91 protein-coding genes and 1 riboswitch (1 of these 92 only partly in view) are annotated in these 93,188 nt (G+C 43.4%); of the genes, 63 read left to right on the top strand and 28 right to left on the bottom strand.

Translation table 11 applies throughout. The annotated features are described in order from the left end of the window. Positions 1-330 precede the first annotated feature (330 nt). Positions 331-1,044, top strand: a complete 714-nt coding sequence (locus tag EJA10_RS07460) for a DUF459 domain-containing protein (protein WP_125479364.1) — start codon at positions 331-333, stop codon at positions 1,042-1,044. Positions 1,045-1,194: 150 nt separating this feature from the next. Then, on the top strand, positions 1,195-1,761 hold the full coding sequence (locus EJA10_RS07455) for a M15 family metallopeptidase (RefSeq protein ID WP_425462075.1): 567 nt from the start codon (positions 1,195-1,197) through the stop codon (positions 1,759-1,761). A gap of 39 nt (positions 1,762-1,800) precedes the next feature. Here the strand turns inward: EJA10_RS07455 and EJA10_RS07450 are convergent, their stop codons facing one another. The 4 genes from EJA10_RS07450 to EJA10_RS23895 form a co-directional block, all read right to left on the bottom strand. Continuing rightward, positions 1,801-3,030 carry an NAD(P)/FAD-dependent oxidoreductase gene (locus EJA10_RS07450; RefSeq protein WP_125479363.1) on the bottom strand — a complete coding sequence of 410 codons (1,230 nt, stop codon included), beginning with the start codon at positions 3,028-3,030 and terminating at the stop codon, positions 1,801-1,803. A gap of 251 nt (positions 3,031-3,281) precedes the next feature. Continuing rightward, entirely contained in the window at positions 3,282-3,701 is a 420-nt protein-coding gene (locus tag EJA10_RS07445; protein ID WP_125479362.1) for a pyridoxamine 5'-phosphate oxidase family protein, read from the bottom strand. 95 nt (positions 3,702-3,796) lie between these two features. Then, positions 3,797-4,081 (bottom strand): hypothetical protein, encoded by a 285-nt coding sequence (locus tag EJA10_RS07440; RefSeq protein WP_425462074.1) that lies wholly within the window; start codon positions 4,079-4,081, stop codon positions 3,797-3,799. After that, entirely contained in the window at positions 4,068-4,196 is a 129-nt protein-coding gene (locus tag EJA10_RS23895; protein ID WP_281274479.1) for a hypothetical protein, read from the bottom strand. Before EJA10_RS23895 ends, EJA10_RS07440 begins: the two co-directional genes overlap by 14 nt. Positions 4,197-4,506: 310 nt before the next feature. Between EJA10_RS23895 and EJA10_RS07435 the strand changes: the two genes are divergently transcribed. The 11 genes from EJA10_RS07435 (at position 4,507) to EJA10_RS07385 (ending at position 13,410) form a co-directional block, all read left to right on the top strand. Further along, positions 4,507-5,238, top strand: coding sequence for a protein-glutamine gamma-glutamyltransferase (locus EJA10_RS07435; protein WP_125479361.1), 732 nt, complete (start codon positions 4,507-4,509; stop codon positions 5,236-5,238). Positions 5,239-5,439: 201 nt separating this feature from the next. After that, positions 5,440-6,912 carry a UDP-N-acetylmuramoyl-L-alanyl-D-glutamate--2,6-diaminopimelate ligase gene (locus EJA10_RS07430; RefSeq protein WP_125479360.1) on the top strand — a complete coding sequence of 491 codons (1,473 nt, stop codon included), beginning with the start codon at positions 5,440-5,442 and terminating at the stop codon, positions 6,910-6,912. 184 nt (positions 6,913-7,096) lie between these two features. Then, the gene (locus EJA10_RS07425) at positions 7,097-7,396 is read left to right on the top strand and encodes a metal-sulfur cluster assembly factor (RefSeq protein WP_170169088.1); all 300 of its coding nucleotides are present in this window, start codon (positions 7,097-7,099) and stop codon (positions 7,394-7,396) included. A gap of 268 nt (positions 7,397-7,664) precedes the next feature. After that, positions 7,665-8,030, top strand: coding sequence for a hypothetical protein (locus tag EJA10_RS07420; RefSeq protein ID WP_125479358.1), 366 nt, complete (start codon positions 7,665-7,667; stop codon positions 8,028-8,030). Positions 8,031-8,198: 168 nt separating this feature from the next. Then, a complete protein-coding gene (locus EJA10_RS07415) occupies positions 8,199-8,303 on the top strand; it encodes a YjcZ family sporulation protein (protein ID WP_125479357.1) in 105 nt (34 codons plus the stop codon). 36 nt (positions 8,304-8,339) lie between these two features. Further along, positions 8,340-8,465 carry a YjcZ family sporulation protein gene (locus EJA10_RS07410; protein ID WP_125479356.1) on the top strand — a complete coding sequence of 42 codons (126 nt, stop codon included), beginning with the start codon at positions 8,340-8,342 and terminating at the stop codon, positions 8,463-8,465. A 187-nt stretch (positions 8,466-8,652) separates the two neighbouring features. Then, a complete protein-coding gene (locus EJA10_RS07405; RefSeq protein WP_246017712.1) occupies positions 8,653-9,180 on the top strand; it encodes an RNA polymerase sigma factor in 528 nt (175 codons plus the stop codon). Next, complete coding sequence (locus EJA10_RS07400) at positions 9,164-9,781, top strand: hypothetical protein (RefSeq protein ID WP_125479354.1); 618 nt, start codon at positions 9,164-9,166, stop codon at positions 9,779-9,781. Before EJA10_RS07405 ends, EJA10_RS07400 begins: the two co-directional genes overlap by 17 nt. A 364-nt stretch (positions 9,782-10,145) precedes the next feature. Next, entirely contained in the window at positions 10,146-11,444 is a 1,299-nt protein-coding gene (locus EJA10_RS07395) for an ABC transporter substrate-binding protein (RefSeq protein ID WP_125479353.1), read from the top strand. Positions 11,445-11,548: 104 nt separating this feature from the next. Then, entirely contained in the window at positions 11,549-12,544 is a 996-nt protein-coding gene (locus EJA10_RS07390; RefSeq protein ID WP_125479352.1) for a carbohydrate ABC transporter permease, read from the top strand. Then, the gene (locus EJA10_RS07385; protein WP_125479351.1) at positions 12,541-13,410 is read left to right on the top strand and encodes a carbohydrate ABC transporter permease; all 870 of its coding nucleotides are present in this window, start codon (positions 12,541-12,543) and stop codon (positions 13,408-13,410) included. Before EJA10_RS07390 ends, EJA10_RS07385 begins: the two co-directional genes overlap by 4 nt. A gap of 46 nt (positions 13,411-13,456) precedes the next feature. Here EJA10_RS07385 and EJA10_RS07380 read toward each other — a convergent pair whose 3' ends face one another. Next, on the bottom strand, positions 13,457-13,699 hold the full coding sequence (locus tag EJA10_RS07380) for a hypothetical protein (RefSeq protein ID WP_125479350.1): 243 nt from the start codon (positions 13,697-13,699) through the stop codon (positions 13,457-13,459). A gap of 258 nt (positions 13,700-13,957) precedes the next feature. Further along, a complete protein-coding gene (locus EJA10_RS07375) occupies positions 13,958-14,407 on the bottom strand; it encodes a YkvA family protein (RefSeq protein ID WP_125479349.1) in 450 nt (149 codons plus the stop codon). Positions 14,408-14,696: 289 nt separating this feature from the next. Here EJA10_RS07375 and treP point away from each other — a divergent pair, with 289 nt between their 5' ends. From treP to EJA10_RS07350, 5 genes are all read left to right on the top strand, one after another. Continuing rightward, complete coding sequence (treP, locus tag EJA10_RS07370; RefSeq protein ID WP_125479348.1) at positions 14,697-16,112, top strand: PTS system trehalose-specific EIIBC component; 1,416 nt, start codon at positions 14,697-14,699, stop codon at positions 16,110-16,112. 43 nt (positions 16,113-16,155) lie between these two features. Continuing rightward, a complete protein-coding gene (treC, locus tag EJA10_RS07365; protein WP_125479347.1) occupies positions 16,156-17,841 on the top strand; it encodes an alpha,alpha-phosphotrehalase in 1,686 nt (561 codons plus the stop codon). 375 nt (positions 17,842-18,216) lie between these two features. Continuing rightward, positions 18,217-18,627 (top strand): YugN family protein, encoded by a 411-nt coding sequence (locus EJA10_RS07360; protein WP_125479346.1) that lies wholly within the window; start codon positions 18,217-18,219, stop codon positions 18,625-18,627. Positions 18,628-18,981: 354 nt separating this feature from the next. After that, positions 18,982-20,163: an alanyl-tRNA editing protein gene (locus EJA10_RS07355; protein ID WP_125479345.1), complete on the top strand. Its 1,182-nt coding sequence runs from the start codon at positions 18,982-18,984 to the stop codon at positions 20,161-20,163. 226 nt (positions 20,164-20,389) lie between these two features. Then, on the top strand, positions 20,390-20,602 hold the full coding sequence (locus tag EJA10_RS07350; protein ID WP_125479344.1) for a hypothetical protein: 213 nt from the start codon (positions 20,390-20,392) through the stop codon (positions 20,600-20,602). A 43-nt stretch (positions 20,603-20,645) separates the two neighbouring features. Here EJA10_RS07350 and EJA10_RS07345 read toward each other — a convergent pair whose 3' ends face one another. Then, the gene (locus tag EJA10_RS07345; protein ID WP_125479343.1) at positions 20,646-21,521 is read right to left on the bottom strand and encodes a metal-dependent hydrolase; all 876 of its coding nucleotides are present in this window, start codon (positions 21,519-21,521) and stop codon (positions 20,646-20,648) included. 148 nt (positions 21,522-21,669) lie between these two features. On the opposite strand from EJA10_RS07345, the gene EJA10_RS07340 reads away from it, so the two are divergent. From EJA10_RS07340 to EJA10_RS07295, 10 genes are all read left to right on the top strand, one after another. Beyond that, positions 21,670-23,241, top strand: a complete 1,572-nt coding sequence (locus tag EJA10_RS07340; RefSeq protein WP_125479342.1) for a peptide chain release factor 3 — start codon at positions 21,670-21,672, stop codon at positions 23,239-23,241. Positions 23,242-23,356: 115 nt separating this feature from the next. Then, on the top strand, positions 23,357-24,319 hold the full coding sequence (locus EJA10_RS07335) for an EAL domain-containing protein (protein ID WP_125479341.1): 963 nt from the start codon (positions 23,357-23,359) through the stop codon (positions 24,317-24,319). 353 nt (positions 24,320-24,672) lie between these two features. Further along, positions 24,673-26,070, top strand: a complete 1,398-nt coding sequence (locus EJA10_RS07330; protein ID WP_125479340.1) for a Na+/H+ antiporter NhaC family protein — start codon at positions 24,673-24,675, stop codon at positions 26,068-26,070. Between the two features lie 311 nt (positions 26,071-26,381). Then, positions 26,382-29,654 (top strand): efflux RND transporter permease subunit, encoded by a 3,273-nt coding sequence (locus EJA10_RS07325; RefSeq protein WP_125479339.1) that lies wholly within the window; start codon positions 26,382-26,384, stop codon positions 29,652-29,654. 206 nt (positions 29,655-29,860) lie between these two features. Next, positions 29,861-30,958 carry an SDR family oxidoreductase gene (locus EJA10_RS07320; RefSeq protein WP_125479338.1) on the top strand — a complete coding sequence of 366 codons (1,098 nt, stop codon included), beginning with the start codon at positions 29,861-29,863 and terminating at the stop codon, positions 30,956-30,958. A 26-nt stretch (positions 30,959-30,984) separates the two neighbouring features. Further along, the gene (locus EJA10_RS07315; protein ID WP_125479337.1) at positions 30,985-32,532 is read left to right on the top strand and encodes an aldehyde dehydrogenase family protein; all 1,548 of its coding nucleotides are present in this window, start codon (positions 30,985-30,987) and stop codon (positions 32,530-32,532) included. 250 nt (positions 32,533-32,782) lie between these two features. After that, a complete protein-coding gene (locus tag EJA10_RS07310) occupies positions 32,783-33,232 on the top strand; it encodes a hypothetical protein (protein ID WP_246017717.1) in 450 nt (149 codons plus the stop codon). Positions 33,233-33,496: 264 nt separating this feature from the next. Then, positions 33,497-34,654, top strand: a complete 1,158-nt coding sequence (locus EJA10_RS07305; protein ID WP_125479335.1) for a DUF5667 domain-containing protein — start codon at positions 33,497-33,499, stop codon at positions 34,652-34,654. A 110-nt stretch (positions 34,655-34,764) separates the two neighbouring features. Continuing rightward, positions 34,765-35,520, top strand: coding sequence for an RNA polymerase sigma factor SigI (gene sigI / locus EJA10_RS07300; RefSeq protein WP_246017711.1), 756 nt, complete (start codon positions 34,765-34,767; stop codon positions 35,518-35,520). Then, positions 35,517-36,680: an anti-sigma factor domain-containing protein gene (locus EJA10_RS07295; protein WP_125479333.1), complete on the top strand. Its 1,164-nt coding sequence runs from the start codon at positions 35,517-35,519 to the stop codon at positions 36,678-36,680. Before sigI ends, EJA10_RS07295 begins: the two co-directional genes overlap by 4 nt. Positions 36,681-36,771: 91 nt before the next feature. On the opposite strand, the gene EJA10_RS07290 is transcribed toward EJA10_RS07295, so the two are convergent. Further along, the gene (locus tag EJA10_RS07290; RefSeq protein ID WP_125479332.1) at positions 36,772-36,972 is read right to left on the bottom strand and encodes an alpha/beta-type small acid-soluble spore protein; all 201 of its coding nucleotides are present in this window, start codon (positions 36,970-36,972) and stop codon (positions 36,772-36,774) included. Between the two features lie 223 nt (positions 36,973-37,195). Between EJA10_RS07290 and EJA10_RS07285 the strand changes: the two genes are divergently transcribed. Continuing rightward, positions 37,196-38,551 carry a TrkH family potassium uptake protein gene (locus tag EJA10_RS07285; RefSeq protein ID WP_125479331.1) on the top strand — a complete coding sequence of 452 codons (1,356 nt, stop codon included), beginning with the start codon at positions 37,196-37,198 and terminating at the stop codon, positions 38,549-38,551. A 39-nt stretch (positions 38,552-38,590) separates the two neighbouring features. On the opposite strand, the gene EJA10_RS07280 is transcribed toward EJA10_RS07285, so the two are convergent. Beyond that, positions 38,591-38,938 carry a DUF3905 domain-containing protein gene (locus EJA10_RS07280; RefSeq protein ID WP_125479330.1) on the bottom strand — a complete coding sequence of 116 codons (348 nt, stop codon included), beginning with the start codon at positions 38,936-38,938 and terminating at the stop codon, positions 38,591-38,593. Positions 38,939-39,075: 137 nt separating this feature from the next. On the opposite strand from EJA10_RS07280, the gene EJA10_RS23295 reads away from it, so the two are divergent. Further along, positions 39,076-39,237 carry a hypothetical protein gene (locus tag EJA10_RS23295; RefSeq protein WP_170169087.1) on the top strand — a complete coding sequence of 54 codons (162 nt, stop codon included), beginning with the start codon at positions 39,076-39,078 and terminating at the stop codon, positions 39,235-39,237. Next, positions 39,237-39,380, top strand: a complete 144-nt coding sequence (locus EJA10_RS23290) for a hypothetical protein (protein WP_170169086.1) — start codon at positions 39,237-39,239, stop codon at positions 39,378-39,380. Before EJA10_RS23295 ends, EJA10_RS23290 begins: the two co-directional genes overlap by 1 nt. Before the next feature lie 115 nt (positions 39,381-39,495). Here EJA10_RS23290 and EJA10_RS07275 read toward each other — a convergent pair whose 3' ends face one another. Both EJA10_RS07275 and EJA10_RS07270 read right to left on the bottom strand, forming a co-directional pair. Next, complete coding sequence (locus tag EJA10_RS07275) at positions 39,496-41,238, bottom strand: B12-binding domain-containing radical SAM protein (protein WP_125479329.1); 1,743 nt, start codon at positions 41,236-41,238, stop codon at positions 39,496-39,498. A 174-nt stretch (positions 41,239-41,412) separates the two neighbouring features. Beyond that, complete coding sequence (locus EJA10_RS07270) at positions 41,413-42,456, bottom strand: acyltransferase family protein (protein WP_125479328.1); 1,044 nt, start codon at positions 42,454-42,456, stop codon at positions 41,413-41,415. Positions 42,457-42,781: 325 nt separating this feature from the next. On the opposite strand from EJA10_RS07270, the gene EJA10_RS07265 reads away from it, so the two are divergent. The 4 genes from EJA10_RS07265 to EJA10_RS07250 all read left to right on the top strand — a co-directional run bounded on the left by EJA10_RS07265 (position 42,782) and on the right by EJA10_RS07250 (position 48,948). Further along, complete coding sequence (locus EJA10_RS07265; protein WP_125479327.1) at positions 42,782-43,795, top strand: 2-oxoacid:acceptor oxidoreductase family protein; 1,014 nt, start codon at positions 42,782-42,784, stop codon at positions 43,793-43,795. Continuing rightward, a complete protein-coding gene (locus EJA10_RS07260; RefSeq protein WP_125479326.1) occupies positions 43,795-46,089 on the top strand; it encodes a thiamine pyrophosphate-dependent enzyme in 2,295 nt (764 codons plus the stop codon). The genes EJA10_RS07265 and EJA10_RS07260 overlap by 1 nt, the downstream gene beginning before the upstream one ends. Positions 46,090-46,587: 498 nt before the next feature. After that, positions 46,588-48,165 carry a PAS domain-containing sensor histidine kinase gene (locus tag EJA10_RS07255; RefSeq protein WP_170169085.1) on the top strand — a complete coding sequence of 526 codons (1,578 nt, stop codon included), beginning with the start codon at positions 46,588-46,590 and terminating at the stop codon, positions 48,163-48,165. 198 nt (positions 48,166-48,363) lie between these two features. Next, on the top strand, positions 48,364-48,948 hold the full coding sequence (locus EJA10_RS07250; protein WP_125479324.1) for a DUF2087 domain-containing protein: 585 nt from the start codon (positions 48,364-48,366) through the stop codon (positions 48,946-48,948). 62 nt (positions 48,949-49,010) lie between these two features. On the opposite strand, the gene EJA10_RS07245 is transcribed toward EJA10_RS07250, so the two are convergent. Further along, positions 49,011-49,793, bottom strand: coding sequence for a carbon-nitrogen family hydrolase (locus EJA10_RS07245; RefSeq protein ID WP_125479323.1), 783 nt, complete (start codon positions 49,791-49,793; stop codon positions 49,011-49,013). A gap of 130 nt (positions 49,794-49,923) precedes the next feature. On the opposite strand from EJA10_RS07245, the gene EJA10_RS07240 reads away from it, so the two are divergent. From EJA10_RS07240 to EJA10_RS07215, 6 genes are all read left to right on the top strand, one after another. After that, positions 49,924-51,117: a pyridoxal phosphate-dependent aminotransferase gene (locus EJA10_RS07240; protein ID WP_125479322.1), complete on the top strand. Its 1,194-nt coding sequence runs from the start codon at positions 49,924-49,926 to the stop codon at positions 51,115-51,117. A 62-nt stretch (positions 51,118-51,179) separates the two neighbouring features. Further along, positions 51,180-51,288, top strand: a riboswitch (SAM riboswitch). Between the two features lie 90 nt (positions 51,289-51,378). After that, the gene (gene mtnW, locus EJA10_RS07235; RefSeq protein ID WP_125479321.1) at positions 51,379-52,602 is read left to right on the top strand and encodes a 2,3-diketo-5-methylthiopentyl-1-phosphate enolase; all 1,224 of its coding nucleotides are present in this window, start codon (positions 51,379-51,381) and stop codon (positions 52,600-52,602) included. Further along, entirely contained in the window at positions 52,599-53,261 is a 663-nt protein-coding gene (locus tag EJA10_RS07230; protein WP_125479320.1) for a 2-hydroxy-3-keto-5-methylthiopentenyl-1-phosphate phosphatase, read from the top strand. The genes mtnW and EJA10_RS07230 overlap by 4 nt, the downstream gene beginning before the upstream one ends. Beyond that, on the top strand, positions 53,258-53,893 hold the full coding sequence (locus tag EJA10_RS07225; RefSeq protein ID WP_125479319.1) for a methylthioribulose 1-phosphate dehydratase: 636 nt from the start codon (positions 53,258-53,260) through the stop codon (positions 53,891-53,893). The genes EJA10_RS07230 and EJA10_RS07225 overlap by 4 nt, the downstream gene beginning before the upstream one ends. A gap of 57 nt (positions 53,894-53,950) precedes the next feature. Next, complete coding sequence (locus tag EJA10_RS07220) at positions 53,951-54,490, top strand: 1,2-dihydroxy-3-keto-5-methylthiopentene dioxygenase (RefSeq protein WP_125479318.1); 540 nt, start codon at positions 53,951-53,953, stop codon at positions 54,488-54,490. 162 nt (positions 54,491-54,652) lie between these two features. After that, positions 54,653-54,898: an aspartyl-phosphate phosphatase Spo0E family protein gene (locus EJA10_RS07215; protein ID WP_246017710.1), complete on the top strand. Its 246-nt coding sequence runs from the start codon at positions 54,653-54,655 to the stop codon at positions 54,896-54,898. 44 nt (positions 54,899-54,942) lie between these two features. On the opposite strand, the gene EJA10_RS07210 is transcribed toward EJA10_RS07215, so the two are convergent. Further along, positions 54,943-55,677 (bottom strand): ZIP family metal transporter, encoded by a 735-nt coding sequence (locus tag EJA10_RS07210; protein WP_125479317.1) that lies wholly within the window; start codon positions 55,675-55,677, stop codon positions 54,943-54,945. A gap of 517 nt (positions 55,678-56,194) precedes the next feature. Here EJA10_RS07210 and EJA10_RS07205 point away from each other — a divergent pair. From EJA10_RS07205 to EJA10_RS07190, 4 genes are read left to right on the top strand one after another with little or no spacing between them, the layout of a single operon-like run. Then, positions 56,195-57,022: an electron transfer flavoprotein subunit beta/FixA family protein gene (locus EJA10_RS07205; RefSeq protein WP_125479390.1), complete on the top strand. Its 828-nt coding sequence runs from the start codon at positions 56,195-56,197 to the stop codon at positions 57,020-57,022. 27 nt (positions 57,023-57,049) lie between these two features. Next, positions 57,050-58,075 (top strand): electron transfer flavoprotein subunit alpha/FixB family protein, encoded by a 1,026-nt coding sequence (locus tag EJA10_RS07200; protein WP_125479316.1) that lies wholly within the window; start codon positions 57,050-57,052, stop codon positions 58,073-58,075. Then, on the top strand, positions 58,068-59,363 hold the full coding sequence (locus EJA10_RS07195) for an FAD-dependent oxidoreductase (RefSeq protein WP_125479315.1): 1,296 nt from the start codon (positions 58,068-58,070) through the stop codon (positions 59,361-59,363). Before EJA10_RS07200 ends, EJA10_RS07195 begins: the two co-directional genes overlap by 8 nt. Beyond that, positions 59,363-59,647 (top strand): ferredoxin family protein, encoded by a 285-nt coding sequence (locus tag EJA10_RS07190; protein WP_023615122.1) that lies wholly within the window; start codon positions 59,363-59,365, stop codon positions 59,645-59,647. The genes EJA10_RS07195 and EJA10_RS07190 overlap by 1 nt, the downstream gene beginning before the upstream one ends. Before the next feature lie 300 nt (positions 59,648-59,947). Here EJA10_RS07190 and EJA10_RS07185 read toward each other — a convergent pair whose 3' ends face one another. Next, positions 59,948-60,283, bottom strand: a complete 336-nt coding sequence (locus tag EJA10_RS07185) for a hypothetical protein (protein ID WP_125479314.1) — start codon at positions 60,281-60,283, stop codon at positions 59,948-59,950. Between the two features lie 216 nt (positions 60,284-60,499). Between EJA10_RS07185 and EJA10_RS07180 the strand changes: the two genes are divergently transcribed. Further along, positions 60,500-61,027 (top strand): hemerythrin domain-containing protein, encoded by a 528-nt coding sequence (locus EJA10_RS07180; RefSeq protein WP_125479313.1) that lies wholly within the window; start codon positions 60,500-60,502, stop codon positions 61,025-61,027. Positions 61,028-61,071: 44 nt separating this feature from the next. On the opposite strand, the gene EJA10_RS07175 is transcribed toward EJA10_RS07180, so the two are convergent. Next, the gene (locus EJA10_RS07175) at positions 61,072-61,266 is read right to left on the bottom strand and encodes a hypothetical protein (RefSeq protein WP_125479312.1); all 195 of its coding nucleotides are present in this window, start codon (positions 61,264-61,266) and stop codon (positions 61,072-61,074) included. Positions 61,267-61,346: 80 nt separating this feature from the next. Next, the gene (locus EJA10_RS07170; RefSeq protein WP_125479311.1) at positions 61,347-62,579 is read right to left on the bottom strand and encodes an MFS transporter; all 1,233 of its coding nucleotides are present in this window, start codon (positions 62,577-62,579) and stop codon (positions 61,347-61,349) included. A 150-nt stretch (positions 62,580-62,729) separates the two neighbouring features. On the opposite strand from EJA10_RS07170, the gene EJA10_RS07165 reads away from it, so the two are divergent. Then, a complete protein-coding gene (locus EJA10_RS07165) occupies positions 62,730-63,722 on the top strand; it encodes a phosphotransferase enzyme family protein (RefSeq protein WP_125479310.1) in 993 nt (330 codons plus the stop codon). Here the strand turns inward: EJA10_RS07165 and EJA10_RS23285 are convergent. The 3 genes from EJA10_RS23285 to EJA10_RS07150 all read right to left on the bottom strand — a co-directional run bounded on the left by EJA10_RS23285 (position 63,719) and on the right by EJA10_RS07150 (position 65,492). Beyond that, positions 63,719-63,904: a hypothetical protein gene (locus EJA10_RS23285; protein ID WP_125479309.1), complete on the bottom strand. Its 186-nt coding sequence runs from the start codon at positions 63,902-63,904 to the stop codon at positions 63,719-63,721. The two genes, EJA10_RS07165 and EJA10_RS23285, sit on opposite strands and share 4 nt — an antisense overlap. A gap of 287 nt (positions 63,905-64,191) precedes the next feature. Beyond that, positions 64,192-64,920: a TPM domain-containing protein gene (locus EJA10_RS07155; protein ID WP_125479308.1), complete on the bottom strand. Its 729-nt coding sequence runs from the start codon at positions 64,918-64,920 to the stop codon at positions 64,192-64,194. 2 nt (positions 64,921-64,922) lie between these two features. Continuing rightward, complete coding sequence (locus tag EJA10_RS07150; protein ID WP_125479307.1) at positions 64,923-65,492, bottom strand: LemA family protein; 570 nt, start codon at positions 65,490-65,492, stop codon at positions 64,923-64,925. A gap of 215 nt (positions 65,493-65,707) precedes the next feature. Here EJA10_RS07150 and EJA10_RS07145 point away from each other — a divergent pair, with 215 nt between their 5' ends. Continuing rightward, entirely contained in the window at positions 65,708-66,142 is a 435-nt protein-coding gene (locus EJA10_RS07145; protein ID WP_125479306.1) for a MarR family winged helix-turn-helix transcriptional regulator, read from the top strand. Between the two features lie 146 nt (positions 66,143-66,288). Further along, the gene (locus tag EJA10_RS07140) at positions 66,289-67,983 is read left to right on the top strand and encodes a M3 family oligoendopeptidase (protein ID WP_125479305.1); all 1,695 of its coding nucleotides are present in this window, start codon (positions 66,289-66,291) and stop codon (positions 67,981-67,983) included. A gap of 297 nt (positions 67,984-68,280) precedes the next feature. Here EJA10_RS07140 and EJA10_RS07135 read toward each other — a convergent pair whose 3' ends face one another. After that, the gene (locus EJA10_RS07135) at positions 68,281-71,307 is read right to left on the bottom strand and encodes an efflux RND transporter permease subunit (protein WP_125479304.1); all 3,027 of its coding nucleotides are present in this window, start codon (positions 71,305-71,307) and stop codon (positions 68,281-68,283) included. 121 nt (positions 71,308-71,428) lie between these two features. Continuing rightward, positions 71,429-73,588 carry an ATP-dependent Clp protease ATP-binding subunit gene (locus EJA10_RS07130; RefSeq protein WP_125479303.1) on the bottom strand — a complete coding sequence of 720 codons (2,160 nt, stop codon included), beginning with the start codon at positions 73,586-73,588 and terminating at the stop codon, positions 71,429-71,431. Between the two features lie 237 nt (positions 73,589-73,825). Here EJA10_RS07130 and EJA10_RS07125 point away from each other — a divergent pair, with 237 nt between their 5' ends. After that, positions 73,826-74,869, top strand: a complete 1,044-nt coding sequence (locus tag EJA10_RS07125) for a YkvI family membrane protein (protein WP_125479302.1) — start codon at positions 73,826-73,828, stop codon at positions 74,867-74,869. Between the two features lie 31 nt (positions 74,870-74,900). On the opposite strand, the gene EJA10_RS07120 is transcribed toward EJA10_RS07125, so the two are convergent. Then, positions 74,901-75,554, bottom strand: a complete 654-nt coding sequence (locus tag EJA10_RS07120; RefSeq protein ID WP_125479301.1) for a hypothetical protein — start codon at positions 75,552-75,554, stop codon at positions 74,901-74,903. A 172-nt stretch (positions 75,555-75,726) separates the two neighbouring features. Then, positions 75,727-76,338, bottom strand: a complete 612-nt coding sequence (locus tag EJA10_RS07115; protein WP_125479300.1) for a CPBP family intramembrane glutamic endopeptidase — start codon at positions 76,336-76,338, stop codon at positions 75,727-75,729. A gap of 128 nt (positions 76,339-76,466) precedes the next feature. Between EJA10_RS07115 and EJA10_RS23760 the strand changes: the two genes are divergently transcribed. Then, the gene (locus EJA10_RS23760) at positions 76,467-76,583 is read left to right on the top strand and encodes a DUF6254 family protein (protein WP_246017709.1); all 117 of its coding nucleotides are present in this window, start codon (positions 76,467-76,469) and stop codon (positions 76,581-76,583) included. Positions 76,584-76,828: 245 nt separating this feature from the next. Here the strand turns inward: EJA10_RS23760 and EJA10_RS07110 are convergent, their stop codons facing one another. Then, complete coding sequence (locus EJA10_RS07110; RefSeq protein WP_023615106.1) at positions 76,829-77,017, bottom strand: YkvS family protein; 189 nt, start codon at positions 77,015-77,017, stop codon at positions 76,829-76,831. Positions 77,018-77,347: 330 nt separating this feature from the next. Here EJA10_RS07110 and EJA10_RS07105 point away from each other — a divergent pair, with 330 nt between their 5' ends. The 6 genes from EJA10_RS07105 (at position 77,348) to ptsP (ending at position 83,423) form a co-directional block, all read left to right on the top strand. Next, positions 77,348-77,542, top strand: coding sequence for a hypothetical protein (locus EJA10_RS07105; RefSeq protein ID WP_125479299.1), 195 nt, complete (start codon positions 77,348-77,350; stop codon positions 77,540-77,542). A gap of 172 nt (positions 77,543-77,714) precedes the next feature. After that, entirely contained in the window at positions 77,715-78,659 is a 945-nt protein-coding gene (locus EJA10_RS07100) for an AAA family ATPase (RefSeq protein ID WP_125479298.1), read from the top strand. Between the two features lie 4 nt (positions 78,660-78,663). Next, positions 78,664-79,863, top strand: a complete 1,200-nt coding sequence (locus EJA10_RS07095; RefSeq protein WP_125479297.1) for a DUF58 domain-containing protein — start codon at positions 78,664-78,666, stop codon at positions 79,861-79,863. Further along, the gene (locus tag EJA10_RS07090; RefSeq protein ID WP_125479296.1) at positions 79,860-81,107 is read left to right on the top strand and encodes a hypothetical protein; all 1,248 of its coding nucleotides are present in this window, start codon (positions 79,860-79,862) and stop codon (positions 81,105-81,107) included. The genes EJA10_RS07095 and EJA10_RS07090 overlap by 4 nt, the downstream gene beginning before the upstream one ends. A gap of 334 nt (positions 81,108-81,441) precedes the next feature. Beyond that, positions 81,442-81,708 (top strand): phosphocarrier protein HPr, encoded by a 267-nt coding sequence (locus tag EJA10_RS07085; protein WP_125479295.1) that lies wholly within the window; start codon positions 81,442-81,444, stop codon positions 81,706-81,708. Further along, a complete protein-coding gene (gene ptsP / locus EJA10_RS07080) occupies positions 81,708-83,423 on the top strand; it encodes a phosphoenolpyruvate--protein phosphotransferase (RefSeq protein ID WP_125479294.1) in 1,716 nt (571 codons plus the stop codon). The genes EJA10_RS07085 and ptsP overlap by 1 nt, the downstream gene beginning before the upstream one ends. A 695-nt stretch (positions 83,424-84,118) precedes the next feature. Here ptsP and EJA10_RS07075 read toward each other — a convergent pair. After that, positions 84,119-84,784 (bottom strand): GNAT family N-acetyltransferase, encoded by a 666-nt coding sequence (locus EJA10_RS07075; RefSeq protein WP_125479293.1) that lies wholly within the window; start codon positions 84,782-84,784, stop codon positions 84,119-84,121. A gap of 141 nt (positions 84,785-84,925) precedes the next feature. On the opposite strand from EJA10_RS07075, the gene EJA10_RS07070 reads away from it, so the two are divergent. From EJA10_RS07070 to EJA10_RS23280, 3 genes are all read left to right on the top strand, one after another. Beyond that, positions 84,926-85,711: an SDR family oxidoreductase gene (locus EJA10_RS07070; RefSeq protein ID WP_125479292.1), complete on the top strand. Its 786-nt coding sequence runs from the start codon at positions 84,926-84,928 to the stop codon at positions 85,709-85,711. Between the two features lie 144 nt (positions 85,712-85,855). After that, the gene (locus EJA10_RS07065; protein WP_125479291.1) at positions 85,856-86,737 is read left to right on the top strand and encodes an NAD(P)-dependent oxidoreductase; all 882 of its coding nucleotides are present in this window, start codon (positions 85,856-85,858) and stop codon (positions 86,735-86,737) included. 61 nt (positions 86,738-86,798) lie between these two features. Next, entirely contained in the window at positions 86,799-86,975 is a 177-nt protein-coding gene (locus tag EJA10_RS23280; protein WP_167831916.1) for a hypothetical protein, read from the top strand. 37 nt (positions 86,976-87,012) lie between these two features. On the opposite strand, the gene EJA10_RS07060 is transcribed toward EJA10_RS23280, so the two are convergent. Beyond that, positions 87,013-88,158 (bottom strand): aminotransferase A, encoded by a 1,146-nt coding sequence (locus EJA10_RS07060; RefSeq protein ID WP_125479389.1) that lies wholly within the window; start codon positions 88,156-88,158, stop codon positions 87,013-87,015. 143 nt (positions 88,159-88,301) lie between these two features. Here EJA10_RS07060 and EJA10_RS07055 point away from each other — a divergent pair, with 143 nt between their 5' ends. Both EJA10_RS07055 and EJA10_RS07050 read left to right on the top strand, forming a co-directional pair. Continuing rightward, positions 88,302-88,772 (top strand): DinB family protein, encoded by a 471-nt coding sequence (locus EJA10_RS07055; protein ID WP_125479290.1) that lies wholly within the window; start codon positions 88,302-88,304, stop codon positions 88,770-88,772. A 112-nt stretch (positions 88,773-88,884) separates the two neighbouring features. Next, positions 88,885-89,787 (top strand): chemotaxis protein, encoded by a 903-nt coding sequence (locus tag EJA10_RS07050; RefSeq protein ID WP_125479289.1) that lies wholly within the window; start codon positions 88,885-88,887, stop codon positions 89,785-89,787. Positions 89,788-89,974: 187 nt separating this feature from the next. On the opposite strand, the gene EJA10_RS07045 is transcribed toward EJA10_RS07050, so the two are convergent. Beyond that, entirely contained in the window at positions 89,975-90,445 is a 471-nt protein-coding gene (locus EJA10_RS07045) for a YkyB family protein (RefSeq protein ID WP_125479288.1), read from the bottom strand. An 89-nt stretch (positions 90,446-90,534) separates the two neighbouring features. Beyond that, positions 90,535-91,032 carry a L,D-transpeptidase family protein gene (locus EJA10_RS07040; RefSeq protein ID WP_125479287.1) on the bottom strand — a complete coding sequence of 166 codons (498 nt, stop codon included), beginning with the start codon at positions 91,030-91,032 and terminating at the stop codon, positions 90,535-90,537. 213 nt (positions 91,033-91,245) lie between these two features. Between EJA10_RS07040 and EJA10_RS07035 the strand changes: the two genes are divergently transcribed. Next, positions 91,246-93,188, top strand: the 5' portion of a protein-coding gene (locus tag EJA10_RS07035) for a sensor domain-containing protein (protein WP_211340540.1). The gene runs 160 nt beyond the window's last position; only the first 1,943 of its 2,103 coding nucleotides appear in the window; its start codon is at positions 91,246-91,248; its stop codon lies beyond the right edge, outside the window.

Below are 93,188 nucleotides of genomic sequence, written 5' to 3'. Positions count from 1 at the left end.
TTATCGTCACATAAACAGGAAAAATGTGCGGATAGAAGGTTGGTCACGAGAATTATCGTCACATAAACAGGAATAATGTGCGGATAAAACGTGGGTCACGAGAATTATCATCACATTAACAGGAATAATGTGCGGATAAAACAGTCGTCACTGAAATGATCATCACATTAACAGGAATAATGTGCGGATAAAACCGGGTTCACGAAGATGATCGTCACATTAACAGGAATAATATTATAGTCCTAGCAGGAGGCGAAAGTATTTTCTGTATGTTTACCACTTTGCAGCTGAAGGGTAAAAAAACGTAAACGATGATGAAAGGAAAACATCATGAAGAAAAAGACAGCATTTGTTCTATTCACCATAATCTTTATTGCAATCCTTGCCGCCTTCAGCATTTATGACAAACAGCCTGTGAAGGAACAGGGGGACACTCTTGTGGTGGCATTTGGTGACTCGCTCACATACGGATATGGTGATGAAAAAGGATCCGGCTATATTGAAACACTGGACAAGAAATTGAATGAACAAACGAAGGAAGAGGTCCATTTTACCAACGAAGCGATATACGGACTGGAATCTTCAGGCGTTCTGTCCCAGCTATCGGATATTAGGGTCACCAGGAAGCTTGAAGAGGCTGATTATTTCATCCTCTTTATCGGTACGAATGATTTGATCAACAGCAATGGCGGAAATTTAGAGGAACTGCAGCTGGACAAGGTGGAAAAGGGGCAGGAAGTATACATCCAGAACCTGAAGGCGATCATTGATATCATTCGAAAAAATAATGATCAGGCTCCAATCCTCGTCCTGGGACTTTATAACCCTTATCCGTCTCTTGGGGAAATTGAAGCGGTGATCGATGACTGGAATGAAGGCATTCAAGAAGCGATTCAAGCAGAGGAGGAAATGGTTTATATTCCAACCAATGATTTGTTCCGGGGTGTGGAGAAGCAGCAGTATTTCAGTGATTCGCTCCATTTGAACGATCAAGGCTACAATCTGATTGCCGATCGTATTCTTGAAAAATTTACATTTAATTAAGACAAAGCCAGCCCGACAATTGATCTGTCCGGGCTGTTCCTATTTAATAATCACCTCTGGTGTTATATGGAAAAGAGTATAATTGAAACTAAATACATGATGATTTCGTAATATAATAGAAAAAAAGATTTGCTGAAAGGAATTTAGACTTTGAAAATAAAGCTTTTAGGTAATGCCACTCTAACTTTCTTGCTTGTCATGATTGCCCTGCTTTTATATTTTCAGTTCCTTACCAGACCGGAGATTAACGAAAATGTTCCATTGCCTCAAGATTTGCATCCGGTTGTCCAGGAAAAAAGAGACTTGTTGATCGAGCAGGCAGCGGGCAAAGGAATAAAGATCATCATCACAGATGGGTTCAGAGGTTTTGAGGAGCAGGATCGTTTATATGAAAAAGGAAGATCAACAGAAGGGCAGATTGTTACCCACGCAAGAGGCGGGGAGTCCTATCACAATTTTGGATTGGCTATTGATTTCGCGCTTCTGGACAGACAGGGAAAAGCCCTTTGGGATATGTCCTATGATGGGAATGGTAATGCGAAATCAGATTGGATTGAGGTTGTTGCGATTGCGAAGGATTTGGGCTTTGAGTGGGGAGGGGACTGGAGCCATTTTAAAGACTATCCTCACCTGGAAATGCGTTTCGGTCTGACAATCAATGACTTGAAGCGCGGGAAACGCCCTCCTGGGGATTCTTTGACCGCATCACAAAAGTAAAGCATCGGAACCGCAAATTTGGCTCCGATGCTTTTGTTCTTATTTTTGGTTGGAAATGGCCATTTCAGATTGTGGCTTACCTGCTTTGAAGAACTGTTTGATAATCAGGGACGGTCCGCCGAGAACGAATAGGTAGCGCGCTTCTATGACCTGTTTCATAAAGGCAGCGAATAACCCGCTGATTTTCAATCCAAACACTTTCCCGACAGCAGCTCTGTTGCCAATTGAAGCCACTGTTCCTTTATGGTGATATTCGAAAGCTTTTAGAGTCTCTCCTCGCAAACTGGCAACGATATTCGGTCCGCAAGTTTCAGCCTGCTGGATGGCAACCTGTGCAGTCGGAGGCAATTGTTGTTGCCCTTCTTTCATGAACAATGCTGCGTCGCCGATACAGAAGACGTTATTCATCCCTTTTACCCTCAGGAATTCGTCAACTTCTATACGTCCTCTTGAAACCGGCACATCAAGCTTTTCCAATAGAGCATTGCCGCGTACGCCGCCAGACCAGATCAACGTCCTTGATGGCAGTGTTTCACCATTATCCAATATGATGGAAGCAGGTGTGCATTCATGAATTTTAGTAGAAGTCATCAACTCTACACCATTCTTTTTCAGGTATTGGGAAGTAAAGGCAATCGCTTCTTTATCAAAACCGGGCAGAACCGTTTCCGACGCCTCGATATTGATTATTCTTGTGTCTTCAATCGGGACGTCATATTTCTTGCAAAGCTTTGGCAGTGTCTCGACAAGCTCGCCAACCATTTCTATACCGGTGAACCCGGCTCCGGCTACAGCAAAAGTCAGGCGGGAAGGGTCCTTGTCTTCCTTGTAGGCTGCAAACTGCCTGAGCATATGGTTGTAAATGGACTTTGTGCTCCTGAAACTCCTGATCTTAAAAGCATTTTCTTCTACTCCCGGTATGCCGAAGGTTGCAACATCAAAACCAAGGCAGATCAAGAGGTAGTCATATTCGACATCTTCACCTGATTCTAAGCGAACTGTTTGGTTTTTAAAGTCCACATCCTGAATCGTTCCTTTCTTGAACTGGACTTTATTCGTCTGAAGAAGATCAGGAATATGTAAAGTGATTTTCTCATCACAAGCTGTCCCTGCACCTGTTTTATGAAGCTGTGTGGAAATATAGTGATAATCGTGTTTGTTGATCAGTGTGACATCAGCTTCACCATTGCGCAACGTGTTTTCAAGCTGTCTGCTGGTAATCAGCCCGCCGTACCCTGCCCCAAGGATGACCACTTTTGGTGTATTCATTAGAATTCCTTCTTTCCGGTAAAATGATTTATATTGTGAAAATATTCACATGACAAGTTTAAAAAAAAAGACTTTTAAGGTGGGTATAGAAGTGCTTATTTATTGTGAATTAATTCACATTCTTGTCTCATTAATAGATTACGATATAACTATGATGATAGCAACAAAAAATCCAGGTGAAATATGGCAAAAAAATGACAAGTTCAGTGATTTAATCCAAAAAAGGAGATGGGGCTGCCATCTCCTTCTGCTTATAACTCCAGTGTTTCCGGTTCGCCATGGTCATTCATCAAACGGATTGTTTCTGGTTTTATTTCGAGAATAATGTAATCAGGATCCTCTGGAGTCGAAATCCATTTTTTCATCTTTTCATTCCAGAAGCGATCTTTGAGAGTCTGGTCTTCCTTAATTGTCGCTTTCCCCTGGATTTCAACATACGCATCTCCCACACCCTCGCCCTCATAACCAAGCAGGATATGGACATGAGGATTTTTTTCAATCTCCTCTGCTTTATATGTCTCTTTGCTGGTTGGCGTGTAAAGGGTCAATTCGTCGTTGAAAAAGGTCATATAGCGAGAGTGCGGCTTGTTTCCCTCAACTGTCGCAAGCGTGCCGACCTTCGATTCTCCTAGTATCTGTGAGACTCTGTCTTTTAATTCCTGGTTGCTCATTCAGCATCCTCCTTTAGGGTGATACTGTTAATATTCTCGTTAAAAGGCAAGCTAAACCTAAAAAAAAAGCCCTGGTGCTTTACCAGGGGGAAAACTTAAAGATCATTATCATAATCAACGTTGAACTTTTTCTCGCTTGACGACGAATCCTTTGTATTGTGTTTATCCTTTTCCTCGCGCATCTCCTGCTTGAGGTCCTCCATCGGAATAGCATCTACTGTCAATTGACTCTTAAATTTGTCATGCAGGCTTTTGGTTTCCGTTTCATATTGCTCCGGGTTGTCCATATTTTGAGTGTTATCCACCGGTACCCGCTTCTTGGACTCCTTCTCCATCTTGATCACCTCTCTTTGAAAAGTATTGATTTTATTTATCAGCACCAGACTCCTCTTGAGGTTTTACAGGATCTCTCTGTGGCTCTATATCCTTATTCTCAGCCTGTTTTTTCTCCTGTTCAACAGAACCGTCATTTTTCTTTTGATTGTTTTCTGGCATGATTAAAACCTCCTTCAGCTGTGATAATTTTAAAAATACCCTTTAGGAAAGAAACAAAACAATTGGATGAGTCAATTTAGAGATTTCAAAACCTAAGTCCACCGCAAACAAGCTTTAGTAGAGTAAATGGATGCCGAATGAAGGAAACCAGGCGGATTGCTTCATTTTCATAATGCAGGAGGTAAAGTGTCTGCAGAAGTAGCAGTTTTGCTTCATTCAATAATCCATCCTGTCCAATGTCTTTTAGGCACTCGACCTTCATATAGTTAATTATGTATGCACAATTAACAGAATGCGGAGGGGGAGCGTGATGATCATCATCCGGTTTCCAGATGGAACCAGCAGTGAAAAACTGCTTAGTTTGTCTGGGAAGCAAAAGGAAATTTACGACTATCTTGATAAAAGCCTGACGATGTTTGAGTATGATACTGTCTTTCAGCTCCTGTTCGAGATCAGGCTGCGTGAGAATATTATTGAAGCCTCGCTGAAGCTTAAGGACGCTGGAGTTGCTTTTACATCCTTCACATATTCACAATTCAATCCGGTTTATTGGACGAAGCATCCGATGGGCTATTTGCTGAACCCCAATGTAAGGCCTTCTGATGCTATCAATGATATTTTTGAAAATGGTCAGCTATACGGCTTTGAATGTTCCACAGCGATGGTGATCATTTTCTACAAAGCTGTATTGGATTCGATTCGTGTCTCGAATTTCAATTACTTATTCCGAGGGCTGCTCGTCTGGAATTGGAATTATGATCCTGATTTGGCCATTATTACTATGGAAGGGAATGAATTTATTCCGGGGGATGTGGTTTATTTTATGAATCCGGATTTTGACAAGCCGATTTGGCGGGGGGAAAATGCAGTATTTCTAGGTAAGGGACTGTATTATGGACATGGCATTGGCATCGGGACAGCAGAGGAAATGATCAATGCCTTGAATACACTCAGAAAAGAAGGAGCCACCAGATCAGCTTTTATGCTCAAGCAGCACAGCCGGCTTAATTTTAAGTATTTGTCCCAGTTTTCAAACAGATAATTCCAGAAAAGAGTTAAAGACTGGCTATAAGCCGGTCTTTTTTTCTATATCGTTTTCCTCATTTTAAAAAAATAAAAAAACTAGTAGACTTTACGAGGCATAGTTTTAAAAAACGGGGGAATATAAAAAGAGACATACTATATGCATTTCTAAATTCCGATTGAGGAATTTTGGGTCATGTTTAAAAAGGGAGTTTTGGAAATGAGATTATCCAAGGTGCTTAAAGCCCTCGGCGGCTGTATAAAAAAATATCAGAACGAAGCAGACTTTGAATTTGGCGGAATCGAGATGGATTCGCGCAAAGTTAAGCCTGGCGATTTATTTGTGGCGATTTCTGGTTTTCAAATGGACGGGCATCAGTTCATTGATGAAGCCATTGATAAAGGTGCTGCAGCTGTGATTGGGGAAAATGACCTTGATCTGAAGGTGCCTTATATACAAGTTTTCGACAGCAGGCTAGCCTTGGGAAGAGCGGCCAGCACATTTTATAACCATCCATCGAGAAAGCACACAGTTATTGGCATTACCGGTACGAATGGAAAAACAACGGTATCTTATATTTTGAAGCACATCCTCGAGACAGCGGGAAAGAGCTGTTCGCTGCTTGGGACTGTGTCTTATATTATAAATGATGAAGTGTACAAGCCTTCCAATACAACGCCGGATGCTTTGCAAATCCAGGAGCTGATGGCCAGGAGCAATGATGAATTTGTTGTTCTCGAAGTTTCCTCCCATGCACTTAAGCAATACCGAATTGAAGGTTTGGAGCTTGATTACGGATTATTTACTAACTTGTCTCACGATCATTTGGATTATCACCCGACAATCGAGGATTATTTCGAGGCAAAAACGCTTATGTACAATTACATGAAGCCAGAGGGAGCTGCAGTCATCAGCAGGCTAAGTGAATGGGGTGACGAGCTGGCCAGTTTGCTTCACGCCAAGGATATGCCTGTCTATTCAATAGGGTACGATGATTGTCATGATTTGAAAATAGAGGATATCAAACTGAATGGCCAGACCAGGTTTGATATCAAGCTCGGTGGCGTACTCTATTCCCTGACCTTCCCGTCACCTGGTCAGCATAATGTGTATAACGCAGCAATGGCATTTTTAACAGCAGTGAAAATCGGCATCAAGCCCGATGTCATTATAGAAGCTCTAAAAACGTTTCCGGGAGTGCCTGGTCGCTTTGAAATGATTCCTCATCCTGAAGGAGCGACTTTCATCGTCGACTATGCGCATACAGAAGACGCGATTGAGTATTGTCTGCATGCCGCAAAAGAACATGAGGCTGTCAAAATCAATCATATTTTCGGTTTCCGGGGTGAAAGGGATAAGACCAAAAGAGAGCATATGATCAAGACATCAGCAGCGATGAGTGACGAATTCATCCTGACTTTCGATGACTTGAATGGAGTATCTGAAGAAGAAATGATAAAGGAACTCCAGGAGCTCAATGACCGGTTTGGCATGAATAAAGGCAGGGTCATTGCAGATAGGACCAAGGCGATCAGGACAGCCTGGGAAACTGCGAAAAAAGGTGAATGGGTCCTGATTACCGGGAAAGGACCGGAAGAGTATCAATCCATGTATGAACTTCCGACTACTTCTGATAAAGGAACATTGCAGTACTTACAGAAAATGCAGAACAAACAACAGGTAATAGGTTGAATCCAACAGGCTGATGAAACGTCAGCCTGTTATTTTTTTGCGGAAAAATAAAACTGACACAAATTTTTCTTTATAAAATGACAAAACTATGAAATGTGAAGTGTGTCACTCCAATTTTTTCCCATATTCTTTTAAGATGAAAGTAAGAAAGCAGACTTCATCATTGCGGGAGGAGGTACTCAATATGAATAAAAATGAGATCTATAAAATGCTCGAAGAAGTAGAGGAGCCAATGCTTGGTGTTGATATTGTGAACCTTGGTCTCGTTTATGAGGTCTGTGTCAAAGATGACCGAGATGTTGAAATTGTAATGACCACGCGCAACCAGGATTGCATGCTTGCTGATTATATTGCGCTTTCTGCCCGGGAACACCTGGCAGGAAGGATGAAGGAATTGGAGCATATTGATATAAAAATGGTATCTGCACCAAAGTGGACAGAGGACCGCATGTCCAGATACGCCAAATATTTGCTTGATCTGTAAAGACTGCATGACTCTCCATGCAGCCTTTTCAATTTTTGATGAAAATATAAAATGATTATGTTGTGGGTACCTGGAAGTGGTGTTTAATCCAGCTGCAGCTTCCGGGTCTCGAGACACTGGTCCAGCTGCTGTTCCTAACTTTTCGAGATGTTATTTTGTTCTTTTCACAAAAAATCGATTGGAATTTCTTCCATACCCCAATATATTGTTACTTTCTGTCGAATTCTCTTTTAGAATGAGAGTTGGGGGAAAAATGGAGGCATAAAGAATGATCTATAGAAAAATAGCTGGAATCAATATGTGGAAATTGAACAGAACTCTTAAGAAACTGGCTTTCGCCCGTATGGAGCTTGAAAAGCAGATGCGGAAGGAATTGATTGTCGTACTGCTTGAGCCAAAAAAAGAAAAGGTGCTCGCTACTCCAGAGGAGAAGAAAGAAATCGAACAAATGGTTTTCGAACTCAACGGTTTCCAAACCTTGAAACTTTGCCTGCTTGAAGATTGCAAGCCTGTATATATGGAGAAAGTGACGAACACGGGTGTGGCAAGATGGCTGGAGATTCCTGTCGCGCCTTTAATTACATACGAATTCTTGAATGAATCCAGTTCCAAAGAAGAGGAAGTACTTGTATAAACCAGAAAAAAGAGAGCCTGCAGAGGTTCTCTTTTTTATATGGCATCATGCGCATTAGCTGCAAAATTAGCCATGGTGAATATGGGCTAGTATTTTTTTTGGTGTTTAATTGCACAAATGTCACGTCCTGAATAGGATATAGGGACATAAAAAAAGGAGGTTGTTACGATGTCTGATGGATGCGGATTCGGGCACGGCGGAGGTTTCGCGTTACTGGTGGTTTTGTTCATTTTGTTAATCATAATCGGAGCTTCTTGGGGTTTCGGTTACTAAATTAAAAATAATCGACTTTTAGAAGGAGGTTATATAATGTACGGCGGATGCTGTGGTTACGGTGGTTACGGTGTAGGAGGAGCTGGCTATGGCAGCGGTTTTGTCTTAATCGTTGTGTTGTTCATCCTCTTGATTATCGTAGGATGTTCTTGCTGTCGCTAGAGGAAGCAGAAGTGCCTGAATGGATTTCCATTCAGGCTTTTTTTGCCTTTCCCAAATAAGTTAGGCAATAAGCACCATGGAAAGTTGCAATATTCCTGTTATTTTAAATTAAAATAAAAAAATTCTGAAAATAGTGATTCCTTTTTGGTTCTCATTCGTCTAACTGTTTGAAAGAGGGGGGAGAATTTTGCGCGATCATTACAGCATTCATTTCCAGAAAGTATACGAGGAATACAGTGACAAGGTTTATGGCTATCTCCTGTTATTGACCGGAAAGAAAGAAGTCGCAGAGGATTTAACCCAGGAAACTTTTTTGAAGGTGTACAAGCATATTCATCAGTTCAATGGAGAATCACAAATGTTTACCTGGCTGGTGAAAATCGCCCGCAATGTGGCGATTGATCATTTAAGAAGGGGAAAAAGGCTTCGCTTTTTCTCGCTGGACAAGTATGTCATCCAAAGCTGTCAGCCGTCTCCCGTAGAAATTATTGTCAAAGGGGAGAAGACATCGCTTCTGTATAAAGCAATCAAAACACTGAAGCTAAGCTATCAGGAGGTTTTGATTTTAAGGAAGATCAAGGAGTTCTCGATTAGGGAAACAGCCTTGATCCTTGGCTGGAGCGAAAGCAAAGTGAAAATCACCACATCACGGGCAATGGCTGCCTTAAAAAAAGAGTTGAAGAGAAGAGGCGAATTAATTGAAGAAATCATTTGAACTTGAAGATAGCTTCAGGAGTCTCAATCATATCCCAAGATCAGAAATTCAGAAACGTAAAACTTATAACACGATCCTTCAAGCCAGCAAGAATCCTAAACGGTATCGTTACATATTCAGCCACTGGACAGGCGTTTTTTTGACCTTCGCGATGATTCTGGCCTGCACTGCCTTTCTTCTGGTACAAGTGCTCAATCCTGCTTACGGTGAGCAGACAGCGGCCAAACCCGCAGAACTTCTTACAGCAAGTGACATCGTAGTCACCTATATGACCAAGTCCGTGTCTGGCGATATCTTCAGTCTCCAGTCCAACCTGACAAGAAAGGGAGTTTCAATCATTGATGATCCAGTCTGGATGAAAACGATGAATGATGCCGTGAATAGCAGGAAAGCCGAGACAAACGCTCCGGTGATGGGGGACAGCTATGACCTTCTGTTGTTTTACGACAACAGGAAGCCTGATAAATGCAAGTTATGGGTTCATAATGGCGAGGTTTACCTCAAACGGATAAAAGAAACCAAGGTGTACAAAATTGATTCAGGAAAGTCAGTTTTTGTAACAAATTTGATCGATAAAATCGAAAAACAGGCTGCATTTTAGAGTGCGGCTTGATAAGAAGGAAAGTATGGAAACAAGCCGGGGGCAAGATAAGCCCCCGGCTTGTTGTTTTTGTCAAAAAAACGTTTTTAATTACAAACATTATTTTATAAGTCCCTCCACAGGTAATCTCAACATTTGGGTCCTATATCTATAGAGCCCGTACTTAAGCATTTTTAGCGTTTCAGTTTTATAGAACTTTCCCTAATTACTTCATCAGTATTAATGCATTGTTTTTCCCATTTAAACCTGGTTTTTATATTGAAATAAAAAATTAATAAAATTTTTATGTTTAGCTCTTTTCGAGCTTGGGTATTAGTTAGTTTGTATTTATCATTCTCAACTTGAATATACAGGAGGAAGAGTCATGAAGAGGGGTCTAGCATTCATTCTTGCAGTATTTTTATTGATTGGCATGCTGGCTGGATGTTCTGGAGAACAGAAGGCTGATGCAGGGAAAAAAACGCAGGACGGGAAGGTCGTAGTTGATTTTTGGACGTTCTGGGGATCGGAGACACGTCGCCCGATTATTGAAAAAATCATTGAGGACTACAACAATTCTCAGGACAAGGTATTCGTTAAGCACACATTCCTTCCCTGGGGAGATATCTGGACGAAGAACCTTGCTTCTGTAGCGGCTGGCAATCCGGCGGATGTAATCATCAATGATATCAACACTGTGTCACAGCGTGCTGAGAACAAGCAGGTGGAAGAACTAAGCAAATATATCGACGATTCGTTCAAGCAGCAGTTTTACCCTCACCTTTGGGATACAGTCGAGTATGAAGGCAAAGCATATGCAGTTCCTTTCAATACTGATACACGTCTTCTTTTCTATAATAAAAAAGCTTTCAAGGAAGCAGGACTGGATCCTGAAAAGCCGCCGGCAACCTGGGCTGAGCTCGAAGAATATGCAAAGAAGCTTGATGTTAAAAATGGCAAGCAGTATGATCGTGTTGGTTTCTATCCATTATGGGGAAGTGTCGGAGCATCCAGCTGGATGACAAATGCTGATAGTGGAAAAGGGTTCATTGATAATGGCGAGTTAGCAATCAATACTCCGAAAAAGGTGGAGGCTTTGGAATGGATTCTGGGCTGGAAAGAACGCCTTGGTGAAAATACGGTACAAGCATTCCAGGCTGAATTTGGCAGCGAGCAGGCCAACCCGTTCATTGCGGAAAAAGTAGCCATGTGGGTCGATGTAGGAACATTCTATACACAGCTAAGAGATTATGGACAGGATCTTGAATTTGGTGTCGCACCACTTCCTGAGTATGAGGAAGGAGCAGGGAACTGGGCGGAAGGCGGAGGTTTTGTTGCGGAGATCCCTAAAGGTGCAAAGAATCCTGAGGAAGCAATGGATTTCATCAAATACTTGACTGGTCCTGAAGCTCAGAAATACTGGGCAGTCAAGAACTATGACAATGTGGCCAATATTGAAGCCGCTGAGGCGACGATAGAGGAACTTAAAGGTCCGGACAAAATGGTCTATGAAGCGACAGTGAAGAATCTTGAGCAGACTAAGATGTTCCCGGTGCCTGTTGAGTATCCTGATTATCATAGCAGAATCAATCCGCAAATCGATAATGCCCTATTAGGCAAAACCACACCTGAAAAGGCATTGGAAAAAGCGGAAAACGATGTAGAGAAAATGAAAAAGAAATAATAGAGAAAGAGAAGGCGCGAGCGGCCCTTCTCTTTTTAATAGATCATTTAGTTTTCGGAATAGTCTTCAAATTCAACCGGTAATGCATAGGGGGGTTAGGAAGTATGAAGTCTTCAGAAAGTACATTGGCACACAGGGAAGCGGGGACCAACATCATCCCGGAACGGAAAAGCACCAATGCCGCTGTCAAGAAGAAGGGGCTCAGCAGGAAAGCCAAAGATAATCTTGCTGGATATTTGTTCATTTCACCATGGATCATCGGTTTCCTTGGCCTTACACTTGGACCGCTATTATTCAGCCTGGCTGCAAGTTTTACAGATTACAATATTACATCGAAAATGAACTTCATCGGCTTAGAGAATTACAAGCGCATGTTTACAATGGACGATTTATTCCGCACTTCTCTTTATAATACAATTTATTATGTTATTTTTTCCGTACCGCTAACAACAGCGGGAGCCATCCTGCTGGCCGTTTTATTAAATCAAAAAGTTAAAGGGATGAAGTTTTTCAGGACAATCTACTATCTGCCTGCTATATTATCGGGCGTGGCAGTCTATTTCCTTTGGATGCAGCTATTGAGCCCATCTACAGGCCTCGTCAATACAATGCTTGGCTGGTTTGGAATTGAAGGTCCTGCCTGGCTGTTCGACCCAGAATGGACTAAACCAGCGCTTCTTCTGATGAAGATGTGGAGTGTAGGCGGGGGAATGCTCCTGTACTTGGCCAGCCTGCAAGGGGTATCGTCTCAGATGTATGAAGCCGCAGATATTGAGGGAGCAACTGCGTGGCAGAAGTTTTACCATATCACATTGCCGATGATTTCACCGATTATCTTCTTCGATGTGATCACCAGTACGATCGGTTCTTTCCAAATTTTCCAGGAAGCCTATGTGATGACCGAGAATGGCAGCGGAGGGCCAGGAAACTCTCTATTATTCTACAATTTGCATATGTGGAACAACGCGTTTGAAGTATTTGACATGGGATACGCTTCAGCAATGGCGTGGCTGCTCTTCATTATTGTCATGATTCTGACCGTGCTAAATATGAAGCTCGGAAAGCGCTGGGTACATTATGAAGGAGGAGATGGCAAGTGAGTCAGGCAACAGCACCAAGATTTTATGAAACGAAAAAATTCAAAGAAAACGTCAAACTTACCTTTGTCACTTTGCTGCTCATTGCCGGGAGTACTCTGATTTTGATGCCATTATGGTGGATGATTTCGACTTCGTTAAAATCACCGGCTGAAATTGCCCAGTATCCTCCGACGTTCATCCCGAAGGAGTTCAATTTCAGCAATTATGTGGAGGCTTGGCAGACAGCGCCATTTACGCGCTGGGCAATGAATACAGTCTTCATTGCAGCAGTCGGCACTATCGGCAGCGTGCTTGTCAACTCACTCGTTGCTTATGCGTTCGCTAAAATCAGGTTCAAGGGCAGGAATACGCTTTTTATCATTGTCCTGTCCACGATGCTTATTCCAGGTTTCGTGACCATGGTTCCCCAGTATATCCTGTTTTCAAAGCTTGGCTGGGTGAACACCTATCTTCCATTGATCGTACCTGCATTCCTGGGCAGCGCCTTTTTCATCTTCCTGCTGCGTCAGTTCATGATGGGCATCCCGAATGAACTGATCGAAGCGGCAATTCTTGATGGGGCAGGGCATCTGCAAATCTGGTGGCACATCATGCTGCCTTTGACAAAGCCTGCACTGATTACAGTTGCAATCTTTTCTTTCAATGGCGCATGGAATGACCTGCTGGGACCATTGCTTTACATCAATGATGAAAGCATGTATACACTGCAAATCGGTTTGCAGACCTTCAAGGGGACTGTACAGACACAATGGCATTATTTAATGGCCATGTCCGTGACCGTCCTGCTGCCGGTAGTCTTGCTGTTTTTCTTTTTCCAAAGATATTTCATTGAAGGTTCCAATATTTCATCAGGTACAAAAGGATAAATATGGTAACAAAAAGGATGCCAAATTTGGCATCCTTTTGCGTGAATTACCCTGCAACAGGACAGCTAGTCAGCCAAACTCCTGATACGCAGGTTCTATAACCGTTATAGTACGCCCATTTCGTACATTGCCAGCACAGATAGCCAGCAGTGTTGACCTCGGATTCGCTTTTGTAAGCCTCAATCGGGCTAGTGACTGCATTGGATGAACCATTCGATGAAGGAGAGGCAATAACAGAACCGGAGAATACAAGCAGCAGGACAAACGTAAGCATCAACAGCTTTTGCATGATTCTTCCCCCTTATATTTTTTATCAAAACAAATCTTGTAAAAAATTTACTATTACTTAAAAATACTGAATGAATAAGGGGTTTAGAATAGGACAAAAGATTTAATCCTTATAAACACACTTTAGACCTAGAAGACAAGCCGAACTTTTCCCAACTTAAGCTTCATCGGCTAGCAGATTTTTTTAGGTGTTTACTAGTATAAGGCTCAGCGAGAAAAGTGCAGCCAATTTTGAAAAAACCCGCCATGTGGGCGGGTTTTACATGTTTTGCGTATTTTCTTCAAGTTTGTTTTCATCAATGATGAGACCATCTGCAGCATGTTCTTCCTTCCATATCCGGAATTTTTCCAAGTCAGCAGTGATTTGTTTTAATACAAAACCAATTACAGCTGCATCATCAACAAACCCCAGCCCTATGATGAAATCGGGAATGATGTCGATGGGAGAGACAAAATATATAATCGCAGCAATGATGGTCAGGATCGATCCGGTCGGGATTTTCTTGTAATCTCCTCTGCGCCAGGCACTTACCAAATCAAATAAAAGCTGAAGGTTGTCCCAAACTTCAGGCAGGGAATTCTTTTTCTCATCAGCTTTCCTGCTTGCAGCACTTAAAAGGGTATCTGTTTTTTCCGGTCGTTTAACGTACTCTTTTGCCTTTGTTTCAAATCTTTTATAGCCATCTCCGATTTTCTTGGTTCCCAACATTTCAAACATCCTTCCTGAGAAAAATCCTTATTTATTATTTTTACCCATGCGGAAGTTCAATCCAAACATGCGAAGGAATTGGTAATTATTTTCGCACCAGATCCAATTTTAATAAAAACTGTTTTGAAATGCAGAATAAGGGAACTTTATAGGGTGATTAAAATAGTTGACTTGTCTTGTATATACAAGTAAAATGTAAACGTAATCAACAACATGTATATACAAGATGTTGGATTTATAGCAATGTTTTTATTATAGGAAATGAAAACGGTAACAGGAGGAGAAAGAAATGAATCGAGAAGGTGTTGAACAAATCGTCGAGGCGATTGGCGGCAAAGAAAACATCGCCGCTGCCACCCACTGCGTCACAAGGCTTCGCTTTGCCTTGAAGGATGAAGGCAAAGTGGACAAGGAAAAACTGGAGAATATTGATTTGGTAAAAGGTTCATTTTCAGCGAATGGACAATATCAGGTTGTTATTGGTCAGGGGCTTGTCGATAAGGTCTATGCGGAAATGGTTGCGATTACAGGGATTGGCGAGGCTTCGAAAGAGGACATCAAGGATGCCGCAGCCCAAAACCTGAACCCTTTGCAAAGGGCAATCAAGACGCTTGCAGATATTTTCATCCCAATCCTGCCAGCGATCGTGACAGCTGGTCTGTTAATGGGAATTAACAATATCCTGACTGGAAAGGATATCTTTTTCGAAGGCCAGGCACTCATCGATGTTTATACCGGATGGGCTGACTTTGCCAGCATCATCAACTTGATTGCAAATACTGCATTCGTATTCCTGCCGGGCTTGATTGGTTGGAGTGCGGTCAATAAATTTGGCGGAAGTCCATTGCTCGGTATCGTCCTCGGTCTGATGCTTGTGCATCCGGATCTGTTGAATGCATGGGGATATGGTGCGGCCCAGCAGGAGGGCGAGATTCCAACATGGAACTTGTTTGGTTTATCAGTTGAAAAGGTAGGTTATCAAGGACAAGTGTTGCCTGTCTTGCTTGCATCTTATGTACTGGCAAAGATGGAAATTTTCCTTCGCAAGCGGATTCCTGACGCGTTTCAGCTGCTGACAGTAGCTCCGCTTGCATTATTGATCACTGGTTTCCTATCATTTATTGTGATTGGACCAATCACATTTGCTATTGGTAATATGATCACGAATGGTGTTGTTGGCATTTTCGACGCGGTACCTGCGATTGGCGGTCTGATCTATGGCGGTTTATATGCACCGCTCGTCATTACAGGTATGCACCATACTTTCCTTGCAGTAGACCTGCAGCTGATTGGCACGATTGGCGGAACATTCTTGTGGCCGATGGTGGCTCTTTCAAATATTGCACAGGGCTCTGCTGCATTTGCGATGATGTTTGCGGATCGAAACAATGAGAAATTAAAAGGTCTTTCAATGACATCTGCGATTTCTGCATGGCTTGGAATCACCGAACCAGCAATGTTCGGGGTGAACCTTCGTTATAAATATCCATTCATTGCAGCGATCATCGGGTCAGCAATCGCTGGGATTGTCATTACGCTTAGTGGCGTACAAGCACCATCGATCGGTGTTGGCGGCCTGCCGGCATTCCTGTCTATCTTCACTGAGTTTTGGGGAGTATTCTTCATTGGGATGGGAATCGCGCTTGTCGTACCTTTCGTACTGACGTTCATTTTTGCTAAAACAAGGAAGAATAAAGAGGCTTAATTGCAGCTAGAGAACGAATCCTGATGGAGGTGGATGTATTATCATGACTGAACCATGGTGGAAAAAGTCGGTCGTTTATCAAATCTATCCAAAGAGCTTTTATGACACGACTGGCAATGGAACAGGCGACCTTCCGGGGATTATCGCCAAACTTGATTATCTGAAGGAGCTGGGTGTGGACGTGATTTGGCTGACACCAATCTACGATTCACCGCAGCGTGATAATGGTTATGATATCAGGGACTATTTTAAGATATATGAAGAATACGGAGCGATGGAAGACTTCGACCGTCTTCTTGATGAAGCACACCAGCGTGGCATCAAAATCATCATGGACCTCGTCGTGAACCACTCATCAACTGAGCACGAGTGGTTCCAGGACGGCAGTAAATCGAAAACCAGTCCTTACCGAAACTACTATATATGGAAAGACCCGAAAGAAGACGGCAGTGCCCCGACCAACTGGGAATCCAAATTTGGCGGAAATGCCTGGCAATATGATGAGGCCACAGGACAGTATTATCTACACCTGTTCGATGTGACACAGGCTGATTTGAACTGGGAGAACGAGCAGCTTAGACAAGAAGTGTATGACATGATGCATTTCTGGTTCAAAAAAGGAGTCGACGGCTTCAGGCTGGATGTCATCAACTTGATCTCGAAAGACCAGGATTTCCCGGACGACGATGGATCAGTGCCTCCTGGGGACGGACGCAAATTTTACACAGACGGCCCGAAAGTACATGAGTATCTTCAGGAAATGAATCGTGAGGTACTTTCAAAGTATGACAGCATGACGGTCGGCGAGATGTCTTCAACGACGATCGACCACTGCATCAAGTATTCCAACCCGGAACGGAAAGAATTGAGCATGACCTTTAATTTTCATCATTTAAAGGTTGATTATAAAAATGGAGACAAATGGTCACAGGCGGATTTCGATTTTCTTGCACTCAAGCGTATCCTGTCGCTATGGCAGGTTGAAATGCACAAAGGCGGCGGATGGAATGCCTTGTTCTGGTGCAATCATGACCAGCCGCGGGTGGTTTCCCGTTATGGAGATGATGGCAAGTACCATCGTGAATCCGCAAAAATGCTCGCAACAGCCATCCATATGCTGCAGGGAACACCATACATCTATCAGGGTGAAGAAATCGGGATGACGAACCCTTATTTTGATAAAATCGAAGACTATCGCGATGTTGAGTCGTTGAATATGTACAAGATCAAATTGGAAGAGGGCTTGTCGGAAGAAGAAATCCTGAAAATTTTGCAAAGCAAATCAAGAGACAACTCAAGAACACCAGTCCAATGGAATGGCACAGAACATGCTGGTTTCACAAAAGGAACGCCATGGATCAATGTGGCGAAGAATTACGAGGAAATCAACGTGGAAAATGCTCTCGCCGATGAGAATTCTGTTTTCTACCATTATAAGAAGTTGATCCAGCTGCGAAAGCAGTTCGATCTTATCACATATGGTGATTATGAGCTCATCCTTGAAGAACATCCAGATCTCTTTGCCTATATCAGGAATGGACAGGATGAGAAACTGTTGGTCGTGAACAATTTTTATGGAAAAGACACCAGGTTTGAATTGCCAAGTCATGTTGATGTTGACAGGTACCAGGCAAAGGTTCTGTTATCTAACTATGAAGATTCATCAGAAGACGTTAGGAACTTCACTCTTCGCCCGTATGAATCAGTTGTGTATCACTTAACGAAATAATTTTACCGTGGAGGCATTGAATGTCTCCACTTTTTTTACATTGGTAGGAGTTATTGTTTACATAAATTGTTAAAAGTAGTGATAATTGCTGATTTCGTAGTGATAGAGGCAAAAAGCGTAGTGATTCTCTACGATTTCGTAGTGATAGAGGCGCAAAACGTAGTGAAAAGCGTTCATTTCGTAGTGATGACGGGGAAAAATGCAGGGAGTGCTGGTGATCAGGTCGCGATGGTGACCATTTTGAAGGACTTACGCAAAGATTGGAGATTATATCTCACTTCTTTAAAAAAACACAGTATGCTGGAGCATGTTTGACTGGCATTTCCAGGTGGAAAAAGAACATATACCATCCTAATATGAAATGAGGTCTGTAACATGATACCAATTCAGTCGAATATAGAAGGCAAAGAGCTGCCGGTTGGGGAATTGAAGCAAAAACTTGAGCCGATCGGTTTTACTGTCAATGGAAATTGGGAGTACGATCATGCGTATATTGATTATAAAATGAATGATGACCACGGTGACCAGCAGTATGTCCGGATTCCATTCCAGTCTACTGGCGGCGAGCTGGATGATGACAATACCATCGTGCAAATCGGGACTCCGTTCCTGCTGGACCATCAGTTCGATACAGATGTTGATGAAGAGGGCAATATTGGGCCGCTAACAGGATCAATTGACCAATTCAAGACCCCAGCCGACAAGGATGCGCCGTTCCCAGAAGAGTATGTTGAGCGCGGGAAAACATTGATCAGTAAAGCAGAACAGGCATTGACCGGAATATAAAATGACAAGGACAGCTTCCGATTAAGGGAGCTGTCTTTTGTTATTTCCTAACAAAAGGATGGCGAAAAACACGGTTGGCCGATATATCGGGGAAAGTGGTCGATATAATTAGAAATTCGCTGATATAATGGAAAATGTGGCCGATATATTCGGAAATCCGCTGATATATTGAGAATTGTGGTCGGTAAGTTTTACTTCTCATCTTTAGAAAGGTGTTTTTAGATACAGAAACTGGATTCTTATTCAAAAAAGTACTTCATTATGTGGAGAAGGAATGACCATAATGAAAAATAAGCATCTTTTATGGTGCGTTATAAAAGATTAACTAGCATGGATATGGAGTGTGAAATTGAAATGGAACAAAAATTGTATTATCAAGATGCTTATATGAAAAGCTTTACAGCTGAGCTTCTAAAGCAGGAGCATGATGAAGATGGACGGCTTTATGTTGTGCTGTCTCAGACTGCTTTTTATCCAACAGGCGGAGGGCAGCCGTTCGATACGGGTACGCTGAATGCTGTGAAGGTAGTGGATGTCGAGGAAACAGGCGGCGAAATCCGTCATTACATAGATGCAAAGCTGGAGGAATCAACTGAAATAGAAGGAGAGATTGATTGGGAGAGGCGTTTTGACCATATGCAGCAGCACGCCGGGCAGCATATTTTATCTGCCGCTTTTGAAGACTTGTTTGGCTACAAAACAGTCAGCTTTCATCTTGGTAAAGAGACCCTTACGATCGACCTCGAGACAGAATCATTATCGGCACATGAAGCACAGGCTGCTGAAGAACTCGCGAATCAGATCATCCTTGAAAATCGCCCCATTCTGACGAAATGGGTCAATTCCGAAGAAGTGAGGAGATATAAGCTCAGGAAAGAGCTTTCTGTCACGGAGGATATCCGGCTCGTCATCATTCCGGAATTTGATTACAATGGCTGCGGCGGCACGCATCCTGACAGCACGGGCCAGGTCACTTCTTTGAAAATCCTCGGGTGGGAAAGGCAAAAGAAGATGGTCCGCATTGAGTTCGTCTGCGGGAGAAGGGTACTTGAACAGCTTGGCAAAAAGCATACAGTTCTGCAAGAGCTGACGGCTTTGTTGAATGCTCCAGAACAGGATATGGCAGATGCCGTTAAACGGATGCTAGAACAGCGAAAAGAGTTGGATAAAATGATAGAAGAATCCAGGGAACAGCTATTAAGATACGAAGCTGCCGAACTCGTTGACGCGGGAACAGGAATGATTGTCAGCAAGGTTTTTCAGAACAGAACGATTCAGGAATTGCAGAAGCTGGCCAGATTGCTGGTTTCTCAGGCTGAGGACCGAGTTTTCCTGCTGGCAGCAGAAAATGAAGATAAGCTCCAATTTGTATTTGCACGGGGCAAGCAGGCTGAAGCAGACCTTAAAAGGTGGAACAAAGAGGCATTGGCGATCATTGATGGTAAGGGAGGAGGAAATGACTTCCTTGTCCAGGGTGGAGGAAGGTTGATCCGGGGTGAGCAATTCCTCAGTCAGTTACTTGAGAAAATACGCTGATTTTGAACAAAGCTTGAAGAAAATAGGGAGGATAGGCCTGGGTCGTGGGAAGTGATTTTGCAGGTGAAAACAGCTTTATCACCATTTTTATGTAACAAATCTAGAAAACAAAGACTTTCAACCTATTTTTTACAGTTGGATTGGTTATAAATGAAAGTTTTACCATTTAAAAAAGGGTTTAACTCCCTCATAATGGAATTCAACCAGAGAAATAGGGGGAATCAGAATGTTTGATATTGAAAAAGGATCTGTAGAAGAAGCAATCATGATCCTGCAAAATCTCGGTCTGAAAGTGAATGAATACGAGAAAACGAATTCGATGATTCCAGTAGAAAAATATAAGGAATTATTGGAGTTCACTATTGCTGTCGCCAGGAGAACAGGTGAAGTTACTGACACAATCGATGAGATGATGGAAGATATAGAAGCTAGAATGTAGATTATAGATAGAACAAGAGCAGCCCTCGGGCTGCTCTTTCATTTTAATTTGTCTGGGTTTTATCAATGTACTCAAACAAGAAGGACTGTCCGTTTCGGTAAAACCGAGGATCATATACTCCAAGTCTTTCGCCATCATCGACGATGACGACAAAAGGTGACCATTCATAGAGCGTCCTTGCCTCAGGCTTCTCCTCGAAAAGCCCATTAAGATCCGCTTCCTCAGCGGAAGATATCTCATATTGGAGTTTACGATCGCTAAACAGATTGTCCTGATAAATGGCAACCTCGCTGTCATTTTTCGTGATGACGGTATACGTCCATGGGATAAAGCCAGCCGAAAGGGCAATCTGTTCATAATCGTCCTCGTATTGATTGTAGAGCATCCAGCCCTGGACACTTTGGACAATGACATGCAGGGCAATGAATACCCAGGCCAACTTGAAAAATCGAGGACTCTTTGCTTTGTTTTTCCTAGAAACAATAAAAGCCCCTGCAAAGATGATCCAAAAGACGAAGTCAATGATGGGAATTGTTCCGAATGTGATCCTTATGCTGGAAAAAGGCTCCAGGTACCCAGTTCCCCATGCATTGAACAAATCACTCGAGTTATGGATGGCGACTGCCACCCATCCAAGGAAAAATAGTTTCAGGTCTTTTACTTTGAAAAGAAGAAAGGATAGTAAAAGAAAGATCAGTGCCCAAACCGGGGTAAGGAAGATCGAATGAGTAATGCCCCTGTGCCACATCTGATAAAGGCCTTCGTTGTCCCAAAGCTGGGAAATGACATCTATGTCAGGAATCTGGCTCGCTCCGACTGCAGTCAGCAGATAGGCCCGTTTTTGATTTTTTTCCATATCAGTCTTATCAACGGCGCCATATAAGGCCAAACCGAATAAAGTATGGGTAATTGAATCCATGCCGCACCTCCTGAATTTCTATTATAATCGTTTCAGGGAAATTTTTAAAAGTTCTGATATGCAATTGCAGGATTGCAAACTTTCCCCGAGAAAGATAAGATTAATTTTATGAGGAATTTTGCCTTTAACAGAAAGGAAACATTTAAATATGAAAAAATTAAAAGATGAAGTATTATCACGCAGAACCTTTGCGATTATTTCCCACCCGGATGCCGGGAAAACGACACTTACGGAAAAACTCCTGCTGTTCGGCGGTGCCATCCGCGATGCTGGTACGGTAAAAGCTAAAAAGACAGGTAAATTTGCGACAAGTGACTGGATGGAAATCGAAAAGCAGCGCGGAATCTCCGTCACATCCAGCGTCATGCAGTTCGATTATGACGGATTTAAAGTGAATATCCTTGATACACCTGGTCACCAGGATTTCTCTGAAGACACTTACAGAACGTTAACAGCAGTTGACAGCGCTGTGATGATTATAGACTCTGCGAAGGGGATTGAGGATCAGACTCTCAAGCTTTTCAAGGTTTGCCGCATGAGAGGGATCCCGATCTTCACTTTTATCAACAAGCTTGACCGCCAGGGAAAAGCGCCCCTTGAGCTGCTGGCTGAATTGGAAGAGGTCCTTGGAATTGAATCGTATCCAATGAACTGGCCAATCGGGATGGGGAAGGAATTCCTCGGAATCTATGATCGTTTCAACACCCGGATCGAACAGTTCCGTGTTGAGGAAGACAAGCGGTTCATTCCGCTTACCGAAGATGGCGAAATCGATGGAGATCATTCGTTAAAAGAATCTTCATTATATGATCAGACTCTGGAAGAGATCATGCTCCTTGATGAAGCCGGTAATGAATTTTCTAAGGAAAGGATCGCTGACGGAACTTTGACTCCTGTATTTTTCGGAAGTGCCCTGACGAACTTCGGAGTACAGACATTCCTTGATTCTTATCTGCAATTTGCACCGGTGCCGCAGGCAAGGAATTCGACTGCTGGTGAAGTTGATCCGCTTTCGGATGAGTTTTCAGGATTTATCTTTAAAATCCAGGCAAACATGAATCCTGCTCACCGCGACAGGATTGCATTTTTGCGAATCTGTTCAGGGAAGTTTGAGCGTGGCATGACAGTCCAGCTCAGCAGGACGGGAAAGTCGATGAAGCTTGCACAGTCGACCCAGTTCATGGCAGATGACCGCAGTACTGTTGAAGAAGCTGTTGCCGGGGACATCATCGGACTCTATGATCCAGGCACATACCAGATTGGCGATACAATTGTCTCGGGCAAGGAAGCATTCCAATATGAGAGGCTTCCGCAATTCACTCCTGAACTATTCGTCAGGGTTTCTGCGAAGAACGTCATGAAGCAAAAGCATTTCCATAAAGGGATCCAGCAGCTTGTACAGGAGGGAGCCATCCAGCTCTTCAAGACGCTGAAAACTGAAGAGTACCTGCTTGGCGCCGTCGGTCAGCTTCAATTTGAAGTATTCGAGGCAAGGATGCGCAACGAATATAATGTTGAAGTTCTGATGGAAAGACAGGGATCGAAAATCGCCCGCTGGATTGAGGGAGACGATGTCAATGAGAACCTTTCCAGCTCAAGGAGCCTGCTTGTTGCCGACCGATTTGACAAGAAGGTATTCCTGTTTGAAAATGAATTCGCATTAAGATGGTTCCAGGATAAGAATCCTGAGGTTAAACTCTATAATCCAATGGATGCTTAATAAAGGAAAAACCGGCATTATGAAATGCCGGTTTTTTCATGTCCAGAGAGTTCTTTTTTCCATATGGATGGGTGTATTGGTATAATCCGGTTAAAAGATAATTATCTGGAGGAACATGATGGGAAATGAATGCAGTCACTGCGGTCTGCCGTTTCAATTGTTAGAAAAAGGTTACCTGTTTGTTTTTAGCGATTACAGCAGGACCATACAGCCATATGGCTCACTAACAGAGCTGGAAAAACTACTAGAGGATGCCGCTCTCCCGGCGGGCGATGCAGCAACTATCCAAACTGGTATTTCAATGTCCACTGTGCCTCCCTTAATGCTGCTGAATTTACAACAGTTGCTGGCGCATGTTCGAAGTCGGGACATCGTTAAGGTGATCGGCCATGGGGAACTGGTCAGTTACCTTCAGCCTATTATAAGTCTGAAGAATGATGCCCAGGTTTATGGGTATGAATCATTGTTGAGGACAGGAACCCCAGAGCAAATCTCTCCTGGGAAGTTATTCGAAACCGCGAATGAGACGGGGCTGCTTTCTCTCCTGGATAGACGGGCAAGGGAAGCAGCGATCAAGGCAAAAAAGGAGAAAGTTCCTGCTGGCATTAAAAGCTTCATCAATTTCTTGCCGTCCACCATCTACAACCCGGAATATTGCCTGAGGCACACTTTCAGGTTAGTTGAAAAATATCAAATCAATCCTGACGATCTCGTTTTTGAAGTAGTGGAAACAGAAAAAATCACTGATGTCCAACACTTGAAAAATGTTCTTAATACATATAAAAGACAGGGGATGAAGGTGGCGCTTGATGATGTGGGTGCAGGATTCTCCACGCTTGAAGTCCTCGAGATGCTTAATCCGGATTATGTGAAAATCGATCGTCAATTTATCTCTCATTGTGACCAGGATGCACAGAAACAAGAATTTTTGGGAGAAGTGATCACATTGGCACGACAACTCAATATAATCGTTCTTGCAGAAGGTATTGAAAGAAAAGAAGAATTGGAGTATTGCCGGAAGATAGGTGCAGACCTTGCCCAGGGGTATTATTTGGGGAAGCCTCAACCCATTATATAATAGTTTCTGCAATGGCCAGTCTCTATAAGACTGGTTTTCTGTTGACTTTTAAAACCTTTCATACTATATTAATATTATTCTATATCGCTTTTATGCATAAAAGCGTTTATGTACGAAAGATTAATAGCAGTGCTGGCAGATAAAAGTAGATTCACCATGAGCAGCGGAAAGAGACTGGATGGTTGCTGAAAATCCAGGCAGTGGATGATTCGAAATACAACTGCTTCAACATGCACTTTAAATGAAGCGGGCAGACATGGTTGTTTGCCAATTAGGGTGGTACCGCGGAGCTCCTTCGTCCCTATGTGAGAGAGCTTTTTGCATTTATTGCGACTAATTGGAGGGATCACATCATGTTTAACCAAAAGCCTGTAATCTCAATGAAAACGTCTGAAGCCGCAGTTGTCATCTTGCTGCTGCTAACGGGAATCAGCTATGGAATGATTAAACTCGAACTGGTGCCTCATATCCCAGTATTATTGGGGATCATGGGCCTGATTGTATACGGTTTGCTGAAAAAAATAAAGATGGCTGAACTGGAATACGGAATGATAGAAGGAGCAAAGGCTGGCCTTGGAGCTGTGATGATTTTCTTTTTCATCGGAATGCTTGTCAGCAGCTGGATTGCTGCTGGTACGATTCCAACGTTGATCTACCTTGCATTTGAACTGGTGACAGGGAAGTGGTTCTACGCCATCGTGTTTCTTGTTACTTCTGTTGTCGGATTGAGCATCGGCAGCTCATTGACAACTTCAGCGGTAATCGGTGTTGCGTTCATTGCAGTCAGCGAAACATTAGGGCTCTCACTGGCAATTACGGCTGGAGCAGTCGTGTCAGGTGCATTCCTTGGTGATAAAATGTCGCCGCTCTCAGATACAACTGTACTGGCTTCTTCGACTGTAAAAGCAGATTTGTTCGATCATATAAAAAATATGAGCTGGACGACAATTCCTGCATTATTGGTTTCTCTGGTGTTATTTGCAGTATTGTCACCTGAACTCAGCTCTGCAGACTTCACCAAGCTAGAAGGGTTGCAGAACACGCTGCTGGACATGAATCTCGTACACTGGTACTCACTTATTCCTTTGGTGGTCGTCGCGTTGCTGGCAGTGAAGAAAATGTCGTCTGTGCTGACTCTTGGAGCAGGTACGATGGCTGGGCTCTTAGTCAGCATGTTGGTCGTCGAAAGGAAGGATTGGGGCACGCTGCCAGGGATCCTATTTTCCGGCTATGTTTCTCAAAGCGGAAATGAACAATTAGATTCGCTGCTGTCCCGCGGCGGACTGGAGAGCATGTTCTTTTCCGTGACGCTTGTCCTTCTCGCCCTCAGCATGGGCGGGCTCCTGTTCAAACTCGGAGTGCTGCCAGCACTGCTATCGGGTCTTGCGGGCAGCTTGAAAAAGGTGCCGGTACTGATTGGATCCGCAGCATTATCTGCAGTGGGTATCAACTTTTTAATCGGCGAGCAGTACTTGTCCATTCTGCTGACAGGAAACACATTTGCCGGTCATTTTCAAAAAGCAGGACTTCATCCGAAAAACCTTTCACGTGTGCTTGAGGATGCAGGCACGGTGATCAACCCGCTGGTTCCATGGAGTGTCTGCGGAGTCTTCCTGAGCAGTGTCCTTGGGGTGAGCACGATCGAGTATGTTCCATTTGCGTTCTTTTGCCTGCTGTCACCGGTATTGACTCTTACTGCCGGGTTTACTGGGCTGACGTTAACTAGAATAGGAAGAAAAGCGGTGGCATAGGCTGCCGCTTTTTTTTATTTGCGATTTGTTACGATGCAACAACTGTCCCAACTATCGAGCATTTTTAGACAACGAATAAATAGTGGCAATAAGAAAATCATTATGTCACAAACACGCTCAAAGTTTCATTACAATTGCAATTGATTTAAAATGAATGGTATGGCTTAAATTAAGATTGAATGTAAAAAATTGTTCTTTTATTTTACATACAGGATAGTTGAATTCTTACTGTGGCTTCACTATATTTAGGATGGACTTATTTTTATACCGTCCGGTCAGTCAGAGTTTTTTCTGCCGAAAGGAGTTTATATATGAAAATCAGCAATTTCTCGATTAGAAGACCTGTATTCACACTGGTAACGATGTTTCTGGTCTTAATTCTTGGGGTCGTATCATTGATGCGGATCCCATTGAAATTGATTCCTGATATCAATCCGCCGGTTGGGGTGGTTGTAACCAATTATCAGGGAGCCGGTCCTGAAGAGGTCGTTGAAAAAGTCACGAAACCTCTGGAAGCCAATCTGGCCACTCTGCCCGGAATCAAAACGATGACATCCACGTCGCAGGAGGGTGCCAACCTCATACTGATGCAATTCTCTTGGACGACCAATATTGATGATATCCAGAATGAAGTCATCCAGCGGCTTGATGTGACCCCGCTCCCGGACGATGCAGAAAAGCCGCGGTTTCTCAAATTCGACCCGTCGCAGTTTCCAATCATCCAGCTGTCATTGAGTTCAGAACAGGATGAGGAATCCTTAAGGGAGCTGGCGGAGGAGCTGGAGCTTGAGCTGACAAAGGTCGATGGTGTCGCAAGTGTCAATCTTTCCGGGACTTCAGTGCAGGAAGTGAGGTTGGAGCTCGATCAGGAAAAGCTCAAGACATATCAGCTTAGCCAGTCGGATATTGTGGATACCATAAGGGCTAATGATATTTCAATGCCTGGAGATACGATATTGACCGATGGCAAAGAGCTTACGACAAGAATCATCAGCACATTGGATTCGGTAGATACCTTGAAAAACCTGACAGTGTTCAAGAATCCAGTGACAAATCAAGAGGTTTCTCTTAAAGATATAGGAAAAGTTGAAGTGAAGAAGCAGGACGATCGGACAATCACCAGGACGAATCAGACACCATCCGTGCTTCTGAGCGTACTGCAGCAATCTGATGCTAATACAGCGGAGGTCTCCAGAGCATTCCTGGATGAGCTGGAAACTTTGCTGGAGAGGGATAAGTACGCTGGAATAAAATCCGAGGTTCTTTTTGACCAAGGCGATTATATAAAGATGGCCATTGGGAATATCTCGAACTCCCTGATTGTCGGAGGCTTGCTGGCAATGGCCGTTCTATTCTTCTTCCTTAGGAATGTAAAGAGTCCACTGATCATTGGGATTGCGATTCCATACTCGGTTATCTTCACCTTTGTATTGATGTTCTTTGCTGATTTCACCTTGAATATCATGACGCTTGGCGGACTTGCCCTCGGAATCGGGATGCTCGTCGATAATGCCATAGTCGTCATTGAAAATATTTACCGTCATCTGTCGATGGGGAAAGATCCGAAAACAGCTGCTAGAGATGGCGCGAAGGAAGTCGGGGCAGCGATTACGGCGTCAACTCTGACAACAGTGGCAGTATTTTTGCCGGTTGTGTTCATTTCAGGAATCATCGGAGAGTTGTTCACCGAATTCGCTTTGACGATTTCATTCAGTCTATTTGCCTCACTGGTCGTGGCATTGACGGTGGTACCGATGCTGGCCAGCAGATTGTTGAAAGCACCAAAGAAAAATATCGAGGCAAGAAGGCAGCGCTCCAGCTCCATGAGAGGTTTGGAAAAATCGATCAGATGGGCATTGCGTCATCGGTTTATTGTCATTCTGATCACTTTGCTGATGCTTGCCGGCGGGGGATATGGAGTTACGACTGTTGGTACGCAGTTCATCCCGCCGACAGATGAAGGCTTCTTCAGCATCAGGGTGAACCTTGAGAATGGTGCAGCACTGACCGAAACAGAGAAAGTCATGGCGGCACTTGAAGAAAAACTGAAAGATGAAGAAGACGTCGATGTTTATGTGAGCTTAATGGGAACGACCCAGGAGGCGTCGTTCAGAGGTACGACAAATGCCAATGTTGGCGAACTGTATGTGAAGATGGATGACCTTGAAGAGCGGGAAGTCAGCACATTCCAATTTGTTGATGATGTAAAGAAAGAGCTTGAACAGGCAGCTGCCAGCGCCAACAGCAGCGCAGAACTAAGCTTTAACATGCAGTCAACATCCGGGTCGGCGCCGAACACATTAACATTCAACGTGCGTGATACCAATGAAGCACGCTTGAATGAATCAGTTGAGAAAATTTATGATTCCCTGAAGGAACTTGATGATGTAAATGAGCTGACAACTAGCCAAAACGATACAGTTGAGGAAATCCAAATTACCGTGGACAGGGAAAAAGCACTTGCGCAAGGACTTGCTCCCGCCCAGATCGCCATGGTAGTCAATGATGTCACCAGAGGGAATGTGGCAACGCAAATGCCAGGTGAAAATGGGGAAATCCTCGGTGTTTATGTGGAATATGACAGTGCTGTCACCCAGAATCTTGATAAGTTGAAACAGCTGCTGATCAAGAAGCCGGATGGCACCTATGTAACACTTGGCCAGGTTACCAATATTGAAACAGGCAGCGGACCGGTTAAGATTCAAAGAATCAATCAGCAGGATGCTGTTGAATTTACGATGAAATACAAAGCTTCAACGAATCTGGGGGATATTTCAAAACAGGTTGATGAGAAGATCGAGGAACTTGGTCTTCCTGAGGAAACCGAAGTTGTATTCAGCGGTGACAGAGAACTTCTGGAATCCTCAATTGATGATCTTGTCCTTGCTTTTATCCTTGCGATCATCCTGATTTATCTTGTGATGGCAGCTCAGTTCGAATCTTTGAAATATCCTTTTGTCATCATGTTCACAGTTCCATTGATGGTCATTGGTGTAGCATTGGCCTTGACCGCAACGAGGACGCCTGTCAGTTTGACGGTGGTTATTGGTATTATTGTTCTGGCAGGTATCGTCGTCAATAACGCGATAGTAATTGTTGATTATATTAATCAGAAGAAGGAACGCGGCCTGATCCCTCATGAGGCTATCGTTTTATCTGTCAAAGACAGGGCGCGCCCAATCCTGATGACTGCTTTGACGACGATCCTTGGACTTCTGCCGCTTGCGCTTGGCATCGGCGAAGGAACGGAGATTAACCAGCCAATGGGCATAACGGTAATTGGCGGCCTGATCAGCAGTACATTCCTGACACTCTTTGTCATTCCGGTTGTGTACAGTTTCTTCGATAAAGACTACAGAAGAAGGAATAAGATGTACGCAACTCCAGACGGGCATCTTGTCCCAGCGTATTTGTTGAAGGAACATGCAGAATCTGAATATCAGCCTGGAGTTGACGAGAAATTGACAACGATCCAGAAAGGGAGATATTCGAAAGAAGAAATGGCCGGAATGCTCGAAGAACTACTTCAGTTAGTGAAAGAAGACGATTCTTCAACCAATCACGACTTAAGAAGACGAAGATAGGGGGAAAGATGCCTGGCGGATTGAGCCAGGCATCTTTTGCATCTAGTTTTAAAGGAAGCGGTCAACTGGCTATCCGATATTTATCGTATGCTTCGCTCAACATACTATATTTAACGTATTTTTCTGAATTATCAGCAAAAAGCTTTGTAATGGTATGTGCTTCCCGTTAAACTAAATCTAATGAATGATGAGGAGGAAGAGCGTATATGACGTTCGGATACTTTTTTACTGGATTTCCAGGTTTCATCAGCAATCAGCTGATTCGGGAAGTTCTTAGGAAAAATGACGGCAATGGAAAGGTTTATGTTCTCGTTCTGCCATCTATGGCTGAAAAGGCGGAAACCGAAAGGACGGCAATTCTCAAAGATTTCGGCATGGAGGATGACAGCTTCAAGATCATAACAGGAGACATCACACAGAATGGACTGGGGATTGGCAAAGAAGAAGATTCTATGCTTAAGGAAGCGGTCACGCATGTTTTCCATCTTGCAGCCATTTATGATTTAGCCGTACCTAAGGATCTTGCTTTCCGGGTCAATGTTGAAGGTACAAGGCACGTGAATGAGTGGGTCAAATCCCTGGAACATATAAAACGATACACCTACTTCAGTACAGCCTTCGTGGCAGGCAAACGAGAAGGGCTGTTGTATGAGAATGAGTTAATCAGACCGGATGCATTCAAGAATTTTTATGAAGAGACCAAATATGAAGCCGAAGTACTTGTTGAGGCGCTGAAAGCAGATGTGCCAGTAACAATCATCAGGCCGGGCATCGTTAAGGGGCACTCGAAGACGGGTGAAACCATAAAATTCGATGGTCCCTATTTCATCATGAATTTTATTGACCGGCTCAGTTTTATGCCGTTTTTGCCGCATCTTGGCAAGGGCAATACAGTTGTCAATCTGGTTCCGGTCGATTATATTATTGAAGCAACAACTTATCTCACGTTCTCAGAGAAAGGGGCAGGGAAAACCTATCATCTTACAGATCCGAAACCATATAAAGTATCAGAACTTTATGAAATGATGATGGTTGAGCTCTTGAGGAAGCAGCCGAAAGGTTCTGTCCCGCTTGCCCTTGCAAAAGCTGGGTTGAATTTCAGGGTGTTAAGAAGATATCTTGGAGTGGAAAAGGAAGCACTTGATTATTTTACATGGAAAGGACATTTTGATTCTTCTCAAGCCCAAAATGACTTGAGGGACTCAGGAATACACTGCCCTGATTTCAAGGATGGGATTTCGGCCATGGCTTCCTTCTATCGTCAAAATAAACATGAGCCCCACTACCAAATAAATATTTTATAGGATTTCCAACAGGCAGGTGAATGTAAGTGCATTCAGTTGAACAAATACAAAAGATGCCAGTGGTCGCCCCGGCAACAGGAAAAGTCATTGCGGAGATAGAGGAGACTCCCTTGCATGAAGTTCCGCTTTTTTATCAGCAAGGAAGAAAGGCGTTCATTGGCTGGAGCGGTCTTTCTATTGCAGAAAGACTTCAATATTTTAAGAAATTGAAACAGTTAATGGTCGATGAGATGGATGAAATCGCCCGGATTGTCTCAGAAGATACCGGTAAAGTGCTTACCGAAGCAATCGTAGCGGATATCATGCCTACATTGGATGCAATGGATCATATAATCAGGCATGCCAGTAAGATTCTTAGCCGGCAAAAGGTCAAAACACCCTTGCTGTTAATCGGGAAAAAATCTTTTATAGAATACATGCCAAGAGGAGTCGTTTTAGTGATTTCTCCGTGGAATTACCCATTACAGCTTGCGATGGTCCCCATGCTCAGTGCACTGGCAGGAGGGAATTCGGTAATTCTTAAACCATCTGAGGTTACGCCTCTTGTCGGTAAATGCATTCAAGACTTATTCAAGCGCTCTGGTTTTCCGGCAGGCACTGTCCAGGTTGCACATGGTGGCAAGGAAGTTGGTGCGGCTTTTACTGAGGGCAAACCTGATTATATTTTCTTTACTGGCTCAGTCCGCACGGGGAAAATCATCCAGCAGCAAGCGGCAAAGGATTTAATCCCCACGACACTTGAGCTTGGCGGGAAAGACCCGATGATTGTCTTTTCTGATGCCGATCTTGAGAGGGCAGCGAAGGCTGCTGCATGGGGAGCATTTACAAATAGCGGCCAGGTGTGCATGAGTGCTGAGCGCCTGTATGTAGAGCGCCCGATTTATGGCCGTTTTCTTGAATTGCTGAAACATGAAGTAAGATCACTTAATCAAGGCACCAATGAAGATGCTGATGTTGGCTCCATGACTTTCCCGGCACAGAAGGAAGTTGTGAAAGCACAGCTGGATGAGGCCCTTGCTAGAGGCGCGAAGCTTGAAACAGGTCTTAAGCCTTCAGAATGGAAGGATGGAATGTTCTTGCCCCCTACGATTGTAACGCAGGTTGAGCAGGATATGAAAATCATCCAGGAAGAAACATTTGGTCCGCTGCTGCCCGTTGTCCCGTTTGATAACGAGGACGAGGCAGTTGGATTGGCCAACGGGACGGTTTACGGATTGAATGCAAGCGTGTGGACAAAAGATAAGGCGAAAGCCCGGCGTGTGGCATCGCAGCTTGTAACTGGTGCCGTTGTCATCAATGATGTGATCATTACTGTCGCCAACCATGGGCTGCCTTTTGGAGGCACAAAAGAAAGCGGTATAGGCAGATACCATTCTGAAGCTGGATTAAGGATCTTCTGCCATGAAAAAGCAATCATGGAGGACATGGGATTAATGAAATCTGAAATCCAATGGTATCCATACAAAGGCAAGTATCCGCTGTTCCTCAACCTGTTCAAAAATTATTTTTCCGAAAAGAAGAATTGGCTGGCTTTTGCCAAAAATTATCTCGCATTGCTAAAAAATAATAAATGATGATGAACCGCCTCCCTATATCTGGGGGGCGGTTTTATTTGTTCAAGAAGGGAAGAATAAATCAGAAATTAATTTAACAATTAACTGGAAAAATGATAATTCAGAGACCATTTTGGACACTATAAGACAAGCGGGAGTTTGAAATGCGGTTTGCCAGGACATGATTACTCGCATCTGGTACCTATAAAATGACTAAAGGATGAAGCGTGACGTGGCCATTAAAAAGAAATTAACCAAAATAGAAGCGGTAATGTGGAGCATTGCACTGCCAGGTTTTGCCCAACTTCTGACTGGAAATCTGGTCAAAGGAATCTTGCTAGTGATCCTCGAGTTCCTTGTTAACGTCAATAGCAATTTTAATAAAGGAATTATGTACAGCTTCCTTGGAGAAACAGAAAAGGCCCTCCAGGTTATGGATTACCAGTGGCTGATGTTTTATCCCTGTCTGTACTTTTTCGCGATGTGGGATGCCTACAGGAGTGTCATGCCGGATGATGAGAAGATTACCTTCCTCCCTTTTGTCTTCTCGGCGTATTTTGTCACGGTGGGTCTGATGATTTCCCCGAAGATCAAGCTTTTTGGCCTCTTCCCGGGTCCCGTCTTCCTGCCAATGATGTTTGTTATACCAGGAGTCCTTTCAGGTTTCATAATCAGGATGATCTTATTAAGATTTTATAAAGATGAAAAACAAGGTACATAAGGCTAATATAATATTGATTTCCAAACCGGCAGCCGGGTTCAGTTTTGTACCAGGTAAAATGCTTGTACATTAGTATTCCTGATTTTTACCTGCAAAAAATCCTTCAAATCCCTACCTATCTACAATAAATGTAAAACTTCAGTCACAAATTGACTGGAGTTTTTTATATTATTTTTCAAAAACCCCCATAAACCTCCTATATTGAAACGTAACCATGTAGTGATTAAAGCGGACGCTCCTAAACAAATTTGAGGTGAACACAGAATGAAGAAGCTTTCAAACCAAGAGATGAAGAAAATCGCAAAAAGTACACTGGCATTAGTGCTGGCAGGAACGTTTACATTTTCTCCAGTAGCAATGGCACAAGGGGATACTTCCAATCTGGAAACTGTTGAATTGCAGCAGTTGAGCCCAGAAGAGCTTGAAGATGCTAAAACTCAAGTCGAAGAGCTTGAAGCAACGAATCCAACATTGATTCCAGGGGATTTCTTTTACTTTGCTAAGATTGCCCTCGAGAAAATCAGGCTCGCTTTCACATTTGATGATGCGAAAGAAGCTGAATTGCTTGCTACATACGCTTCTGAACGACTGGCAGAAGCCAGCACATTGTTTGCAGAAGGAAAAGAAGAAGAAGCGCTCAAAGTGATTGAAGCCGCTGTTCAATATATGGAAACCTCACAGGACATCGTTGATGAGAAAACTGAGAGCGATGATGAGGTTTCAAACGACGAAACAGAACCTGCAGATGACGCAGAATCGGCTGAAGCGGATGAAGAAACAGTAGAAGGCAATGGTGATGATGTTATCGCTGATGAACAAGGCGATGACAATGGAACCGAAGAGGAAAGTGAAGAAGAAGCTGCGGAAGAAGTCGTGAGCGAAGATCCTTTTCAGCAGATTGAAGGTTTGCTGAGACAAAATATCATTGCTTTGAAAGCAGCCATGGAACATGTGGGGAATGAAAACGCTAGAGCACAGCTTCAAAAGAACATTGATAAAACTTACGCAAAGATGGCAAAAAAGCTGGCTAAAATGGAAGAGAAATATGCTGAAAAACCAGTGGAAGAAGAAACTCCTGAGCCTATCGAACTGGAGCCTATCGTCGAATCAGACCTTCAACCAGCCGATGAAGTGCCTGTTGAAGAACCGGCAGAAGAATCAATGCCTGCTGAGGACGACACAGCAGTTGTACCTGTAATCGCTCCAGTAAAAGCTGAAAAGGAAAAGGCGAAACAAGAGCTTAAAGCACAAAAGGCAGCTGTGAAGGAAGAGCGCAAGGCTGTGAAGCAAGAAGCAAAGCAGCAAAAGAAAGAAGCCAAGCAGCAAGCCAAACAAGAAAAAGCAGTAAATAAGGCAGCAAATAAAGGCAAGGAAGACAAGGGGAAAGCAAACGGCAAAGGAAAAGGTATTGACAAAAATTAATAGGAAATGAACAATAGACTCGAGAAGGTAGCCGTATATGGCTATCTTTTCGATGCTTAGCCCACAAAAAGCTGAATTGACACTTATGATATAATGTGGGGAGAAAAGAGGTGAGGCTATTGCTAAGTTTATTGTTCATGGCCAAGAAGCCGCGCAGACCCCTGGAAGAAACCGTTGAGAAAATCCATCAGGGTGATACGGCTTTAAGGGAAGAGTTGATTGATTCCTATAAGCCATTTATCGCCAAAACCGTTTCGTCTGTCTGCAAGAGATACATACATGAATCTGACGATGAATTTAGCATTGGCCTCATCGCTTTTAATGAGGCAATACAAAAGTATTCATCCGATAAAGGGAACTCATTATTGAGTTTCGCAGAAGTCATGATTAAGCGCAGGGTGATTGACTATATCCGCCAGCAGAGCAGGAATCAAAACCTCAGCTTTAATCTATCCAATGATCCAGCAGAGGAAGAACAACAGCGATCGACGATTGAAGATGAACTTTCCCTTGATGAATTCAGAAAAAAGACTGAACAAGAGTTAAGAAGGGAAGAAATTCTCCAATTTCAAGGGATTCTTAAAGATTTTGACCTGTCGTTCCAGGATCTTCTCGAGCAGTCACCAAAGCATGCTGATGCACGAAAAAACGCTATGCTCGTAGCGATGGCGATGGTCGAACATGAAGAATTAAAGGGATTCCTTCTTGATAAAAAGCGCTTGCCAATCAAGCAATTGGAAGAAATGGTCAAGGTTAGCAGAAAAACAATAGAGAGAAACAGAAAATACATTATTGCAATTGCACTTATTTTAATTGGGGACTACTTATACTTAAAGGATTATATTAAAGGGGTGTTAGATTCATGAGAAAAGGAATCATCCTTGAAATCAATGAGCTTTACCTAACATTGTTGACCCCCGAAGGCGAATTTTTACGCGCCCGAAAGCTTCAACAAGATTATCAGGTAGGAGAAGAAATTCATTTTTTCCCAGAAACAGAAATAGTTAAAAGACGGAAATTCAATCTTTCGTTTATCAATAACATGAAGGCCAGGGCTGTTGCTCTATCGCTGGCATTCTTACTGGTTTTTACTGCCTCATTGCCACTCTATCAAAGCAGCCAGGTCTACGCTTATATGTCTATTGATGTGAATCCCAGTGTAGAGCTGGCTGTAAATAATGATTTGAAAGTGCTGCGTCTAAAAGGATACAACGAAGAAGGAAAGCAGATCATCCAGGCTGTTTCCGGATGGGAAAAACAAGATGCAGCTTTAGTGGCAGAGATGATCCTTCTTGAAATGGAGCAAGAGGGATACCTCAAAACCAGGAACGATGTTGTAATTGCCACCGTCCATAAAGGAAAAGTAAAAGATAAAATTGAAAAAAAGCTTGAACAAAAAATCTCCGAAATCAAACAGGTGACAGAGGAAGAAGAAGTCGTAGTCCACATCTACAGCGGCACCACTGAAGACCGTGAGGAAGCAAAAGAGCTTGGTGTAACCACAGGTGTTTATATTTCGAAATTAGACAAAGAAGTAAATGAGAATAAACCAAGTGATCATCAGAAACCAAGAGCTGCTAATCAAAAACAGACTAATTCTGTTCAAAGACCTGTTGAAAAACCAGCAAATACGGACAATTCAAAGCCAGGAAAGCAGGAAGCTCCAGGTCAAGTAAAGAAAGCACAATCTGATAATGCTGCAAATAGGACCAATCAGATGGGGCCTGAAAAGAAAAAAAGTGATCCCCCTGCGAATGGAAAAGAGCAGGTAAAGAGAGAGGATAAGAGCCAACCTCCTTCTAGTGGGAATAATAAGGCTTCTTCTGTAAAGAATAATGGCCAACAAAAGCAGGAGAATAGGATACAGAATAGTAAACGACAGCAAATAAGGCAAGATGACAATGGGCATATTGGCAATGGCAATGCAAATAACGGAAATGGCAATGGCAACTCGAATGGCAATAGTGTTGGAATAGATAAAGGCAATAGCAATGGCAATGATAATGGCAAGAACGATAAAAAATAAAAATGAAAGTCCGGAATCAGCTTCCGGACTTTTTCCATGTCAATATTCAATTGTCCGTGGCTGTTTTAAATTGCAACCGGAAAACCAATGTTTATTGTTGGTTTTGTCCGGAAAGCTGTGATTGTGCCTGTTTGACAAGGCGCTTAGTGATTTCCCCGCCAACTGAACCATTTGCTCTTGAAACGGTATCTGAACCAAGGTTCACGCCAAATTCCTGTGCAATTTCGTATTTAACCTGGTCCATGAACTGTTCAACTCCAGGAACTAGCAATTTATTTGAATTACGAGCCATAATGTCATCTCCTTTAGTCAATTTACAGAGATTATCTCTCTGTATTGATAGTGTGAACCTATTCGTTTCATTCATGAATGGTAATGTTTTATTGAATTGGTTAAAGTAAGTGCAGTATTCCATATTTAGATCAGATAATGATTTTGCAGGAAATTACTTTATTAATCACTAGATATTCTTTATCATAGGTATGTAAATGAATTAGGCCTGAAAGGAATCAAATATGTGGATCAACATTAGAAAGAGATTGAAAAAGTTATCACCGGCCCAGATCATCGTCACTTACTATTTGATTGCCGTCGTGATCTCGATGATTTTATTGAGTCTCCCTGTTGCGATTCAGCCTGGGGCTGATTGGACGTTTATGGATGCTCTGTTTACTGCTGCCAGTGCTGTCAGCGTGACTGGATTGTCTGTCATTACAGTAAGGGACACATTCACTGTCCCAGGCGTATTTATTCTGATGCTTGTCCTGCAAATAGGCGGAATCGGGGTAATGGCACTTGGAACATTCTTCTGGCTGATCATCAGAAAGAAAATCGGCTTACAGGAACGCAGGCTGATTATGCTCGACCAGAACCAGACTTCCATGTCCGGACTTGTGAAAATGCTTAAAGACATACTTGTCATCATAATTATAATTGAATTAATCGGTGCACTCCTTTTGGGACTTTACTTTATGAAATATTTCCCCACCTGGCAGGAAGCCTTCCTGCACGGAATGTTTGCATCCGTAAGTGCGACCACCAATGGCGGGTTTGATATAACAGGTGCATCGCTAATTCCTTACGCACAGGATTACTTTGTTGTTACGATCAATATCATTCTGATCACCCTGGGGGCCATAGGGTTTCCGGTTTTAGTTGAGCTAAAGAGCTATCTTTTTAGGAGAAAGAAAAAAGCACCTTTCCATTTCACACTGTTCCTTAAAATTACAAGCATTACGTTCCTCGGTCTCTTGATTTTTGGTACAGTCGCGATTTGGGCTCTTGAGTACAATCATTTCCTATCAGATAAATCTTTCATTGATTCATTCTTTTATGCTTTCTTTCAATCAACCACAACGCGGAGTGGAGGATTGGCGACTATGGATGTGAATGATTTTACCGACCCGACTTTGTTCCTGATGGCGGCCCTGATGTTCATTGGAGCATCTCCCAGCTCAGTTGGCGGGGGGATCAGGACAACCACCTTTGCCTTGAATTTGCTATTCCTTTATCATTTTGCACGAGGAAGACGGTCAATCAAAATATTCAACAGGGAATTGCATCAAGACGATCTTATTAAGTCACTGGTCGTTTCCATCATGGCCGTCATCATTTGCTTTTTTGCTGTGCTAATCTTAATGATTACAGAAAATCAGCCTCTATTGGCGATTATCTTTGAAGTAGCATCGGCGTTTGGTACGACTGGATTGTCAATGGGCATTACACCAGAGCTTTCGAACATTGGCAAGAGTGTCCTGATCATTCTTATGTTCATAGGCAGGGTTGGAGTTATTTCCTTCCTGCTCATCATTGGAGGTAGGACGTACAAAGAAAGCGTCCATTATCCAAAGGAAAGAGTGATCATAGGGTAAGGAAAAAATCCGGGGAATCCCCGGATTTTTTTGCATGCCTTAATCCTGGCCCTTGCTGACATCCTTTGTTGGATGCATGAAAGGAAATGCCTGGGGTTTTCTTTTTTCTTCAAGTAATTCTCGGTTTTCTGCAGTATTCCAGCCGATGTCATTGGTTGGATGGACCCACTCGTCACCTGCCATGATGGCTGGGTCTGTCTCATCAGACCAATTTTCCAAAGGTGAATCAGGGGATGAATACAAGCTGTCACCAATGATCACCCCATGCTCATTCTTGAAAGGTGCCTTCATTTCAATGCCAGTGTCCTTGAAGCTCGGAGCGTTGATCTGGTGCGGCAATGTTTCTTCAATATCCAAAGGCTGAAGTTCAGGATCTTTATTTGCCATTTTCAGCTCCTCCTTTTAAAAGTATTTTCCGTCGTCACGCGATTTTTATTAGACACTTCCTGTTGAAAAATTAGGTAATCAATTCAGTACATAGCAACGGGCAGATTGAAAAAAATAGAACTATGGAGGTGGTTAGAATGGCAAAACGGAAAGCAGAACGGAATGCTGTAGCTAAATATACAAACACTCCCAAGAAAAATCTGCAGGAAAGCGAGTTTTCCGCTGAGTTCTCCCATGGCGAAGATCCAGGTAAGTTCGCCAATAGAAATTCCAAGCAGGGCAGAAAGGGAAGAGCATAATGAAGAAGAATGAAGGTCGGCCTCAAAAACCTATAAACGTTGAATTCGGAATGGAGTTTGGGGATATGAATGCCGCTAAGCTTTATGAGCTGCCGTTCGCGAATAATAAAGCTAAATCCAAAGATGATAAGGATTGCAGGTAATAGCAGTTTTTTTTTACGCACCAAAGTAAAATCTGTTTCCATTTGCCCATAAGCTTCAGTTATGGAAATCAGCACATAATATAAAAAGCCGGCAATTGCAGCCGGCTTTATGCTTTTACGCCTTAAAGGTAAAAAACTCTGGAGAATCTGATTTTGGATCAAAGTACACAAGCATATAGGAAGGAGAATTGATCAGTTCTCCATGACGTGTGTAATGCTCAAGATCGATCGTGATATCCTCCAGCAGTGTGTGCTTGTAGAGATCTTTTTCATTGATTTGCATCTCGGTATAACGTTCTCCAAGAGCACTAGGGTTCTCGATGATGGTTCGATACAGCTGAGAGCGCTGCTGTTTGTCTGATTTCAACTCCCACCAAGGTTTGCGCGGCTTGTATTTCATGCTGGAAAGATAGTCATACTTCATCAGGCTTTCAATTGCCTCCAATTGTTCCACTCCTTTATCTTCAAGGAAATAGAACAATCTTCTGAAGAGATCTTCAAGCTGGTGCCCGATTCGCGACCATCCTTTTGACTCCCAATATGATCCGAATTCCTGGAAGAAATCAAATGGAGATGGAAAGACAGCAGTGACCAGGTACTCCACGGTATGATCCATTCTGTGGTCATTCCAGTATTTTTCCAGCACGTCTTCAACCTGTTTGATTTTTATGATGTCCTGGAAATCAAGTACATTATTCCCGAGAATTTCGTATGGTGAATGGTCCATATAAATATAATTGTGCTGTTCTGCCCTCAGCCTCAATCCTGTGCCTCTAAGCATTTTCAGGAATCCGAGCTGCAATTCTTCTGGTCTCATCTCAAAAACATCGTTAAAGGTCTTCTTGAATGAGTGGTAATCTTCCTCAGGCAAACCGGCAATCAAGTCGAGGTGCTGTGCGATTTTGCCGCCTTCCTTCACCATCGTTACCGTCCGCTTCAGTTTTTCGAAGTTTTGCTTCCTCATGACGAGCTCATTGGTATAATCGTTTGTCGATTGTACACCAATCTCAAAGCGGAATAAGCCGGCAGGGGCCTCCTGGTTAAGGAACTCAATAACTTCAGGTCTCATGATATCCGCGGTGATTTCAAATTGGAACACAGTGCCTGGAAGATGTTCGTCAATCAGGAATCTGAACATTTCCATGGCGTAGCTCCTGCTGATGTTGAAGGTACGGTCGACGAACTTAATGGTCTTCGCACCATTTGCCATCAAGTATCGGATATCCTCTTTGACCTTTTCCCGATCAAAGTAACGGACGCCAACTTCAATGGATGAAAGGCAAAATTGGCAGCTGAAGGGACATCCGCGGCTCGTTTCAATATACGTCACCCTTTTGGTTAGGTGTGGTATGTCTTCTTCAAAGCGGTAGGGTGAAGGCAGCTCCTTCAAATCAAGCTTGTTACGCTGAGGATTCAGTTCGACTCGTCCGTCTTTTCGGTAGGCAATCCCTGGAACTTTTGTATAATCCTCATCAGCCTCGAGTTCTGATAAGAGTTGTTTGAACGTTTGCTCCCCTTCGCCGATGACAACAAAGTCGAATTCTGGCACTTCCTGCATCCAGTCCATTACATCATAGGTAACCTCAGGACCGCCAACGACAACTTTAATGTTCGGGTCAATTTTTTTGATCATCTTGATGACTTTAATGGTTTCTTCAATATTCCAGATATAACAGCTGAACCCGATAACATCAGGTTTTTTTTGAATCAGGTCCGTGACGATATTGATGATCGGATCCTTGATTGTATACTCAGCCAGCATGGCGTCATATTCAGGAGAGGCATAAGCCTTCAGATACCTGATTGCAAGGTTCGTGTGTATATACTTCGCATTAAGCGTGGTTAAAACAATATTCATTGAAAATTCTCCTTTAGTGTAGGGCCAATATCGACACATTGATCTCATACAGCCCATGAAAAATCCAGCAGCAAATCAACTTTAAATTATATCTCAGTTTAGACAAAAAAGACAGATAGAAACCAGTGCAGATAAATGGAAAAGAGCCATTCTCAAGTGAATGGCTCTTTGAAGTTAATCGCTTAAAAGTTTTCTTTTGTAGAATCTCATGATTGTTTTGAACCTTGTCTTCAATGAGTTGATTCTTGATGTTTTGAATTCGATCAGTGGCTGTGCCAGGGCTGCAGCATATTTGCTTGAAAGCAAGAAAGTCAGCATCAAGGCGATCGCTGCGAGCAGAGCAAATCGTTCAGGGCTGTGGAAGAAGTTCTGGACCTCGCTCTCGCGAAAAATCCGAACAAAGAAACCATGAAGCAGGTAAACATAGAGTGTGTTTTTCCCTAAATCCGTAAAGAAATATTGTTTCTTGGGAACGATTGTCAAGAAACTGAACACCATCAGCAAACTTAATAAATAAAAGCCTAAGCGTGTGAACATGCTTGAGATGGATGCCGCCTCCATCAGTGAGTAAGGCTTTGATCCCAGAAGCCATTTATAATCTATCCCCGGGTTGAAATAGAATCCCAGGAAGACCAGGGTGAACATGGCGATGGCTCCTATTTTAAATGCTGGCCTGGTCAAAATGCTGATATGCTCCTTCGTCAGATGATAACCGAGCAGGAATAGCGGGAAGAACACAAAGGTCCTCGACAGGCTCAAATAGTTGGACACCCAATCGATATACCCTACACCCAGTCCCAAACCGAACGCTATCAGCAGGCCTGCAGGTGCGCTAAGCCTTGAAAAACCGATCAGCATGACATTCCAGAAGAACAAGCTGATCAGGAACCATAGAGACCAGTGCGGATTCAGCGGATCGATTGTAAAAGTCGATTTGCTGTATAGAAAATAATAGAAAATGGAATAGATCAACTGAAAAATCAAGTAAGGCAGTATCAGCTTCTTCGCTATTTTCATGACGTAGCCTTTTTTATTGAAACCTCTGGCAAAGAAGCCAGAAACAAGGATGAAGGCCGGCATATGGAACGTGTAAATGACTTTATATATATTGTAAATCATTTCATTGTCCTCAATGAACGAGCGGAGAAGATGGCCAAATACCACGAAGAAGATCAGGATGAACTTGGCATTGTCAAAGTAGTAATCTCGTTTTTTCATAATTCCTCCCTTTAATAAGAGACCCCAAAAACACTATAACCCTTTTACCCTTTTAAACAAATCTGAAAACGGTGTAAATAGCTCAAATTTAAGGAACTTGTTCCTGATTAAGGAAATGTCTGTCTGTATTAATACAAAAATTGTTCTGTTATATAAAAGGAAACCATTATATTATACGGGTTTAATAAAATATTTTTGAGTGTGTTTCAATAAAAATCTTCAAATGTTTGATTTATATCACAGCTTAATTTCGGGATGGACTTTAAAATAAATAGTGGGGAATGTTGATTCAAATTACCTTAACAACAAAATGGGGAGGGAGATTATGTCTATCTTACCGAAAAAAAATGAGTTGGGCTTTTATGAGATCAGACTTGAGTCTATAGGTGGTCTAGGGGCGAATCTTGCAGGTAAAATGCTTGCCGAGGCCGGCGTCCTTGGACTCGGATTGAATGGTTCAAATTTTTCGTCCTACGGTTCTGAGAAAAAGGGCTCTCCGGTAAAGAGCTTTGTTCGTTTTTGCGAGCCGGAGACAGAAATCAGGGTACACAGTCCGATTGAAGAACCACATGTGGTGGGCGTGTTCCATGAAGCGCTCTATAAAATGGTCGATGTTGTAAGCGGACTGCGGCCGGATGGAATCTTGCTTGTGAACTCAACCAGGGACTTCGATGACATTCGAAACGATTTGCACCTTGAATATGGAACACTGGCGATTGTTGATGCTCTGTCCATTGCTGTCGAGGAAAAAACGAAAGTGAATACTGCGATGCTGGGGGCATTATACCGCATCATTGATTTCCTTGATCCGGAAGCGATGAAAAACGTTATCCGTAAAACCTTCGAGAAAAAATATCCTCATCTAGTTGAACCGAACATCAGGACGTTCGAAAGAGGCTATAATGCAGTGCAATTTAAAACCTATGCACTTGAGGAAGGGGCACAGGGCAAGGAATTCAAACGTGCGATGCCGCTCCTTGGTTATGAAACTCAGGAAATCGGCGGAGTCATCACTGCACAGGCTAACAGTATCCTTAAGGATCTGAGTGGCTCCCGACAGGGGTTCCTGCCTAAATTCAACCAGGAAGAATGCATCAATTGCGCCGCCTGTGATACGGCATGTCCGGATTATTGCTTTGTCTGGGAAGAGGGCGAAGATAAGCGGGGACGAAAACAAATGTTCCTAAAGGGCATCGATTATCAATATTGTAAAGGCTGCCTGAAGTGTGTTGAAGCATGTCCAACCACAGCCTTAAGTGAGCTAAGGGAAATGATTGGCTACGCTGAGGGAAATCAGGTAAAGCATAATTATCCTTATGTGACTGGAGGTGTTTCTTAATGTCGATTTTAGAAGAAAACGTGAAGGCCATGAGTGCGGCGGAACAGCTTACAACCTTTGAATCTGGCAATGAAATGGCGGCAATGGCTGCAGCTCAGATCAACTATCATATCATGGGCTATTTCCCGATCACCCCTTCGACGGAAATCGCTCAATTCCTGGACCAGATGAAATCCAGGGGAGAGCATGATATAAAATTGATACCTGCTGATGGAGAGCATGGATCTGCCGGTATTTGTTATGGTGCGGCGGCTACGGGGGCACGCGTATTCAATGCTACGAGTGCGAACGGTTTGATGTATATGCTAGAACAGCTTCCGGTACAATCAGGCACTCGTTACCCTATGGTCATGAACCTGGTAACAAGATCAATCAGCGGTCCGCTGGATATCAGGGGTGACCATTCTGATCTCTATTTTGCATTGAATACTGGATGGGTGATCCTGACGGCAAGAACTCCGCAGGCTGTTTATGACATGAATATCATGGCATTGAAAATAGCCGAGCATTCCGATGTACGCCTGCCTGTCATGGTGGCATATGATGGATTCTTTACATCACACCAAAAGCGCAAGGTAAACTATTTCAAGGACCGTGCGGTAGTACAAAAATTTGTTGGTGAAGCACCGACCGAATACAATTTTGCCAGAGATCCGAAAAAGCCGTTGACGATTGGTGCCCATATGAATGGCGATGACCTGATCAACAACCACTTCCAACAATCTGAAGCGATGTACAAAGCAAAAGATGTGTTCAAAGAAGTGAACGCTGAATATGCAAAACTATCTGGAAGGAACTATGACATTCTGGATTTATATAAAATGGAAGACGCAGAAGTGGCACTATTCCTGTTAAACTCTGCTGCTGAATCTGCAAAGGATGTTGTCGACCGTCTGCGCGAGCAAGGAATCAAGGCTGGTGTCATTAGCCCGAATATTATCCGTCCATTCCCTGCACAGGAAATCAGGGAAGCGTTGACGAATGTGAAATCCCTGCTGGTAGGTGAGCGTGCTGATTCTTACGGCGGACACGGTCCAAACCTGACACATGAAATAAAGTCAGCCCTCCAGGAAGACCGAAAAAATACGACAATTGTACAAAGCAGAGTCTTTGGACTTGGAGGCAAGGATTTCTATGCAGATGATGCCGAGGCGTTCTTTGCTATGGCAATGGAAGCGATGGAGAAAGGATATGCCGAGAAGCCATTCGACTACTACGGCCATATTCCTGGCGAGCCTGGCAAAGCGCTAAAGCAGGTCATAGAGCCTCAACATGGCGAAGTATATAAATCTGGCCTGATTCAGGTAAAAAGAGATGAAGAGAAAAATAAACTGAATGTCAAGATTCCGCCGCTGCGTGCCTTGACTTCAAAACCAAAGAGGATTGCATCAGGCCATGGCGCATGTCCTGGTTGTGGTATTTTTGGCGGGCTGGAGCTGTTCTTCAAAGGAATTGAAGGCGACCTTGTCATTCTGTTCCAAACAGGATGCGCATACGTAGTCACGACGGCATACCCGCATACTTCCCATAAACAGACGACCATCCATAATCTCTTCCAGAACGGTGCAGCGACATTGTCAGGAACGCTTGAAGCATTCCTTGAACTGAAGCGCCGAGGTGAGGTAGAAGTATCCGCAGATGCGACATTCGTAATGGTTACCGGAGATGGCGGTATGGATATCGGAATGGGATCAGCCATCGGCACAGCACTGCGAGGCCACAAGCTGATCATGCTTGAATACGACAACGAGGGCTATATGAATACTGGTTCCCAGCTTTCCTATTCTACACCATTTGGCCATATGACAAGCACCTCGAACGTCGGAAAGGCACAAAAGGGGAAAGCTTTCCATCACAAGGACACAGCGCAGATCATGGCTTCAACTAATATCCCGTATGTGTTTACAGGAACTGAAGCATTTCCTCAGGATTTAGTGAAAAAAGCAGCCAAAGCCCAATGGTATGCGCAGAATGTTGGTACAGTTTACGGCAAACTTTTGATCACGTGCCCGCTTAACTGGAAATCAGAAGACCGTTATGGCCAGACAATTGTCGAAGCAGCGGTCAATTCCAACTTCTTCCCGCTATACGAGGTAGAAGAAGGAATAACCAATATCACATACGATCCAGAAGCAAAAAACAAGAAAATCCCATTAGCTGAATGGCTTAAATACATGGGCAAAACGAAGCATCTCCTAAAGGAAGAGAACAAAGAAATGCTTGTCGAATTCGAGCACGAAGTTGAAAAAAGATGGCAGCGACTTAAAGCAAAACATGAAAATGACTATCTATAAAAATAATGAGGGTGTCCCAAAAGGTAATACTTTTGTGGACACCCTCATTATTTTTAGGAGTGTTATACAAATAGGAATTGTGATTTTCGTTCCAGGTGCTTCGCTTTCCGCTGAAAGAATACGAAAAAGACCAATTGCCGTCTTTTTCATAAGCAATTCTTCCTTGGGGCTGGCGCTGAGCCTCCTCGACGCCTTAGGCGTCTGCGGGGTCTCACCTGACCAGCTAATCCTGCAGGATACTGAATAGCTTCCTTGAATGTACTCACGCACGATGGAAATGCGTAAGCATTTTCGGAGGTCTACGTACCTTCCACTTCAATCTACTCAATTTTACAATTATATTTTTAGTATAAAAAGAATACAATTACTTCTTCTTTCTTTCCTTACCGTCTAATCCACATCTTCAAAATATCAGAAAATAAACTCGTTTTTAAAGGAATTTTTACCAATGATGTAGAATGTACTAGAAAAATGGGAATCCGGCAAGGAGGCTTTCTGGTGAATAGTGCTAACCACATAGATGAGATTAAGGCACTTAAGGAGAAAATTGCCGTTTTAGAACAAGAAAACACCTCTTTAAAAGAGAGGCTAAATATAAATATACAGGATGAATCTGACTGTTTTATGCCTGTAAAAGCAGCAAACCGCCCAAGTACGGCATTCGATGATCGAATCCTTGAAGATGAAGGACTACTTAAGAACCTGTTCCTTGAAACTCTTGATGGCATTGTTTTCTGGGGGAAATGCGGCAAAATCATTGCTGCCAATGAGGCGACCTGTAAATTTCTAGGCCTCTCCCTGGACGAATTGCTGAAGCATAAAATCTCAGATTTTATCTATCAAAAGGATGAAAAATACTCTGCAATGAAGCGTATGATCAAGGAACAGGGTGCTTTGAGGGAGGAAGCTGTGTTTCTGCTTCCGAATGGCGAGAAAAAATTGCTGGAATTTACGGTCAAGCTAAATGCCGGAGATGGCTATCATATGACGATCGTCCGAGATGCCAGCGAACGCCATCGTATGGAGCAACAGCTGCGGAAAAGCGAGGAAAGATTCAGGAAGATTTTCGAGGGTTCGATTGAAGGCATGATACTCTGGGACGACAATTGCAGCTATTATGAAATCAATCCGTCAGGTATGGCGAAACTTGAGCTGACACATGATGACTTAGCAGAAAGGAATGTCAGGAAACTGTTCCTTAAGCTGGGAATTGCTGAAGAATTAATCAGTGAAAAGCTGGAAGGATTGAATCGCAAAGGCAGGATGGACGGACGGGTCACCATTCCATTCCCTGATAACAGGATGAAACACTTTGAATATTCCATTAAGCACCATCTGGTAGACAGCCTGAATCTGATTGTATTCAGGAATATTACTGAAAAGGTAGAGATGGAAGCGCAGCTTCGAAAATCAGATACGCTTAATATTCTCGGTGAATTGGCTGCAGGCATTGCGCATGAAATCCGCAATCCTATGACCGCTCTGAAAGGATTTATCCAGCTGCTGGAAAATAGTACAGGAGATTCGTATTCACTGTATTTCCAGGTCATCAAAACCGAGCTCCAGCGGATTGACTCGATCATTAACGAATTCCTGATCCTGGCCAAGCCGCAGGCTATAAAATATGTTCATACTGATATTTCAAAAATTATGCAGGAGACGGTTGATTTTCTGACAGCTCAGGCTGTGCTTCATGATGTTCAGTTCAATACCTTATATGACGACAATCTTCCGGAACTTCTATGCGAGCCAAACCAGTTGAAAAAGGTATTTATCAATATCATCAAAAATGCAATAGAAGTCATGCCTAAAGGCGGCTATGTGAGCGTCATGATCAGCGAGGCGCCTGGCAACAACCTGCATATTTCCATCAAAGATGAAGGCGAAGGGATCCCTGCAGATAAGGTCCAGAAACTTGGGGAACCATTTTACACTACAAAGGAAAGAGGTACAGGACTGGGCTTGATGGTCAGCTTCAAAATCATTGAGGAACACGGCGGCACAATCGAAGTGGAAAGCAAAGTCGGTCACGGTACCACCTTTCATATTTATTTGCCTTATAAGGAGTCGGATTGAAGAAATCAATCCGATTCTTTTTTTGTGAGTACTTTCAGTTGCTAGCCCAACAAAGATGAAGTCAGAATCATACCGGCATTGAAGTGGTATGAAAAGAATGGGAAAATTATCTTTTTAGGCTTTTCATTTTATGATTTATGAATTATATTAGATATATATCTAATTAGATGAATGTTAAATTAGTGGGAGGTACAGATATTGCAACTGGACAGAATTGTGGCTTTTCATAAAGCAATGGGAGATCCTACACGGATCCGGATTGTAGCACTGCTGGCAAATGGTCCTCTGCATGGTCAGGCAATTGCAGGTAAGCTGGGACTAACGCCACCGACCATCACTCACCATATTAAGAAGCTGCGCGATATAAATGTTATTTTTGAGCGGCGAGACAAAAACACATTGTATTTTCATTTGAATGAATCGCTGATCAAACAGCAGGCAAAGACACTTGGCAAATTGATTGAGAAGAAGGAAGAAGAGGTGGAAAACATGGTCGAACTAAATATTGAGCGTCAGAAAGTGATTGATAATTTCTTCACGAAGGAAGGGAAATTGAAGAATATACCTGCCCAGCGAAAGAAAAAATTGATGGTATTTGAATATATGGTCCGGGGGCTGAAATCTGGTAAAAAGTATCCAGAGAAAGAGCTGAATGAATACATTACGAAGTTTCATGAGGACTATGCGACAATCAGAAGGGAATTTATTATTAATCATTATATGTACCGCGAAAATGGGATATATGAATTGAATCCGGAAGAGATGTGGGCAAAACCCGAATGATCAGGTGAAAAATATGCGAAAACCGTCCAGGGCACTGCCTGGGCGGTTTTTCACATTTTTACTCAATACAATTCAGGCCTGCGGTCAGCAAAAATCGGAATCCTGCTTCTCGCTTCTTTTACCTGATCCAAATCAATTTCGGCTGTTAAAATTTCCTCGTCTTCACCAGCTTCCGCAATCACGTCTCCCCAAGGTCCGATGACCATGGAGTGGCCTGCGAAGGTGTTGTTTGGGTCAGAGCCTGCCCGGTTGCAGGCGATGATGTAACACTGATTTTCAATTGCCCGGGCAATGAGAAGGGCCCGCCAATGCTCAAGCCGCTGGATCGGCCACTCGGCCACAACAAACATGGCCTCTGCATCCTCAAGGGCATGAGCCCGGACCCACTCGGGGAATCGGATATCGTAGCAAATCAGTCCGGCGAATTTATGTCCGTCAAGGGAAAATAAACCTTTATCCTTTCCTGCAGCTAAATAAAGGTGCTCATCCATTAGCTGGAACAGATGTAGTTTGCTGTACTTCCCCGCATGCTCTCCGTTTTTGTCGAAGACCAGCATGGTGTTTTCAATTCCCTGTGCTGTCTTGTTGGCCACGGAGCCGCCCACAATATGCGCACTGTGTTTAAGGGCTGTATCTTTGAAAAATAAGGCTGCCTCACTTGCTTCTATATCCGCTTTGCCATCTAGATTTAACAGATCATATCCTGTCGTCCAAAGCTCCGGAAGAACCATGATATCCGGTTTCCCGGAGCTGGCTTTGTCGATCAATACACTGGCTTTCTTATAATTCTGAGCCGTATTTCCAAATGAAATATCCATTTGCAGGCATGCTATTTTAAATTTCATCTTCAATCACCGCCGCACTTTCTGAAAATTATATCTTTACAAGTTACTATTTACGTTATATCATTTGTGACTAGAATTTCAAATTAAAATTTTCAAAATATAATATATTTCTTTTAAGCAGGTGAGAACAATGGAATTTCAACAATCAGAGTTGCTGAAAAGCCTGCCCAAGCAATTTTTTGCTTCACTCGTGCAAAAAGTGGGGGCATATACGGAAAAAGGAGCGGATGTCATCAATTTGGGACAGGGAAATCCTGATCAGCCGACACCCGTACATATTGTCGAGAAATTGAAAGAAGCAGCTGAAAACCCCGTAAATCATAAGTATTCACCATTCAGGGGATTACGCTCGTTAAAAGAGGCGGCTGCGGCATTCTACAAAAGGGAATATGGAGTCGACCTCGATCCTGAGCAGGAAATCGCCATTCTTTTTGGCGGGAAGGCAGGATTGGTGGAGATTCCGCAATGCCTGTTGAATCCAGGTGATACGATCCTGGTACCAGATCCAGGGTATCCGGATTACTGGTCAGGTGTGGAGCTGGCAAGAGCAAAAATGGTGACCATGCCCTTGAGGGAAGAGAATGGATTCCTGCCTGATTACAATGAGTTGTCAAAGGAGGAGCTATCTGATGCCTTGCTCATGTTCCTTAACTACCCGAACAATCCTACGGGAGCGGTAGCAGGCAAGGCGTTCTTTGATGAAACAATCGAACTCGCCAGGAAAAATGAGATTTGTGTTGTGCACGATTTTGCTTATGGAGCGATTGGCTTTGACGGGGAACGGCCATATAGCTTCCTGCAGTCAGAAGGTGCGAAGGAAGTCGGAATTGAAATTTATACTTTTTCAAAAACATATAATATGGCCGGCTGGCGCGTAGGGTTTGCTGCAGGGAACAAGAGTGTGATTTCAGCCATCAATTTGTTGCAGGACCACTTGTATGTCAGTCTCTTTGGTGCTGTCCAGGAGGCGGCTGCCGCAGCCTTGCTTGGACCGCAAAATTGCGTCAGCGAGTTGAACGGACTGTATGAGTTACGAAGGGATATCCTGATCAATGGGCTGACGAAGATTGGCTGGCAGGTAACCGCTCCAAAAGGCTCGTTTTTTGCCTGGCTGAAGGTTCCAGAACCCTACACATCTGTTGAGTTTGCTGACTTACTGCTTGAAAAAGCGCATATAGCCGTTGCACCAGGAGTAGGGTTTGGTGAATACGGTGAGGGTTTTGTAAGGGTTGGCTTGTTGACCTCCGTGGAAAGACTCCAGGAAGCAGTCAGCAGAATTGAAACCTTGGAAATTTTCAAAAAAATTGTTGACAATGATTTGTGAACCTGACATAATCCTAATTAACAAAATTACTTTAATCAATTAAATAACTTAATTAAATTATTTTCTTATCAAGAGCAGGCGGAGGGACGAGCCCGATGAAGCCCGGCAACCGACCCAGCATTTTTGCTGGGCACGGTGCTAATTCTTGCAGCGAAAGCTGATAGATAAGAAGAGTTTAGTGAATTCCTAACCTCTTCTTTTCGAAGAGGTTTTTTTATGCCGTTAGGCGGCAAGTACAAGATTTGAAAGGGATTGATCTTCATGAGTGAAATTACAGCAACTTATATTGTCCATGATGCCAAGCATAATCCAGAGAAAAAAGCGGAAGGAATCGCACTGGGATTGACAGTGGGATCGTGGACCGATTTACCTGAACTTGATCAAAAGCAGCTGAAGAAGCATAAGGGAAGAGTCGTTTCGGTTGAAGGAGCGAACCGTGAGGGTACAACAGAAACGGTGGCTACCATTAAAATTGCCTACCCAGCGATTAATTTTTCACCAGACCTGCCGGCAATCCTTACGACAGTATTTGGTAAATTATCGCTTGATGGCAAGGTGAAGCTCGTGGACCTTGAGTTTGGAGAAGAACTGAAAAAATCATTCCCGGGTCCCCGTTTTGGAGTCGAGGGAATACGAAGCAAGCTGGGGGTCCATGGCCGCCCATTATTGATGAGTATCTTCAAAGGCATCATCGGGCGGAACATGGATTTCCTTCTTAAGCAGCTTAAAGAGCAGAGCCTTGGAGGAGTCGATCTGATCAAGGACGACGAAATTCTGTTCGAAAACGAACTTACACCTTTTGAAAAAAGAATAACTCTAGGGAAGAGAGTTTTAGACGAAGTCTATGAAACTACCGGACACAGGACCATATACGCTGCGAATCTTACAGGAAGAACCACACAGCTGAGGGACAAAGCCAGAAAAGCGTCCGAACTTGGGGCAGATGCACTGTTGTTCAATGTTTTCGCCTACGGGCTCGATGTTCTTCAGGAATTGCGGGAGGATGATGAAATCGCCATTCCAATCATGGCCCATCCAGCGGTCAGCGGTGCACTCACTTCAGCACAAGAATATGGATTCTCCCACTCATTGCTTCTTGGAAAACTTGTGCGCTATGCAGGAGCTGATTTCTCACTATTCCCTTCACCATACGGAAGTGTCGCACTTGAAAAACAGCAGGCGCTATCCATTGCTGAAGCACTAACTGCTGAAGATCAAGTGAAGAAGGCGTTCCCTGTTCCATCCGCAGGAATTCATCCTGGAATGGTTCCCCTCCTCGTAAAAGATTTTGGTTTGGACTCCATCATTAACGCGGGGGGCGGCGTACACGGACATCCGAGTGGAGCACAGGGAGGCGGCAAAGCCTTCAGGCAGGCAATCGACACTGTACTTCAAGGAAGGACGCTTGAACAAGGAGCTCTCGAGCATGAGGAGTTAAAGATTGCGATTGATTTATGGGGATCTGCCGAGGCGGTGGCAAAGTGAGTCAGCCAGTGGTTTTCTGTGATTTTGATGGAACAGTAACCGAAAAGGATAACATCATCGCGATTATGAAGCGTTTTGCACCCGAAGGCTGGGACGAATTGAAGGAAGGAGTGCTGAATCGCACGATCTCCATTAGAGAAGGAGTGGGAAAAATGTTTTCCCTCCTTCCGGTTAGCCTTAAAGATAAAATCATTGAGTTTGCCATTGAGAATGCGAGAATCCGTCCTGGCTTCCAGGAGTTCCTTGATTTTGCGAATGAAGAAGGAATACCCGTATACATTGTCAGTGGAGGAATCGATTTCTTTCTTGAGCCGATCATCAAAGATTTTGGTCCTATCGCCGGGATTTATTGCAATAGCTCCGATTTTACAGGAGAAACGATAAAAATTGAGTGGCCGAACAGCTGTGACAGCCAATGCTCGAATGACTGCGGCTGCTGCAAGCCATCAATTATGCGCAGGCTTGAACAAAACGGTATGTTTAAAATTGTGATCGGCGACTCTGTGACCGATCTGGAGGCTGCAAAAAAAGCGGATTATGTTTTTGCGAGAGATTATCTTCAAGATAAATGTACGGAGTGGGATATTCCACATACACCGTTTGAAACGTTTTATGACTGTATAGAGGCTCTTAAAATGAAGACAGGGGTGAGAGGATGAGCAATTTAGAAACAAAGTGGGAAGAATTGGCGGATGTTAAGGCGGAGCTTGCAGAGCGTGATTGGTTCATGGGAACGAGCGGGAACCTGGCGATCAAGGTAAGCAGCGATCCAGTTCAATTTCTGGTAACTGCAAGCGGCAAAGATAAGAGGAAAAGGACAGATGAGGACTTCTTGCTTGTTGACCAGTTCGGCAGACCGGTGGAGGAAACCCACCTGAAGCCTTCTGCAGAAACACTGTTGCACGTAGAGGTATACAAAAGAACAAATGCAGGCTGCAGCCTGCATGTTCATACCATCGATAATAATGTCATTTCAGAGGTATATGGAGACCGCGGTGAGGTGCAGTTCCAGGGGCAGGAATTAATCAAGGCTTTCAACAAATGGGAGGAAGATGCTGTGCTCAAAATTCCCATTATTCCGAATTATGCACATATCCCGACTCTTGCAAAAGCATTCTCTGAGCATGTAAAAGAAGATTCAGGTGCCGTATTGATCCGCAATCATGGCATTACGGTATGGGGAAGGAACGCGTTCGAGGCAAAGAAAATTCTTGAAGCAACCGAATTTTTATTCCGCTATCAGTTAAGACTGCTTGAACATAAGCCATTCCAATTATTCAAGGTTGTTTAAAAACTTCACAGCTTCAAGCACAGTCAAACAAGACTATTAAAAAGGAGAGACACGAAAATGGCATTTATCGTAAAACAGATCTCACAGGAAAGAATTGTAGAAGAACAGCAGGTTGAAGCCTTTTTAAAACAACAGGAAGTCATTTATGAGAAATGGGATATCAATAAGCTGCCAGCTAATCTACAAGGGAAATTTTTGCTGACCGATGAGGAAAAGCAGGAAATCCTCGAAGCTTTCAAAGCAGAAATTGAAGATATCTCCGCACGCAGAGGCTATAAGGCGAAGGATGTCATCTCCCTGTCAGACAATACTCCAAATCTTGACCAGCTCCTCGCGAACTTCAAGCAGGAGCATCATCACACAGATGACGAAGTTCGTTTCATCGTCAGCGGTCACGGAGTATTTGTGATCCAGGGTAATGATGGGGAATTCTTTGAAGTATTCCTAGATCCAGGCGACCTCATTTCTGTTCCGGAGAACACCCGACACTACTTTACGCTTCAGGATGACCGCCAGGTGGTTGCAGTAAGGATTTTCGTCACAACAGAGGGCTGGGTTCCTATTTATGAAAATGAAAGTGAAAAAGTGAGCCAGTAACCGAATTTTTCGTTTACCGAAATTTGTCGAAGAAAAAATTTATCACCAAGAATAATGTCTAATTTTGCGATTCTATTTACTTTCAAATAAGCATTTGCCATAATTCTTCAAGTAGACATGTTTATTTATTTAAGGAATTAAAGTAGCAGAGGGGAATAAGAAGTGTGTCAAACGCAAAATGCTTTGTTGAGGGAAATTGATCGCGTGAGGGAACTGATGGTGGAATCAGCACAGGTGTCCGGCTTTACGAGCGACGAAACCGTCCGCTGCAGCCAGGAGCTTGACCGTCTTATTTATGAATATCAATGTCTGTGCAAGGAAAAGGAACTCCAGCGGGTAAGGACAAAGGTGATCTTCAGGCAGATGCTCCTGTTGGCAAAAAAGCAGTATATATTGTCCCATGCATAATTTGAGAATACAGAAAAACTAAGCCACTGCCTTAAAGGCGGTGGCTAAAATGTTTCTATGAGAAGAATCATGAATAGCAGTCCGACGATGAAGGAATAGGTGGATGTGCGTTCATTCCCGTCTCCATGGCTTTCGGGGATAAGTTCTTTATAAATGATAAAGAGCATCGCCCCTGCGGCAAATGAGAGACCGAAGGGTACAAGGAATTTTATATAGGACGTTGAAAAGAAACCGAGAAGGGATGTAACGATCTCAATTGTCCCAGTCAAAGTTGCAATAAGAAAAGCTTTGAACTTATGGATATTCTGATTGATCAGGAACAGAGCAACGAGAAATCCCTCTGGTGCATTTTGCAGACCAATTGCAAACGCGATCAGGTTTCCGGTTTCTTCACCCTGTCCGGATGCATAGCTTACTCCAACTGATAGTCCTTCCGGAATATTATGAAGGGTGATGGCCGCAATGATCAGCATCGCTTTTTCATCGAATTGGATTTGCCTGTTAGAATGTTGCAGGTCGATATGGGGAATATTTTTTTCCATAACAGTCAATGTCAATACTCCAAGGAAAACCCCTGCAGCCAGCTCAGGAAAACCACCGGTTTTCAATGCTTCCGGAATCAATCCCATGGTGGAAGCAGCCATCATGATGCCCGCGGTAAATGCCAGCAATGTATCTCTCCATCTATGTGTGACCGAACGGTGCATGAATAAAATAATTAAAGCCCCCAGCCCTGTCGACAGGGCAGATAGAAAACTTCCAATTAATACCGCACTCATGATACTTCCAACTCCCTTCCAGACCAAGAATGAAAACTTAACAATTTGCTCAAAAATTCACGAGAAAATAGCTTTGTGTGATTTTTATCATATTTTTAATTAATTATTTTATATATTTTTAACATAGATAGGTTTTTATCATCTCTGTTTTGCAACCCGCCAAGTCACTTTCACCGCATTACCATTCTATACATTGGCCTTGATTTTGTTCACATAGAATTAGTCCTCTTTCATCCAAGTTGGAATCTGGCCAAGATTTATTCTCACTTTTTTAATTGTTGGTACTATGCTTGTAATGCGATTCATATATCGTACTACATAGCATTTTATTTTTTGAAATGCTGTTTTCGTAAAAACATATATCCATACTGGCTTTTGCCGTTTAAAAGGGGTTACGTTACATTTCATCCCTATTATGGTTTCCAGCTTTCAATGGAACACGGCATTGTAATCGAAAACAGCGGGAAGTAACCGCTTACAAGTTAATAGTTTTTCATTTAGGAGGGGAATGGAGATTATGCACATTGTCGTATGTGTCAAGCAAGTGCCTGATACGAAAATCATCAAAATCAATCCAAAGACGAATACCCTGGACCGGCGCAGCGCACCGGCAATTTTAAATCCGTACGATGCCCATGCTGTACAGGAAGCAGTCAAGATCAAGAATAAAACAGGGGGAACCATCTCTGTCCTTTCAATGGGACCGCCACAGGCAGTCGCTGTTATAAAGAAGAGTGTTGAAATTGGTGCAGACCAGGGATTCCTGATTTCAGACAGGGCCTTCGCAGGGGCAGATACACTTGCAACAAGCTATGCACTTTCCAAAGCGCTCGAAAAAATCTCAAAGGATAAACCAATTGATCTGGTCATCTGCGGAAAGCATGCAATCGATGGAGATACCGGACAAGTAGGCCCAGGAATCGCGCGCAGGCTTGATATTCCGCCTATTACCAATGTTATTGAAGTTTCAGAGGTTAATAAGGAAGAAAAATATGTGCATATCAAGCGCAAGCAAATCAATGGATATGAAGTAATCCAGTCACAATTGCCTTGTTTATTGACAGTGGAGAAAGAAATCAATGACATCGAGTATGCACCGCTTCCAAATATGATCAATGCTGCAAGATACGAGCCGATTATCTGGTCTGTGAATGATTTGGAAGATGTCGATAAAACACAGCTTGGTTTGAAAGGATCTCCGACCATTGTCGGGAAAATGTTCAGCCCTCCAAAACTTGAAGGCGGAAAGAGATTGGAAGGGACCGCTGATGAACAAGTTGGTCAGCTGATGGAGGTTCTGCTGGAAAGAAAAGATTTATTGAAACTGAAAACAGCCAACTCTTGATTCCGATTTTAAAGGGGGAATAGCAGAATGGAAGAAAACCAGGGAGTCTGGGTATTCATCGAAGTGAATGAAGGAGAAATCGAAGGTGTGTCATTGGAATTGCTAGGCGCTGGAAGGAAGCTCGCCGATAAACTGGAAGTTCCTCTTTCAGGAGTGATGCTTGGGGAAGGTATTATGCCTTTAGCGAATGAAGTGATTTACGCTGGTGCAGACCAGGTTTATGTTGTCGACCATCCGGTACTGAAGAATTATCGGACGGAGTCTTTTATGAAGGGTGTTTGTACACTGGCTGAAAAATACAAGCCGGAAATATTCCTCTACGGTGCCACTCCGAATGGAAAGGATCTCGCCAGTGCCGTTGCGACTGATTTGAGCACAGGCCTGACTGCAGATACGACGATGCTGGATGTCGACGTGGACAAACGTTTATTAGAAGCAAGCCGTCCTGCATTCGGCGGAAATATCATGGCCACCATCCTCTGTAAAAAGCACAGGCCGCAAATGGCGACGGTGCGCCCTAAGGTCATGAAGGCACTTGAAGCTGATCGAAGCAGGAAAGGTGTCATTATCGAGGAAGAGTTAGAGCTAAGAGAAGAAGATATGCGCACCAAAGTGCTTAAAATTGTGAAGGACGTAACAAAAAAGGCAAGCCTTTCTGAAGCGCACGTCATCGTTGCTGGAGGCAAGGGATTGGGGGACATCCAGGGATTCCAGCTGATTCATGAACTCGCAGAAGTAATAGGAGCAAGTGTCGGCGGCACACGCGATGTGGTCGAAGCAGGCTGGCTGAAGCATGAACAGCAGGTCGGCCAGACAGGAGAGACTGTCACGCCAAAAATCTATTTTGCGATCGGGATTTCAGGAGCCATCCAGCACGTTGAAGGGATGAAAAACTCTGAATTGATCATTGCCATCAATAAGGACCCGAATGCACCGATTTTCGATGTAGCCACCTACGGGATTGTCGGCGATGCACTTGAAATCGTACCGAAATTAATCCACCAGTTCAAAGAGCTCAGCAAAGAGAAGGGCGGGGAAATGAGCTATGCCTGAAAAATTTGATGTAATTGTTGTGGGAGCCGGCCCTGCCGGAACTTCTTGTGCATATAGCTGTGCAAAAAACGGCTTGAAAGTATTACTGATTGAACGCGGAGAATATCCAGGCAGCAAGAACGTCATGGGCGGTGTCCTTTATCGCAAGCAGATGGAGGATATCATCCCGGAGTTCTGGAAGGAAGCTCCGCTGGAAAGGCCAGTAGTTGAGCAACGCTTCTGGATGATGGACAAAGAGTCTGTGGTACAGTTTGGATATAAAGGTCTTGAATGGGCAGTTGAACCATATAATAATTTCACAGTGCTCCGGGCGCAGTTTGACCAATGGTTCGCCCAAAAAGCAGTTGAGCAAGGTGCTTTGCTCATCAATGAGACAGTGGTGACAGAATGCATCGTTGAAAATGGCAAGGTGATCGGAGTTCGTACTGACCGCCCGGATGGGGAGGCTTTTGCAGATGTGGTGGTTCTTGCGGACGGTGTTAACTCACTGCTTTCCAAACAGCTTGGTTTCCATCGTGAATTCCGTCCTGATGAGGTTGCGCTGACAGTAATGGAAGTTATCAACTTGCCGAAGGATAAAATCAACGAACGTTTCAATCTCGAAGGAAATCATGGAACTACGATTGAAATTTTCGGAGATTCAACAAAAGGAAACCTCGGAACAGCTTTTCTATATACAAATAAAGATAGCCTGAACATAGGGGTAGGAACGACCCTATCAAGCATGATCAAAGCGAAGCTTAAACCGTATGAGCTGCTGGATTACTTGAAGAAGCATCCGATGGTCCGCCCATATCTTGAAGGCGGAGAGTCGGCCGAATACCTGGCACACTTGATTCCGGAAGGCGGTTTCCATTCCGTTCCGCGTGTTGCCGGAAATGGAGTACTCGTTGTAGGAGACGCCGCCCAGCTCGTTAACGCGATTCACAGGGAAGGCTCGAACATGGCAATGGCTTCAGGACAGATGGCTGCGGAAGCGATTGTCGAGGCGAAGAAAGATGGAGACTTCAGTGAAAAGAGCCTGAACCGCTATAAAGAAGCCCTATATGGAAGCTTCATTATCAAGGACCTTGAAAAATACAAGGATGCTGCCCACACCTTCGAGAAGTATCCTCAGTATTTCAAAGAGTACCTGCCAATGATGAACCAGGCGATGAGCAAGTTCTTCACTGTAGATGGAACTCCAAAGAAGGAGAAGCAAAAACAAATCATGCGCAGCGTGACAGCCGAAAAAGGAACCCTAAAGGTAATGCAAGACATCTATCGTGCCTGGAAGGCGGTGAAATAATGTCAACTACAAACATCGAGGAAAAACAATTTCTTTTAAGGTTTAAGTGTGACACAAAATCGCATCTGACTGTGCTGGACCATGACGTCTGCATGACGCAATGCCCTGATAAACTATGCACCGTTTTCTGTCCGGCTGAAGTATATAAGTGGGAAGGGAAGAGGATGCAGGTAGGCTATGAAGGCTGCCACGAGTGCGGAAGCTGCCGGATCGGCTGCCCGTACCAGAACATCAAGTGGGAATATCCAAAAGGCGGCCACGGGATCGTATTCAGGCTGGCATAAAACATCTCTAACAGAAACTGGCAGACACATGAGTGTTCTGCCGGTTTTTTTTTTAGAAATAAATGAACAGGATTCTTTTATAACCCTTTTTTTGGGAGGAGGGAGAGGTTGAAATACGCGGGAAAAACCAATATAGCTTAACTTTGTGATGGATAGATAATTAGAAACAGAGATATTTGAGTATCCTGTGAGTTTAGATGAACTGAGTTTTCATTTTTCTCTATATTGAGCATATGTAAGTTTTTTCACAAATGGGTTCAAAAAGAAAGTGGAGCGAAGTGTGGGGAATGCGAAGGGGGGTTAGCTTATTTTCTCTTGCTGTCGTATGGTGTGAAGGTTGTCATTAAGGATTTCCTTTTCTAATTTCCGTGCTGCTTCGACTGCATCGTCAAACCGATCATACGAGGAAGATGCGTAAATAGGTCTGCATGCATCATAGATACCTTCTGAATCTGATTTATAAATGGTTACGTTCCAGTGGTAAAATTCCCTGCCGTCTTCCGGAAGTCCCTGAAGTCCAATCAGCAGATGAGTTTGAAGGAGATCTGGCTGGATGCCGAGAAAAGTTTTTCTGTCATTAAGTCCTGCAGGAACCAGAGCCTTTCCGTAAAATTCGCGGTAATGATTGTTTTGCAATGGAAATTCACTCCTTTACATTTGGCTATAACTTTATTATATGTAAGGTTAAAATAAATTTGAAGGTGAATTGTAAAAATTTTTAGAAATTTCACCAAAGTGTCATTTTTTATTCACATTTGTCTCGAAATAAGGCTACTTGTGATAGCAATCACAACCTTTGAAGGCTTCTATTCCTATAATGAAAGTATAAAAAGGTATAGGAGGCCGATTATTATGACTGGCTGCATGAGCGGTTTAAATCAGGATTCAAGTTTCATTTTAAGTAAAGGGTTACAACAATTGAAGAATGAACATCCTCCTCTATTGGAAAGGCTTGACGAGCTGTTGGACCTCTCTCTGAAAATTGAAGAAGGTGAGCAGATTGAAGCCGATTTTTCAAGATTGAAAGAGGCTGTGGTGGAATTCCTGTCTGAGCTGGAGCCGCATTCAGAGCGGGAAGAAGGTGTATTGTTCGAAATGATGGCTGGTTATATTGGCAGGGAGATGGGGCCAATTGCAGTTATGGAATACGAACATGACCAGGCAAAAAGATTTATTGGCACTTTCCTTCATAACACAAAGGGTGGCACTGAAGGATTCACAAAGGAACAAATGGCCGAAAATGCTCAACTCATAAAAAATGCAAACTACACACTTGTCAGCCATTTTGCCAAAGAAGAAAGCATCCTTTTCCCGATGGCGGAAAATATGCTTTCAGAAGAAGAAAAGCAGGAATTAGCCGAAAGGATCAAGTTAATCTAATAGAAGAGGGTGAAGCGATTTCCGCTTCACCCTTTCCATCTATATTAAGCCTCTGTGATTGTGACAAGCTTAATGTCCTTCGTATCGAATCGGTAAAAAACACCGTCATCTCCTGTGAACTCAATCATTCCCTCTTGATCTTTGGCATCCTGTATCGCCTCAGAAATGCTCTCTACCTCAATTGGTCTGGAGACTGAAAATTCCTTTTCAAAAAAATAGTTTATCTTATACTTAGACATGTTGATCTCCCTTCCTTTATTCCTCATTATCTTTCTTTCCTTAACAGGGGTATGCCTAAACATAATTCAGCTGGTAAATATTAATTGTTCCATTCAGCGAGCTTCTCATCAGAGGGAAGGAACATCGTCAGAATCCCAAGTAATGGGAGGAAGCCAACACTGATGATCATCTGCGGCAAACCGATCAAATCTGCGAGATAACCAAGCCCAACTGACCCAAGTGCGCCCATCCCGAATGCGAGCCCGACTGTCAGGCCGGCCATCGTGCCGATTTTTCCGGGAACGAGCTCCTGTGCGTAGACGACGGTCACTGAAAAACTTGACATCAGGATAAACCCGCTTATAGTCAGCAGTAAGAATGCCGCAGCCGTTGGTACAAAAGGGATGATGGCAGACAATGGTGCTGCCGCAATCATCGACAGAAAAATGATATTCCTCTTTCCGAACCTGTCGGCGAGCGGTCCGCCGAAAAATGTTCCGAACGCACCGGCAACGAGGAAAGCAAATAAGAACATTTGCGCTTCCTTGATCGACAATCCATACTTATCGATTGCATAGAACGCATAGAAGTTTGTCATCCCTGAAATATACCAGGAACGGGCAAAGATTAAGAATAAGATAAGCAAAAGTGCAATTTTAATATTCTTTGATATTTTCTTGTTCACTTGTTTCCCGGTTTGCTTTGCTCTGGATGCAAGCTTTTCATAGTCCAGCTTCCGAGTGTACCATGTGGCAATATAGATTAGCAGCCCAACGGCAATGGCAGCAACAATCGTGAACCAGACAGCTCCGAACTGCCCCAGCGGTACTAGAATCAGGGCAGTGATCAACGGTGCAAGAGCCTGTCCCGTGTTTCCGCCTACCTGATAAATGGATTGAGCAAGTCCTCTGCGGGGCCCTGCAGCCATATAAGCTACCCGAGAACCCTCAGGGTGAAAAACAGCAGAACCTAATCCAATGAATAATACAGATAGAATCACAAACTCGAAACTTGGTGCAAATGCCAGCCCGAGAACACCGAACATCGTCGAGGTCAATCCTAGCGGCAGGGCATAGGGCATTGGCTTTTTGTCGGTTGCCATGCCGATGAGGGGCTGGAGAATGGAAGAAACAATATTTAGTGAAAAAGCGATCATTCCTAATTGAGTAAAGCTTAGCCCCATCGATTTTTCAAGAATCGGGAACATGGCAGGAATGACTGATTGGATAGAGTCATTCAATAGATGAACCAACCCAATAATGAAAAGAATTTTATAGGCTGTCTCGTTTTGCTTCTGCGGTTTCAATTTGACAGCAGCTGATGTATGACTCATGACGTTCTCCTTCTGCAAATTATTTCGTTTCCCTACATTTCATTTTACAAAAAAAGTTACCAGATAAAAATAGCTTTTCTAATGAAATTTATGGTCTAATATAATTTGAGTATTATGAAAATACAGCCTTTTTAAAAGGGGATGAATGGTTTGGAGAAGGTTGTGGATGTCCTGATGAATCAGGACTTGCTCAATGAATTTCTCATGCTTTTTGAGCTGGAAAAAGAAGTGAAAAAGCTTGGAGACTTTGAAAACTATGTATTTGAAGTACAGAAAAAGAGCGAACAGTATATTTTGAGGCTGACCCACAGTTCGCACCGGAATAGAGAGGAAATCCTTTCTGAAATGGATTGGATGAGGCATCTGCATAACCACGGTGTGTCTGTTCCTGAGGTTTTCCGCTCAAGGAACGGACTGTTTGTTGAAGAAATCACTGCCGAAGACGGTACCAGTTTCTATGGCTGCATGTATGCCAAGGTACCCGGTGTTCCGGTCAGTGTCCGTTCGGAGCAGTTCACTCCTCAATTGTTTAAGTTATGGGGTGAAATCACAGCGAAAATGCATGCAGCAACAAAATCCTATTCTCCTTCCAAGGGCATCAAAAGGCGCAGTGAGTGGGACGAGGATGAAGTGCTGAATATCGAAAAATATTTTCCAGCGGGTGAGGTGGAGTTAGTCGCCAATGCTAGGAGGGTGATTGACGCGATATCAGCACTTCCTAAAAATCAGGATAACTACGGCATCATCCACACCGACATTCATTCGGGAAACTTTTTTTATGATGGCACAAAAATACACGTATTCGATTTTGATGATGCCTGCTACCACTGGTTTACATCGGATATTGCGATCCCTTTGTATTATTCAATCATTTATCAGATTCCTGCAAGTAAAGAAAGGGAGAGGCAGCAATTTGGTGAGTTGTTTTTAAATGCATTCATTGAAGGATATCAAAAAGAAAACAGCCTTCCTGAAGGATGGAAGCAGCAGGTCCCGTTATTCCTGATGCTGCGGGATGTTGTCCTGTATGCTGTTTTGCACAAAAAAATCGCACCTGAGGACAGGGACGAGAAATTAGTTGAAATGATGAAAGAAATCGAAGATCGGATTCGCTGCCTGAAACCGATTGTCAACGTCGGCTAATGCTTTCCATTCCTCCTTTTAAAGGCAATATAAATAAAAATCGTTCCGGTTAAAAGAACAATGGACATCAGCAAGAAAAACATGAAGCCGATTTCTTCGATTAAGGTACTTAAATAAATGATAAGGACAATGTCAGTGACGACCGCAACGAGGAGATAGTACCGCATAAATTGAGGGTACAAAGACGTTCACCTGCCTTTTAGTTTAGTATGTTTTGTTGATTTGAGATCTATGTATAAGAAAGACACCAGAATATAAATTCCTGGTGTCTTCGTGCTTGTCGAGGCTGACCAACACGCTTGCGCATTTCTTATTGGAAAAGTATTTATTTTTTCACTTAGATTAGTGTCTAGCTCCAGCGCCTAGCCCCTCGAGACGTTTCGGTCCGCCCGATGAAGTCAAAGAGCGACTTCACCGGTCAGCCCTTCAACGCTTGTCGAGGCTGACCAAGGCGCTTGCGCATTTCTTATTACCATCCCCTGCTGGCACCTCCACCGCCGGACGAACCGCCGCCGCCTCCACGAGGGCCGCCGCCCCCACCTCTCGAAATGATGGATAAAAGCAGGTAGGTCAGCGTTCCTCCAAAGAACATGAAGTCAAGGACAATCACGCCCACAACTATGATGATGAGCAGCCAGGAGGGAATCGGCAGTTCCTCTTGTGGTACATCCCGAGGTGCTGTGCCAAATACATCGGACCCTGATACTTCATTTGCAAGTGCCTGGTACGTATTCATGATGGCAAGGCTGGGCTGTCCATTCCTCAAATGGGGAATGGCATATTCATCAAGTATCCTCCCGGCTTTGCCATCCGGTATGATTCCTTCCAGGCCGTAGCCAACTTCGATCCGGATTTTCTTCTCCTGCATCGCAATAACCAGCAGAACACCATTATCATTCTCTGCTGTTCCTAGTCCGAATTTGCGATAGGCTTCCACAGAGTATTCCTCTATGCTTGTTTCACTGAGGGTATCCACCGTCAGTACAGCGATTTGGGAAGTAGTCTGGTCATCAACGGACCGTCCAATATTGCGCAGCTGGATTTTTTCATTCTCGTTCAGGATATTCGCAAAATCCTGGACGTATATATCTCCTGAAGGTGCCGGAATTTTAGTAGGTGCCGCGATTGCTCCGGCGGGAAGCAGCAATAGCAGGATGCCAAGTATTGCCGCCAATCCGGAGAATCTTAGATGGCTCATTGTCAGCCTCCGAAGTCTACCTCAGGAGCTTCTTGCGCCCGAGGGTCTGCTTTGAAGTATTCCTTTTCATCAAAACCTGTAATGTTCGCGATGATGGCACCTGGGAATTGCTTTACCTTCCTGTTGAAAATTGATACCTGGTTGTTATAATCCTGTCTTGCCACAGCCAGTCTGTTCTCAGTGCCGGCCAGTTCATCCATCAGCTGGGTAAACTGTCTGTCAGCTTTAAGGTTTGGATAATTCTCAACGACCACAAGCAAACGGCTTAACGCGCTGGAAAGCTCTGCATTGGCAGTTGCCTGTTCTTCTGGTGTGTTGGCTCCAGCCAATCTTGCCCTTGCATCAGAAATGGATTGGATGACTTCTTTTTCGTGGGCAGCATACCCTTTAACTGAGTTGACCAGGTTCGGGATAAGGTCCAGTCTTCTCTGAAGCTGATTTTCTACCTGGGCATAAGCCTGGTTGACATTTTCCTCTTCAGCTACAAAACTGTTATAGCTGCCAACCCCCATCATGATAAAAATCCCCAGTATAACTAACAAGCCGATTATGATTCCTAAACCTTTTTTCATTTGGTTGCCACTCCTATTTCTATGATGTTTTGGTAATGCCGGTATTTTTCCCTCATTTAACTGGTTTTTAAACTTGGGAGACAGAACACTCGTCATCAAAAATAATCCTGCGTGACAGTTTTTCTCGATAAAATTAAGGGAATTACTGATAAAAAACATAATTTCAGCTATACTCTAGTTATGGATTAGTCGTTTAAGGTAAAGGAATGAATTACATGAGTGAGAAAGAGAAATCTTTGAAATTATTTATTGTCCTGTCAAGGGCTTACCGCGCTGTCAATGAAAAGGTAAACAAGGTCATCCAAAAAAATGGCCTGAATCCAACAGAATTTGCTGTACTGGAGCTTCTTTACCATAAAGGGGAACAGCCTCTTCAGCAAATAGGCGGAAAAATCCTTTTGGCAAGCGGGAGCATTACCTATGTCGTGGACAAGCTCGAAGAAAAGGGCTATTTAAACAGAGTAGCCTGTCCGAAAGACCGGAGGGTAACCTATGCCAAGATTTCCGAAAAGGGAAAGGAACTAATCGAAGAGATTTTTCCTGAGCATAGTGCCCTGATCCATGAACTGATGGACAGCCTGTCCGACGAAGAAAAAGGAACAGCCATTGAATTGCTGAAAAAACTTGGTCTATCTGTAAGTAAATATTAATAAGTATGGAAAAACGGCAAATGCCGTTTTTTTACGTTCAGAGAACAATTTTTCGGGAATAAAAAGGGAAACAGGGAATATTCGTAGAATAGGAAATGGGATGGGGCTGCAGCCGAATCCCATATAGAGAAAAAGGGGGAAATATAATGAAATTTGAGCAATATACATATACCCGCCCGAATTTGGATGAAATAACCGCCAAATTCGAGACATTGCTGGAAAAATTCAAGAGTGCCGGATCAGTGGCGGAGCAGAGTGATGCAATGAATGGGATCAATGATTTGCGCAATGATGTAGGCACGATGTTCAATCTATGCTATATCCGCCATTCAATTGATACAGAAGACGAGTTTTACAAGCAGGAGCAGGATTTCCTGGATGAACTGGCACCTCAGGTAGAGGGCCTTGTTACGAAGTATTATGAAGCACTTGTGGCTTCAACTTTCCGTACTGAGTTAGAAGCAAAATGGGGACGCCAGCTGTTTGCACTTGCTGAAGCTCAGCTGAAGCAATTTTCACCTGAAATCGTTCCGTTAATGCAAAAGGAAAACAAGCTTTCTACTGAATATACCAAGCTTGTCGCATCAGCCAAAATCATGTTCGAGGGAGAAGAAAGGACGCTCGCACAGCTAGATCCTTTTACCGAATCAAAAGACCGGGAAACAAGGAAAAAGGCGAGTGAAGCCAAATTTGCGTTTTTCTCGGAACATGGAGAGGAATTCGACCGCATCTACGACGAGCTGGTAAAAGTTAGAACGGAAATGGCGCAAAAGCTGGGATACAAGAACTTTGTCGAACTTGCTTATTTCCGTATGTTCCGTACTGATTATGACAGCAGCATGGTGGCTGCTTTCCGTGACCAGGTTCACAAATACATCGTTCCAGTTGCGACAAAACTGAAGGAGCGCCAGAAGAACCGGATCGGAATAGATTCATTGAAATTTTACGATGAGCCATTTGATTTCAAAACAGGCAACGCTGCACCAAAAGGAAGTCCTGAGTGGATCATTGAGAATGGACGTAAAATGTATGACGAGCTTTCAGGGGAAACAGGTGAATTCTTCCCTTTCATGATCGAGAATAACCTGATGGACCTTGTCGCGAAGAAAGGGAAAGCGGGCGGCGGCTATTGCACTTATATTGAAAACTATAAAGCTCCATTTATTTTCTCGAACTTTAACGGTACATCAGGAGATATTGATGTCCTGACGCATGAAGCAGGGCACGCATTCCAGGTGTATTCAAGCCGTCATTTTGAAATACCGGAATACAACTGGCCAACCTATGAAGCTTGTGAAATCCACTCGATGAGCATGGAATTCTTCACATGGCCTTGGATGGAACTGTTCTTTAAAGAAGATACAGACAAATATAAATTCTCGCACTTAAGCAGCGCGCTTCTATTCCTGCCGTATGGAGTGTCAGTCGATGAATTCCAGCACTGGGTTTATGAAAATCCAGAAGCGACTCCAGCTGAGCGAAAGCAGCAATGGCGTGAAATCGAGAAAAAGTATCTTCCGCATAAGGATTATGATGGAAACACATACCTTGAAGAAGGCGGATTCTGGCAGCGCCAGGGACATATCTACAATTCACCTTTCTACTATATCGATTACACCCTTGCGCAAATTTGTGCATTCCAATTCTGGAAGCGTTCCGGAGAAAATCAGGAAGAAGCCTGGAAGGATTACACAAACCTATGCAAACTCGGTGGAAGCATGGCGTTCACCGACCTGGTGAAAGAAGCCAACCTGATTTCCCCATTTGAAGAGGGTTGTGTAGAGTCGGTAATCGGTGAAATCGAAAATTGGCTCGATTCAGTCGAAGACAGCAAGCTGTAAAAAAGAAAAGCGAAGCCCGCGGGCTTCGCTTTTTTACTTTTTCTTCGAATGGATGCTTTTTTCCTTGATTCATCTTCCAAGTCACATGAGACCTGCAGAAAATCATAGGTATCTTCTGCAAAATATATGAATCTTCTAAGTTGAAGCAGTGATATTCCTGAAAACTGGATGGATATTCCTTAAAACAATATGAATATTCCTTTAAAGAGTAATATATTCCTTAAATCTGCCTCGATATTCCTTAAAATCGCAATATATTCCAAAATGACAAAAAGCCCGCATCACTGCGGGCTTCCTTTACAAACTGTGTTCCTTTTTCGCCTGTCTGAAGAAGAAGAGTTCGTAGATGACAGGGACCAAGATCAATGTCAGCAGGGTGGAGGAGGTGAGTCCACCGATGACCGTCACGGCCAGGCCTTTTGAAATCAGGGTTCCGGATGAGGTGGTCAATGCCAGCGGAATCAACGCGGCAATGGTCGCGAAAGCGGTCATCAAAATTGGACGGAGTCGCGTGACACCTGCTTCAATAAGTGCTTCACGAATCGGCATGTCCTTTTCGGTGCGGTTCTGGCCAATCCTGTCAACCAGAACAATCGCGTTAGTGGTTACAATCCCGATTAGCATCAGTAATCCAATCATGACACTGACTGACATTGGTTCATTGGCAATCCACAAACCAAGCAGCGACCCGATTGGTACGAAGATCAGCGATGACAGGATGATGAATGGTATACGAGCCTGACCGAAAGTGATGAGCATGGTCAGATAGACCAGGCCAATGGCGACCACCATTGCGATTCCGAGCTGTGTAAATGTCTCTACGGTCTCATCACTGCCGCCGCCTCCTTCAAAAGAAACTCCTTCAGGCATTTCCAGGTCATTTTTGACTCCCTCGATTACTTTCGTGGAAACGGATCGGATATCATTTGAGTCGATTGTCGCAGAAACCCTCGCGAAAATCTTGCCATCTAGTTTTTGGATGGAGGTAAACGCTTCTGCTTCAGAAATCTCGGCTATTTCAGTGATTGGAACAGGTCCTTGCTGTGTGAAGATCATGATATTTTTTAAATCATCAATAGAGTTAGATTGCTCATCATAGGTCAGAGTAACCTCTCGTTCCACACCACCCAGTTCGATGGTTCCAACATCAACGGGCTTTGTTTTATCAGATATCGTGCCAAGGATCTGAAAGCCGGATACACCGAATTGGCTGGATTTTTCAGGGTTGATCTCGACGATCACTTGCTTTTGTTTCTCGGAAAAATTGTTAGAGATATATTTTAAGTCATCTTGCTTATTCATGTATGCTTCAACTTGGCCTGCCGCTTCCTGCAATGCTGAAAGGTCATTAGAATATAGATCGATGTTGACATTATTATTGGATGGCGGCCCGCCTGTCGACTGTTCCTGTATGCCAAGCTTCGCATTTGGTTCAATTGAAAGAATGATGTCCTCCATCTCTTTTTCGAGTTCTGGAATAAACTCTGAAACAGTAACACCATCGTCGAGACTGATAAAATAGTTAGCCTGGTTCTGCCGCTTCAAACCAGTTTGGAAATCACGGCTTCCGATTCCAACTGTGACATCATTGATTTCTTTTTTATCTGCAAACATCTTCTCCACTTTCATGGATACATCGTTTGTTCTTTCGAGCGTAGTGGAGGATGGCAGCTGGAATGTCGCAACCAGGAGCTTCTGCTCTTCGTTCGGGATGAATGTAAATCCAAGTCCTTTAACGAGGAGACCAGATCCGGCAAGCAGGGCAATCGATAAGAAAATAATCAGCCCTTTATGATTCAATGACCATTTAATAGAAGAAGCATAAGCTTTTTGCAATGCACCCTCTTTTTCTTCCTTTGGCACCATTTTAAATGAGAACTTTGCCAGGATCGGGACAATGGTAACTGCTACAATCAATGATGCAAGCAATGAGAAGACGATTGTCAGCGCAAATGGAAGGAAGAATTCCCCCGTGATTCCTCCGACGAGCCCCAGCGGCAGGAATACCACAACTGTCGTAATCGTAGATGACGTAATTGCCTTCAGAATCTCTTTGGTAGAATCCTGGATCAATTCATCAGTCATGCTTTTATTTGACTTGCGGACCCTTCTGAAAATATTTTCAATGACTACGATACTGTCATCCACTACCCGGCCAACCGCTACTGCCATTCCGCCCAGGGTCATGATATTCAATGAAATATCAAGCTGGTTCAGGAATATAGAAGAGATCAGCAGAGACAACGGAATGGAAATAATGGCAATGATGGTCGCCCTGAAATTTCTCAGGAAAATCAAAACAGCGATGGACGCAAAAAGTGCGCCAAGCAGTCCTTCTTTGATCAGGGTGTTGACCGACTTTTCGATTCCTTCTGCCGAATCAAAGCCAATCGCGTATTCAAGTCGATCTTTATAGCTGTTTATTACATCGATGACTTTACCTGCCACTTCAACTGTATTCGCATCTTGTTTTTTCGTAATGGCCATGGATAAGGATTCTTGCTCGTTGTAGCGGGTGATTTCTGGCTGTTTTGTTACCGTATCGATGACAGCGATATCGCCTAGCTTTACAGGCGGAGCATCAGTCATGAACCTGGACTGGATCACCAGATTTTCGAGCTCATTCATCTCATTGATTTTTTCCTGCACCCTGACAGGAACTTGAATTTCATTTTCATTCAGGTTTCCAGCGGGGAAGCTGAACTTTTTGGCATTGATCGTTTCTTTTATATCGTTCAGGCTAAGTGCAAGCTGGGATGCTTTCTCCTGGTCAATCGTTATTTGAAGAACTTCCTCGGTCATGCCTCCAACCGAAACACTGTTAATCCCAGGGATCTTGTTGAGTTCAGGGATAATTTCATCCGCAACCAGCTTTTCAAGATCCGTATCATCTTTTGAGAATAATGAAATATTGAAGATTGGGAAGGTGCCAAATGAGAAGCGATTCACATTTGTCTGGACATTATCAGGAATTCCTGCATCCTTGATAAAAGCAGTTACTTGCTGTTCCGCATCATCGAGTTCCGTGTCGAAAGGGAATTCAAGGTTGATGATCGAAATGCTTTCAAAAGAGGAACTCTGGATTTTCTTGATTCCGTCGATGCCTTTAAATTTAGTCTCCAGCTTCTCGGTCACTTGTTCATTGATGTCCTGCGGAGAGGCTCCCGGGTAAATTACTTCTACAGACAGCTGCGGGAACTCAATGTTCGGCAGCAGATCGACCTTAAGGCGCGTGAAGGAGTACAGGCCGCCAAGAATCAGTAAAAAGGAGATGATAAAAACAGCGAATGCATTTTTCAAACTGAATTTCGTTAAAAACCCCATAAGGTTTGACCTCTTTTCTAAAAATTATGATTCTATTGTATATGCCTTTTATGGAGATTTCATTTTTAAACTGTAAAAAAATAAAAAAGGTCCAGGGTTAGACCCGGACCTTGGGATAAGCTTAATTTTTCTTGATTGTGATGGTGTTGTTATCAAGTACTGCGAGCAGTTCTACTGCATCTGGTTCTTCCAAAATGAAGTCAGCGATGGAGTCCTCGAGCTGTTCCTGAATGGCACGGCGCAGTGGGCGGGCTCCAAATGCCGGGTGGTAACCCAGTTCAGCAAGTTTCTCTTTTACATCATCCTCGATTTTGAGGGTAATATTTTGGTCTTCAAGAGTGACTTGCAATTCTTTCAGCATCAGGTCAACAATTTGAAGAAGATGTTCTTTCTCCAGTGCTTTGAATTCGATGATGCTGTCAAATCGGTTCAGGAATTCTGGCTTGAAGAAACCGCCAAGTGAATCTAGAATACTAGATTCATTCACGGCAGTGCTCTGGCCGAAGCCGACCTTGATGGTTTTGTGGCCGACACCTGCGTTGCTTGTCATAATGATAACAGTATCCTTGAAGCTTACTGTGCGTCCCTGGCTGTCTGTCAGACGGCCGTCCTCAAGGATTTGCAGGAACATATGCTGAACATCCGGGTGGGCCTTTTCAATTTCATCCAAAAGAATGATGCTATAAGGATTGCGGCGCACTTTCTCTGTCAGCTGGCCAGCCTCATCGTGGCCTACATATCCTGGAGGTGAACCAATCAGCTTAGACACGCTGTGCTTTTCCATATACTCGCTCATATCGAGACGAATCATTGAATCCTTCGAACCGAATAGTTCCTCAGCCAATGTTTTGGTCAGCTCGGTTTTACCAACACCTGTAGGTCCGACGAACAGGAAGGAGCCAATTGGACGGTTCTTCGCTTTCAACCCAGCCCGGCTGCGGCGGATGGCTTTCGCGACTTTCTCCACGGCATCTTGCTGGCCGATGACCTTGCTATTCAGGTTTGTGGCAAGGTTCCTCATTTTTCTCTGCTCGTCCTCTTGCAGCTTGCCGACAGGAATACCTGTTTTTTGCTCAATAATTTCCTGGATATGCTGCACAGTCACAATCGGAAGCTCAGCATTGCCGCTGTCATTAAGGGATTTTTCGAGTCTTGCTTCTTCATCCCGCAGCTTTGCGGCAGTTTCATAGTCTTCGTTTTTCAAAGCTTTTTCTTTTTCTTTAGCAATCTCAGCCAGACGGTGCTCAGCATCTTTTTTATCACTGTAATCCGAAACAAGGTTCAGCTTGGATCCCGCTTCATCCATCAAATCGATTGCTTTGTCAGGAAGGAAGCGCTCCTGGATATAACGATGAGAAAGCTGTACACAAGCCTTTATTGCTTCTTCTCCGAAGGTTACCTGGTGAAAATCCTCATACTTTGTCTGGATCCCCTTCAAGATCTCGATAGCCTCATCAACTGTTGGTTCCAGCACATGCACAGGCTGGAAACGCCTTTCGAGTGCCGCGTCCTTTTCAATCTGGCGATATTCCTTCAGGGTTGTTGCACCGACTACCTGAAGTTCACCTCGGGCCAGGGCAGGCTTAAGAATGTTCCCCGCGTCCATTGAGCCTTCAGCAGAGCCTGCACCAATTAACTGGTGGATTTCATCAATGAAGAGAATGATGTTCTTGCGTGCCTGCAATTCTGCAATCAGCTGCTTCATCCTTTCCTCGAATTGGCCGCGGATTCCTGTATTGGAGACAATTGAAGCGACATCGAGAAGGTAAACTTCTTTATTTTCTAATTTTTCCGGCACATCGCCTTCGACAATCTTCAATGCAAGGCCTTCTGCAATTGCTGTTTTGCCGACACCCGGTTCCCCAATGAGTACGGGATTGTTTTTGTTTCTTCTATTTAAGATTTCAATGACACGCTTTACTTCATCATCGCGCCCAATTACCGGATCAATGAGACCAGTCTTGGCGATATGCGTCAAGTTCCTGCCATATTGGTCAATAAATCCGTTTCCGCCTCCACCTGCGGCCTTCGTTGCCGCAGCAGCAGGATTTTGTCCGGGGATTTGATTATTCATCTGATTGGAAAACTGTTTAAACATATCGTTAAAAGGTGAGCTGCCAAATCCGCCGAAACCGGAAATTTGGCTGCCAAAGGAAGTACTTAATTTTTCTCTCTCTTTCTTATAGCAATCCTCGCAGAGCATTAAATGCTTCTGATTACCGTTTACAATGATCTTAAACTGTACATTTGCATGATTCTCATGGCAATTTTGGCAAAGCATTTAAATTCCTCCTTCAAAATGTTTCTGGATTTAAACAAAGAATCATCAGATCTGACTTTGACTATCTTTGATCAATTTAGCTTTATTATAATTTGACCATATTTGACTTTCAATGTTTTTGCTAATGGTAATTTTTTCTTTTAATGGTTAGTTCTTTGCAAGTCTGCCTGCTTTTTAAAAAAGCTCGTCATGGTTTGTCTGCCCCTACATATATTGGAAAGGAGGGAGGGGAATGCTTTGAAGACAAACTGGGGAGCTGCCTTTCAAATTGCCGCGGTTTACGTCGGCACGGTGGTAGGTGCCGGCTTTGCTACGGGGAGGGAGATTGTCGAATTTTTTTCCCGCTTTGGCCTATTTGGATTGATCGGCGTTTTCATGGCTGGTTACATTCTTACATATATGGGTGCTAAATTAATGCGGATTGCTGCTTCTATCGGTGCTCGTTCGTATGAAGAAATGAATGAACATTTATTTGGGAAGTTTTTTGGAAGAATCATCAACATTGTCATGCTCTTTATGCTGCTGGGTGTCTGTGCTGTCATGCTTTCAGGAGCGGGTGCAGTCTTCGAGGAACAGCTTGGACTGACAAAATCCATTGGTATTTTTGTCACGATTGGCCTGTCTCTGGCTGTCATGTTTGTCGGCTTGAAAGGAGTGTTTGCAGTAAACATCGTTGTCGTCCCAATGATGATTTTGTTCAGCCTGATCATGTTTTTCCTGTCAGTCAAACTGCCCGGGTTTGTTGAGCAGGTTGTTTTCCTGCCATATGCGGAGGACGGATGGAAGGCGGTCATCGGGCCATTCTCCTATACTGCACTGAACCTGTCGCTTGCCCAGGCGGTCCTTGTACCGGTTGCTGCTGAAATTAAGGATGACAGTACGGTTAAGTGGGGAGGGATTCTTGGGGGCATTGCGTTGACGCTGATCCTGCTTTCAAGCCATTTGACCTTAATTATGCTCCCTGGATTTGAGACATTCGAAATCCCGATGGCTGTCATCATGAAACAGTTGGCATCAGGGCTTTACTGGATCTTTGTCTTGATTGTTTATGGGGAGATCTTCACTTCAGTGATCGGAAATATCTTTGGTTTGGAAAGGCAAATCCAAAAATATATAAAGCTGCCTAGTCTGCTGGTAGTGGCGCTGCTTTTCGTGATCTGCTATTTCATCAGCTTGATTGATTATGGGACACTGTTATCGGTGCTATACCCTGTTTTTGGGTATATAAGTTTAATCTTTATTGTATTGCTTTGGATGAAACCTGTTGATATTCCTAAATAAACGAAAAAAGAAGGGGGCAGCCCCTTCTTTTTTATTTCTCCTCGCTCATGATCGTTTTGGCCATTTCGATGAATGCTTCTCTATGGTCTGCATCTTCTTTTGTGAATAGTGTCAATTTTAACGGCTGTTTCTCATTTTTAATTAAATAGGATGTTACGATATCCGAGCCGCTTTTTGTTTCCATAGCCCAGGCATTTTCGAAGAATGGATCCTCAGGTTGTTCGGCTTCCTTCACCTCTCCAACCGCAGCAAGCTGTGCTTTTGAATTTTCTTCGATCAATGACCATTCAACATCTTCTGGCAGCAGTTCGATGCGCATGAACACACTGTCGTCTTCCGACCAGAGCAAAACGTCCTTATTTGGCTCTTCTGCTGTCAGCTCATATTCAGGCATAACATACATTGAGTAGTTTTGGTTATCATTATATTTTAAGAATGCTGTTTGTTCCTTCTCATCACCGTCCACAGAATAGGATATATTTTGCTCCATGATCCGGATCAAGCCTTCTTCATTCTTTTTGTCCTGCCCGCCAGAGTTCTGGCCATCTTCGCTCTTTTCAGGCGCTGTAACCGGCTGGGAATCGGGTGCCTTGTCGGCCTTATCCGTTTGGTCTGCGGAACCACAGCCAGCAATGAATAATGCTGACAGACTAATCACTGCAAAAGGTTTCATTAACTTGTTCATGTTTTAATTGCCCCCTGTCATCTCGTTTGGTGTATCTGATTTTTTAGACGGATTTCTTGCTGAAAAGTTACAAATCGTGTCGCATTACCAAAATATCATGGACAAGGCTTCTCAGCAATAATAAGAATGACCCATGTACCTTTAATGGCATGGGTCATTTTTTAAAGATTGATTAGCGAAGCGGCAGGAAAACGAATAGTAATAAATCAAAGACGATATGTGAGACGATGACGAGTGGCAGACTTCGTTTCCATGCATACAAGATGCTCCATGCCAGTCCAGCTATAATGGCCGCAAGCACCAGAATGAACTGTCCTGACCACAAATGTACGGATGCGTATAACAAGACGGAGAGGCCAACCGTCATTTTCGTGCTAAAGTATTTGCTTAATCGTTTTTGAATAAATCCACGCCAAAAGATTTCTTCCCCAGGAGCGATAATCAAGACAAGGACAAGATAATGCCAAAACAGGTCGGGGGAGAACTGGTTATATAGCCGTGTGATCTGACTTGAAAACGGCAGGTTCAGGACATCAATCAAAAAGCTGCCAAGCCAAAACAATCCAAACAATCCAAGTCCGGATGCTATACCTATCGACAAATATGAAAATGTTGAGGTATTATCCTCAATTTCTTCATGTATGATGGAGTAACTGATTAAAACCAGCATGGTAGCTGTGAAAATATACCAGAATACAGTCTTATCCTCAAAGGTAAAAAATAAGAGTAGATGCGCGATCAGAATCCCAATAAGCAGCCTGCGATCCGCCATCCAATTTTTCATTTTTCATAAACCCCTTTCCAGAAACAAAATTTATTGTACCAAATAATTAATTAAAGTTGTAAGGAAATGATTTCTTCTAATTGGGGAATGGTAATACAGAAATACAATCTGTATTTGGAGGGAAGAGCATGTCTGAATCGAAACGAGAAAAGGAACGTAAATGGGCTGTTCGGAAACAGGACCAGCATCCGCATGGCAAGGTGAAATCGTTCAAGGAACTTGCGGGCAAAGATACGAAAGAATAAATGAACTCCATTTTAAAAGAAGCGGTTTTCGCATTGATTGTTGGTTTTCGTATGTAACCCTTCACCTGCATTTCCTCAGGATTCGGGGCTCTTTTCTTGTTGCTCCATCACTAACGATGCAGGAAAAATCGTATAAATCCAAAGCAGGAACATTACGTTTGGACCAGAAAGCAACAAAGTTTACGAAAAGAGCCTAAAAAGAAGAAAAAGCAGCCCAGGCTGCTTTTTTGCTTCTTGTTCATATATTAATAGGCTGTTTCCTTAACAATTTTATAGTTTTTATGATTGATTACTGTGCGTTGATCGAGTTCTAAATCCCGGAAATTGTTCATATAGGTCAAATCCACAATCACCGAATTTTCATTGACCTTTTCTACAACACCCTGCAATCCTTCTTTGAATTCGATTACATTTCCAACTTCGGCTTTCTTCAAATAAACTCGCTCCTTCGTTATATTTCGAATTACTAACATTTTGCACTAAATTCATACGCCCGTAAAGGATAATACGCATTAAATTTAAAATGTTCACGAAATTTTCAATTTGTAAAAGTTAGAAAATTCAATTTATATTTCTTATTATATAAAACAATGACTCTTCCATCCAGAGAAATTTTAAATTTATTAGTAAATTAGGCTTAGGGAGGATATTTTTTAATTTCCGGCATCATTGAGGGGAAACCTGCTTTTTTATGCGGCAATTGCATTTGATGAAGAAGAATATACAATAGTATTAGTGAATCAACAGGAAGAGGGGGCTTTTAAATGGATCAGGACCAGGCTGTCAGGATGCTGGAGAGTTTGAAAAACCGGGAAGTAGAAGAAATTTTCGTAGCAAAGCAGGATTTTATGGCGTTCCGGGAAGTGCTTGTTAAAAGGGAGGATTTCAAACATTTTCGAGGAATTGCCCAAAGGGGCGGAGATGTCCTATATCAATATCTCGATGAACAAAGAAGTTAAATGAAGGAAACAGCAGGAAGGCACCGTACTCAGGTGTCTTCTTTTTGGATATTTTTGGGTCGTATTTCCCTTTTTATTGGTCCGGTGGTAAACTTTTAAATAAGTATATTTGCAATATTTCGAATTTTTAGGTGTCGTATAGAGAGAGGATACAAACTTAGGGGGCATTATAATGGAAATAGCAAACAAGCTGGAACTTTTAAAGAATGAAATCGGGAAAATCGTCATTGGACGGCAGCATGAGGTGGAGATGATGGCAATCTCCCTTTTGAATGATGGGCATATCCTGATGGAAAGTGTTCCTGGTACAGGCAAAACTTTATTGGCCAAAACATTCGCGTCCGCCATAAGCGGAAAGTTCACAAGGATACAGTTTACACCAGATGTCCTGCCGAGTGATGTTACCGGAATCCAATTCTTCAATCCCAAGCTGCAGGAGTTTGAATTAAAACCTGGCCCGATTGTCACCAATATACTTTTGGCTGATGAAATCAACCGTGCAACACCTCGAACGCAATCGAGCTTACTTGAAGCAATGGAGGAGCACCAGGTCACCATAGACGGACATACGATTCCGTTAAAGTCTCCGTTCCTTGTCATTGCGACACAAAACCCTGTAGAATCCCAGCAGGGAACCTTCCAGCTTCCTGTTGCACAGATGGATCGGTTTTTTATGAAGCTTCCCCTGGAATATCCAAATGCTGATCAGGAAAAAGAAATGATCCGCAAGCATAGATTTGGTTCTGCGGTATCTTCTGTTGCACCAGTTTTGACAGAAGAGGATATTACTATCCTGAAGCATGAACTCAAAACGGTTAAACTTTCAGAGACAGTGCAGGAGTACCTCCTCAGCATTACGAGAGAGACAAGAAATCATCCGATGATAGAGCTGGGAATCAGTCCCCGCGGAACGCTTGCCCTGGTGAAGGCAGCGCAGGGAAGGGCCTTTATAAGAGGCAGGAATTATGTGGTTCCTAAAGATGTGAAAGAAATGGCTCCATTTGTAATGGGACACAGGATTTATTTATCCGCGGAGGCTTCCCTGACAAAGACACCGGAAAAAGTGGTCGAGGAATTGCTGGAATCCATCCCTCTTCCGGTTGAAGCTGAGGTTTAAGCCAATGCTATGGAAAAAGGTCGTCATTGAAGATCGCTTTCTCTCCATCCTGGCTTTCCTTGGAATCTTATTAATCGTAGCCAGCTTTTACATAAATTCCTGGGTGATATTTGGCGCCGGGCTGCTGATTATTTTTATCGCCGCTGGAAATTCTTACTATCTGAAGCATATTGGAGAAGGCCTGTTTTTCGAAAACAAGCGGGAACGAAACAGGTTTTTCATTGGAGATGAGGGAGTATGGAGCCTGGAGTTTACGAACCATGGTCTCCCGATCATGAAGGGGAATCTGACAGTCTATTTTGATCATGCTGTCGTGCCGCCTTCCGGGGAGTACCATATCCATCAGTCAAGGGTTGAAGTAAGCATGCCATTCTCCATGGGGCAAAAAGAAAAAATCAGCATAACGATCCCGTTTGCCGCTGAAAAAAGGGGACTCTCTAAAATCCGGAAACTGGAGATCCAGATTCCTCATTTTTTTGGTTTTGGCGATACTCTCCTTGAATTTACTGATGTTATCAATTTGGAGGCACTTGTCTATCCCCGGGCAATTGCTGTGCGAAATTTGGATAAACATCAATCGCTCAGACCCGGAAGCAGTCCATCTGTCTTTTCCGTATTTGAAGACAATCTCGGGCCCATTGGGACTCGTGACTATCTTCCGACAGACAGTTTCAATCGGATTAACTGGAAAGCAAGTGCGCGAAGGATGACACTGCAAACGAAGGAATTCGAACGGATTCATGAAGCCGGTGCTGTTATGCTGGTCAATATTTCAGATGGCTTCTCGGTGACTGCAGACCTTGAATTCTTGATGAGCAGTATGGCGGAAATGGCATATCTTTTTCAAAAGAGAAATATTCCTTTTTCGATTTGCATCAATATCAGGTCTGCAGGTTTAACACCATTCACCTATCTTCCATTAGGGTCGGGCAAGGATCATTTGCAAAAATTACTTGATATTCTTGCTCTGGCGGACTTTCATTCACCAAACATTCCATATGAGCGCATGCTGTTTTTTTACAGGAGGCATCTTCCACAGGCGCCTGCTATGATACATGCTGGTATTCGCACGCCGGGGGCAAATAAGTATTTTCAGAACTGGAGCAATGAAGGAGTGCAATTTTTTGAGCTTCACAAGCATGAAAAGGATGCCTTCCTTGAGCCCCTGGGCACTAACATAAAGAAGGATGTGGCAGGCAAGTGAGTATTCGTGTCCTTACCATTTTCTATCGTTTTTATATTGAATGGACTTTTACGGCCTTTGTCCTTGTCATACTCCATTTATTATCAAGCCAGCAAATGCCGCTATTACCGGCTATGGCGATAGCGGCTGGCGGGTCCTTAACGTTTTCCAGCTTATTAGAAAAGAAAGAGAAACTGGCAAAGGTATTGTTCTTTGTCATCATCATGCCTGTTCTTTATCTGGCCGGAATTTGGGCGGGGCTTAAGCTATTCTATATAACCATCATGGCTGTACTGGTTTTCTGGAGAGTAATGAAGTTCCATCAAGATACAGCCAGCAATTCTCAAAGTGTCTGGCTCTTACTAACTTTTCTCATAGGGTTATTCCTGTCTCCTCTGGCCTATTTCCATGGAACAGTGTATTTGGGCCAAATGGCGTTTTTAATGATATTCCAATTGCTGTTTATTTTATTGGGGCAGTTCCTGCTCAGATGGCTTGAAGTGGAACTGGCTGCGAAAAGCAAGTTCGCATTGGTCTATTCCAAACTCTTTGGAGCGATTGTGATTGCCGTGGTATTGATTACTTTCGGCAGGAACTTCCTGAAAGAAGCATTCTTTTTCATCCTTCAAGGAATCGGTCTGATTCTTTCCTTTTTGCTGTATCCTTTCTTTGCATGGATTGGTTCGCCGGCTATGCAGGAAAGAGCCGGCCGGGTTTTCTCCCGGCAGAAGCCAAATATACAGGAGGAGTCGGAATTTGTGGCATCGAGGCAAATGTTTGACGCTGATTTCTGGGGCCCAATCATGTTTGTTGCGATTGGTGTACTTGTTTTTTATTTGATTTATCGCAAATCATCGCTTTTTAGAAAAAAAGATGAACCAAAAGCTGCATTTGCCGGATACATCACCTCTGGTTTACCTGATAATCTTGTAAATCCAAAGCATGTCTTTAATAAGCGTTCTCCAGTTCCTGAACATCAAATTCGAAAGGAAATCTTCAAGCTGGAAAAGTTCGCGCACAAAAAGGAATTTGGCCGGCTAAGCCATGAAGGGATCGATGAATGGTTTAACAGGCTCGGCATCAAATATGATGAACGTACCGTTGAAGCGTACGAGAAGGTGAGATATGGGGAAATGAAAGAGGTTTCTGCAGAAGGCTGGTTCATTGAAGAAATAAAACATATTAAAAATCAGTTGCACAGTCTGCGAAAAGAGGGAAAAGAATACGGTTTGAAGAAGAATTTGAAAAAATTTTTAAAAGATTAACCAACATCATTATTTTGCAGGACGGTAATTTGTCACAATTCCGTAAAAATGAAAACGTTTTACTGAAAAAAATGCTCAAAACCTTTAAAAATCAAGGTTTTTTCATTGTCTATGCAAAGGCAAAATGCTATTCTTTTGTGTGGGATGCCAATCCAGATTTCTGCGGAAATGATTGGAAATAATATATGGTGTGAAAGAACAATACAAATGGGTAAAATACAAATATCATTTTAGCTAGGCTGTATTTTGACCTTTCGCTGAATTGAGCCATTTAGTTTGGAAGGCATCATGTATGGTCATCTTAATCATTTATTTAAAAGGAGAATGATCCAGTATGGTACAAAAACAATTCAAGGTTGTTGCTGAAACAGGAATTCATGCTCGCCCGGCTACTATGCTTGTACAAGCGGCTAGCAAGTTCGATTCAGAAATCCACTTAGAATATAAAGAGAAAAAGGTTAACCTTAAGTCTATCATGGGTGTAATGTCATTAGGAATCGGCCAGGGAGCAGATATCTCCATCATCGCTGAAGGAAGCGACGAGCAAGATGCTCTTAACACACTCGAAGAAACTCTTAAAAAAGAAGGACTAGCTGAATAATGGGCTTTCTTCACGGTATTGCCGCTTCAAATGGCATAGCGATCGCAAAAGCTTATAAGCTGGTCGAGCCGGATTTTACTTTCGAGAAAAAGACAATTGACGTTCCTGCTGAGGAAGTGGCCCGATTCCAATCTGCCCTTCAGACAGCCAAGTCAGAGCTTGAAAAAATCCGTGACCATGCCGGAACAGCTTTGGGTGCTGATAAAGCTGCAATTTTTGATGCACATCTACTCGTTCTAAGCGATCCAGAATTGATTTCACCCATCGAAGATAAAATCAACAACGAAAAAGTCAATGCAGAACAAGCATTAAAAGAAACAGCCGATATGTTCATCAGCATGTTCGAGTCGATGGACAATGAATACATGAAAGAACGAGCGGCAGATATCCGCGATGTAACCAAACGCGTATTGGCCCATCTTTTGGGAATCCAGATTCCGAACCCAAGCATGATTGCAGAAGAAGTGGTCATAGTGGCTGAGGATCTGACTCCTTCTGATACTGCACAGCTCAACCGCCAATTTGTTAAAGGATTCACAACCAATATTGGCGGCCGAACTTCCCATTCAGCCATCATGGCCCGTTCCATGGAAATTCCTGCGGTTGTTGGCACAAAGTCAGCAACTGAAGAAATCAACAATGGCGACCTTGTCGTCGTTGACGGCTTGAAAGGTGAAGTGCATTTCAATCCAACCCCTGAACTTCTTGAAGCCTATAAAAAGACTCAGGAAGACTTTGAAAAGCAGAAAGCAGAGTGGGCGAAGCTTGTGAACGAGAAGTCGGTCACAGCAGATGGTCACCATGTCGAACTTGCTGCCAACATCGGTACACCAAAAGATTTAAAGGGTGTAGTAGAAAATGGCGGCGAGGGGATTGGCTTGTATCGTACAGAATTCCTCTACATGGACAGGGACCAGCTTCCAACTGAAGAGGAACAATATACAGCATATAAAGCTGTTCTTGAAGGCATGGAAGGCAAGCCCGTTGTGGTTCGTACACTGGACATCGGCGGCGATAAAGAGCTTCCATATCTTAACCTGCCAAAAGAAATGAATCCGTTCCTTGGTTTCAGGGCAATCCGCCTTTGCCTCGAGGAGCAGGATATTTTCCGCACTCAGCTTCGTGCTTTGTTGCGTGCAAGTGTGCATGGCAACCTTAAGGTCATGTTCCCGATGATTGCGACTCTGAACGAATTCAGGGAAGCAAAGGCGATGCTTGAAGAGGAAAAATCAAAGCTGGTAAACGAAGGGATCCAGGTTGCCGATCATATCGAGCTTGGCATCATGGTGGAAATTCCTTCTACAGCAGTCCTGGCAGATCAATTTGCTAAGGAAGTGGATTTCTTCAGCATCGGTACGAACGACTTGATTCAATACACAATGGCTGCTGACCGTATGAATCAGCAGGTTTCTTACCTCTATCAGCCATATAATCCATCGATTCTTCGCCTTGTTAATATGGTGATTGATGCTGCCCATAAAGAAGGCAAGTGGGCTGGAATGTGCGGTGAAATGGCAGGGGACGAAACAGCGATTCCAATCCTTCTGGGGTTGGGACTGGATGAGTTCTCGATGAGTGCTTCTTCAATTTTGAAGGCACGCTCATTGATCAGGAACTTAAGCAAAGCGGATATGGAACAATTGGCTTCAGATGTACTGAATATGAGTACAACAGAGGAAGTTGTCGAAGCAGTAAACCGTTCTGTTTCTTTGTAATATAAATGTAATATAAAAAAATGTTTTAACATATAGGTACCGGGTATAGATGAGTAAGCACTTTGGTTAGACTGAAAGTAAGCTAATCATTCTCATTTTCCCCCAGATTTGGCCGGCTGTTTATCAGCCGGCATTTTTTTGTTTAAAAGCTGCATTTTTTGTCCAGTTTTTTATCGTATTTTTCAGTGGACTTCTTCAGTTGTTTCGCGATTTGTGGAGAGAAATAAATTCGGTTGGCATATGCATAAAAAGAATGACTTTTAACATCATTCGAGGATGGAAGGCGGACGGCCCTCCCGGATAAAGAGATAAAAAGATATGGCGATTCATCTGATCGACGGCGAAATCGATCTGTTTGTTTTGTTGTGGTGACTTAAATATACAAAAGAGGGGTTTTCTTGTATTTTTTTGGGCAAAAAATGAATTTAGAAACTTGAGTTGATTGGAGTGGAAGGCGCGAAGACTCCTCCGAAAATGCTAACGCATTTTCATCGTGCGTGGGCAGGTCCAAGGAAGCTATTCAGAGTCCTGCGGGCTAAGCTGGTCAGGTGAGACCCCGCAAGAGCGAAGCGATGAGGAGGCTCAGCGCCAGCCCCGCGGAAGCGAAGCGCCTGGAACAGAAATCAACGGACCAAATTTAGAAGCTAATCTAAAAAAAGAGGGTGCCCAAAAGTTTATACCTTTTGGGACACCCTTTAATGTTTAAATGGGTTTCTCCATTCCATAAGCATTGCAAAATTTAATGATTCTTCGTCTTCAAGATAATTTGATGCGGGTTTGACTGGTGTACGGCCGCATCTTAGCAAAAAGGACATGACTGGATCACGAAGTTCTCCACTCAGTACTTTTTCCGCATACTGGTCAATGCTCATCTCCTCAGAGTGAAGATGATATCCTGGCATCCTTCCGCCACCCAGCAGTCGATCAAGCCCTAAATGAACCACAGTTTCGAACATGGACTGCATCATCCATTTGCCGAGCCCGAGTTTTCGATAGACGGGGCTGATGCATATATCAACGATGTACAGAGTATTGCCGTCTGGATCATGATTTCGTATATAGCCGTTATCGGTAATGTCTGCCCATGAATGTTCTTCGTCTCCATCGTTTAATTTTACGATTAAACCGGTGATTGAACCAGCAACTTTGCCGTCAACTTCAACACATAGCGCCCCTTCGGGAAAAAGGGTGACGTGGTTTGTCAGTTGTTCGTTATTCCATAAGAGATCTTCTGGAAAGGGCGGGGGAAAAGCCTCCCGCTGGACTTGGATCAAATCATCGAAATCTTTTTTTGTATAATTTCTGATGACCGCTTTTACAGGCTTATTTTGATCGTAAACATAAAGTTCTTTATAAAACATTTCACACCTCACAGTTTGACTATAGCCAAAGTATAAAAAGAAAGGCAATCAAAGGCAAATACTTGGATTGTTTTCATTTGTTCATTTTCTGAAAATTTTTATATAATTAGATTAGCTAAATAAATAATAGGAGGAATACATATGGAGCTCAAGCTTAAAGGTAAAACCGCAGTCATCGCGGCTTCAAGCCAGGGACTTGGGAGGGCAATTGCCGAAGGGCTATTGAAAGAGGGCGCTAATGTCGTCATTTCAGGCAGGGATGGTGAAAAGCTTGCCAAGGTTGCAGAAGAATTGAAACAATCAGGTACCGGGCAAATAGTATATAAGCAAACAGATATTACTCAACCTGAACAGATCAAAGAGTTAATCGGCAGCGCAATTGAACATTTCGGACAGCTGGATATTCTGGTCAACAATGCTGGCGGCCCGCCTGCAGGTTCTTTTGATACCATTACAGATGAACAATGGCAGTCAGCATTCGAGCTGAATCTGCTATCGTATATCCGGCTGATCCGCGAATCATTGCCTTACTTAAAGAAACAAGGAGGCAAGATTATCAATATTGCTTCCTCTTCGATCAAGGAGCCAATTCCGGGATTGCTGCTTTCGAATACTTTCCGAACCGGTATTGTCGGACTGACAAAAACTTTATCCGAGGAGCTTGCCCAATATGGGATTCTGATCAATACTGTCGCACCGGGCAGGATTGCCACTGACAGAGTAAGACATTTAGATGAAATCAATGCGGAAAAGCTTCAGATTACCCGTCAAGAAGTGGAAGAGAAGGTGAAAGGGACAATACCATTGGGCCGCTACGGAAAGCCTGAAGAGTTCGCCAAGGTTGTCGTCTTCCTAGCCTCGGACGCAAACTCCTACATGACAGGAAGTTCATTCCTGGTTGATGGGGGTATGGTTAAATCAATTTAAAAGGTTTAAGGGCTTTAACATCCGGGTATAAAAGAAATGCGCATAAAATTGCAGATCGTTCTGGGGGCCGGAGATAAAATCTTCGGCCTTTTTCCATTCAAATGGTAGAATATAGGTAAACTAATAGAGGAAGAAGGCGTACATATGCTGTCAAAAGAAGATACGGTAATAGGCTTTATTGGGACGGGTGTTATGGGAAAGAGTATGGCTGGTCATTTGCTGGAGGCTGGTTATCAGCTCACTGTCTATACCCGTTCAAAAGAAAAGGCGGCAGAGTTGCTCGAAAATGGAGCAGTATGGGCAGAATCGCCTCGAGAAGTCGCCCAGAACGCAGATGTAATTTTTACAATCGTTGGTTATCCATCGGATGTTGAAAAGATTTACTTAGGTGAAGAGGGGCTTATTGCCAGTGGCAAGCCGGGAAGCTATCTGATCGATATGACAACCTCAACTCCTTCACTTGCTCAAAGAATTTATGCGCAAGCAAAAGAAAAGGGACTTCATGCTCTGGATGCCCCTGTTTCAGGGGGAGATGTGGGTGCGCGTGAAGCAAGGCTCGCAATCATGGTCGGTGGCGATGATGAGTCATTCTTGAAGGTAGAACCTTTGTTGAATATTCTTGGCACAAATATTGTTCACCAGGGGAAAGCAGGGGCAGGGCAGCACACAAAAATGTGTAACCAGATTGCCATTGCCTCCAATATGATTGGTGTTTGCGAAGCAATCATTTACGCAGAAAAAGCAGGGCTGGATCCGGAAACAGTTTTGAAAAGCATATCTACGGGTGCAGCGGGAAGCTGGTCCCTGTCAAACCTGGCCCCGAGAATGATCAATGGCAACTTCGAGCCCGGTTTTTATATCAAGCATTTTATTAAGGACATGAAAATCGCCTTGGATGAAGCGAAGCGAATGGATATGGAAGTACCGGGACTTTCGCTGGCGCTTTCACTGTATGAGCAGCTGGCTGGCAATGGAGAAGAAAACAGCGGGACCCAGGCATTGTATAAGTATTGGAAACAAGGATAAAATTTTCTAGTCATAGACTCCACTCCAGGAAAAAATACTAAACACAAAGGAGGGGATTTCTATGGCTAAAAGGACGAAGAAGAACGACCCGCAGCAAAAGAATAAAAAGGGGTTTGACTCCGCAGTGATCGATTCTGAATTCTCCCATGAAATCGGAAGCGCTGCAACGAACAAGATTCACAAGGATAAAGCAAAAAAGGAAAAAGCACCAAAGAATAACGGAAAATATAAAGGATAATACAGAAAGCCGTTCCTCCATGGAACGGCTTTTCCTATTATTTCGATAAAAACTTCTCGAGGCGGTCAAGCCCTTCTGTAAGTGTCTCCATGGAGTATGCGTAGGAAAGGCGGAAATAACCCTCACCATATTCAGAGAACGCACTTCCAGGCACAACAGCAAGCTTCACTTCGTTCACGAGCTGCATGCTAAAATCGAATGAAGAAGCTTGTCCACCTGGAATTTTTACAAAAAAGTAAAAAGCTCCTTCCGGCTTAATGACTTCCAGGCTCATGGTTTTTAGCCGGTTGAAAACATACTCCCGTCTAGCTGCGTACTCCTGCCTCATCGGCAATGCATCATCCATACCCTTTGTCAAAGCTTGAAGTGCAGCCATCTGGGCGATAGATGTGGCGCAAGTTACATTGTACTGATGGACCTTAAGGATATGCTTTGCCAGATATTCAGGAGCAAAAAGCATTCCAATCCGCCAGCCAGTCATTGAATGAGATTTAGAAAGTCCATTGATGACAATTGTTTGATTCTTGATGAATTGTGCAATGGAAACGTGCTTCTGTTCATATACCAATTCGCTGTATATTTCATCTGCCAGAACAAAAATATCCTTGTCCTTCAACAATTGCGCGATCTCAGATAATTCCTCCTCATTCAGGCTGACTCCGGTTGGGTTTGATGGATAGGGGAGGACTACGCATCTTGTCTTATCGGTGATCAATTCCTCAATCAGCTTTGCAGTCATTCTGAATTGCGTGTTCCTGATGTCCGCATAAACCGGGATAGCACCACAAAGCTTGATGATTGGTTCATATCCCGGATAAACCGGTCCAGGAATGATGACTTCACTACCCTCATCCAGAATCGTCCTGAATGCGATATCAATGGCTTCACTGGCACCGACAGTAATAATTGTTTCGTTTTCGGCTGAGTAATCAACATCATACTTTTTTCTGTAAAAGGATGCAGCAGCCTCTCTAAGCTGAAGCAATCCTGCGTTATGCGTGTATGTAGTGATATTTTCGTCAATGGCTTTCTTCCCAGCTTCTTTTACATGCCCGGGTGTCGGAAAGTCCGGCTGGCCGATCGTCAAGGAGACCATATCCTTTACGCCAGCGACCATATTAAAAAACTTCCTGATTCCCGATATTTCTATATTCCTGACCCTTTGGTTGATTAAATGTTCCACTTGTTTCATCCCTCCGATTGATTATCACTATTTTACCATGTGTGCTGAAAAAGGTGAAAAAATCATCTTCTGATGGAGGGAAGGTTATTTTTATCGTGCGGCGAATAGTAATTAAGACAAAGAAAAAAAGGGGGAGTAGTCAAATGAATCTGGAGCAGTTGAAACAGCATTATAAGGAATTTGATCAATGGATCTTGTCATTGAAAGGGTTGGCTGAGAACGAATGGCAAAAGCCAGTTTCGGAAGGGAAATGGTCAATCGCTGCTGTAGTCGCACACCTTTTATTCTGGGATAGATATTCACTGGAGGAAAGATTCCCATTCTTCAAAGAAGGAGCTGAACTGCCTTCCTATCCGGATTTCCAGGGAGTCAATGACAGGGCAAGGGAGTATGCTGATACAGCAGGGAAAGAGCAAATCCTTGATGAGTTAATTGAAATACGCCAGAAATTCCATGAAATGCTTGAAGGATTGGAAGAAGAAAACCTCAACGTTTCCTTCAAGATTGGGAAACATGGAATAAGTATTGGTCAGTACTTTGAAGATTTCGCCTACCATGATCTTCACCATCAAAAACAGGTCGACCAGGCTTTAGGGAGAACATTGGTAAAATAAACTATTAAGGCAAACCGTTTTCGGTTTGCCTTTTTCATAAACTAAAGAGTTCACATGGTTCAGCCGATAATAGGTATATAGTACATAATCTATCTAGAGAAGGAAGAGCGTAATGAATGATAGCAGTATTTTATTAGAATCTGGTACAAATGAACTTGAAATTGTAGAATTTGGGATTGGCCAAAATAAATTTGCGATCAATGTGATGAAGGTCAAGGAAATTCTTAATCCTGCACCGGTTGTGGCCATTCCGCATGCACACCAATATGTGAGAGGAATCATGGAGCTGAGGGGTGAGGTGCTGCCTGTCATAGATGTGGCTAAGGCGCTTGATCTCCCGGCCTCAGAGAATCCGCAGCTGGATAAGTTCATTGTCGCGGAGTTCAACCAGCAGAAGACTGTCTTCCATGTACATGCGGTTTCACAAATCCACCGAATTTCATGGGCTCAAATCGAGAAGCCTTCTGAAATGTACCAGGGCCAGGAAAGCCAGGTAATTGGAGTGATCAAACTCGGCGGGGAGATGATTCTTTTCCTCGACTTTGAAAAAATCCTGCTCGAAATCAACCCGGAATCAGGAATCAAGTTAAGCGATGTCAAAAAACTTGGTCCAAGGGAGCGGTCAACGAAAAGAATTGTGGTTGCCGAGGATTCAACGATGTTAAGGAAGATGCTGCATGAAACATTAAGCGAAGCTGGCTTCCAGTATCTTGAATTCTTCGAAAATGGCCAGGATGCCATCTCTTATCTTGAGAATCTTGCAGAAGATGCAGATCGTTTTTCCGAAAAAGTGCAGCTAGTGATCACCGATATCGAAATGCCCCAGATGGATGGACATCATCTGACGAAGAGAATAAAAGAGCATCCCGTGCTGGCCAAGCTGCCAGTTATCATCTTCTCTTCGTTGATTACAAATGACCTGCGCCATAAAGGGAATATGGTCGGCGCCGACGCCCAGATCAGCAAACCGGAAATCAGCCAATTAGTACTGAAAATAGATGAATTGGTCTTATAGACATTTCAGGAGGCTGAGTCCTTTAAAATGTCTAACAAAAGAGGTTTGATAGACAATTCAGCCCTGCAAAATATCTAATAAAATTTAATGGACAGCTCGAAGCAGCAATAGCTGGAAATTGATGGTAAACAGAATTTCGCAGTGGAAAAGACAGTGAAAAAAGAAAGCTGCTGCCCAGCTTTCTTTTTTAAGGATAACGCTCTCCAAGTTTCTTAAAAACGGGTTTTGTGTATTTCCTCGTTCTGCCTGTTTCGGCGGGCTCCTGTGTTTCCTTCAGTCCTGTATAAGAGGATAACAACCGTTTCGCTGTGTTCAATGAAATGGAAGCTTTGGGATTTCTAACAGATTGGTCCAATTTGCCCAAGTGAGGAAGCTCTTCGAAATCCTGCTTTGACGGCGGGATATGGAAGGTATAATCGCCGCAAACGACCAGGACGTCTGACTGCTGCTGGCTGTTTCGAGGGTTATTGGAAAAGTGAAGTCCTGTTTTTTTCGCTTTGCCTTCCCTCAGCATCTTTTTAATCGCATCATGTTTCAGCTGATATAAAAATTTTGGGTTTGGAGCAGTCTTGGCATGACGGTTCACGGTGAAGATCGCTTGGGAGAGGTTCTCGATCGTTGGACGAAGTTGGGGGATTTTGTTCCTTTCATTATTCAATGGGATAGGCTCCTTTCATCTACTATACATCCTATTATACCCTTATTTTGTTTAATTGAGAAATAGAAGCCTATCTCAAACTCTTCATGTTAGTGCATGATGGTTACTCTTGTCCCATTCGGTACTTGTCGGGATAATTCAAGCACATCCCTGTTATGCATCCTGATGCAGCCTTTTGAAACAGCTTTCCCGATGGATGAAGGATCGTTTGTTCCATGAATGCCGTAGCCCAGACGGGAAAGTGAAAGCCACATGACACCATAGGGCCCCCCTGGATTAGGCTCTCTGTTGACTACCACATATTCGCCAACAGGCGTTTGCGTTAGCATTTTTCCGATTCCCACCGGATAGGTTCGGACTGGTTGGCCGCTTCGGTATAATGTCAGCCTTTTGCTTCCCAAAGAAACCCTAATCGAGAAAGGAATCGAATCGGGATTAGGAAGACCAGGTATATTGATCCTTTGCCCCGGATAAATCAAGGCCGGATTTGTAATGGCCGGGTTCGCCGCCAGAACTTGAGCTAAAGTCCGGCGGTAATTGGCTGAGATGATGGCAAGGGTCTCTCCCCTTTTTACAATATGCTGCATGGAATCTCCTCCTCTCCCACAGCTTATGCGAATGGAGGGAAGAGAGTTTCCGGCAAATTTGCGCGTTCGGGCTTTGTCGTTTTTTAGCGAAAAATTGTAAAATTTTCAAATTTAATATCGTTTTTCATTATTCTTAAGGGTAAAATAGGTATATAAAACTATTTCGGAATCATGGACCAGGTACTTAAGTACTTCTGGAATGAGGATGGTTAAATGAATCAAATCAAGCAAGCAAGATTAACAAGAAGAAGGAGCAAGCCAGCTTCAAGGAAAATTGAACAGATGATTTCTGATATCATCTTCAGGCATGTTAAGGACCTGGTTTTTATCATGGAGGTCGAGGCCGGCTATAGGTTCCGATATTTATTTGCGAATGAGAACGGGCTCCACCATGCGGGGATGCTCGCTGCTGATATAGGGAAGACGATGGAGGAGGTATTGCCGCCATATGTTTCTGTTCCTTTGCAGAAACACTATATTAAGGCGGTGAATACGGGTAAGGAAGTTGTTTTCCATGACGAAATCAGTCTGGAAAATGATTTGCTTGTACATGGAGAAACGCGTCTTTCGCCAATTATGGATGAAGAGGGAATCGTTCAATACGTCGTGGCTGTGACCAGGGATATTACCGAAACCATGATCGAGAAGCATCGGTTAATCGAAAGCGAACAGCGATACCGATCGCTTGTCGACCATAACCTGGATGCTGTATTTTCCATTGATCTTAAGGGGAAAATACTGGATGTAAACCCGGCTGCACAGCTGATGACTGGCTATACTGTCAAACAGCTTAAAACGAAAAAAATTACCAGCCTGGTATGCGAAAGTGACCTGCCTCTCTTCCATACTGTATTAGCGGACACAAAGGTTGGTAATGCTAAGGAATCGCTTGATTGCCGTTTCATGGACCGCAAAGGAAAATTCCTGACGGTTCATCTTAAAACGATTCCAGTCGTCATCCATTCTGAGATAAAAGGAATGTATATCATTTTACGGGATCTTTCCGAACAGGCCAAGAGCACGGAATTGATTAAGTATATGGCATTCCATGACCAGTTGACAGGATTGCGCAACAGGCGCGCCCTGCTGGAACATCTTGATGACCTTGTTAAAAATAAGAAGAAGCACGATTCGGAATTTGCGCTTCTCTTTATCGATATAGACAGGTTCAAGTATTTGAATGATACCCTCGGGCATCTTGTTGGTGATCAGATTCTGAAGCAAGTAGCTGAAAGATTGGTAGAGATCCAAAAAGAAAATTGCACTGTATACAGACAGGGAGGCGATGAGTTCGTCATCGTCCTTGAAGATACAGGCAGGCAAATCGCAGGTGAGTTTGCCCAGAAGGTATTGTCCAGATTCAATGATTCTTTTTATTTCAATTCACAAGAATACTACATTACGCCAAGCATAGGCATCAGTCTTTATCCAAATGATGGCAAGGATGCTGAAACGCTCATCAAAAATGCCGATGAAGCACTTTATAGTGTGAAAGAAAAAGGGAAGGCTCATTATCAATTTTACCGGACTGAAATGAATGCAACTGGAGTCAACGTCATTACGCTTGAAGCCCATTTGCGAAAAGCGATTGAACGGAATGAATTAGAGCTTTATTATCAGCCCCAGATCGATTTGGCCACGAAGGAAATTACAAGCTTTGAAGCATTGCTCCGCTGGAATAACAGCGAGCTCGGTTTCATTTCACCAGCAGAGTTCATTCCGCTTGCTGAGGATACCGGTTTGATCATTCCGATCGGAAATTGGGTGATTGATAAGGCGTGCCGACAAATAAAGGAATGGACTGAAAAGGCGGACAAGCCAATCAGGATTGCTGTCAACATATCTCCCAAACAGTTCCTGCAGATCGATTTAGTCAGGATCATCAAAAATTCGATCGAGCAATATAGTATAGACCCTTCTCTTTTGGAAATTGAGATTACTGAGGGTGCCATGCAGGATACGAAGGAAACCATTCCTATCCTGAAAAAATTAAAGGATTTGGGCATCAAAATTTCCGTGGATGACTTTGGCACCGGCTACTCATCACTGAGTTATTTAAAGCAATTCCCTATAGATGTGTTAAAAATAGACCAGAGTTTTATCAGGGATATTAAATACAATGGCAAGGATGCAGCGATCATTACGACGATCATCCA

The sequence above is a fragment of the Mesobacillus subterraneus genome (assembly GCF_003937825.1).
GTDB classification, from domain to species: Bacteria; Bacillota; Bacilli; order Bacillales; family Cytobacillaceae; genus Mesobacillus; species Mesobacillus subterraneus.
The sequence above is the reverse complement of the archived record's forward strand: the minus strand, read 5'-3'. Positions and strand labels throughout refer to the sequence as shown.

Bases quoted from the DNA above. Each gene is read 5' to 3' on its own strand.
- EJA10_RS07390 (WP_125479352.1), top strand. From the start codon at position 11,549: ATGAAGTCTTCAGAAAGTACATTGGCACACAGGGAAGCGGGGACCAAC.
- EJA10_RS07325 (WP_125479339.1), top strand. From the start codon at position 26,382: ATGAAAATCAGCAATTTCTCGATTAGAAGACCTGTATTCACACTGGTA.
- EJA10_RS23280 (WP_167831916.1), top strand. From the start codon at position 86,799: ATGGCTAAAAGGACGAAGAAGAACGACCCGCAGCAAAAGAATAAAAAG.
- EJA10_RS07245 (WP_125479323.1), bottom strand. From the start codon at position 49,793: ATGAAATTTAAAATAGCATGCCTGCAAATGGATATTTCATTTGGAAAT.
- EJA10_RS07260 (WP_125479326.1), top strand. From the start codon at position 43,795: ATGTCGATTTTAGAAGAAAACGTGAAGGCCATGAGTGCGGCGGAACAG.
- EJA10_RS07435 (WP_125479361.1), top strand. From the start codon at position 4,507: ATGATCATCATCCGGTTTCCAGATGGAACCAGCAGTGAAAAACTGCTT.
- EJA10_RS23290 (WP_170169086.1), top strand. From the start codon at position 39,237: ATGAAGAAGAATGAAGGTCGGCCTCAAAAACCTATAAACGTTGAATTC.
- EJA10_RS07375 (WP_125479349.1), bottom strand. From the start codon at position 14,407: ATGTTGGGAACCAAGAAAATCGGAGATGGCTATAAAAGATTTGAAACA.
- EJA10_RS07170 (WP_125479311.1), bottom strand. From the start codon at position 62,579: ATGAGTCATACATCAGCTGCTGTCAAATTGAAACCGCAGAAGCAAAAC.
- EJA10_RS23760 (WP_246017709.1), top strand. From the start codon at position 76,467: ATGTCTGAATCGAAACGAGAAAAGGAACGTAAATGGGCTGTTCGGAAA.
- EJA10_RS07115 (WP_125479300.1), bottom strand. From the start codon at position 76,338: ATGAAAAATTGGATGGCGGATCGCAGGCTGCTTATTGGGATTCTGATC.
- EJA10_RS07285 (WP_125479331.1), top strand. From the start codon at position 37,196: ATGTGGATCAACATTAGAAAGAGATTGAAAAAGTTATCACCGGCCCAG.
- ptsP (WP_125479294.1), top strand. From the start codon at position 81,708: ATGGGCTTTCTTCACGGTATTGCCGCTTCAAATGGCATAGCGATCGCA.
- treP (WP_125479348.1), top strand. From the start codon at position 14,697: ATGAATCGAGAAGGTGTTGAACAAATCGTCGAGGCGATTGGCGGCAAA.
- EJA10_RS07120 (WP_125479301.1), bottom strand. From the start codon at position 75,554: ATGAACAAGTTAATGAAACCTTTTGCAGTGATTAGTCTGTCAGCATTA.
- EJA10_RS07135 (WP_125479304.1), bottom strand. From the start codon at position 71,307: ATGGGGTTTTTAACGAAATTCAGTTTGAAAAATGCATTCGCTGTTTTT.
- EJA10_RS07050 (WP_125479289.1), top strand. From the start codon at position 88,885: ATGAATGATAGCAGTATTTTATTAGAATCTGGTACAAATGAACTTGAA.
- EJA10_RS07420 (WP_125479358.1), top strand. From the start codon at position 7,665: ATGATCTATAGAAAAATAGCTGGAATCAATATGTGGAAATTGAACAGA.
- EJA10_RS07070 (WP_125479292.1), top strand. From the start codon at position 84,926: ATGGAGCTCAAGCTTAAAGGTAAAACCGCAGTCATCGCGGCTTCAAGC.
- EJA10_RS07265 (WP_125479327.1), top strand. From the start codon at position 42,782: ATGTCTATCTTACCGAAAAAAAATGAGTTGGGCTTTTATGAGATCAGA.
- mtnW (WP_125479321.1), top strand. From the start codon at position 51,379: ATGAGTGAAATTACAGCAACTTATATTGTCCATGATGCCAAGCATAAT.
- EJA10_RS07055 (WP_125479290.1), top strand. From the start codon at position 88,302: ATGAATCTGGAGCAGTTGAAACAGCATTATAAGGAATTTGATCAATGG.
- EJA10_RS07205 (WP_125479390.1), top strand. From the start codon at position 56,195: ATGCACATTGTCGTATGTGTCAAGCAAGTGCCTGATACGAAAATCATC.
- EJA10_RS07380 (WP_125479350.1), bottom strand. From the start codon at position 13,699: ATGCAAAAGCTGTTGATGCTTACGTTTGTCCTGCTGCTTGTATTCTCC.
- EJA10_RS07345 (WP_125479343.1), bottom strand. From the start codon at position 21,521: ATGGATTCAATTACCCATACTTTATTCGGTTTGGCCTTATATGGCGCC.
- EJA10_RS07100 (WP_125479298.1), top strand. From the start codon at position 77,715: ATGGAAATAGCAAACAAGCTGGAACTTTTAAAGAATGAAATCGGGAAA.
- EJA10_RS07200 (WP_125479316.1), top strand. From the start codon at position 57,050: ATGGAAGAAAACCAGGGAGTCTGGGTATTCATCGAAGTGAATGAAGGA.
- EJA10_RS07075 (WP_125479293.1), bottom strand. From the start codon at position 84,784: ATGTTTTATAAAGAACTTTATGTTTACGATCAAAATAAGCCTGTAAAA.
- EJA10_RS07140 (WP_125479305.1), top strand. From the start codon at position 66,289: ATGAAATTTGAGCAATATACATATACCCGCCCGAATTTGGATGAAATA.
- EJA10_RS07130 (WP_125479303.1), bottom strand. From the start codon at position 73,588: ATGCTTTGCCAAAATTGCCATGAGAATCATGCAAATGTACAGTTTAAG.
- EJA10_RS07350 (WP_125479344.1), top strand. From the start codon at position 20,390: ATGTTTGATATTGAAAAAGGATCTGTAGAAGAAGCAATCATGATCCTG.
- EJA10_RS07340 (WP_125479342.1), top strand. From the start codon at position 21,670: ATGAAAAAATTAAAAGATGAAGTATTATCACGCAGAACCTTTGCGATT.
- EJA10_RS23895 (WP_281274479.1), bottom strand. From the start codon at position 4,196: ATGCCAGAAAACAATCAAAAGAAAAATGACGGTTCTGTTGAACAGGAG.
- EJA10_RS07175 (WP_125479312.1), bottom strand. From the start codon at position 61,266: ATGTCTAAGTATAAGATAAACTATTTTTTTGAAAAGGAATTTTCAGTC.
- EJA10_RS07270 (WP_125479328.1), bottom strand. From the start codon at position 42,456: ATGAAAAAACGAGATTACTACTTTGACAATGCCAAGTTCATCCTGATC.
- EJA10_RS07145 (WP_125479306.1), top strand. From the start codon at position 65,708: ATGAGTGAGAAAGAGAAATCTTTGAAATTATTTATTGTCCTGTCAAGG.
- EJA10_RS07430 (WP_125479360.1), top strand. From the start codon at position 5,440: ATGAGATTATCCAAGGTGCTTAAAGCCCTCGGCGGCTGTATAAAAAAA.
- EJA10_RS07310 (WP_246017717.1), top strand. From the start codon at position 32,783: ATGTGGAGCATTGCACTGCCAGGTTTTGCCCAACTTCTGACTGGAAAT.
- EJA10_RS07105 (WP_125479299.1), top strand. From the start codon at position 77,348: ATGGATCAGGACCAGGCTGTCAGGATGCTGGAGAGTTTGAAAAACCGG.
- EJA10_RS23295 (WP_170169087.1), top strand. From the start codon at position 39,076: ATGGCAAAACGGAAAGCAGAACGGAATGCTGTAGCTAAATATACAAAC.
- EJA10_RS07305 (WP_125479335.1), top strand. From the start codon at position 33,497: ATGAAGAAGCTTTCAAACCAAGAGATGAAGAAAATCGCAAAAAGTACA.
- EJA10_RS07445 (WP_125479362.1), bottom strand. From the start codon at position 3,701: ATGAGCAACCAGGAATTAAAAGACAGAGTCTCACAGATACTAGGAGAA.
- EJA10_RS07085 (WP_125479295.1), top strand. From the start codon at position 81,442: ATGGTACAAAAACAATTCAAGGTTGTTGCTGAAACAGGAATTCATGCT.
- EJA10_RS07040 (WP_125479287.1), bottom strand. From the start codon at position 91,032: ATGCAGCATATTGTAAAAAGGGGAGAGACCCTTGCCATCATCTCAGCC.
- EJA10_RS07320 (WP_125479338.1), top strand. From the start codon at position 29,861: ATGACGTTCGGATACTTTTTTACTGGATTTCCAGGTTTCATCAGCAAT.
- EJA10_RS07155 (WP_125479308.1), bottom strand. From the start codon at position 64,920: ATGAGCCATCTAAGATTCTCCGGATTGGCGGCAATACTTGGCATCCTG.
- EJA10_RS07460 (WP_125479364.1), top strand. From the start codon at position 331: ATGAAGAAAAAGACAGCATTTGTTCTATTCACCATAATCTTTATTGCA.
- EJA10_RS07395 (WP_125479353.1), top strand. From the start codon at position 10,146: ATGAAGAGGGGTCTAGCATTCATTCTTGCAGTATTTTTATTGATTGGC.
- EJA10_RS07180 (WP_125479313.1), top strand. From the start codon at position 60,500: ATGACTGGCTGCATGAGCGGTTTAAATCAGGATTCAAGTTTCATTTTA.
- EJA10_RS07275 (WP_125479329.1), bottom strand. From the start codon at position 41,238: ATGAATATTGTTTTAACCACGCTTAATGCGAAGTATATACACACGAAC.
- EJA10_RS07095 (WP_125479297.1), top strand. From the start codon at position 78,664: ATGCTATGGAAAAAGGTCGTCATTGAAGATCGCTTTCTCTCCATCCTG.
- EJA10_RS07290 (WP_125479332.1), bottom strand. From the start codon at position 36,972: ATGGCTCGTAATTCAAATAAATTGCTAGTTCCTGGAGTTGAACAGTTC.
- EJA10_RS07065 (WP_125479291.1), top strand. From the start codon at position 85,856: ATGCTGTCAAAAGAAGATACGGTAATAGGCTTTATTGGGACGGGTGTT.
- EJA10_RS07225 (WP_125479319.1), top strand. From the start codon at position 53,258: ATGAGCAATTTAGAAACAAAGTGGGAAGAATTGGCGGATGTTAAGGCG.
- EJA10_RS07355 (WP_125479345.1), top strand. From the start codon at position 18,982: ATGGAACAAAAATTGTATTATCAAGATGCTTATATGAAAAGCTTTACA.
- EJA10_RS07150 (WP_125479307.1), bottom strand. From the start codon at position 65,492: ATGAAAAAAGGTTTAGGAATCATAATCGGCTTGTTAGTTATACTGGGG.
- EJA10_RS07240 (WP_125479322.1), top strand. From the start codon at position 49,924: ATGGAATTTCAACAATCAGAGTTGCTGAAAAGCCTGCCCAAGCAATTT.
- EJA10_RS07450 (WP_125479363.1), bottom strand. From the start codon at position 3,030: ATGAATACACCAAAAGTGGTCATCCTTGGGGCAGGGTACGGCGGGCTG.
- EJA10_RS07425 (WP_170169088.1), top strand. From the start codon at position 7,097: ATGAATAAAAATGAGATCTATAAAATGCTCGAAGAAGTAGAGGAGCCA.
- EJA10_RS07335 (WP_125479341.1), top strand. From the start codon at position 23,357: ATGATGGGAAATGAATGCAGTCACTGCGGTCTGCCGTTTCAATTGTTA.
- EJA10_RS07330 (WP_125479340.1), top strand. From the start codon at position 24,673: ATGTTTAACCAAAAGCCTGTAATCTCAATGAAAACGTCTGAAGCCGCA.
- EJA10_RS07295 (WP_125479333.1), top strand. From the start codon at position 35,517: ATGAGAAAAGGAATCATCCTTGAAATCAATGAGCTTTACCTAACATTG.
- EJA10_RS07220 (WP_125479318.1), top strand. From the start codon at position 53,951: ATGGCATTTATCGTAAAACAGATCTCACAGGAAAGAATTGTAGAAGAA.
- EJA10_RS07415 (WP_125479357.1), top strand. From the start codon at position 8,199: ATGTCTGATGGATGCGGATTCGGGCACGGCGGAGGTTTCGCGTTACTG.
- EJA10_RS07410 (WP_125479356.1), top strand. From the start codon at position 8,340: ATGTACGGCGGATGCTGTGGTTACGGTGGTTACGGTGTAGGAGGAGCT.
- EJA10_RS07195 (WP_125479315.1), top strand. From the start codon at position 58,068: ATGCCTGAAAAATTTGATGTAATTGTTGTGGGAGCCGGCCCTGCCGGA.
- EJA10_RS07280 (WP_125479330.1), bottom strand. From the start codon at position 38,938: ATGGCAAATAAAGATCCTGAACTTCAGCCTTTGGATATTGAAGAAACA.
- EJA10_RS07210 (WP_125479317.1), bottom strand. From the start codon at position 55,677: ATGAGTGCGGTATTAATTGGAAGTTTTCTATCTGCCCTGTCGACAGGG.
- EJA10_RS07360 (WP_125479346.1), top strand. From the start codon at position 18,217: ATGATACCAATTCAGTCGAATATAGAAGGCAAAGAGCTGCCGGTTGGG.
- EJA10_RS07190 (WP_023615122.1), top strand. From the start codon at position 59,363: ATGTCAACTACAAACATCGAGGAAAAACAATTTCTTTTAAGGTTTAAG.
- treC (WP_125479347.1), top strand. From the start codon at position 16,156: ATGACTGAACCATGGTGGAAAAAGTCGGTCGTTTATCAAATCTATCCA.